The organism is Glacieibacterium frigidum, from assembly GCF_007097155.1.
Lineage (GTDB): Bacteria > Pseudomonadota > Alphaproteobacteria > Sphingomonadales > Sphingomonadaceae > Glacieibacterium > Glacieibacterium frigidum.
On the sequence record NZ_VJWA01000001.1, the window covers coordinates 112,795 to 226,514 of the forward strand.

Here is a 113,720-nt window from a genome sequence, read left to right on the forward strand (position 1 = left end):
GCAATCACAATGCCCGGCTCCTCGCCAGCCACGGGCGCGACAAGGGTGCCGACATCCCGGGCCGCACCGACTATGTCGCGGCGCTCCAGCCGCTGCTCGGCCGCTACGGCAACGAGGCGGGGCTGACGATCATCCTCTTCACCCTCGACGAGTCGACCTACGCCCGCGAGCTCGCGCCGCTGGCGGGGCACTACCCCTGCCTGCGCCTCGGTCCGCCGTGGTGGTTCCACGATTCGCCCGAGGGCATGATGCGCTTCCGCGAGATGACCACCGAGACCGCGGGCTTCTACAACACCGCGGGCTTCAACGACGACACGCGCGCCTTCCTGTCGATCCCGGCGCGCCACGACGTCGCGCGCCGCGTCGACTGCGCCTTTCTCGCCCGCCTGGTGGCCGAGCATCGCCTCGACGAGAGCGACGCGCACGAGCTCGCCGCCGACCTCGCCTACAACCTGGCGCATCGCGCCTACCGCCTCTGACCCGGAGCAGACCCATGTTCGACCGCACCTACTACGCCACCCATCCCGACATGATGGAGGTCGTGTCGAACGAGGAGCTGCGCGACCGCTACCTGATCCAGGGCCTGTTCCGCGCCGGTGAGTGCGTGCTCAACTACACCCATGCCGACCGCTTCGTGATCGGCGGCGTCGAGGTCGCGGGCGCGCCGGTCAAGCTGCCCGCGCAGACCGAGCCCGCGTCGGCGGCCGGCCACCCGTTCCTCGAGCGTCGCGAGCTCGCGGTGGTCAATGTGAGCCAGGTCGAGGGTACCGTGACCGTCGACGGCGAAACCTTCACGCTCGGCAACAAGGACTGCCTGTACGTGACGATGGGCGCGAAGGACGTCGAGTTCGCGGGTGCGGGCGCGAAGTTCTACCTCGCGTCGTGCCCGGCGCACAAAGGCTTCACGACGCGCAAGCTGGCGCTCGCCGACGCAAACGCCCTGCAGCGCGGCAGCCTCGAGGAATCGAACGAGCGGACGATCTTCCAGCTCGTCATCCCCGGCATCTGCGACAGCGCGCAGCTCGTCATGGGCCTGACGGTGCTCAAGCCCGGCAGCGTCTGGAACACCATGCCGCCGCACATCCACGAGCGCCGCAGCGAGATTTATTTCTACTTCGAACTCGACGGCCCCAACGACCGCGTCTTCCATTACATGGGCGAGGGCGAGGCGATGCGGCACATCGTGATGGGCAACGAGGAGGCGGTGATCTCGCCGCCCTGGTCGATCCACATGGGGTCGGGCACCAAGGCTTACGCCTTCATCTGGGCGATGGCGGGCGAGAACCAAGACTATACCGACATGAACGTCCTCGACATCTGCCAGCTGCAATGAGCGGGCTGTTCGATCTCACTGGCCGGGTCGCGGTGGTGACCGGGGCGAACGCCGGTATTGGCCAGGCGATTGCCATCGCGCTGGCGGGTGCGGGTGCCGACATCGCGCTGGTCGGGCGGACGCCTGCCGACGAGACGCTGGCGCAGATCGAGGCGCTGGGGCGCAAGGGCGCGCTGATTTCCGCGGACCTCGGGACGATCGGCCCGGTCGAGCGCATCGTCTCGGAGACGCTGGAGAAGCTGGGCCGCCTCGACTTCCTGATCAACAACGCCGGCATCATCCGCCGCGCCGACAGCGTCGACTTTACCGAGGCCGACTGGGACGCGGTGATCGACACCAACCTCAAATCGGTGTTCTTTCTCGCGCAGGCGGCGGGGCGGCACATGATCCGGCAGGGGTACGGCAAGATCGTCAACATCGCGTCGATGCTGACCTTCCAGGGCGGCATCCGCGTGCCGAGCTATACCGCGTCGAAGTCGGGCATCGGCGGGCTGACCAAGCTGCTGGCGAACGAATGGTCGGCGAAGGGCGTCAACGTCAATGCCATCGCGCCCGGCTATATCGCGACCGCGAACACGACCGCGCTGCGGGCGGATGCGGAGCGCAACGCGTCGATCCTGGCGCGAATTCCGGCCGGGCGCTGGGGCGACGCGAGCGACCTCGGCGGCGCCGCAGTCTTCCTGTGCAGCCGCGCCTCGGACTATGTCGACGGACATATCCTCGCGGTCGACGGCGGCTGGCTGGCGCGATGAGCTTCGTCGCCTTCGGCGAGATCATGCTGCGCATGTCCCCGCCGGGGCGCGAGTTGCTGCTGCAGACGCCGAAGCTCGACGTGTGGGTCGCGGGCGCCGAGGCGAACGTCGTCACCGGCCTCGCGCGGCTGGGGCACAGCACTGGTCTGATCGGCGCGGTTCCCGACAACGACCTCGGGCGGGCGGGCGTCGCGGGCCTGCGCGCGCACGGCGTCGATTGCTCGCTGGTGCGCACCGCCGCGGGGCGCATGGGGCTGTATTTCGTGACCAGCGGCGCGGGGCTGCGCGCCACCGACGTGGTTTACGACCGCGCCGGATCTTCGTTCGCGAGCGTGCCGCCGGGCGAGTGGGACTGGGATGCGCTGCTGGGCGGCGCCGACCGGCTGCATCTGTCGGGTATCACCCCGGCACTCGGGCCAGGGCCGGGCGAGGCCGCGATCGCCGCTGCCGAGGCCGCGAGTGCGCGCGGGCTGCCGGTGTCGTTCGACGGCAATTACCGCGCCCGGCTGTGGGAGGCGTGGGACAGCGACCCGCGCGGCGTGCTGGGCCGTATCGTGCCCCACGCCGACATCATGTTCGGCAACCACCGCGACATCGCGCTGTTGCTCGGGCGCGAGTTCGCCGGCGACGGCGAGGACCGGCGCTCGGCCGCCGCCGAAGCGGCGTTCGAGGCGTTCCCGAAGCTGCAAATCATCGCCTCGACCGCGCGCCACGTCGAGGATGCCGACCGCCACCGCCTGTCGGCGCGGGTCGACGGGCGCGACGGCCATGCGCAGACGGAAGAGGTGACGATCGCCGGCATCGTCGACCGCATCGGCGCGGGCGACGCGTTCGCGGTGGGCGTGCTGCACGCACTGCGGCGCGGGGGCGACATCGCGGCGGCTGCGCAAACGGGGCTGGCGCTGACCTGCCTCAAGCATTCGCTACCCGGTGACGCGAGCCTGTTCGGGCAGGCGGACATCGATACGTTCCTGGAGGGTGGGCTGGATGTGCGGCGGTGACACTCCAGGCGCTGTCATTCCGGCGAACGCCGGAACCCATTTGTGACCCAGGCGAAACCTCCGCTCGAAGGAGCAGTGGGTTCCGGCGTTCGCCGGAATGACAGCAAGGGACAGGGAGGCGTCGCCCGCCGCACCGTCATCGCCGGCGCCGCCGCGCTTCTGATCGCCGCCACCCCCGACGTCGAGGCAAGGGCCGGCCGCTTCACCGGCGCGCGCGACGCCGGCATCCACGCGTTCAAGGGGATCCGCTACGGCCGCGCCACGCGCTTCATGCCGCCCGTCGCCGAGCCTGCAGCGACGGTGCGAGCGACCGCCTATGGCCCCTCCGCGCCGCAGGGTTCGCGGCGCTACCAGCCGCAGTCGGAGGACTGCCTTTTCCTCAACGTCTGGACCCCCGGGCCCGACGCGCGGGCAAAGCGCCCGGTGCTGCTCTACATCCACGGCGGCGCCTACTCGAACGGCAGCGTCGTCGATGCGATGAACGACGGCGCCCGGCTCGCCGCGGCGGGCGACTGCGTCGTTGTGACGGTCAATCACCGCTTGAACGCGCTCGGCTATCTGTACCTGGCGCGGCTCGATCCGAGGTTCCCGGACAGCGGCAACAACGGCCAGCTCGACCTGATCCTCGCGCTACAATGGGTGCGCGACAACATCGCGAGCTTCGGCGGCGATCCGGGATGCGTGACGGTGTTCGGCCAGTCGGGCGGCGGCGCGAAGATCGCGACGCTGATGGGCACGCCGGCCGCGAAGGGCCTGTTCCATCGTGCCGCGACGATGAGCGGGCAGCAGGTCACCGCGTCGGGCCCGCTCAACGCGACGAAGCGCGCGCAGGCGTATCTCGCGAAGCTCGGCCGCGACCCGGCGACCGCACCCCTCGAGGCGCTGCTCGAAGCGCTGTCGGCGACCGACCCGGTGCTCGGCGGCGGGGTGTATTTCGGCCCCGTGCTCGATATGCGCAGCCTGACCCGCCACCCATTCTGGCCCGACGCCAACCCGCAGTCGAACGCCGTCCCGATGCTCCTCGGCAATACCCTCGACGAGGCGCGCGCCTTCCTGCCCGCCGAGCGGTTCGCCGACCTGACCTGGGAGACCCTGCCCGCGCGCATGGCGCCCGAGCTGCGCGTCGACATCCACCCCGAATGGGTCGCGGCGCAGTTCCGCGCGCGCTACCCCGCGCTGTCCCCGCGCGAGATCCTCTGGGCCGCCGTCACCGCTGGCCGCAGCTGGCGCGGCCAGGTCGAGGAAGCCGAGGCCCGCGCGCGCGCCGACGCGCCGACCTGGGTGTACCAGTGCGACTTCACCGACCCCGCGCGACCCTTGAGCGGCGCGCCGCACACGATGGACATCCCGCTGGTCTTCGGCACGATCGACGCGCCCGATGCACCGTCGGGCGCCAGCCCCGCCGCCCGCGCTGCAAGCGACGCGATGATGGCGGCGTTCGTGCAATTCGCCCGCACCGGGACGTGCAGCTGGCCGCAATACCGCCTCGACCGCCGCACGACGATGATCTTCGACGCTGCCGCCCGCGTCGAGGACGACCCACGCGCCTGGGAGCGCCAGCTGTTCGCGCGCGTCCCCTACATCCAGCCGGGAACCTGACCCAAAGCCTCTAGTCGTTTCGACTATTTCCCGCAGACCCTCGTCTGCGCCAAATTAAGCGCCTGTTTGCGGAGGCTTTTTCATGATTTCCGACGCCATTGCCCGTTCGACACCGCCGGCGGCCGACACTGCCCGCACCGTCGCGCGCGACACCGTCCAGATCGCGACGCGGATCGCCGAGGCACCGCCCGCGGCGCGGCCCGCGACGATCGCCGCGGTCGCCGGGCATCTGTCGCCCGTCCAGCAGGGTGAGCTGATGCGCGCCATCGAGGCGCACTCACCCGGGCCGATCGACGACATCGGCGACCTGATCCAGACGGCGATCGACGCCATCAAGGGTGTCGTCGCGGGAGCGGTGAAGGCGGCGCGCGAGGCGGGTCCGCTAAGCATCGGCAAGCTGCTGGGTGCCGACACGCTGGCGCTGGCTTCCAAGTCGCCCAGCCTGATGGCCGACATGAAGAAGCTCGAGGCCGATGGCTGGAAGGTCGAGTTCGGCAAGGCGGGCGGCGGCACCTTCGCCGACAAGTCGACCAAGACGATCACCATCGACCGCAACGACAAGGGCGATGCCAAGGAACTGGTGCTCAGCCTGTCGCACGAGGTCGGCCACGCGCGCTACAACGGCAAGGTCGACACGTCGTCGAAGGCGGCGTTCCTGCGCTCGACGCTTGCCGACGAGGGCGCGGCGACGCTGTCGAACATCCGCGCTCAGCGCGAGATCCTGCGCAACGGCGGCGAGGATATCGGCATCGCCGGCAATCCGGCCAACGAAAAGGCTTACAACGCCGCCTTCGACCAGTTCCGCAAGGACGGCAACGCCGCCAAGGCGCGCGACGCGATCGGCACCATCTATGGCAACGGCGAGTTCACCTCGACGACCGGCCAGAGCTACAACGATTATTACGGAAGCTTCTATGACAAGTATTATGGTGGCACGCCGTAACGCGGTCTTCGTTGTCGCATTCGCGGTCGCCGCAACGGGCGGCTGCGCCAGGGAGAGTAAAGTGCAGCAGGCAGCATCGATCGAGGATCTGATCGACAAGGTCCGGGCCGGGCCGACCATCGAGCGTGGCGCGATCGAACGGCTGCTCGGCACGCGCTTGTCGGAAGGCGAGGGGACGTCGGCAGTCGACATCTACGAAGCGAGCGGCGTGGCTCTGCCCGACGGCCGCGTCGACATTGACCTGCGTGCGGCGAAAGCCGGCGCGACGACCGGCGGGCTGCTCAACCTCGGTATCTCGGGCGCATGCCTGAAGCGCGGCGACGTCGAGCGCAAATACGGGCCGCTGACGCTGAGCGGCGTGCCGCGCGGCCGCTCGACCGAGGAGCCGGTATCATTCTCGCGCGACGAGCCCTGGGGGCGCCTGTCGTTCGGCTTCGCGCAGGACAATCCGGACTGCGTGAAGACGGTGACCTTCGACGTCGAGAAGCGCTGAGCTATTTCGCGGTTACCGGATAGCTGATGATCAGCACCAGCGGCTCCTTGCCCTGCTGGACGATGCCGACGGCAGCACCCGTGTAGAGGTACGCCGCCATGCCGGGACCGAGGGGCTTTTCCTCGGTGTCCGACGACACCACGCCGCGGCCCGACACGACGTAATAGACCTCGTCATGGGTCAGCACGTGCATCCCGATCGACGCGCCGGGGTCGAGGCTGCGCTTCCTGAACTCCATCGTGCGCGCCGGGGCCTTGTCGCTGATGCGGTAGGCGGTGCTCATGCCCTTGCCGCCGTGCGGCGGGGCTTCGCGGACCTTCACGGCCTTCTCGTCGACGACGACCATCGGGCGCCCGGCGACCATCATCAGGGCGAGGAGGGCGATCACTGGCGCATCGCCGCGTCACGCGTCGACAGGCGTTCCTGCGGTGCCGGGCCCTTCTGCCCGGGGTAGCGGCCCGATCTCGGTTCCATCGTGGCAAGATCCCATTCGGCTTCGACGAAGGGTGCGCTCGTCGGCTTCTGCTTGGGATAGCCGCCGACGACCGCCTCGTCGTCGATAATCGCGCCGCGCCCTTCGGCGATGAAGAACAGTACGCGGATGTCGTCGGCGTCGCGGTCCCACGGCCGCGCGCCTGCGTTCGCCAGCAGATGCGTCTCGACATCGCGCACCGGCAGCGCCGGCCAGGCGGCGGCGGCCGCGTCGGGGACCTTCTCGGTGATCAGCCGGGCGCGCGTTTCGCCGTAGCGGCCGAACATCGGCAGGGCGACGCCGAACTTGTCGACCGCGAGGTTGTCCTTGCCGAACCAGCGCAGGTCGCCGTCGCCGCCGAGCATCAGGAAGGGCAGGCCGGCATCGGTCGACGGACCGCCGCGCATCACGTTGCCGATCGCGGTCAGCCGCCCGTCGACGTATTTGTGGCCGACCCATTCGAGCGCCATCAGGTTGTAGTGCACGGCGCGCTTGCCGGGGTCATAGATCAGATTGTTGACCATCACCGCCTGCGCGCCGCCCTTGAGCAGCGGGCTGCGCTCGACGTTGTGTGCGAAGACATTGCGGTAGAAGACGATGCCGGTGGCGTTGTCGTGGATCAGCGAACCCTTCGAATGCTCGCCCTTGGGGTGCGACGCCTCGGCGAGTCCCTCGGACGCGAGGTTGTAGCTGAACACCACGTCGCGGCTGGTGTGGGCGCGCCAGTCGGCGACCGTGGTGCCGCCGCCGAAGCGCGGGCCCGACGCCGACATATTCTCGTCGATGCCCCAGCTGAAGGTGCAATGGTCGACGATGACGCGCTGCGCCGCGACGCCGGAGAAGGCGTCGGCCTCCCACCCCGACAGCGCCGCCGCGCCGTCGCGGCCGGTGCGGACGCGGATATGCTTCATCACGACGTCGTGGGTCTTCAGGTCGATGCCGCCGCGGATCAGCGTGATGCCGGGCGACGGCGCGGTCTGGCCGGCGATGGTCAGCTCGGGCTCGGCGATCGTCAGCGTGCTGCGCTTCAGGTCGATGATGCCCCCGACCTCGAACACGACGATGCGCTTGCCCTTGGCCTCGACCGCGGCGCGCAGGCTGCCCGGGCCGCTCGCATCGAGGGTGGTGACGCGGATGATGCGCCCGCCCGCGCCGCCCTGCGTGACCGCCGCCGCCAGCGGACTTGCAAGCGCCAAAGTCCCGGCGATGCACGCCCGCCACAGTCGAAACGACATCGCAAACTCCCCATTCGCGGGGTTCTTGACAACCCTCGCGCTTCGTAACATCACGCTTATGACACCGGTTACTTAGCCGGTCGAGACTGCAGTTCATGCAGCAAAAGGGGAGGCGGCGGGTCACCACAGATAGCCCGCGATCTTCCCGCAAGAATTTAGGTAACCGGTGTCATCCGGTGTGGGGAGAGCTCGAATGATCGTATCGCACCGCATTTCGGCCCGGCTGCTCGGCTGCGCGTCGCTGCTCGTGATTGCCGCCTCGGCGCAGGCCCAGACGCCGGCGACACCGGCCGCGCCGCCGCCCGGCGCATCGGGCGAGGTCAACACCCCGCCGCCCGCTGCCGCCACCGCCGGCACCGACGATGCCGAGGAAATCATCGTCACCGGCTTCCGCCGCTCGCTGGACGCCGCGCTCGACGTCAAGCGCAACAGCGTCTCGGCGATCGACGTCATCGTCGCCGAGGATATCGCCAAGTTCCCCGACCAGAACCTCGCCGAATCGCTCCAGCGCATCCCCGGCATCACCATCCAGCGCGACGGCGGCGAAGGCCGCGCGATCACCGTCCGCGGCCTGGGGGCGCAGTTCACCCGCGTCCGCGTCAACAACCTGGAGACCGTCGCGACCTCGACCGACGGCGCCAGCGCCAACCGCGACCGCGCGTTCGACTTCAACGTCTTCGCGTCGGAGCTGTTCAGCTCGATCGTCGTCCACAAGACCGCCGAAGCCTCGCTCGACGAGGGTTCGCTGGGCGCGGTCGTCGACCTCAACACCGGCAACCCGCTGGCGGGAAAGGCGGGCTTCACCCTCGCGGCGTCGCTGACCGGCTCGTACAACGACCTCAGCAAGGATCTCGGGCCGCGCTTCGCCGGACTGCTGTCGTGGAAGTCGCCCGACGGCACCTTCGGCGCGGCGATCTCGGCGGCCTATTCGAAGACCGACACGCTCGAGCTCGGCAACAACACCGTGCGCTGGGCGCAGGCGCGCTTCGACTCCGTCAACGGCACGCCCTGCTTCGGCACCACCAACGCGATGACGGGCGTGTTCACCGCCTCGCCCAACGCCGGTGGCACCTACCGCCCCAGCGCGGGCTGCGATGCGGTCAGCCTGGCCTTCCACCCGCGCATCCCGCGCTACGGCGTTATCGGCCACGACCGCGAGCGGCTGGGCATCACCGGCGCGGTGCAATGGGCGCCCGGCGACCGCACCAAGGTCTCGATCGACGCGCTGTATTCGAAGTTCAACGAGGTCCGCACCGAGCAATATGCCGAGGTGCTGTTCCGCAGCCTCGAGCGGCCGATCGACGTCTCGAACTACACGATCGACGGCGACAACAACCTGATCAAGGGGACGTTCAACGACGTGCCCGTGCGGACTGAGAATTATTACCGGAAGTCGAAAACCGAATTCTACCAGATCGGCGCCAACTGGGACCAAGAGGTCAGCGATTCGCTGCGCTTCACCCTGCTCGGCGGCTTCTCGAAGTCCGACGCGAGCATCCCGATCGAGACGACTTTGATCTACGACGACCGCGACGCGCAGGGGTATAGCTATGACTATACCGACATGAAGAGCCCGAAGCTGACCTTCGGCACCAGCGTCACCGACCCGGCGAACTTCCAGCTGTCGGAAATCCGCGACCGGCCGTCGAGCACGGTCAACAAGTTCCGCACCGCGCAGATCCGCGGCGAGTACGATGTCAGCGAGGCAATCACGCTGAAGGCGGGCGCAGTGTACCGCCGCTTCAGCTTCGACACCGCAGGCTTCACGCGCGACACGGTGGTGTGCGGCAACGGCGGCGTCGACCGCGTCCTCGGCACGCTGACGTGCTCGCCTTCGGCCGCATTCGGCCCGACCGCAGTCTACGGCTTCCCCGGCACCGCGGCGCTGTCGGAGACGGTCAACATCGGCAAGGCCGGCCAGCCCGACGGCACGACGACCACCTTCATCGTGCCGGGCCGCGAGGCGGGTGCGGCGTTCACCAACCTGTACAGCCGGCCGCTCGCCATCGACGCGGGCAACACGCGGTCGGTCGTCGAGCGCGTCAAGGGCGGCTACGGCCAGGTCGACGTCAAGGGCGACCTCGGCAGCATCCGCTATGCCGCCAACGCCGGCGTCCGCTACGTCAAGACCGACCAGTCGTCGACGGGCCTCAACAACGGCGCCGCGGTGACCGTCGAGCGCAGCTACGACGACTGGCTGCCCGCCGCGAACCTCGCGATCTTCCCGACCGAGCAGATCATCGTCCGCGCCGCGATCGCCAAGGTGATGACGCGCCCGACGCTGGGCAACCTGACGCCGGGCGGGTCGGTCGACGGCTTCAACTACCGCGTCACCTTCGGCAACCCGCAGCTCGATCCGTTCCGCGCCACCGCCTATGACGTGGCGTTCGAATACTACTTCGGGCCGCAGTCGATCTTCTCGGTCGCGCTGTTCAAGAAGGACGTGAAGAGCTTCCCCGTGTCGCAGACGCGCAGCGGCACCTTTGCGTCGACCGGCCTGCCGCTGTCGATCATCCCGCCGGGCTCGCCGGCGGCCGCCAACCCCGAGGGGCAGCTGTACACGATCTCGACGATCGGCAACGGCGCGGGCGCCAATCTGAAGGGCGTCGAGATCGCGCTGCAGGCGCCGTTCAAGTTCCTGCCGGGCTTCCTGGCGAACTTCGGCGGCATCGCCAACGCCACCTTCATCTCATCGAGCGCCGACTATACGGTCAGCGGCCCGGCGGTGGTGTCGGGCGGCGCGCTGGTCGCCGCGACGCGCAACGCGACGCTCTTCGGCCTGTCGAAGCGCAGCTACAATGGCACGCTGTACTACGAGGACGCCAAGTTCTCGGCGCGCGCCTCGGTCAGCTACCGCGGCCGCTACATCGACGCCAACAGCGGTACGGGCAACGTCTTCGAAGGCTATGGCTCGACGATCAACCTCGACGCGTCGGTGCGCTACCGGATCACCGAGAACATCGAGGTGTCGCTCGAAGGCGTGAACCTGACCGACGAGTATCGCTATCGCTACACCGACTTCGACGCCGACCGGAACTACGAGAACAACCACTTCGGTCGCACGATCCTGTTCGGTGCCCGCTTCAAGATCTGAGCCCAGCCGCCGGGCGTGCCTGACGGGCGCGCTCGGCGGACTGGCGCTGCCGGCGCTTTCAGGACTGCCGGGGCTGGCAGCCCCGGCGGGCGCCCAAGGCTCGGCGGCGAGCTCGTCGCTCGACCCTTACGGCGGCATGGCGTGGGGGCAGGGGTACGAGGGGCAGCGCCGCGCCGACCTCGGCGACGGGACCTTCCTCAACCCCGTGTTCGCGGGCGATCACCCCGACCCGACGATCCTGCGCGACGGCGAGGATTACTACCTCAGCTTCTCGAGCTTCGACGCCTATCCGGGCATCGTCATCTGGCACAGCCGCGACCTGGTGAACTGGCGGCCCGTCACCGCAGCGCTCAAGGTGCCGATCGGGTCGGTTTGGGCCCCCGAGCTGGTCAAGCACAATGGCCGCTTCTTCGCCTACATCCCGGCGCGGACGCCTGAGTATAAGTCGATCTGGGTGATCCACGCCGAGCGGATCGAGGGGCCGTGGTCGGACCCGATCGACCTGAAGCTACCGCTCCACATTGATCCCGGCCATGCGGTGGGCGCGGACGGGCGGCGCTGGCTGTTCCTGTCGGGCGGCGATCGCGTACCGCTCAGCGCCGACGGCCTGTCGACTAGCGGACCCGTCGAGCATGTCTACGACCCGTGGCGCTACCCCGAGGACTGGGTCGTCGAGACCTTCGCACCCGAGGGGCCGAAGATCGTGCGGCGCGGCGACTGGTACTACATGACGCTCGCGGTCGGCGGCACCGCGGGGCCACCGACCGGGCACATGGTCATCGTCGCGCGGTCGCGGGGCATCGACGGGCCTTGGGTCAATCACCCGGGCAATCCGGTGACGCGGACCCTGTCGGCGCGCGAGAAATGGTGGTCGCGCGGGCATGCGACCCTGTTCGAAGGGCCGGGGGGCCAGTGGTGGGCGATCCTCCACGGCTATGAGAACGGCTATTGGACGCTGGGACGGCAGGCGCTGCTCGCGCCGGTGACGTGGGTGAACGACTGGCCGGTGATCGGCGGCGGCGACCTGTCGAAGCCGGTGGCGATGCCGCGCAGATTGTCCGGACAAGTTCACGGCCAACCGCTCAGCGACGATTTCCGAACCGACCGGCTGGGGACGCTCTGGTCGTTCTACGACCCCGGCAAGGACGAGGCGCGGCGCATCCGGCGGGCGGACGGCGTGCTGCATCTGGCGGCCAAGGGCACGACGCCCGCGGACTCGTCGCCGCTGACGCTGCTCGCGGGCGACCAGGCCTACCGCTTCGAGGTCGATGTCGAGGTCGATCCCGGCACCGAGGCGGGGGTGCTGCTGTTCTACAACCGCCGCCTCTACGCGGGGCTGGGGGTGAACGAGCGCGGGCTGATGATGCACCGCTACGGCCTGCAGCGGCAGCGCGCCGGCGCAGTCGGCACGGCGCTGCGCCTCCGCCTGACCAACGACCGCAACATCGTGACTCTGCACACCAGCGCCGACCGGGGCCTCACGTGGCGCAAGTTCGACGTCCAGATGGAGGTGTCGGGCTATCACCACAACGTCGCCTACGACTTCCTCAGCCTGCGCCCGGCGCTCTACGCCGCTGGCAAGGGCAGCGCGCGCTTCGCCAATTTCAGCTATCGGGCGCTGCCATGACCACCCGCCGCAGCCTCCTGCTCGCCGGCCTCGCCGCCAGTGCCGCTGCGGCGCAGACCCCGCCGCCGACCGGCAAGCGCGTCGCCGGGCTGCCGCAGCCGACCGAGACGATCGACCTGTGGCCGAAGGGTGCGCCGGGGATGCCGCGCACGCCCCTCGTCGAGACGGTCAACGAGCGCAGCACCGACCCGCAGCTGACCGACCGTGCGGTGTTCGGCATCACCCGCCCCCGGATGGCGGTATTCCGGCCGGCGCGGCCCAACGGCGCGGCGCTGCTCGTCACGCCCGGCGGCGGCTATAAATGGGTGGTCGTCGACAAGGAGGGGTACGAGATCGCGCGGCTGTTGTGCGCGCGCGGCTTCACCGTCTTCGTGCTGTTCTACCGCCTGCCCGGCGAGGGCTGGGCTGCGGGACCCGACGTCGCGCTGTCCGATGCGCAGCGTGCGATCCGCGTCATCCGCCACCGCGCGCGCGATTTCGGCATCGATCCCGAACGCGTCGGCGTGATGGGTTTCTCGGCAGGCGGCCATGTCTGCACCGACCTGATCGCGCGCTTCGCGACACCGACCTATGCGCCGGTCGATGCCGCCGACGCATTGTCGCCGCGCCCGATGATCGGCGCGCCGATCTATCCCGTGGTCTCGATGACCGCGCCGCACGCGCATCCGAGCTCACGCACCCTGCTGATCGGCGCAGACGCCGACGCCGCCCGCGAGGCCGCGCATTCGCCCGACCGCAACGTCACGGCGCAAGCGCCGCCGTGCTTCATCGTCCATGCAGAGGACGACGATGTCGTGCCGGTCGAGAATGCCTTGCTGTTCCGCGCGGCGCTGAAGGCGCGGGGCGTCGCCGTCGAGACGCATTTGTTCGCGCATGGCGGCCACGGCTTCGGCCTGCGCAAGGCGATCGGCAAACCCGTCGCCGCCTGGCCCGAGCTCTTCCTGAGCTGGGCAGCGACGACGGGCTTCGCCTGAGATTTACGCGACGGTCGCGCGGACGATCTTGCCCGGCGCGCGCGGCGGCTCGCCCTTGGGCAGCTTGTCGACGTTGTCCATTCCTTCGATGACCTCGCCCCACACGGTGTACTGGCCGTCGAGGAAGCTCGAATCGCCGAAGCAGATGAAGAACTGGCTGTTGGCGCTGTTCGGCGCCGAGGTGCGCGCCATCGAGCAGGTGCCGCGCTTGTGCGGCTCGCGGCTGAATTCTGCCTTCAGGTCGGGCTTCTTGCTGCCGCCGCTGCCGGTGCCGCTGGGGTCGCCGCCCTGCGCCATAAAGCCGGGAATGACGCGGTGGAAGACGACGCCGTCGTAAAAGCCTTCCGACGCCAGCTCGGCGATGCGCGCGACATGGCCGGGGGCGAGGTCGGGGCGCAGCTTGATCGTCACGTCGCCCGTGTCGAGCGTCAGCGTCAGCGTGGTGGGGGTATCGGTCACTGGTATCTCCTAATGTTGCGCGGGTCATATGGGGCGGGCCGCCCCTTGCCAACACCCGTCTGACCCGGCGATAACCGCGGCCACGCAAACAAATTGGGAGACTGGCCATGGCCAAGGGCGCCTCGAAACCCGGCAAGGAAGCGCGCAAGCCCAAGAAGGAGAAGGTCAAGACGATCGCTGCCAACCCGTCGACCAAGGGCACGATCAAGCCCAGCTGATGTACGCGCACAGCATCGTCGCGGAGGGCCTGGCCTTTCCCGAAGGGCCGGTGTGGTGCGCCGACGGCTCGGTGATTGTCGTCGAGATCAGGGCCGGGCGCATCACGCGCGTCCATCCTGACGGCTGCACGTCGGTGATCGCGACCCCCGGCGGCGGGCCGAACGGCGCCGCGATCGGCCCCGACGGCGCGCTGTACGTCTGCAACAACGGCGGCTTCGGGTGGACCGACATGGGCGACCTCGCGCTGCCCGGCGGTGCTGCGGCCGACTATACGACAGGGCGGATCGAGCGGGTCGACTTGGCAACGGGCAAGGTCGAGCGGCTGTACGATAGTTGCGACGGCGTGCCTTTGTCGGGGCCCAACGATATCGTCTTCGATGCGAGCGGGCGCTTCTGGTTCACCGACCTCGGCAAGCATTTCGACGGGCACACGACCCACGGCGGGCTGTTCTACGCCACCCCTGACGGCAGCCGCATCACCTGCGCGGTGCGCGGCCCCAACCTCAACGGCGTCGGCCTGTCGCCCGACGGGCGCACGGTCTACGCCGCGCATACGCAGGAGCGGCTGCTGCTGGCGTTCGACGTGATTGCACCCGGCGAGGTCGCGCCGTCGCCGCTGCCCGCGCTGCCCGGGCGGGTGGTGACCAGCTGGCCGGGGCGCGTGCTGCTCGACAGCCTGGCGATCGAGGCGGACGGGCGTGTCGCGCAGGCGACGCTTGTCGAGCATCCCGGCATCTGCTCGGTCGATCCTGCGACAGGCGCGCACGAGTTCTTCGATTTTCCCGACCTGCTGACGACCAACATCTGCTTCGGCGGCGAGGACATGATGGACGCCTGGGTAACCCTGTCGACCACCGGCAAGCTCGCGCGCTGCCGCTGGCCGCGCCCGGGCTTGAGGCTGGCACATTACGCTTAGGGGAGACGGGCGGATGATCGGACGGTTCGTGGCGGCACTGGCGGTGGCCGGCATCATGGCATCGGGTGCGGGCGCGGCGGACACGCCCGAGACGATCTACAAGGCGGCGGGCAAGACCGCGTCAGCGCCTGCCGCGACGATCAGCTATGGCGCGCTGCCGCTGCAGGCGGGCGACCTGCGCCTGCCCGCAGGCAAGGGGCCGTTCCCGGTCGCGGTCGTCATCCATGGCGGCTGCTGGCAGGCGAGTTACGACACCCGCGCCGGCATCGCGGGCTTCGCCGATGCGCTGACCAAGCGCGGCATCGCGACGTGGAATATCGAGTATCGCCGCGTCGGCGATGCGGGCGGCGGCTGGCCGGGCACCTTTCAAGATGTCGCCGCCGCAGTCGACAAATTGCCCGACATCGCGAAACGCTATCCGATCGACCTGAAGCGCGTCGTCATCGTCGGCCATTCGGCGGGCGCGCATCTCGCGCTGTGGGCGGCGTCGCGGTCGAAGCTGGAGGGGCCGTGGCGCGGCACCGCGGTGCGCCCCGTCAGCGTGGTGGCGATCGACGGGCCGGGCACCCTCGCGCCGTTTATCGGCATCGACGTGCAGGCGTGCGGCAAGCCGGTCATCGTGCCGCTGATGGGTGGGACGCCCGCCGAGAAGCCTGCCGAATACAAGCTGGCATCACCCGCCGAGCATCTGCCGCTGGGCGTCAAGCAACTGATCGTTGCCGCCGATTTCACGCCGTTCATCCAGCCTTATGCGGCTGCCGCGCGGCAGGCGGGCGACACGGTCGAGGTGCTGCAGCCTGCGAATCCCACCCATTTCGATATTGTGACCCCGACGCTGCCCAACGGCATCGCGGTACTCGACTTCATCGCCGCCAAGGCGTTCGCCGAGCCGGTCGCGCCGAAGCCCTAGCGGCGTTCGGCGAAGAACTGGCGCAGCAGCGCCGCCGCCTCGCTTTCGCCGATGCCGCCATAGACCTGCGGGGCGTGGTGGCACGTCGGGTGAGTGTAGATGCGCGGCCCATGGTCGACGCCGCCGCCCTTAGCGTCGGGCGCGCCGTAGTAGAGCCGGGCGATGCGTGCGAAGCCGATCGCGGCGGCGCACATCGGGCAGGGTTCGAGGGTGACGTACAGGTCGTGGCCGATCAGCCGCTCGTTGCCGAGTGCAGCGCAGGCGGCGCGGATCGCCAGCATCTCGGCGTGCGCGGTCGGGTCGTTCAGCTCGCGGGTGCGGTTGCCGGCTGCAGCGACGATGCCCTCGGCGCCGACCACCGCGGCACCGACCGGCACTTCGCCCCGCAACGCGGCAGCGCGCGCCTCTTGCAAGGCGCGCGCCATTCCGACCGAGTGAGGAAAGGGCGGCGGCATCGCCGCCGCCCTAGCCTCAGTTTGCCTTGGCGACCACCCAGATCGCGTGGACGATACCCGGGATATAGCCGAGCAGCGTCAGCACGACGTTGATCCAGAAATCGGTGCCAATGCCCTTCGCCAGAAATACGCCCAGCGGGGGCAGCAGGATCGAGACAATGATCTGCAGCAGAGGCATTACTTACTTGGCTTCGGCGTCGCCGGCGGGCTTCACGTCGACCGTCGGCACTTCGATCGTGGTCTCCTTGGTGCCGACATCGACGTCAGCAACATTGGCATCGACCGACGGGGCTTCGCCGCCGCTGGTCGTGACATTGACGTCGGGGATCTTGCCCGCATCCGCATCGAGGTCGACCAGCCCGAACGCGAACGCCGCGACGACGAGGGCGACAACGATCAGCAGCGCGACGAGCCAGCCCATCGACGACTTCTTCTCGACGACGACCGGACGGCCGGTCGAATCGCGAGTGGTATCATATTCGGCCATGTTATTTTCTCCCTGAAACGAAAACGTTCGGGAGGCTCAACACGCCGCGACGACAAAGGTTGCCGCGCCGAAAGGACCGGGTTCGATCTTAAGCTGCATAGTGTCCGTAGGGACACGCATCGGTACCGGAACGGGGCGGGCAGGGCCCACCCCGTTACTGGCGTCAGGCGGCGTTCTTGGCCCGCGATGCGCGCTTGCGCTCGTTGGGGTCGAGGTGGATCTTGCGCAGCCGGATGTAGTTCGGCGTCACCTCGACGAGCTCGTCGTCATCGATGTAGGCGATCGCCTGCTCGAGCGTCAGGCGCTTGGGCGGGCTCAGCTGGATCGCGTCGTCTTTGCCGCTGGCGCGGAAGTTGGTCAGCGCCTTCGACTTCAGCGGGTTGACCTCCAGGTCCTCGTCGCGCGCGTTCTCGCCGATCACCATGCCCTGGTAGACCGCCTCGCCGGGCTCGATCATCAGCGTGCCGCGCGGCTGCAGATAGCCGAGCGCATAGCCGACCGCCTCGCCGGTCTCGGTGGAGATCAGCACGCCGTTGCCGCGACCCGACACCGGACCCTTGTATGGACCGTACTTCTCGAACAGCCGGTTCATGATGCCGGTGCCGCGCGTGTCGGACAGGAACTCGCCGTGATAGCCGATCAGGCCGCGCGCCGGGGCCGAGAAGGTCAGGCGCGTCTTGCCGCCACCGCTCGGGCGCATGTCGGTCATCTCGGCCTTGCGGCCCGCCATCTTCTCGACGACCGTGCCCGAATACTGCTCGTCGACGTCGATGACGACGATCTCGTACGGCTCGGTGCGCTTGCCGTTCTCGTCGGTGCCGAAGATCACGCGCGGGCGGCTGATCGACAGCTCGAAGCCTTCGCGGCGCATCGTCTCGATCAGCACGCCGAGCTGCAACTCACCGCGGCCGGCGACTTCGAAGGCGTCCTTTGACGCGCTCTCGGTGACCTTGACCGCGACATTGCCCTCGGCCTCGCGGTTCAGGCGGTCGATGATCATGCGGCTGGTGACCTTGCTGCCGTCACGGCCCGCGTAGGGGCTGTCGTTGACGGCGAAGGTCATGCTGAGCGTCGGCGGATCGATCGGCTGGGCGTGCAGCGGCTCGGTGACGCTGATGTCGGCGATGGTGTCGGCGACGGTCGCCTTGCTCATGCCGGCCAGCGCGATGATGTCGCCGGCGCGCGCGATGTCGACGGGAACGCGCTCGAGACCCTGGAACGCGAAGATCTTCGACGCGCGGCCTTCCTCGGCGACGGTGCCGTCGGGGTTCAGCGCGCGGATCGGCATGTTGAGCTTGAGCGTCCCCGACAGGATGCGCCCGGTCAGGATGCGGCCGACGAACGAATCGCGGTCGAGCAGCGAGACGAGCATCTTGAACTCGCCCTCGGCATCGGCGGCGGGTGCCGGCACGTGGCTGACGATCGTCTCGAACAGCGGCGTCAGGTCGCCCGAGCGCACCTCGGCATCGCGGCCGGCGTAACCGTTGCGACCGCTCGCGAAGATGACCGGGAAGTCGAGCTGCTCGTCGCTGGCCTCGAGAGTGACGAACAGGTCGAAGACCTCGTCGAGCACTTCCTGCGCACGCGCGTCCTGGCGGTCGATCTTGTTGACCACAACAATCGGGCGGAGGCCCAGCGCCAGCGCCTTGCCGGTGACGAACTTGGTTTGCGGCATCGGGCCTTCGGCGGCGTCGACGAGGAGGACCACGCCGTCGACCATCGACAGGATGCGCTCGACCTCGCCACCGAAGTCGGCGTGGCCGGGGGTGTCGACGATATTGATGTGGGTGGTTTCGTCGGTCGCCTTGTCGGTCCATTCGATCGACGTGCACTTGGCGAGGATGGTGATGCCGCGCTCTTTCTCGAGGTCGTTCGAATCCATCGCGCGCTCGGCGACGCGCTGATTGTCGCGGAAGGTGCCGGACTGGCGGAACAGCTGGTCGACGAGCGTCGTCTTGCCGTGATCGACGTGCGCGATGATCGCGATGTTGCGCAAGCGCATGCGTGAAGGCCTTCGGAAGGTGCGGAAATGAGCGCGGGCCATAGCGCAGATGGTGCGACGCAACAAGGTCGTGCGCACAGCACTGCCAAACGATCTGGGCCGCGCGCCCAACGCGCGCCCAAGTGGTTCGTGGGTACGATGGCGTGCGGTTGACTTGCGTTAAGCTTGAAGCGACGGTGCGCCTGCCTCTGCATCGGCAGCGCACGCCGCCTGGGTCAGCGATGCGAGGGGCCGAGGAACGATTGGTGGAAGCAGACGACAGCGACAGCCGGGGGGCTGACGGCAAGGCCTTCGCCGCACCGGCGTTCGGCGGCGCGCGAGAGCGGATCGGCGCGCGGCTGGGTGCCGCCCGCACCGCCGCCGGGGTCGAGCTTGCCGACATCGCCAAGGACACGCGCGTGCCGCTGCGCCACCTGCGCGCCATCGAGGCCGACGCCCACGACGACCTGCCCGCGCTCCCCTACTCGATCGGTTTCGTGAAGGCCTATGCGCGCGCCGTCGGTATCGACGCCGACGAGGCCGCGACGCAGTTCCGCGGCGAGACATCGAAGACCGCGCATGTGCCCGCCACCGTCGCGCTCGAACCGCTCGACGAGCGCCGCCTGCCGTCGCGCGGACTGGTGACGCTGAGCGTCGCGCTTCTGATCCTCGTGATCGGCGGGCTGACCGCGTACGGCGCGGGCTGGTTCGAAGCCTCGCCCGCAGTCGAGACCGCCCAGGCCCCTGTCGAGCCTGCGGTCGTCGAGCCCGCCGTGACCGATCCCGCTTCGCCGGCGACCCCGGCCGCCGCGGGCATCGACGGCACCCCGGTCGCGGTTGCCGAAGCGCCGGTCGCAGCACCCGCGACGCCGGGTGCCGTCAGCGTCGTCGCGAAGGACGATGCCTGGGTGCGCATCACCGCGATCAGCCCGGAGACGGGCAAGCTGATCAGCGTCCGCACCGGACTGCTGGCCAAGGGCGAGCGCTTCGACCTGCCGGCCATCCCCGGCCAGCGGCTGTGGACCGGACGCGCCGGGGCGCTGGCGATCAGTGTCGGCGGCCGCGCCGTGCCGCCGCTCGGCGGGCCGGTCGAGACGGTCAAGAACGTCAGCCTCGACCCCACCGATCTCGCCGCGCGCATCGCGCCCGCCGCGGCCCCCGCCGCCTCAACTCCGCAGGTCCAATGATCCGTTTCGCCGTTGCGTTCTCGCTGCTGCTCGCCGCCCCCGCAGTCGCGCAGGATGCCGATCCGGGCCTCGGCCGCCGCGTCGGCAAGCTCGAATCGGAGATGAAGGCGGTCCAGCGCAAGGTCTTCCCCGGCGGCGACGCACGCTTCTTCGAGCCCGAGGTGGCACCCGCCGCGCCCGCGCCCGCCGAAACCGTCGGGACGCCTGCCAGCGCGCCGCTGACCGACCTGACCGCGCGCGTCGGCGAGCTGGAGGCGCAGCTGCGCACCCTGACCGGGCAGGTCGAGGCCGACCAGAACCGCATCCGCCTGCTCGAGGAAGGCCTCGCCAAGTTCCGCGGCGACGCCGAGTTCCGCTTGAACGCGATCGAGGCGGGCACCCGGCCGCCTGCCCCGGCCACTGCCGCGCCGGTGGAGGAGCCCGCCGCCGGTCCGCTCAAGCCCGCGACGCCGGCCGCACCGCTGACGGTCGAGGGCCAGTGGCGCGCGGCGTACGCGCTCGTCGTCGCCAAAGACGAAGGCGCCGCCGACGCGCTGACCGAGTTCGTCGCTGCCAACCCCAAGGCGGCGCGGGCGTCGGACGCGCTCTACTGGCTCGGCAAGACGCGTTCGACGCAGAAGCAGTACGCCGCCGCGGCGCGCGCCTTCCTCGACGGCTACACGACCTATCCGCGCGGCACCCGGGCGCCCGACAGCCTGCTCGGCCTTGCCCAAGCGCTGATCGACCTCAAGAAGCCCGACCAGGCGTGCCGCTCGCTGACCCAGCTAGACGAAGGCTATGGCGCGAAGCTGTCCCCGGCGCTGAAGGCGCAGGCGGCGAAGGCGCGGGTGACCGCGAAGTGCGCGGCCTGAGGTGAGCGTGCCCGAGCCCGCCGCCGCGCTGCCGGCCTCGGACCGGGCGTTTCTCGGCCATCCCAAGGGGCTCGGCTATCTCGCGTTTGCCGAGGCGTGGGAGCGGTTCTCCTACTACGGCATGCAGTCGCTGCTGGTGCTGTACATGGCGAAGCAGCTGCTGCTGCCGGGCCATGTCGAGAATATCGCCTTCTTCAAGGAGTTCAGCAGCCTGTTCGGCGGGCTGCAGGGCGCGGCACTCGCCTCGGCGATCTTCGGCAGCTACGCGGCACTGGTCTATTTCACCCCGACGCTGGGCGGCATCATCGCCGACCGCTGGACGGGCAAGCGTCGCGCCGTGCTGGCGGGCGGTATCCTGATGGCGATCGGCCATTTCCTGATGGCGTTCGAGGTCAGCTTCCTGTTCGCGCTGCTTGCGCTGATCATCGGCTGCGGCCTGTTCAAGGGTAATCTCGCGAGCCAGATCGGCAGCCTGTACAAGGACGGCGACCTGCGCCGTGCCGACGCCTTCCAGATCTATTATCTGGCGATCAACGCCGGGGTGATCATCTCGCCGCTGGTGACGGGGACGCTGGGCGAGAAGGTCGGTTGGCACTGGGGCTTCGGCGCGGCGGGCGTCGGGATGCTGATCGGGCTGGCGATCTACATCGCCGGGCAGAAATATCTGCCGCCCGAGCATTTCGAGGCGCGGGCCAAGGATGCGCCGCTGCGCGCGCCGATGACGCGCGACGACTGGCTGATGCTCGGTGTGCTGCTGGCGATCATCCCGGTGCTGGCGGTGGCGCTGCTTCCCAACCAGGAGATTTTCAACGCCTATCTGCTGTGGGCCGACCGCGATTTTGCGCTGGAGCTCATGGGCGACAAGCTGCCGACGACGTGGCTGATCACCTATGACGCGGTGGTGTCGGTCAGCTGCCTGGCGGGGGTGGCGCTGTTCTACCGCTGGTACGGCAAGCGCTGGTCCGAGCCCGACGAGTTCAGCAAGATGATCATCGGCACGGCGTTCGCTGTCGGCGGCATGCTGTGCCTGTACCTCGCCGCGGTGACGACGCCCCCGGGCGGCAAGATCGGGCTGGCGTGGCCGGCGCTGTTCCACCTCGTCAACTCGATCGGCTTCGCGCACGTCCTGCCGGTGTCGCTGGCGCTGTTCGCGCGGCTGGCGCCCAAGCCGATCGAGGCGACGGTGATCGGCCTGTTCCAGATGTCGTTCTTCATTGCCAATGCCGCGGTCGGGTATATCGGCGGACTGTTCCAGACGATGCCGGTGACGCAGTTCTGGCTGCTCCATGCGGGGCTGGCGGCGGGCGCGGGGCTGGTCTTCGTGATGTTCAAGATCGCGCTATCGGCGCGGCTCAGGGCGCCGTCGCCGGTCCCGGCCTGACCGCCGCCGCCTTCGCCGCGGTGTGCGACGGGCTTGCCGGCGGCCGCCTGTCCGGACAACTTGCCGTCGCGATATCGGGCGGGCCCGACAGCCTCGCGCTGCTGATCCTCGCGCATGCGGCGTACGGGGAGCGGGTCGTGGCGCTGACCGTCGATCACGGCCTGCGCGCCGAAAGCGCCGGTGAGGCGGCGATGGTCGCTTCGGTCTGCGCGGCACGCGGTATTTTCCACACGACGCTCGTCTGGCGCGGCGATAAGCCTGCAGCGAACGTGCAGGCGGCGGCACGCGACGCGCGCTATGCACTGATGCGCGATCACTGCGTCGCTCACGGCATCGCGTGGCTCGCGACGGGGCACCATGCCGACGACCAGGCCGAGACGCTACTGATGCGATTGGCGCGCGGCAGCGGGACGGGGGGCCTGAGCGGAATCCGTGCGCGCCGCGATCTGGGCGAGGGGGTGACCCTGCTGCGGCCGCTCCTCGAAATGCGCCGGGCGGACCTGCGCGCGATTGTGGATGCGGCAGGCCTGGCCCCCGTCGACGACCCCGCCAACCGCTCCCCCGCCTACGACCGCACCGCCGCGCGGGCGCTGCTGGCGGGCACCCCATGGCTCGACGCCGCACGACTCGCCGACGCCGCTGCGCATCTGGGCGAGGCGGAAGCCGCGCTCGCCTGGACCGCCGACCTCGCCTGGGACAGCCGCGCCGAGATCGGCGAGACGGTCGTACTCGAAGTTGTCGGCCTGCCCGCCGAACTGCGCCGCCGTTTTGTCACCCGGGCGCTTGCGCACTTCGGCGCCGCCCTGCGTGGTCCCGAGACCGACCGACTCATTGCGCGGCTGGCGGGCGGAGAAACCGCGACTTTGGGTGGGGTTCAGGCGCGCGGCGGCGACAGATGGACGTTTCGCCGCGCCCGATCACGCATCTGAGTCGATGATTCATGTCAACCGGCGATTGCGCCCGGCCGTAACACGCCTATCTTGATTTGACAGTTAGAGCGAAAGTCAGCCCGCATGAGTGACCCCAAGCGCCCGCCCAACCCGTGGATCAAGAGTCTCGGCCTGTGGGCGGCGATCCTCCTGGCGCTGGTCGTCGTAGTCAACGTCATCCAGGGCCCGTCGACGAGTGCCACCGGCACCGTCCTCGCCTACTCGGACTTCCTGACCAAGGTCGACGAGGGCAGCGTCAAGGGCATCGAGTTCCGCGGCGGCGAGATCCAGGGCAAGACCCAGGCCGACGAGGCGTTCCGCACAACCATCCCGCCGCTCGGCGACCCGACGCTGATCCAGAAGCTGCGTGAGAAGGGCGTGCGCTTCGACGCCAAGCCCGAGGAGCAGCGCGGCTTCCTCGCGCAGCTGCTGCTGTCGATGCTGCCCTTCGTGCTGATGATCGGCATCTGGATCTTCGTGATGCGCCAGATGCAGAACGGCGGCGGCCGCGGCGGTGCGATGGGCTTCGGCAAGAGCCGCGCCAAGCTGCTCGTCCCGAAGGAAGGCCGCGTGACGTTCGATGACGTCGCAGGCATCGACGAGGCACGCGAGGAGCTGCAGGAGATCGTCGAGTTCCTGCGTGACCCGCAGAAGTTCAACCGCCTCGGCGGCAAGATCCCGAAGGGCGCGCTGCTCGTCGGTCCCCCGGGTACCGGCAAGACGCTGCTGGCGCGCGCCATCGCCGGCGAGGCCAACGTGCCGTTCTTCAACATCTCGGGTTCGGACTTCGTCGAGATGTTCGTCGGCGTCGGCGCGAGCCGCGTGCGCGACATGTTCGAGCAGGCGAAGAAGTCCTCGCCCTGCATCATCTTCATCGACGAGATCGACGCCGTCGGCCGCAGCCGTGGCGCTGGCCTCGGCGGTGGCAACGACGAGCGCGAGCAGACGCTGAACCAGCTGCTCGTCGAGATGGACGGCTTCGATGCCAACGAGGGCATCATCATCGTCGCGGCGACCAACCGCCCCGACGTGCTCGATCCCGCGCTGCTGCGTCCGGGCCGATTCGACCGCCAGGTCACCGTCGGCCGTCCCGACATCGAGGGCCGCGAGAAGATCCTCGTCGTCCATATGCGCAAGGTCCCGATGGCTCCCGACGTCAACCCGCGCGTCATCGCCCGCGGCACGCCGGGCTTCTCGGGCGCCGATCTCGCGAACCTCGTCAACGAGGCCGCGCTGCTGGCGGCCCGCCGCGGCAAGCGCCTCGTCGCGATGGCCGAGTTCGAGGACGCGAAGGACCGCGTCATGATGGGCACCGAGCGCAAGTCGATGGTGATGACCGACGACGAGAAGAAGATGACCGCGTACCACGAGGCCGGCCATGCCGTCGTCTCGCTGCACGAGGCCGCTTCGGACCCGATCCACAAGGCGACGATCATCCCGCGCGGCCGTGCGCTGGGGCTCGTCATGCGCCTGCCCGAGCGTGACCAGTACAGCTATCATCGCGACAAGATGTTCGCGAACCTGTCGGTCTCGATGGGCGGCCGCGTCGCGGAGGAAGTCATCTTCGGCCACGACAAGGTGTCGAGCGGCGCATCGAGCGACATCAGCTACGCCACCGACCTCGCCAAGAACATGGTCACCCAGTGGGGCATGTCCGACAAGCTGGGGCCGCTCAAGTACGGCGAGAACCAGGAAGAGGTCTTCCTCGGCCACAGCGTGACTAAGACGCAGAACGTCAGCGAGGAAACCGCGCGCGTGATCGACGCCGAGGTCAAGGCGATCGTCATGGCTGGCTACGACCGCGCCAAGCAGGTGCTGACCGATAACATCGACCAGCTCCACCGCGTCGCGGCGGCGTTGCTCGAGCTCGAGACCCTGTCGGGCGACGAGATCAAGCGCGTCCTGGCAGGCGAGCAGATCGTCCGCTCGTCGGGCCTGACCTCGCTCCCCTCGCCGGGCTCCACCGGCGTCTCGGCGATCCCCAAGACCGGGCGCCGCGGCGGCTTCGAGGCGCCTGCGCCGATCTGATCGTAGGATACTCGTGCGCGAATGGGCCGTCCGGCAACGGGCGGCCCTTTTGCGTTGCTAGCGGCGCGTCAGGACCGCGCCGACCGCCGCGATGCGTTCGACATTGGCCTCGGCATAGGCCGGCCGGTCGAGTTCCTCACCGAACACGTCGGGGTCGAGTTCGCGGTAGCGCAGCGTGCAACCCGCGTCCGCCGCAGCGCCGCGCAGGGCGGCCTTGAAGCCGTCGATGCCGGCGACGATGGCGCTGCCGGTGTAGAGCAGCAGGCGGCCGCCGGGGCTGAGGCGGGCGGCGATCTCGACCGCCATGTCGAGCGACACCTGGCCGCCGAGCATGCCGCCGCCGTCGCGATAGGCGCGCTCGCCCTCGTCGATGATGTAGGGCGGGTTGGCGAGCGCCAGGTCGACCTCGCCGGCGAAATCGGCAAGACCCTCCCCGAGCAGCGCATCGACATGCAGTCCGGCGTGGGCGGCGTTGATCCGCGCACACGCCAGAGCGTCGGGGTTGATGTCGGTCATCGCGAAACGCGCCGGGCTCGCCGGGCCCGACGCGACGATGACCCCGACGCCGCTGCCCGTGCCGATGTCGACGACGTTGCGGCAGATCGAATCGCGCGCCAGTTCCTCGACGATGAAGTCGGCGAAGCGGTACGAGTCGGGGCCGAGGAACACCGCATTCGGGTCGTCGGTCGGGAAGGGCGAGTGGACGAACAGCCGGCCGCGCAGCCGCGTCACGCGGATCCGGCTGCGCCAGCCGCCCTCGACCGTCTCGACCACTTTCGCGCGTTCGAGAGTCGTGCGCAGCGCGGGGTCCAGTGCGTCGGGCGGGACGATGCGGCTCCAGCCGAGGAGGTCGCGCAACGTCGTGCCATGTCCCGAGCGCGCGACGACGCGCGCGTGCGTCGCGGGGGTCGTCGTGACGAAGTCGTAGCCGCCGGAATCGAGCGCGGCGAGCAGATCGAGCAGCGCAGCATCGTCGCAGGGGTCGAACATCGCTCCCCAAGCGGTGGCGGACGGCATTGGTTCCGGGCGCGGGTCGCTGCTAGGCTGCACGCACACTCTGGGGAGAGACCGATGGCGACGACGACGAGCGGCTGGGACGAGCGCGATGCGGCGGCGATGCTGGCGCTGCTGCACCGGCAACGCGCGGCGTTCACCGCCGAACTGCCCGTCGCCGCGAGCGTCCGCCTCGACCGCCTGAAGCGCGCCGCCGACGTGGTGATCGCGGGCAAGGACCGCTTCGCCGCCGCACTGTCGGACGATTTTGGCCACCGCTCGACGGCGATGACGATGGTTACCGACATCATGGCGTCGGTCGGGCCGATCCGCCATGCCGCCAAGCACCTGAGCGCCTGGATGAAGCCCGAGAAGCGCGGCGTGCAGTTTCCGCTCGGCCTGCTGGGGGCGCGCGCCCGCGTCGAGTATCAGCCGAAGGGGGTGGTCGGCATCATCTCGCCGTGGAATTTCCCGGTCAATCTGACCTTCGCGCCGCTCGCCGGGGTGCTCGCGGCGGGTAATCGCGCGATGATCAAGCCGTCGGAGCATACGCCGGCGACGAGTGCGCTGCTGAAAGAGCTGATCTCCGCGGCGTTCGACGAGACCGAGGTCGCGGTCGTCACCGGCGGGCCCGAGCTCGGCAAGGCGTTCAGCGAACTGCCCTTCGACCATCTGGTGTTCACCGGTGGTACCGCGATCGGGCGGCATGTCATGGCGGCGGCGGCGAAGAACCTCGTGCCGCTGACGCTCGAGCTCGGCGGCAAGTCGCCGGTGATCGTATCGCGATCGGCCGATACGGCGCGCACCGCCGAGCGCATCGCACTGGGCAAGATGATGAACGCCGGGCAGATCTGCCTCGCCCCCGACTATCTGCTGGTGCCGCGCGAGGACGAGGGGAAGATCGTCGACGGGCTGCAGAAGGCGGTGGCGGGCATGTATCCGACGCTGCTCGCGAACGACGACTATACATCGGTGCTCGGCGCGCGGCACCGCGAGCGGCTGGAGGCGCATGTCGCCGATGCAACGGCGAAGGGCGCCAAGGTCACCGTCGTCAATCCGGCGGGCGAGGATTTCGCCAAGCAGAACACCAACAAGATGCCGCTCCACATCCTGCAGAACGTCACCGACGAGATGACGGTGATGCAGGAGGAGATCTTCGGACCCCTGCTGCCCGTCATGCCCTACGACAAGCCCGACGATGCGGTGGCGTACGTCAACGCGCACGACCGGCCGCTCGGGCTATACTGGTTCGGCGAGGACAAGGCGGAGGAGCGGCGCGTTCTCGACCGCACCATCTCGGGCGGGGTCACGGTCAACGACGTGGTGTTCCATGTCTCGATGGAGGACCTGCCGTTCGGCGGCATCGGCCCGTCGGGCATGGGCAGCTACCACGGCGTCGACGGCTTCCGCGCCTTCAGCCACGCCAAGGCGGTGTACAGCCAGCCCAAGCTCGACGTCGCGAGTCTGGCGGGGTTCAAGCCGCCATACGGGGCAAAGACGCTGAAGGCGGTGGCGCGGCAGTTGAAGGGCTAGGCTAAACCCCGATTCGGCCTTATGTATGACGTCGATTTTCAGGAGACGCCGTCATACCACCGCCCCCACGCCGCCCCATGAATGCGCCTGCGCCGATGAACGGCCCGCGCTATGACGAGTTCATCACCGTGCCCAAGGTGCGCGTGATCGATCAGGACGGCGAGAATCTCGGCGTGCTGTACACCAAGGAAGCGATCGCCACCGCGCACGAGGTCGGGCTGAACCTCGTCGAGGTGTCGCCCGGCGCCGATCCGCCGGTGTGCAAGATCCTCGATGTCGGCAAGTTCAAGTACGAGGCGCAGAAGAAGGCCGCTGCCGCCCGCAAGAACCAGAAGACGCAGGAGATCAAAGAGATCAAGATGCGTCCGAACATCGACGATCATGACTACGAGACCAAGATGAAGGCGGTCGCGCGCTTCATCGACGAAGGCGACAAGGTCAAGCTGACCCTGCGCTTCCGTGGCCGCGAGCTTTCGCATTCGGAGATGGGCCTTCGCCTGCTCGAGCGCGTCCGCGATGACGCGATCGATTATGCCAAGGTCGAGCAGCTGCCGAAGATGGAAGGTCGGCAGATGTTGATGGTTATAGCCCCGAGATAGCGGCCGGGCCGAAGGCGAAATTTGCTCTTCGGCGAATTTCGACTTCGGCGCGGACTCGCGCCGGGGCCGGCCGGCGGAGCGGCGGCCCGTTGCCGCCGCCCGTCCGACGGCGCGGCTTTGCCGCGACGCCCCACCCTTTCCCCTCGACTGACACGCACCGCCCTGTAAGAGCGTGGCTGCCCCCGCCCGAGGTTCCCCCTATGCGTAACCGCCTGTTCGCCGCCGCCGCCCTGACCGCCCTCGCGGCGCCTCTCGCAGCACAGGAGGCACCCGCCCCGGCCCCCGCATCCCCGACCGACGCCGCCGCGCCGGCGACTCCCGCGCCGCCGGCCCCCGCCGAGCCCGCCCCCGACGCGGTCGTCCTGACCCCGGCCGAGAAACTCTCGACCCTCACCACCACCGCCCGCCAGCGCGCCGAGCCGCTTGCGACCGCACCGCTGTCGGTCAGCCAGATCGCGCCGGACGACTTCCGCTTGCGCGGCACCGGCACCGCGCTGCCGGTTCTGAACACGCTGCCCAACACGGTCGCGATCCGCGCCCCCGGCCCGGGCGGGTCGACCGGCATCTACGTCCGCGGCCTTGGCAGCAGCGAGACGCTGGGTGGCATCGAGCCGGCGGTCACGACCTTCGTCGACGGCATCGCACTGCCGCACGCCGCGAACGACTTCGGCCTGTTCGACATCTCGCGCATCGACGTGGTGCGCGGCTCGCAGGGCGTGCTGTTCGGGCGCAACACCAGCGCGGGCGCGATCGACGTGACGCTGGCGCGGCCCGGCGATGCGATCGCCGGCTATGCCGAGGGCGGCTACGGCCAGTACGGGCGCGCGCTGGTGCGCGGCAGCATCGACATCCCCGCCACTGCCGGGATCGGCGTCAAGCTGTCGGGCTATTACGACGATGCGCAGGGCGTCGCGTACAACACCACGACGGGTGAGCGCACCAACGACGCCGACCGTGCCGGCCTGCGCGGTGCGGTGCGCTTCAAGCTCGGCGAGTCGCTGACCTGGAACCTCGCCGCCGCGTACATGCGCGACAGTGGCGAGAACGGCCCCAGCACCGACGGGCGCTTCGCCGCGACCGGCCTGCGCCGCGATACCGACACCGTCGCGACGGCTAGCCCGTTCGTCGGCCTCGTCGGCGGCACCAAGGCGACGCGGGGCCTGGGCGTCCGCACGAGCACGCAGCTCTACACCTCGCACATCGACCTCGACCTCGGCAGCGCGACGCTGAGCTCGATCACCGGCTTCGTCGACACGACGCAGCGCTTCACCCTCGATTTCGGCAACGGCCCGGCGCGGACCGGCGCCAATGTCGTGTTGAGCGACGAGCGCCGCGACCGGTTCAGCCAGGAGGTTCGCCTCGCCGGCACGCTCGCCGAGGGGCGTTTCGACTATGTCGCGGGCGCGGCCTACCTCGACGACAGCGGGACGACCGACCTCGCCGAGGTGACGACACCGGGCGGGGTGCGCGCCGACCGTTTGCTGCGCGACGAGACGCAGGCGATCGCGGGCTATGCGCAGCTGGGTTTCGCGCTGACACCGGCGCTGCGGCTGAGCGGCGGGGTTCGCTATACCGACGAGGACCGCGACTTTGCCGTCGTCGACAGCCGCGCCGCCTGCCAGGCCCTGCCGCGCCCGGCGACCTGCCTCGGCAATACTCTCAGCACCAGCAACGGCGTTTGGACGCCGCATGCCGGGATCAGCTTCACGCCAAGCGACGCGGTGATGCTCTATGCCAGCGCGACACGCGGCTATCGCTCGAACGGCTGGAATGCGCGCGCGACGACGAGCGCCACGCTGCTGAGCTATGCGCCCGAGCGGGCCTGGACGTACGAGGCGGGGGCGCGGACGCGCTTCCTGGGCGACCGGGTCAGCGTCAACGTCACGGGCTTCTGGCTCGACGTCCGCGACGCGCAGGCGGTCGACGCTTTCGCGCAGGTCCAGGACGCAGGCAAGCTGCGCAGCCGCGGGGGCGAGATCGAGGTCGCAGCGGTGCCGGTGAAGGGCCTCAGCCTGACCGGCAGCGCGGGCTATCAGGACACCAAGTATCGCACCTCGCCGCTGCAGGCGGTGTATGCGCCCAAGCTGACGGCGAGCGCGGGGATCTCCTACGAGTACGCGCTGCCGCCGCGGTCGGGGGCGCTGATCGTGCCGTCGCTGATCGCGCGCTACCGGTCGAAGTTCGATACCGTCAGTTTCGGGGCGCCGGAAACCGGCTCATCGGTGCTGGTCGACGGCGGGCTGGCGGTGAAGACCGACGACGGCAACTGGACGCTGGGGATCGAGTGCATCAACTGCCTCGACGAGGACGTCGTCGAGAGCCGTATCGGGGGCGTGCAGATTCTTAACAGCCCGCGTGCCTGGCTGATCCGCGCGCGCCGGGTGTTTTGAGCCCGACTGGTTGCCGAAAAGCTGCAGTCCGGCCCGTTTCACCACGGTAAAATGGTTGCGCGGCCTTCGGCTTGCGCTAAGACTTTGTGGTCCGGAACGCCCGGGTGTCGTCATCAGCGACAAGCGCCCGCACAGAGTCCGACAAACGAGGGGAGTTCAATGGCATCACCACCCAAGAACGCAGGCGCCGTCAAGGCTGCGCCGAAGAAGGCCAAGGCCGCGAAGGATCCGGCGGCACCGAAGCCCGCCCGCAACATGGACGCGCTGCAGAAGCCGCTGACGCCGTCGCCCGAGCTGGCGGAAATCGTCGGCAAGGACATGCTGCCGCGTGGTCAGGTCGTCTCGAAGGTGTGGGACTATATCCGCACGCACAACCTCCAGAATCCCGCCGACAAGCGCGAGATCCTGGCTGACGCCAAGCTGAAGAAGGTGTTCGGGCGCGACAAGTGCACGATGTTCGAGATGAACAAGTATCTGGCGCAGCATCTGAAATGAGCGCGGCCTGCGTCCAGTGGGAAATTCGCTCTTCGCGAATTTCCTGCTGGGCGCGGACTCGCGCCATTTCCGGCCGGCGGAGCGGCGGGTTCACCGCCGCCCGTCCGACGGGCGCGGCTTTGCCGCGCCTCTTTTTTTGTCTTCTGAACAGGGAAGAGCCGCGGCAAAGCCGCGGCTAGCGTCGGACGGGTTCGGCTGCGCCGCCCCGCCGGCCGGTTCGGCGCGAGTCCGCGCCTAAGTCAAAATTCGCTGCGCAAATTTTCCCTTAGCCTCGGCCGCGCCTTCACGCGCGCCGCGCCCTATCCCCCCCGACACCTCGTTGATGCCGGGGGGGTAGCGGGCAGGCCGGGGTCAGTCGGCCGCCACGGTGCAGGCGGCGCACCAGGGCCGTAGCGCGCCGCCTGCGATCGCGAACCGGCACCGTCCGGAAGGGGTCCGGAGGCACCGATCCGCGGGGGATCGTGAAGATCGAAGGGCGCTGGGCCGGTCCACTCGTCCTGCCTCCGTGGGGTTCGGTAGGCAGGAGGTGCCGGGCCGCTGCCCCGTCCTCGTGATGTGCTTATGCCGCGGTGCAGCGTCCGGGGTCAGGTGCAACGATCGTCGGCGTCGCGCATGCAACCGTTGCAGGATAAGTTGCACGACCGTGCAGCACGGTTGCATTTAGTCGTTGCGGGGCCGCGCCTTGCTTGTCAGAACGCCCGTCCATGGCGGCAGTGACCTTCGCGCAGCGTCTCGACCTGGTGCTCAAGGCGCTGTCGATGTCGCGTGCGCGCCTCGCTGCAGACCTGGGCATCGACAAGTCGCTCGCCGGCCGCTGGGTGTCGGGTGCGGTCCAGCCCTCGGCGTACAACCTCGAGCGCCTGACCGTGCTGGTCGCGGGGCGCTGCCCGGGTTTCACCATGCTCGACTGGGACCGCGACCTCGATGCGCTCGCCGATCAGCTCGGCGTCGCCCCCGCCGGCGCCCCCGCCGCGCCGCCCCCTGCGGTGCGCGAAGCGCTGTTGCCGCCGCTACCCTATGGCCTTGTCGAGCTTGCCAAGCGCGAGACGCGGCGGCGCGGCAGTGCGTACGAGGGCCGCTGGAAGGCGACGCGCCTGTCGAGCTCGGGCGCGCTGCGCTTCATGGTCGAACACGCGCTGATCCGCTGCGACGGCGACACGCTGGCGTTCCGGCACTTCGGCGGCGGGTGGGAGGTGCGCGGCTGGCTGCTCGTCCTGTCGGTGCAGCTGTACGGCGTGATCTGCGACGCGACCGACGATTCGCTGGGCTTCTACGTGCTGAACGGCGTCACCTCGGCGCGCGCGACGTGCATCGACGGCATCTTCTCGACCGTCTGCGCCGACCGCAACCTGACGCCCAATTCGCAGGTCGTGGTGTTCGAACGCGTCGGCGACCTGGCCGACGACGACGATGCCTGGGCGGCGGCGCACATCGCGCGCTCGGCAGTCGTGCCCGCCGAGCAGATCCCCGAGCGCGTCCGCGCCGCGGTGGCGCGCGACATCGGCCCCGCGGCGGCAGCGGCGGGGGGCGAGGCGATGATGCGCGTGCCGATCGACCGCAGCCTGTGCGCGGGCGCGCTGGGCGGGGACTAGGGCAGTCCCTAGGCCTCGACCGGCTCGACGCCGAGCCCCGCGGCCTCGCAGTCCGGCGACTGGGTGATCCGCGCGCCGTGACCCACCAGCGGCACGAAGACGCGCAGCGCGGTGTCGGCGGGGCAGGGGCGGTAGCTCCAGATGAACTCCCACCCGTCGGGCCAGGCAATGCGGCGGGCGCGGCCGAAATGCGCGACGGGCTGGCGGGTCGCGGCGGCGTAGCGGACCGCATAGGCCTTGGCGATCGCGTCGGCCTCGGCGACCTCGATAGTCTTCGGGCGGAGCCAGAGCCACAGCGCGACGCCGATCATCGCGAGGCCCAGCGTCAGGCGAATCGCCGCCCCCCGCGTCACGCCGCGCGCTTCCAGGTCAGCAGGCGGATCACGTACGTCGCGGCCGCGATGACGATGATCGCGTTCGACACCGGCCCCAGCCAGCGTTCGACGAGCGGCAGCCCGGCACTGCCGAGGCCGTAGCCCGCCCCCGTCAGCACCGCGACCCAGACCGTGGTGCCAAGGGTCGACCACAGCAGGAAGCGCGACCAGGGCATGTCGATCAGCCCGGCGGGGATCGAGATGATGCTGCGGATGCCCGGCATGCAGCGTCCCAGCCCGACCGCCCAGCCGCCGTGCTTGGTGAACCAGCGCCGCACGCGTTCGAGCGTCGCGGTGTCGAGCGTCAGCCAGCGCCCGTGGCGGTCGACCCACGCCTCGAAGCGCGCCGCACCCAGCTGGCGGGCGACGACGAACAACAGGATATTGCCCGCCATCGACCCGGCGAGTCCGGCGATGATCGCGCCCGCGAGCGAGACATGGCCCTTGGCCGCGGCGATGCCCGCCATCGGCATGACGACCTCGGACGGGATCGGGGGGAACACCGTCTCGACGAGGGTCAGCGCGAAGATGCCCGCGATGCCGCCCTGTTCGATGACCTCGCCGATCCAGTTCACCGGGCGGCGTGCCGGGTCTGAATCGCGTCCCAGATCAGCCCCGGCGTGTCGGTGCCGTTGAAGCGGTCGATCGCGACGATTCCCGTGGGCGACGTGACGTTGATCTCGGTCAGATAGCCCGCGATCACGTCGATGCCGACGAACACGAGGCCCCGGCGCTTGAGCTCGGGGCCGATCGCGGCGCAGATCTCGGCCTCGCGCGGGGTCAGCTCGGTCGCCTGCGCACTGCCGCCTGCCGCGAGGTTCGAGCGGATCTCACCCGCCTTGGGCAGGCGGTTGATCGCGCCGGTCGGCACGCCGTCGACGAGGACGATCCGCTTGTCCCCCGCCGACACGTCGGGGAGGAATTTCTGCACCATGAAGGGCTCGCGCCAGACTTGCGCGAACAACTCGACGAGCGCCGGCAGGTTGGCGTCGGTCTCGCCGACGTGGAACACCGCCGACCCGGCGTTGCCGTACAGCGGCTTGACGACCACCGCGCCGTGGCGGGCGCGGAAGTCCTGCGTCTCGTCGAGGCGGCTGGTCACCAGCGTCGGCGGCATCAGGTCGGGATAGCCGAGCACGAACAATTTCTCGGGCGCATTGCGCACCTCGGCGGGGTCGTTGACCACCAGGGTCTCGCTGGCCGCACGCTCCAGCAGATGGGTCGCGGTGATGTACGCCATGTCGAACGGCGGGTCCTGGCGCATCAGCACGACGTCGGTGTCGTGCCCCAGGTCGATCGTCGTCGGCTCGCCGAGCCAGTCCCAGTGGCGGCTGCCCGTGCGGCTGACGCTCAGCTCGCGGGCGCGGGCGCGAACGCGGCCGGCCTCGAACGACAGGTCGGTCGACAGATAATGCCACAGCCGGTGGCCGCGCGCCTGCGCCGCCAGCATCAGCGCGAAGGACGAGTCTCCTGCGGTATTGACGGTCTCGATGGGGTCCATCTGGACCGCGACCCGCAGGCCCATGCTCGCACTCCCTGACGACTTGCGCGCTCTAGCGCGGTCAGTGCGAACTGGCGAGGGTGGTCAGCGCGCTGGCGATGCGTGCGGCGATACGCTCGTCGTGCGTGGTCTCGAGCATCGCGGTCAGGCTGGCCCGCGCCCCGACGACATCGCCGAGTTGCTGCTCCAGCCGCGCGCGTTCCCACCACAGCCCGGTCATGCCGGGCGCGATCAGCGTCATGCGCGCGGTCAGCAGCAGCGCGCGGGCGTTGTCGCCGCCGCGCCGCGCCCGCGTCGCCTGGTTCGACAACAGGCGGACGAGCACCTCGCGGTTGGTCATCGGGCGGACGTGATCGAGCGACGGCGCGACATGGCCGCCGACGGCGCGTGCGACCAGTCCTGCCAGCCCTGCCGGGCCGACCGCGCGGCCATGGTCGAAGGCGTCGATCAGCTGGCGGTCGCTCTCGCTGCCGATGCCGACGAGGACATGGCCGGGCACGTTGAGCGCGTCCGCCGTCCAGCCGACGCGGCGAGCGAGCGCCACGTAGAGCAGCGCCAGCGTGACGGGCAGCCCGTGGCGGCGTTCGAACAGCATCGCCAGGTCGGCATTGTCGGGATCGTCGTAGGTCAGCGTATCGCCGGTCAGCCCCTCGCGCCCCGCGATCAGCGCCGCGAGCAGTCGGGCGCGGGCGCGACTGGTGACCACGCCCGACGCATCGGCCAGCAGGCGCGACGCTAACCCTGCGATGCGGGCGCGCAGGGGGGCGAGGTCGAGGTGCGGACGGTCGGCGGCGGCGCAGGTCAGCGCCGCATCCGCAAGGTCGATATCGCCGTCGTCGATCAGGCCGAGTCGTGCGAGCGCGAGGTCCATGTCGCTGGGTTCCTTCCCCCGACTCGGGATGATGGCATTGTTGCGGGCTTTCGACAAACGCCGCGGCGGCCCCTACGGGCTCATCCGTCCCGCAGTTCGAGCGCGCGGGCATAGACCGCCTTGCGCGGCAGGTTGAGCAGCGCGGCGACGCTGCTCGCGGCGGCACTCAGGCTGGCGTCGGCAAGCGCCGCGTGCAGCGCCTCGTCGAGCGTCGCGGCGTCGGGTGCGGCGACCGCGGCGGGCGGGCCGACGACGATCACCACCTCGCCGCGCGGCGGCTCGTCGGCGTAGCGCGCGGCGAGGGCCGACAGGCTGCCGTCGACGGTCTCCTCAAAGCGCTTGCTGATCTCGCGCGCCACTGCCGCGGGCCGATCGCCGAGGCCTTCGGCGAGGGCGGTGAGCGTCGCGGCGGTGCGTCCGGCCGACTCGTAGAACACCAGGCTGGCGCGCAAGGCGGCGAACTCGGCGATGGCGGTCGCCCGCGCCCCCGCCTTCGCCGGCAGGAAGCCCGCGAACAGGAAGCGGTCGGTCGGTAGCCCCGCGAGGGTCAGCGCCGCGACCGCCGCGCACGGGCCGGGGATGGTCACCACGGTCACGCCCGCGGCGCGCGCGTCGCGCACCAGCTTGTAGCCGGGGTCGGAGATCAGCGGCGTGCCCGCGTCGCTGACCAGCGCCACCGCCTCGACGCCCATCCGCGCGATCAGGCGCGGGCGAACCGCATCGGCGTTGTGGTCGTGGTACGGCAGCATCGGCGTCTTCGCCCCGATGTGCTGGAGCAGCCGCGCCGTGACGCGCGTGTCCTCGCAGGCGATGACCGCCACAGACGCAAGGATTCGCGCCGCGCGGGGGCTCAGATCGCCGAGATTGCCGATGGGCGTCGCAACGATGTAAAGGCCCGGCGGTTGTAGCTCTGCGGCATTTTGGCCGGCGGGGGCGGAGTCTTTCATAATGCGTATCGTGAACCGGTTCGGACGGCGGCTGCAACTTGCTTCTGGCATAGCGATCGCGCTGCTGGTCAGCGGCTGCACGCGCCCCGCGGCGCGCGTCGCGACCGTCAACGCGCCGCCGCCCGTCGAGCGGCCTGTCGAAGCGCCGGTCGCGCCGCCGGTCGCCGCGCCGCAGAACCGCGTCGCGCTGCTCGTGCCGCTGAGCGGGGCGAACGCCGCGGTCGGCCAGTCGATCGCCAATGCCGCGAACATGGCGCTGCTCGAAAGCGGCGAGCGGCGGATCAACCTGCGCATCTACGATACCGCGGGCGGTGCCGCGGCGGCTGCGTCGAAGGCGGTGAACGAGGGTGCGCGCCTGTTCCTGGGGCCGCTACTGGCGGGCGACGTGCGCGCCGTGCAGGGCGTGGCCAGCGCCAATTCCGTGCCCGTGTTGAGCTTCTCGAACGACGCCGCGCTGGCGGGCGAGGGCACCTATGTGCTCGGCTATCAGCCCGGCCAGTCGATCGCGCGCGTCGTGCAGTACGCGCGCGGGCGCGGTGCGGTGCGCTTCGCCGCGCTCATCCCCGACGGCGTCTACGGCCAGCGCGCCGCCAACGCCTTCCTGCGCGCCGTCGAGGCAAGCGGCGGGCGCGTCGTCTCGGTCGTCAATTATGCGCGCACGCCGGCGAAGCTGCTCGCCGCGGCGCGCTCGGTCACCGACTATGACCGCCGGATGGCGCGTGCTGCCAAGGCCCCGGCGCTGCGCCCCGACGGATCGGTCGCGCCGATCGCCTCGCGCCTGCCGCCGGTCGGTTTCCAGGCGCTGCTGATCGCCGACAGTGGTCCCGTGGCCGCCGCCTTCGGCCCGGCGCTGACGCAGTACGGCGCGGGCGGCGTGCTCGTGCTGGGCACCGAGCTGTGGAACAACGAGCCGGCGATCCGCAACGCCCGCGGGCTGCAGGGCGCGGTGTTCGCCAGCGTCGCCGACGGGCGCTTCGCGGCGTTGAGCGGCCGCTACCGCGAGAAGTTCGGCGGCACCCCGTCGCGCCTTGCCAGCTTCGGCTACGATTCGGTGCTGCTGGTCAACAGCCTGGCGGACCGCTGGCCGGTGGGCCAGCCCTTCCCGCGCGCGCTGCTTGCAGCTCCCGACGGGTTCGCGGGCATCGACGGCGTGTTCCGCTTCACCGGCGCTGGCATCGCCGATCGCGGGCTGGAGGTGCAGCGCATCGCGGGCGGCACGATCACCACCGTCCAGGCGGCTCCGAAGACGCTCGGGGGCGGCCGCTAGGCGATCTCGCGCAGCACCGCGTTGACCAGCGGTCGCCCGGCGCGGGTCAGGCGCAGGCCTGCGGCATCGTCCTCGATCAAGCCGAGATCAGCGAGTCGCGCCACCGCCGCGCCGTCGACCGCGTCGGCGAGCGCGACCCCGGTGCGCTGCGCGAACACCGCACGGTCGATGCCCTCGGTCAGGCGCAGGCCCATCAGCAGCGCCTCGGTGGCGCGAGTCGCGGGCGGCAGCGCCTGCGTCTCCACGATACCGTCCCCCGCTGCCATGGCCGCCAGCCAGTTCTCGGGCTTCCGGTGCCTAACCGTGGCCACCCCGCCCCGCCGCCCGTGCGCCCCGGGTCCGACGCCGACATAGTCGGCGTAGGTCCAGTAGCTTAGGTTGTGGCGGCTCGGCAGCCCGTGGTTCGAGGTCTCGTAGGCGGGCAGGCCAGCCGCCTCGGTCATGGCCTGCGTCAGGTCGAACAGGTCGGCGCTGGTCTCGGCATCGGGGGTGCGCAGGCGGCCCGCGGCATGCTCGACGGCGAAGCGCGTGCCCGCCTCGATGGTCAGCTGGTACAGCGACAGATGCTCGGTGCCGAAGGCCAGCGCGCGGGTCAGCTCGGCTTCCCACGCTGCGACGGTGTGGCCGGGCCGGTCGTAAATCAGGTCGAACGAGACGCGCGGGAAATGCGCCTGCGCGACGTCGAGCGCCGCCAGCCCCGTCGCGACATCGTGCGGCCGCCCCAGGACCTTGAGCGCCGCGTCGTCGAGCGCCTGCAAACCCAGGCTGACACGATTTACCCCGGCGGCGGCGAACCCGGCAAAGCGCGCTGCCTCGACGCTCGACGGATTGGCTTCCAGCGTGATCTCGCAACCCTCGTCGACCGACCACAGCCGCGCCGCCGCGCTAAGGATCGCACCGACCGTCGCGGGCGCCATCAGCGACGGCGTCCCGCCCCCGAAGAAGATGCTGTGCACGCGCCGCGGCCCCGTGACTTGGTGCTCGGCGGCGAGGTCGGCGAGCAGCGCGTCACGCCACGCCGGCTCGTCGATGTGCGCGCGGACATGGCTGTTGAAGTCGCAATAGGGGCACTTCGAAACGCAGAACGGCCAGTGGACGTAGAGGGCGAGGGACTCGTCAGGCGGCGCGTTCACGGTAAACGAACTGCGAGTTCGCGCATGAAGTCTCTGCCGGCCTCATTGCAGTAGTGCCCGCTCCCCGGCTCCGGCGGATACACCTTGGGAGTGTGAAGGCATGTCAATCGGACCGCATCGAAAAAGGGGTTGGCGATAGGGCCCGAGATGAAGTCATCCCAATCCCATGGCTCGCTCGAACCATCCAGAAACATCAGGATTGCCTCGCGTACCTCGCCGCTCGTCAGTCTCTCCGCCACGTCAAAAGCACGCCGCGACCAGCTGCTCGAAGGCATGCGCGCGGTGGCTGATCGAGTGCTTCAGCGCCGGGTCAATCTCGCCGAAGGTCTCGGCCATGTCGGCGTGGACGAACATCGCGTCATAGCCGAAGCCGTTCTCCCCGCGCGGTGGCCAAACCAGCCGCCCGTCGACGCGGCCCTCATAGGTCTGCACGTGCCCGTCGGGCCACGCCAGGCTCAGCGCGCAGACGAAGTACGCCGTGTCGGGCGACCCAAAGGCGAGGGCGCGATGCACCCGCTCCATCGCCACGCCGAAGTCCTTGCCCGGCCCCGCCCAGCGTGCCGAATACACGCCGGGCGCGCCGTCGAGCGCATCGACGCACAGTCCCGAATCGTCGGCCAGCGCGGGCAGGCCGCTCGCGGTCGCCGCGGCCAGCGCCTTCAGCTCGGCATTGGCGCGGAAGGTAGTCCCCGTCTCCTCGGGCTCGGGCAGGCCGAGTTCGCCCGCCGCGACCACATCCATCCCGAACGGCCCGAGCAGGACGTCGATCTCGCGCACCTTGCCGGGGTTGTGCGTCGCCAGCACGAGGCGGCCCGGGGCGAGGCGGCGGCTCACCGGCCCGTCGCGGCCAGCTGCGCCGCGAAGATCTGCCCGCAGCCGATGCGTGCGAGGCGGAGCATGCGCAGCAGCGACTCCTCGTCGAACGGCGCGCCCTCGGCGGTCGCCTGGACCTCGACGATGCCGCCGGTCGACGTCAGCACGAAGTTGGCGTCGGTGCCGGCGTCCGAATCCTCGTCATAGTCGAGGTCGAGGACGGGCACCTCGTTGTGGATGCCGCACGACACCGCGGCGACCTGCATCGCGAGCGGGTCCTGACCAAGACCGTTCTTTGCCATGATGCCGTCGATGGCGAGGCGCAGCGCCACCCAGGCGCCCGAGATCGCCGCGGTGCGCGTCCCGCCGTCGGCCTGGATGACGTCGCAGTCCAGCGTGATCTGGCGCTCGCCGAGCAGCTTCAGGTCGGTCACGGCGCGCAGGGAGCGGCCGATCAGGCGCTGGATTTCCTGCGTGCGGCCCGACTGCTTGCCCTTCGCCGCCTCGCGGTTGCCGCGGGTGTGGGTGGCGCGCGGCAGCATGCCGTATTCGGCGGTGACCCAGCCCGATCCCTTGCCGCGCAGCCAGGGCGGCAGCCGCTCCTCGACGCTCGCGGTGACGAGGACATGGGTGCGGCCGAACTTGACGAGGCACGAGCCCTCGGCATGGGCGCTGAAGCCGGGGATCATCTCGATCGTCCGCATCGCGTCGGGTTCGCGACCTGAGGGGCGCATGCGTATCTCCTGTGAACTGGGGCGCGGGCTTACCCCTTCGCGCGGCCCGCACAAAGCCCTACATGGGCACTCCCATGCAGCCACTCAGCCTGCCCGACCTCAACGACCGCGCGCGGACGGTGTTTCGCGAGATCGTCGACGCCTATCTGGCGAGCGGCGCGCCGGTCGGTTCGCGCACGCTTTCGAAGCTGGCGAGCGTCGGGCTTTCTCCCGCGTCGATCCGCAACGTCATGCAGGATCTGGAGGAACTCGGCCTGCTCGCCGCGCCGCACACCAGCGCCGGGCGGCTGCCGACCGAATTGGGCCTGCGCCTGTTCGTCGACGGCATGATGCAGATGACCGCCCCCTCGGCCGAGGAGCGCGCCGCAATCGACTCCGGGCTGCAGGGCGGGGCGATCGAGGATATTCTCGGCCGCACTACCGCCGCGCTGTCGGGCCTCAGCGCCTGCGCCGGGCTCGTGCTGGTGCCGCGCGGCGAGGTCGTGCTGCGCCAGGTCAGTTTCGTGCCGTTGTCGCCGGTCAAGGCGCTGGCGGTGCTGGTCGGGACCGATGGGTCGGTCGAGAACCGTGTCATCGACCTGCCGCCCGAACTGCCGCCGATCGCACTGATCGAGGCGGCGAATTACATCAACGCCCGGCTGGAAGGGCTGACGCTCGCGGGTGCGGCCGAGCGGCTGCGCGCCGAGATCGCCGAGAACCGCGCCGCGCTCGACGCCGCAACCAGCGGGCTGATCGAACAGGGCATCGCCGCCTGGTCGTCGGACGGCAGCCGCGCCGTGCTGATCGTCCGCGGCTCGGCGAACCTGCTGGGGGGCAGCGCCGCCGACCTCGAACGCGCGCGGCTGCTCCTCGGCGATATCGAGGGCAAGGAGGAGCTGGCGCGGGTGCTCGACCTCGCGCGCACCGCCTCCTCGATCAAGGTGTTCATCGGCAGCGAGAACAAGTTGTTCAGCCTGTCCGGCTCCAGCGTCATCGCCGCACCCTATCGCGGGCCCGACGGGCGGGTGGTCGGCGTTGTCGGCGTGATCGGCCCGACGCGGTTGAATTACGCGCGCATCGTTCCGATGGTGGACTATACGGCACAAACTTTGAGCAGGTTGATCTGACAATGAACGACGACATGACCGACGATGTTACCGAGGGCACGAGCGAGGTCGAGAGCGGCGCGCCGAGCCTGGCCGACGAGCTGCTGGCCCGCGACAAGGAGATCGCCGAGCTGAAGGACCGGCTGCTGCGCGGCGCCGCCGAGCTGGAGAATACCCGCCGCCGTCTCGACCGCGAGAAGGCCGATGCGGTCGCCTATGCGTCGACCGGCTTCGCGCGCGACATGCTGGCGGTCGCCGACAATCTGCGCCGAGCGGTTGCGGCGTTGCCCGCGGAAGGGTTCGACGCGGTGCGCACCGGTATCGAGGCGACCGAGCGCGAGCTGATCGCGGTGTTCGGCCGCCACGGCATCGCGCGCGTCGAGAGCGAAGGCCTGCCCCTCGATCCCAACCGCCACCAGGCGATGCTCGAGGTCGACAGCGACGCGCACGAGGGCGGCACCATCGTCGCCGAGCTGCAGGCGGGCTATACGATCCGCGACCGGCTGCTGCGCCCAGCGCTGGTCAGCGTCGCCAAGGCGAAGTGACATGATCATCGTCATCGGCCGCGCCGAGGTCGACCCCGCCGACATCGCGCGGCTGCGGCCGGCGCTCGATGCGATGATGCGCGCGACGTGGGAAGAGAGCGGCTGCCTCAGCTATTCGATGGCGGTCGAGGGCGACAGCGTCGTGACCATCGTCGAACGCTGGGCCGACGAGGCAGCGCTGAAGGCGCATTTCGCGACGCCGCACATGGCGGCGTTCAACGCGCAGATCAAAGGCGCGGTGCGCTCGATGGACCTCAAGATGTACGACGTGACCGGCGAGCGGTCGCTGACCATCTAGTCGTTCCGATTATCGTCAGGGCGCGCGGGCTGGGGCAGGACGCCGGACAGACCAGTCCGGAGTCCCGCGAGATGCTCGAACCAGTTCGCCTTGCCAGCACCGCGAGCCGCGCCACTCAAGCCGCCACCGGCGTCGCCGACACGCTGATCGGTGCCAGCCGCGTCGGCGGCACCGGCGTGGTCAATACTGCGGCGCTCGCCGAAAAGGTCGCCGCCGCCGGCGCGTCGAACCCGTCCGAGGCGGCGAACCTGGCGCGCGAGGTCAACGCCCGCCTGCCGCTCGCCGACCAGCAGCGCTTCCAGGCGAACCTGCGCAGCGAGCTCGCCGAGCGTAACCTGCCCGCCGCCAGCATGGGCGGCGATGCCGCGTCGGCGGCGGCACGGCGTGAGCTGGCACTCGACGTTACGCAGATCGCCCTCGACGTTACCGGGCTGTTCGACCCGACGCCGATCAGCGACGGGGCCAACGCCGTGATCTCGCTGTTCCGCGGTGATTTCCTAGGGGCCGGGCTGTCGGCGGTCAGCATCGTCCCGTACATCGGCGACGCCGCGAAGCTGGGCAAGCTCGGCAAGTGGGCACAGACGGTCGAAAAGGCGGTCGACCTCGCCAAGACCGACAGCGCCTTCGCCAAGGCCGTCGGCCCGGCGCTCGACAAGCTGAAGGACGCGATCGGCGGCATCCCCAAGTCGGCGCTCGACGCGTTGCCGCAGTCGGCGCGCGACACGATCCTGAAGATGAAGGACAAGCTCGACGATCTCGGCGGCGCCGGGGTTGCGACGCGGACCGACAATGTCGCGGCGCTGACGACGCGGACCGGGCGGTACGGCGACAATGCCGTGACTTGGCAGGTCGACGCCGTGGGCCGTCCGACCCGCGCCGAGGCGACGCTGACCGAGGTCGTGCCCGCCGGCACCAAGCGGGCCGCGCCCGAAACCCAGGCTCAGGATGCCGTCCGCGCGCTGGGCAACACCGGCGACGATGCCGGCCACATCATCGGCCACCGCTTCATGCCCGACCAGGGCAGCGTCAACATGTTCCCGCAGGAGCTGAACTTCAATCGCGGCGCCTACAAGACGATGGAGAACGAGTGGGCCGGCTGGATCGACGCCGGCGGCACGGTCAAGGTCAAGGTCGATCTGACGGGCGGCACCGCGAACCGGCCGGACAAGGTCGCGGTCAGTTACGAGGTGTTCGACGATGCCGGAAAGCTGATCTATACCAAGGCGCAGCGCTTCACCAACGCAGCCGACCAGAGTTTCAACCGCGTCGCGAGCGACGACATCCAGCGACTGATGGGACGATAAGATGGCAGGACAGGCCGATACCGACGCCTTGGTGGTCGCGCTGGGGCAGTCGGTGCTCGGCGACCAGCGCTTCGCGAACAGCGACTGGGGGGCACTCGCGCTGGTCATTCAGCTCGACGGCCAGGAAAGCATGTCGGGCTATGCCTATGCGCCGTCGGGCGACTGGGAGGCGGCGATCCCCGCGTCGTTCGACGTGCTCGATCATGCCGAAGCACTGCGCGCGGCGATGGCAGCGGCGGGCAAGGGCGAATGGAAGACCTGCCTCGTCCAGATCAAGCGGCCGGGTCCGAAACTGACGGTCGATTTCGACTATGAGGACGTAGATCGCTGGGCGATCACGCCGGCCAACCTCCAGCAGCGGGTCGAAGAGCTGCGGCCGCGCTGAACGGGATTAGCGCGGCATAAGTCGCCTCGGGCGGTGCACCGCCGACACGGCCGCCCTGCGACAGGCGATAGGCGTCCTCGACGATCACCGCCTGCTGCTCGATGCCGTACGCCGTGAAGGCCTTGCCCGGCACCAGCGGCAGGTAGGCGTAGGGCGCGAACGGGCGGCGCTTGAGGATCAGGTTGACGCCCGACTGGTGCTGCCAGACGTGGGTCATCTCGTGGACGAACAGCGCGCGCTGCCACAGCGGGCCGGCGCTGAAGTCGTCGCACCAGACGCCGCCGTTGGGGTGGCACCAGATGTCGCCGTCGGGGGCCATCGTCACCCAGGCGGGCTGGAACATGAACCACTTGGCGCGGCGCAGGCGCACGGGGTCGGGGTCGAGCGCGGGGCCGAAGACCTCTGCCGCGATTGCGCGCTCGCCCGCGGTCAGCGGGCGGATGATGCCGTCCCGTCGCGCGAAGCGCGGGAAACGATTAGTGCGCGCCATGCCCGGCGTGGGGGTCGGCGATCGCCGCGCCCGCCGCGACCGCGACGGCATCGACGCGCATCGTCTTGCCGCCTGCGAGGCGCAGCGTGATCGGCACCGTCGCGCCGGGCTTCACGTCGCGGCGCAGGCCGAAGATCATCAGGTGGTTGCCGCCGGGCGTGAAGCCGCCGGTCTGGCCCGCCGCGACACGAACCTCGGGCAGCGCGTTCATCCGCATGACGCCGCCCGCCATGCTGGTGCCGTGCAGCTCGACGCGCGACGCCATCGGCGTCTCGGCGCCGGTTACCACGACCGGTGCATCGCCCGCGCGAATCGTCAGGTAACCCGCGGCGGGCCGGCCTGCGACGGCGGGGAGGCGGATGGTGGCGGCGCTGACGCTGGTCTCGGCGGCGTCGGCGCGCGCACTGAGCAGCAGCGAGGCGATCAGCAGCATCACGGCCGCCGCGCACGCCGTCCAGCCCAGTGCCCGGTTGAATGTCGTCGCCACGCGCGTCCCTCCCGATCGGTTGCGTCCCCTAGGCTACACCCCGACCTTAAGTCCATTCGCCCCGGCGTCCTGCGGCGTCGTGTGCTTGTAGCGTAAAATTGCGCTCCCTATATCGCCCCTTGGACGGAGCGCCGGGACGTTGCCTGATGGGGACGACCCGAGGCTGCCGCGTGAAACATCGTCTGAGAGGATAGAGATGGCCAAAGTAATCGGGATCGACCTGGGGACCACCAACAGCTGCGTCGCCGTCATGGAAGGCAGCGCGCCGAAGGTCGTCGAGAATGCCGAGGGCGCGCGCACGACGCCGTCGCAGGTCGCATTCACCAAGGACAAGGAGCGCCTCGTCGGCCAGCCCGCGAAGCGCCAGGCGGTGACCAATCCCGAGAACACCATCTTCGCCGTCAAGCGCCTGATCGGCCGCGGCTTTAACGACCCGATGACCCAGAAGGACATGGCGCTCGTCCCGTACAAGATCGTGCGCGGCGGCAACGGCGACGCCTGGGTCGGTGCCGGCGGCGAGCAGTACAGCCCCTCGCAGATCAGCGCCTTCATCCTGCAGAAGATGAAGGAAACCGCCGAGTCGTATCTCGGCGAGACCGTCACCCAGGCGGTCATCACCGTCCCCGCCTATTTTAACGACGCGCAGCGCCAGGCGACCAAGGACGCCGGCAAGATCGCCGGCCTCGAAGTCCTGCGCATCATCAACGAGCCGACCGCGGCGGCGCTGGCGTACGGCCTCGACAAGCAGGGTGCCAAGACGATCGCGGTCTACGACCTCGGCGGCGGCACCTTCGACGTGTCGGTGCTCGAGCTCGGCGACGGCGTGTTCGAGGTGAAGTCCACCTCGGGCGATACGTTCCTGGGCGGTGAGGACTTCGACGCCAAGGTCGTCGAGTTCCTGGCGGCCGACTTCCAGAAGGCCGAGGGCATCGACCTGAAGAAGGACAAGCTCGCGCTGCAGCGTCTCAAGGAGGCGGCCGAGAAGGCCAAGATCGAGCTGTCGTCGTCGGCGACGACCGAGGTCAACCTGCCCTTCATCACCGCCGACGCGACGGGTCCGAAGCACCTCGTCAAGGCGATCAGCCGCACCGACCTCGAGAAGCTGGTGCTCGACCTGATCGAGCGCACCCGCAAGCCGTGCCTCGATGCGATCGCCGAAGCCGGCGTCAAGACGAGCGAGATCGACGAGGTCATCCTGGTCGGCGGCATGACGCGCATGCCGCGCGTGCGTCAGTTCGTGAAGGAACTGTTCGGCAAGGAGCCCAATTCGAGCGTCAACCCCGACGAGGTCGTCGCGATGGGTGCGGCGATCCAGGCGGGCGTGTTGCAGGGCGACGTCAAGGACGTGCTGCTGCTCGACGTGACGCCGCTGTCGCTCGGCATCGAGACGCTGGGCGGCGTGTTCACGCGCATGATCGACCGTAACACGACGATCCCGACCAAGAAGTCGCAGACCTATTCGACCGCCGACGACAACCAGTCGGCGGTGACGATCCGCGTCTTCCAGGGCGAGCGCGAGATGGCGGCCGACAACAAGCTGCTGGGCCAGTTCGACCTCGTCGGCATCCCGCCCGCGCCGCGCGGCCTGCCGCAGATCGAGGTGACGTTCGACATCGATGCCAACGGCCTCGTCGCGGTCAACGCCAAGGACAAGGGCACCGGCAAGGAGCAGCAGATCCGCATCCAGCCGTCGGGCGGCCTGTCCAAGGACGACATCGAGAAGATGGTCAAGGACGCCGAAGCCTTCGCCGAAGAGGACAAGAAGCGTCGTGCCGTCGCCGAGGCGCGCAACCAGGCCGACAGCCTGGCGCACACCACCGAGCGCCAGCTTGCCGAGCACGGCGACAAGGTGACGCCCGAGGTGAAGGCCGAGATCGAGGCGGCGATCGCCGACCTGAAGGGTGTTCTCGACGGCGGCGACGCCGATGCGATCACCGCCAAGACGACTGCGCTCGGCACCGTCGCGATGAAGCTGGGCGAGGCAGTCTATGCGGCCGAGCAGCAGACGGCGGCATCGCCCGACGCGGCGACCGCGCAGGACGAGAATGTGGTGGACGCCGAGTTCTCCGAGGTCGACGACGAGAAGAAGTAAGGAGGCCCCCCTCCCGGTACGGGAGGGGATGGGGGTGGGCAGTGCCGGCATGGTCTGCATCGCGTGTGGGACGCTGCCCACCCCCGGCCCCTCCCGTACCGGGAGGGGAGTAGAGGGCGCGCATGGCTGACATCGATTATTACGAACTGCTCGAATGCGAGCGCACCGCCGACGACGGCACGCTGAAGGCGAGCTATCGCCGACTCGCGATGCAGTGGCACCCCGACCGCAACCCCGGCGACGCGGCGGCGGAGCAGCGCTTCAAGGCGATCAGCGAGGCGTACGACTGCCTGAAAGACCCGCAGAAGCGCGCTGCCTACGACCGCTACGGCAAGGCGGCGTTCGAGCAGGGTGGCGGGGCCGGTGCCCAGGGCTTCGGCGGCTTCGGCGACATTTTCTCCGACATCTTCGAACAATTCACCGGGCGCGGTCGTCAGCCGACCGGGCGTGGCCAGGATCTGCGCTACGACCTCGAGATGACCCTCGAGGAGTGTTTTAACGGCAAGGAAGCGACGCTTGAGATCGAGGTCGCCGTCGCCTGCGAGCCCTGCGGCGGCTCGGGCGCCAAGCCGGGCACCAGCGCCAAGGCGTGCACAACCTGCCACGGCCAGGGCAAGGTCGGCATGCGGCAGGGCCTGTTCATGGTCGAGCGCTCCTGCCCGTCGTGCCACGGCGCGGGGCGGATCATCGCCAACCCCTGCGACACCTGCCACGGCCAGGGCCGCGTCGAGCGGCAGAAGACGCTGTCGGTCAAGGTACCCGCGGGCGTCGACGAGGGCACGCGCATCCGCATGGCGGGCGAGGGCGAGGCCGGTCAGCGCGGCGCAGGCCCGGGCGACCTGTACATCTTCGTCCACCTGAAACCCCATCCGATCTTCAAGCGCGAGGGCACGACCCTGTTCGCGCCGATGCCGGTGTCGGTGACCACGATGGCGCTGGGCGGCGAGATCGCGGTGCCAGGCCTCGACAAGACCCAGGCGTCGATCAAGGTCCCCGCCGGCACGCAGACCGGCAAGCAGTTCCGGGTACGCGGGCGCGGCATGCCGGCGCTCAATGGTACCGGCTTCGGCGACTTGGTGGTCCAGCTCGACGTCGAGACGCCGGTCAAGCTGACGCGCCGCCAGAAGGAGCTGCTCGAGGAGTTTCAGGCGATCGAGACCGAGCAGGACGGCAAGAACACGCCCGCCGCGTCGGGCCTGTTCGGCAAGATCAAGGCGATGTTCAGCGAAGCCGCCGAGTGACGCCGGAAACAGCGGACCCGGCGACGCTGCGCCGGCTGTACGGCCGGCGGCAGGGCCACGCCCTGCGTAAGGGCCAGGCGGCACTCGTCGAGGACTTGCTGCCGCAAGTCACCGTCCCCGATGAGGGGCCGCTGACCGCCACGGGCCTGTTCGGCGGCGGGCGGCCGCTGTGGCTGGAGATCGGCTTCGGCGCGGGCGAGCATCTCGCGAGCCAGGCCGCCGCCAACCCGCACGTCGGGCTGATCGGCTGCGAGCCTTTCCTCAACGGCGTCGTCGGCGCGCTCAACCATATCCGCGACGAAAACCTCGACAACGTCCGCCTCTACATGGGCGACGCGCTCGACGTGCTCGACCGGCTCGCGCCCGCCAGTTTGGACCGCGCCTTCCTGCTCCACCCCGATCCCTGGCCCAAGGCGCGCCATGCCAAGCGGCGCTTCGTCAATCCGGGGCCGCTCGACGTGCTGGCGTCGCGGCTCAAGCCGGGGGCGGAACTGCGCATCGGCACCGACCATCCGATCTACCTGCGCTGGACGCTGATGCAGATGGCAGCGCGCAGCGACTTCGAATGGTGCGCCGCCACCGCAGCCAACTGGCAGACGCGCCCCGCCGACTGGCCGCCGACGCGGTACGAGGCGAAGGCGCGGCGTCTGGGTCACGAAGTCTGGTACCTGCGCTACCGCCGAATCTGACGCGCCTGTGGCAAATCTGCCGCTGCGAAACAAAAGCAGATCGCAAGCGATGGCCGTGTCTGATATCGTACCGATTGTGGCACTTTTTGCGCCTAGGGGCGTAACGGTGTAGCAGGAGCAATCGTTGGCCAAGCACATGAGCGCTGACGGCAGAGAGAAAAGTCATCCCGCCCCGATCGACAGGGTGGTTGCCGGTCCGGACCGAAGTATCGTCAAGAACCGCCTGCTGGCGGCACTGACCGACGAAGACTATGCCCTGCTCGCAGGCGGTCTGACGCGTGTCGAACTCGCGCGCGACGAGACCATGATCGAGGCCGACTCGAAAGTCGACTTCGCCTGGTTTCCGGAAAGCGGCGTCTGTTCGATGATCGCCACCAATCCGGCCGGCAAGCAGGCCGAGATCGGCCTGATCGGGCGCGAGGGGCTGGTCGACACGACCGTCGTCCACGGCACCGATCGCACCCCGCTGATGGCGGTGATGCAGATCGCCGGCGTCGCGTGGCGCATCCGTGCCGACCTGCTGATGCGCGTCCAGGCCGATCGGCCGCGGATGCACGCGCTGCTGCTCGCCTATGCGCAGGGCTTCTTCATCCAATCGGCGAGCACTGCGCTGTCCTACGCCGCCTACAGCATCCCGCAGCGCCTCGCGCGCTGGCTGCTGATGACGCAGGACCGGCTCGACGGCGACGAGGTCGGGCTGACCCACGAACGCTTCGCGCTGATGCTCGGCGTGCGCCGGGCGGGCGTCACCGTCGCGGTGCAGACGCTCGAACGCCGCAACCTGGTCGAGGCGCGGCGCGGCGCGATCCGGATCGTCGACCGGGCGGGGCTGCGCGACTATGTCGGCGACGGCTACGGCGCGCCCGAGGCCGAGTATGAGCGGCTGCTGGGGATCGCGCTGAAGTAGCGCTTGTCGCGAGCGCCCGGCCCCGCGACAAGCGGGCGGTGACGACGATCCTCGCGACCATCGAACTCGGCCTGCGCTTCGGCCATATCGCGCATATCGCCCCCGTGGCGCGGGGGCTCAGGCGGCGCGGCATCGCCACCGCGGTCGCCGTGCGCGATGTCGTCACCGCGAGCGAGGTCGGCGACCGGCCGTTCGCGGCGATCCTGCAGGCACCCTTCTACCAGCGCCCGGTGCCGCGGGTGCCGACGCTGACCTATGCGCAGGTCGTCGCCGACGGCGGCCTGGCCGATGCCGATCATGCGACCGCGCTGGTCGCGGCGTGGCTGCTGCTGTTCGACGGCGTCCGCCCCGACGCGCTGGTCAGCGAATTCGCGCCGCTTTCGCTGCTCGCCGCGCATGTCGCCGGCCTGCCAGCGGTGCGGTGCGGCCAGGCCTGGGTGGCGCCGCCCGGCGTTCGCCCGCTGCCGACGCTGATGCCGTGGCTGGACCATGACGAGGATGCGCGCGGCGCGGCGGGCGCGGTCGCCGATGCGGTGGTGGCGACGGTGTGCAGGCGGTTCGCGGCACCACCGCTCGACGGCCTGCCCGAACTGCTCGCTCAGTCGCCGCGTTTCCTCGGCACCTGGCCCGAACTCGACCATTATGGCGTGACGCCGGGCGCCACCTATTACGGCCCAATGACCGGCCTCGGCGCCTCTGAGCGCCCCGCGTGGCCGGAGGGCGCGGGACCGCGCGTCTTCGTCTACATGCCCGCGACCCATGCGGCCGCCGGGCCGCTGGCGGCGGCGCTGACCGAACTCGGCTGGCCGACGATCTGGCACGGCACGGGCGGCTGCCCCGCGCCGCCGGCCGCCAATATCACCGTGTCGGCGGCGCCGGTCGACATCGCGCACGTGCTCGGCGGTGCTCAGCTCATCGCGGGGCGCGGCGGGCATGCGACGGGGTGCGACGCGCTGCGCCACGGCTGCGCGCAGCTGATCGTGCCCGACACGCTGGAGACGGCACTGCTCGGCTGGCGGCTGGAGCGCCAGCATCTGGGTCGCCAGCTGCCCGAGACGCCCGACAAGGCAATGGTCGTCGCGGGGCTGCGCAGCCTGGTCGATGACCCGCGCATCGCCGCCGCGACCGCCGCTGCCAGTGCGCGCTACGCGACCTACGACCCCGTCCGCGCCGAGGACCAGCTGGCGCGCGACCTGTGCGCGACCCTAGGCCTGTGAGGATCCGCCCGCGCTTCGTGCCGTGCCCGGGGCCGCCGCAGCGCGCCGGGCTGCCGCTCGTCACGGTTGCCGCAGCCGCGCTGATCGACGCCGACAGGCGCGTGCTGGTCGCCGAGCGTGCGCTGGGCGTGTGGGAGTTTCCCGGCGGCAAGCTGGAACCGGGCGAGACGCCCGAGGCGGCGCTGGTTCGCGAACTCGCCGAGGAACTGGGGATCGAGACCTCGACCGCCTGCCTGACGCCGGCGGGCTTCGCGAGCCATCAGGCCGAGACGCGGCACATTCTGCTGCTGCTGTTCGCGTGCCGCAACTGGGGCGGCGAGCCCGTCGGGCTGCAGGGGCAGGCGGTACAGTGGCGGCGCGTCCCCGAGCTCTACCGCCTGACGATGACCCCCGCCGACGTGCCGCTGATCGGGCAGCTGGACCAACTGCTCTAGACCCGGCTGTTCAGCGCCCGCGCGAGGCTGACCTTGCCGCTGCCGCGCGCCAGCGGCTGAGGCTGCGACGGGGCGGGGGCCCAGCCGGTCAGCGTGACGACGTCGACGTTCACCGCGATCCGTCCGTCGGGGCCCGCGCGGGCGGCGAAGCGTGCGGCGGCGTCGGCCAGCACGTCGCGGCGCAGCGGCGCGCGCTGGGTCAGCGCATTGCCCTCGCCCATGCCGCGCACGTCGGCGAGCAGCGCGAACAGATGGTCGTAGCGCACGGTCAGCGTGTCGATGTCGGCGACCGGCAGCGCGAACCCTGCGCGCTGGAGCAGCGCGCCGCCCTCGCGCGGGTCGACCGCGGGATGGGTGCGCGCCGCGACACGCCCGGTCAGCGCGATCTCGGCCGCGAGCAGGTCGGCGCGCACCTCGCCCAGCGTCGCGCCGGCGAAGAAGCTCGCGACGAACAGCCCGTCGGGGGCGAGCACGCGCCGCGCCAGCAGCAGCGCACCGGGCAGGTCGCCGACCCCCTGCAGCACGCCCGCCGAGACGACGAGATCGAAGCTCGCATCGGCGAACGGCAGCCGGTCCTCCTCGCCGATCACGTCGCCGTGCGTGAGGCCGAGGCGGAGCGCACCCGGCAGCCGCGCCCCCATCGCGCCGCCGATGTCGAGCACGCGGGTAAAGTCGCGCCGCACGACGCTCAGCCGGTCGGCGATGCCGTCCGCAAGCGCGTCGCGCAGGAAACCGTGTCGGCCAAGGTCGGCGCGGCGCGCATGGGCACGGCGGGCGCGCCGGTTGAAGATGTCCTGCGCCATGCGCCGCCTATGCCAGCGCGCGCGGGGGATGGGAATTGCGCGAACCAAAAGACTTGACATTGAGAACCAAAATGGTTATCACCTCGTCATGCGCGGGGCTTCCCAACCCTCGCGCTGCTACGGACCCGTCGCGCTGGCGGACCGTGGCGACCGAACGATGCACGGGCACACGAGGCCGCGCCGGCGGCGACACCCACGACCCTTCGACCCCCTTTTCGTCACCGCCGCCTCGCCCGTGCATCGCCGATCGCAGACCGCACTTCGTCAGCCTCCCCATCCAGTCAGCGCCGGATGGGACCATGAGGACGGCGGAGCGGACCATGTAGCTCTCCCCGGAGGCGTAGGATTGCCGGCCAGGGCTCCGGCGTGCGCTTCGCAATCCGTTTCGCATGCGATACGCTGCGCCGCGTGACCCACGCCGCCCTCGCCACCCCGCTGCGCTGGCTGCGCGCCGGCGGCAACGCGGCGCTCGACACGATCCTGCCGCCGCGCTGCCCGTCGTGCCGCGAGATCGTCGGTCGCGACGGCAGCTTCTGTGCGCCGTGCTGGACGACATTGCGCTTCATCACCGCGCCGTGGTGCGCCGGGTGCGGCGTGCCGTTCGACTATGACATGGGATCCGAGGCGCGCTGCGGTCCGTGCCTCGACACGCCGCCGCGCTTCACCTCGGCGCGTGCCGCGCTGGTGTACGACGGCGCTGCGAAGCGCACGCTGCTCGGCTTCAAGCACGGCGACCGCCAGCATCTCGCGCGGCTGATGGCGCCGCAGCTGGCACGCGTCGGGGCGGGGCTGTTCGATGGTGCGCTGCTCGTGCCGGTGCCGCTCCACCGCTGGCGGCTGTGGTCGCGCGGGTTCAACCAGGCGGCGCTGCTGGCGCGGGCGCTGGCCCGGCGAACGGGCACTGAGCTTACGGTCGACGCGCTGGTCCGCGTGCGCCCGACGACGAGCAGCCGCGGCATGGGGCGGCGGGCGCGGGCGCGGAACGTCAAGGACGCCTTCCGCGTCGCGCGGGCGGACGTCGTGCGCGGCCGGACGGTCGTGCTGGTCGACGACGTGCTGACCACCGGTGCAACCGCAAATGCCTGTGCGCGCGTTCTACTGCGCAGCGGCGCACGCGCGGTCCATGTCTTGACCTGGGCCCGCGTTGTGCGCGACGTTTAGGCTCAGGAGTTTTTGAATGCCGAAGGTCGAAATCTATACGAAATTCTTCTGCCCCTACTGCACGCGCGCCAAGGCGCTGCTCAAGTCCAAGGGCGTGGCGTTCGAGGAGCACGACATCAGCATGGGCGGCGAGCGCCGCACCGAAATGCTGGCGCGCGCGCCCGGGCGCACGACGGTGCCGCAGATCTTCATCGGCGACACGCATGTCGGCGGCAGCGACGATCTCGCCGCCGCCGACCGCTCGGGGCAACTCGACGCGCTGCTGGCGGCGTGACCCTGCGCATCGGCGTCCTGCAGACGACGACGGGCATCGACGCGGCCGCCGGCGCGAGTGCGCTGGTCGAAGGCATTGCGCATCTGGCGGGGGAGGGCGCGAAGCTCGTCTTCACTCCCGAGATGAGCGGCGTCCTCGACCGCGACCGCAAGCGGATGACGCCGAACCTGCGGACCGAGGCCGACGACCCGGTCCTCGCTGCGGTCCGCGAGGCGGCGCGCGCGCACGGCGTCTGGGTGCAGCTCGGTAGCCTCGCGCTGCTGCCCGAGCCCGGCGCTCCCCTGCCGGTTAATCGCGCCCTGCTGATCGACGACGGCGGCGCGGTCGTCGCGCGCTACGACAAGATTCATCTGTTCGACGCCGAGGTCGCGGGCGGCGAAAGTTACCGCGAGTCGGCGGGCTATGCGCCGGGCGACCGCGCCGTGCTCGCCGAAACGCCGTGGGGCAGGCTCGGCCTGACCGTCTGCTACGACGTGCGCTTTGCAGCACTTTACGCAGCACTCGTGGAGGCGACGATCATCGCGGTACCCGCCGCCTTCACCCGGCCGACCGGTGCGGCGCACTGGCACGTCCTGCTGCGCGCCCGCGCGATCGAGACGGGGTGCTTCGTCGTCGCCGCGGCGCAGACCGGCACGCACGAGGACGGGCGCAGCACCTACGGCCATTCGCTCGTCGTCGCGCCGTGGGGCGAGATACTGCTCGACATGGGCGAGGCGACGGGCGCGGCGACGGTCGACCTCGACCTGGATGCCGTCGCGGCGGCGCGGGCGCGCGTGCCCGGCCTGCGCAATGCGCGCGCCTTCGCGCCCGCATGATCGTCTTCGACCTTCGCTGCGGCAATGCCCATGTCTTCGAGGCGTGGTTCGGCTCCACCGCCGACTATGACGCGCAGGTCGCCCGCGCGCTGGTCGCCTGCCCGATCTGCGACGACACCCAGATCGCCAAGGCGGTGATGGCGCCCGCTGTCCCGTCCAAGTCGAACCAGGCCGCCAGTCCCGCGCAGGTCAAGGCGGCGCTCGGCACGCTTGCGGCGGTGCAGGCGAAGCTCGAGGCGAACAGCGACTATGTCGGCCCCGCCTTCGCGACCCAGGCGCGCGCCATGCACGACGGCGACGTGCCGCCGCGCACCATCCACGGCGAGGCGACGCGGGCCGAAGCCGCCGCGCTGGTCGCCGACGGCGTGCCGATCGCCGCGCTCCCTTTCCGCTCGAAAGCCGCGGCCGATGCTTGAGGACCTGCCCGTGAAGTTCGCCGTCGCCCTGCTGCTTATCGCCACCCCGCTCGCCGCGCAGGACAAGCCCGACGCGAAAGCCGACGCCCCCATCCCGCCGCCGACCGTCTCGGTCACGCGCCACAGCGGCAGCTTCGGCGGGGTCACCGTCAACTACACTGCAGTAGCCGGCGAAACCTATCTGAAGGGCCCCGACGACAAGGCCGCGGCGGCGATCTTCTCGACGTCCTACGTCAAGGACGGTCCCGTAGACCCGCGCCGCCCGGTCACCTTCCTGTTCAACGGCGGACCCGGATCGGGGTCACTGTGGCTCCACATGGGGGCGTTCGGCCCGAAGCGCGTCAAGCTGCCCGATGCGAAGGACGACGGCGCCGCGCCGTACCCGATCGTCGCCAACCCCTACTCGCTGCTCGATGTTACCGACCTCGTCTTTATCGACCCCGTCGGCACCGGCTTTTCCAAGGCGCTCGGCAAGACCGAGGCGAAATCCTACTGGGGGGTCACCGCCGACGCGAAGTCGGTGGCGCAGTTCATCCGGCAATGGCTGAACGCCAACGGCCGATGGAACAGCCCGAAGTTTCTCGGCGGTGAAAGCTATGGCACCACCCGCTCGGCGGCGGTGACGCGCGAGCTCGAGGGGACGTACAACGACGTCGCGCTGAACGGCGTCATCCTGATCTCGACGATCCTCGATTTCGGCGCGCAGGCGCAATCGGCGGGCAACGAGATGCAATATGCGCTGACCCTGCCGTCGATGGCGGCCGCCGCCTGGTACCACAAGGCGATCCCCAACCCCGGCCCGTCGGTCGAGCCCGTCGTCGCGGCCGCGCGCGCCTGGGCGACGGGGCCGTACCTGACCGCGCTGGCCAAGGGCAATTCGCTCCCCGCCGAGGAGCGCGCCGCGGTGCGCAGGCAGCTCGCGGCGTTCACGGGGCTCAGCGAGACCTTCCTCGACCGCGCCGACCTGCGCGTCACGCCGGGGCGGTTCTACAAGGAGCTGCTGCGCTCGCGCGGTCAGACGATCGGTCGCCTCGATGCGCGCTACACCGGCGTCGACTACGACAGCGCCGGCGAGGACCCCGACAACGACCCCAGCTTCTACGGCATCGACGCCGCCTATACCGCCGCGATGAACGCTTATGTACGCGGCGACCTGGGGCTGAAGATCGATCGCGATTACGTCACGATCGGCGGCATGCGCGACTGGGACTGGAAACTATCGGGCCGCCGCGACGAGGGCGCGTACCTCAACGTCGCGCCGTACCTGGCGCAGGCGCTGCGCGAGAACAGCAAGCTCAAGATCTGGGTCGGCCAGGGCTATTACGATTTCGCGACGCCCTTCTACGCCGCCGAATACAGCCTCAACCGCACCGGCTTCCCGGCCGGCCGGGTCGAGTTCCATTACTATCAGTCGGGGCACATGATGTACGTGAACACCCCCGACCTGACCAAGCTGTCCACCGACCTCCGCGCCTTCATCCGCCGCCAGCTCTGAGCGCAGGGGCTTGGCGCGGCCCGGCATGGCGGCTAGGTCGGCCCCCACGCGCCCGTAGCTCAGCCGGATAGAGCAGCGGTTTCCTAAACCGGAGGTCGGGGGTTCGATTCCCTCCGGGCGCACCATTTTCCGACCTGCGCGCCAGGCTGCTAGGAGCCCCAGTAGAGTCGCTCAGGGTTGTCGACGAGCAGTGCGCGCTGCAGCGCCGGGGTCGGGGCGAGGCGGGGTACGAGGTCGACGAGCAGGCCGTCGTCGGGGATCCGGTGCTCCATGTTCGGATGCGGCCAGTCGGTGCCCCACAGCACGCGGTCGGGATAGCGCTCGACGAGCGGCCGCACGACCTCCACGAAGTCGTCATAGGGCGGGCCGGTGACCGACAGCCGCTCGGCGCCCGAGACCTTGACCCAGATGCTCGGGTGCGCGTCGAGAAGGGCCTTCAGCGCGCCGATGTCGGCGCCGTCCGGGCCCTGTCCGATGTCGGGACGCCCGAGGTGATCGATGACCACGATCGTCGGCAGCGCCTCAAGGAAGGGCTGCAGCTCTGCCAGCAGGTCCGCCTCGAAATAGACGACGACGTGCCAGCCGAGCGGAGCGATGCGGCGGGCGATATCGAGAAACCTGTCCTTGGGCGCGTTGTCGACGAGCCGCTTCAGGAAATTGAAGCGGACCGCGCGGATGCCGCCGTCGTGGAGCGCCTGCAGCGCCGTATCGTCGATATCGGGATCGACGACCGCGACGCCGCGCGCCCGGCCGCCCGACGCGGCGATCGCGGCCAGCGTTGCGGCATTGTCGGTGCCGTGGCAGCTCGCCTGGACGATGACGTTGCGGTCGAAGCCGAGGCGGTCGCGCAGCGCGAACAGCATCTCCGGCGTCGCATCCTGGGGGTGGTACTTGGCCTGGGGCGCGAAGGGGAACTGCGCTTCGGGGCCGAAGACATGGCAGTGCGCATCGACCGCGCCGGGCGGCGGCACCCACGACGGGGGCGTCGGCACGTCGACCCAGGTCTTGCTCTTCATCCGAAGACCGTCCCGTCCATCAGCTTCCGCGCCGTGCGGAGCAGCGCGACCGCAGTCACCGCGCCCTCGCTGTCGGTATCGAGGACGCAGCTCATCTCGCCGGTCGGGTGCTCGACCGAGAGGGTCTTGCGGGCGCCAGCAGGGACGACGGCGACGCGCGCCGCGACACTGTTCGGGATCAGGCACGCGGTCGCGACGCTGACCGCGCCGAACACGCCGATCGAGGCGTGCGCGCGCTTCGGGATGAAGCTGCGGACCGTCACCGCACCGCCGTCGCGCGGCGGGGCGACGAGCATCATCTTGGGCACCGTGGCGTCGGCGACATCGCCCAGGTTCATCAGCGGCCCCGCCTTCAGCCGGATCGCCTCGATCCGCGCCTTCAGGCCATCGTCGCCGTCGAGGTCTTCGCGGCTCTCATAGCCGGTCGCACCGACGTCGGCCGCCGCCAGCACGACGCAGGGCATGCCGTTGTCGATCAGCGTCACCGCGACCCCGTCGATCGTGTCGAGCGGGTTGCCGGTCGGCAGCAGGGCGCCGCAGCTTGTCCCCGCGGTGTCGCGGAATTCGAGCGGGACGGCGGCCGCGGTCCCGGGCACGCCGTCGATCCGCGCGTCGCCGTCGTAAGTGACCCGGCCGAGCGGCGTCGCGACCGAGGCCACCGCCGTCTGCCCGGTATTCTCCATGTGAATGACCACCGGCGTCACGCCGTCGCGGGCGGGCACGAGGCCCCGCTCGATGGCGAACGGCCCGACGCCCGCGAGCATGTTGCCGCAATTCTGCGTGTCTGACACCAGTGCGCGATCGACGAAGACCTGGAGGAACAGGAAGTCGACATCGACCCCGGGGCGGTCCGACCGCGAGACGACGGCGACCTTGCTGGTCAGCGGGTCGGCGCCGCCCATGCCGTCGATCTGGCGCGCATCCGGTGATCCCATGATCCGGAGCAGCAGCGCATCGCGCGCCGCGGCATCGGCGGGCAGGTCGTCCTTGATGAAGAACCCGCCCTTTGAAGTCCCGCCGCGCATCCACATGCAGCGGACGCCGTCAGACATATTTCAGCCCGAGCGCCGCGAGCTTGCCGCGCATGTCGTACATGTCGAGCCCGAGCTCGCCCGCGGCGAGGCGGCGGCGCTTGTCTTCCTCGGCCGCTTCACGCTTCTGCGCGGCGGCAAGCACTGCCCCGGCGGTGGCGCGCGGCACGATGCAGACCCCGTCGTCGTCGGCGATCACGACATCGCCCGCATGCACAGCGGCACCGCCGCACACGATGGGGACGTTGACCGACCCCAATGTCGCCTTGATCGTCCCTTGCGCGCTGACCGCCTTCGCCCAGACCGGGAAGCCCATCGCGGTCAGGTCGCGGATGTCGCGGACGCCGGCGTCGATGATCAGCCCGCGGCAGCCGCGCGCCTGCGCCGAGGTGGCGAGCAGGTCGCCGAAATAGCCGTCCTCGCACGGGCTGGTCGGGGCCAGCACGAGGATGTCGCCGGGCTGCAGCTGCTCGATCGCGACGTGCACCATCCAGTTGTCACCCGGCGGCGCGCTGATCGTCACTGCCGATCCGGCGACGCGCGCGCCGGTGTAGATCGGCCGCAGCCGGCTCCCCATCAGCCCGGTGCGCCCCTGCGCCTCGTGGACGGTCGCGACGCCGCACGCCGCGAGGCCGTCGATAACTGCGGGGGCAGCCCGCTCGACCGAAGTGATGACAATCGACATGGACTTTGCTTGTCCGCGGCGGCGCGCCCGGACAAGTTGAAATTCTGGACCGGCGATAAGTTCTGGCTAAGAGTCCTTCGATGGACCTGCTCGCGCTCAACCTCCGCCACCTCCGCGCGGTGACCCAGGTGGCGGCGCTCGGGCGGATCGGTGCCGCGGCGCAGTCGATCAACCTGTCGCAGCCCGCAGTGACCCAGGCGCTGACCAAGGTCGAGGCGGCGGTCGGCCTGTCGCTTTTCGAGCGCCGGCCCGACGGCATGGCGGGCACCGCCGCGGCGGACTTGCTGGTGCCGCGGATCGAGGCGGCGCTGCACCATATCGGCAACCCCCGCGTGACCATGTCCCAGATGCGGGCGCTGATCGCGCTCGCCGACGCAGGCAGCTATGTCGACGGGGCGCGCAACGGCGGCGTGACCCAGCCGTCGCTGCACCGTGCGATCGGCGACCTGTCGCTGGCGGTCGGGCGGCCGCTCGTCGAGCGGCGCGGCCGGGGGATCGGGCTGACCGCGGCGGGGCGGCGCACGGTGCGCGCCTTCCGGCTGGCGCGTGCCGAACTGGTCGCGGCGGCGTCGGAACTCGCGGTCCTGAACGGCCGTGAGACGGGCCGCATCACGATCGGGGCGATGCCACTGTCGCGCGCGCGCCTGCTCCCGGCGGCGGCGACGGCCTTTCATCGCAGCCATCCGCAGGTCGAGGTGCGCATCGTCGAAGGGTCGCACGCCGAACTGATCGAGCCGCTGCGCGACGGCGAGATCGATCTGCTGATCGGGGCACTGCGCGCGCCGGTTGCGGGAAGCGACATCGACCAGCGCCCGCTGCTGGTCGACCGGCCGGTGATCATCGGCCGCGTAGGCCATCCGCTCGCCGGGCGCGCGGGCGTGACCGCCGACGTCCTGGCAGAGTTCGACTGGACGATCGCCGCGCCGGGGACGCCGCTGCGCACATTGTGGCAGCGCATGTTCGACGCAGCCGGCGTCGCCGCGCCGCCGGTCCCGATCGAGTGCGGGTCGGTCATCACGATCCGCCAGATCCTTCTCGACAGCGATTTCCTGACGCTGCTGTCGCCCGATCAGGTCGCGGCCGAGCTGGCGGCCGGCTGGCTGGTCAAGATCAGCGACACCCCGGGCGAGCTGGCGCGGACCATCGGCGTCACGACCCGCGCGGGCTGGCGACCGACCGCGCTGCAGAGCGCATTCCTCGCCGCGCTGGACGCCGCCGCCGGCAAGTGACTTAGCCCAGGATTATACCGGGCGCGGCGTTTCGATTGGCGGGTAAGGCGGTCGTCGGTTAGCGATTCGGGCGTGACAGCGCATGTGGCCATGATCGGATGCGGCGAGGCGGGGCTCGCCTTTGCCGGTGCGCCGGGTCGGTGCGGCAGCGTGACGGCGTTCGACATCCAGACCGACGACCCGGCCCGCCGCGACGCCAAGCTGGCGGAGTATCGGGGAGCGGGGGTCACGGCGGCGATGACCGTCGCCGAGGCGCTGGCCGGGGCCGGTGTCGTGCTTTCGCTGGTGACCGCCGATCAGGCATTGAATGCCGCGCAGTCCGCCGCCCCCCGCATATCGCCAGGCGCGCTGTATCTCGACCTGAACTCGGTCGCGCCCGCGACCAAGCGCGCTGCGGCGGCGGTGATCGATACCGCGGGCGGACGCTACGTCGATGTCGCGGTGATGGCCCCGGTTCACCCGAAGCGTCTGGGCGTGCCTTTGCTGGTTAGTGGCGCGCACGCCGCAGCGGCCGTCGACGCGCTGCGCGCCATCGGCTTCACGTCGTTGAAGCTCATCGCCGGGGACACGGGTGCGGCTGCGTCAGTCAAGATGATCCGCTCGGTCGTCATCAAGGGCGTCGAGGCGCTGACCGCCGAATGCATGATCGCCGCCGCCCGGGCGGGAGTCGTCGCCGAGGTGCTCGCCGCGCTCGGCGAGGACTGGGCGACCCGCGCCGATTACAACCTCGACCGCATGATGGTCCACGGGCTCCGCCGTGCGGCGGAAATGGACGAGGTCGCGGCGACTCTCGAAGGCCTGGGCGTCGTACCCTCGATGACACGCGCGACGGCGAAGCGGCAGCGTGAACTGGGGGCCCTCGGCCTCGGCCATGTCGCCGGGCTCGATGCCAAGCTGGAGGCGCTCGCGGCATGATCATCGACTGCCACGGCCACTACACCACTGCCCCGGCGGCGCACGACGCGTGGCGGACCGCGCAGATCGCGGCGTTCAAGGCCGGCGAGGCGCCGCCGCCGTACCCCGAGATTTCCGACGACGACATCCGCGCGACGATCGAGGCGAACCAGCTGCGCCTGCTGCGCGAGCGCGGCGCCGACATGACGATCTTCAGCCCCCGTGCCTCGGCGATGGCGCACCACGTCGGCGACGAGGGCGTCAGCATCGCCTGGGCGCGCGCATGCAACGACCTGATCGCGCGCGTCTGCGCCCTGTACCCCGACGTTTTCGCCGGGGTCTGCATGCTGCCGCAGTCGCCCGGCGCGGGCCTCGACGCGAGCATCGCCGAGCTCGAGCGCTGCGTCGCGGCTGGCTTCGTCGGGTGCAACCTCAACCCCGATCCCGGTGGCGGGCACTTCACCTCGCCGCCGCTGACCGACGAATACTGGTTCCCGTTCTACGAGGCGATGGTGGCGCTCGACGTGCCCGCGATGATCCACGTCTCGGGATCGTGCAACCCCGGTTTGCATGCGACCGGCGCCTATTACATCGCCGCCGACACCATCGCCTTCATGCAGCTGATCGAGGGCGACCTGTTCGCGCGCTTCCCGACCCTGCGCTTCATCATCCCCCACGGCGGCGGGGCGGTGCCCTATCACTGGGGGCGTTATCGCGGCCTCGCCGACATGCTGAAGAAGCCCGATCTGTCGGGGCACGTCATGAACAACGTGTTCTTCGACACTTGCGTCTATCACCAGCCCGGCATCGACTTGCTGGCCCAGGTCATCGAGACGAAGAACATCCTGTTCGGCAGCGAGATGGTCGGCGCGGTGCGCGGGATCGACCCGACGACCGGCCAGTATTTCGACGACACCAAGCGCTATGTCGACGCGCTGCCAGTCGACGCGGCGGCAAAGCACGCGATCTTCGAAGGCAATGCGCGGCGCGTCTTCCCGCGCCTCGACACGCAGCTGAAAGCGAGCGGACGATGACCGACATTCACGCCTATTTCGCCGAGCTCGAGGATATTCCGGGGACCCGCGTCTACACGGGAAAGCGCGCGCGCGAGGGCTATCACCTCAACCAGTTCGCGATGAGCCTGATGAAGGCCGACAATCGCGCGCGCTGGAAGGCCGACGAGGCGGCATATCTCGCCGACTGGCATCTGACCGACGAGCAGCGCAAGGCCGTGCTGTCGCGCGACTACAACCGGCTGCTCGATCTCGGCGGCAACATCTATTTCCTCGCCAAGATGTTTTCGACCGACGGGCTCAGCTTCGTTCAGGCGGTCAGCACGATGACCGGCATGTCGGTCGAGGATTATCAGGCGATGATGGTCGCCGGCGGCCGCTCGGCGGTCGGGCAGCGTTCGATCCGGGCCAACGCCGCCAGCGGCGACAACAAGGGCGCGAACTAATGGCACGCATCACCGCCGGCGTCGCGACGAGCCACATCCCCGCGCTCGGCGTCGCGGTCGACCTCGGCAAGACCGCGGAGGCCTATTGGGCCCCCGCCTTCGCCGGCTACGAATGGACGCGGGCCTGGCAGGCGGCGGAGGCCAAGCCCGACGTCGTCATCCTGGTCTTCAACGACCACGCGACCGCGTTCGACATGAAGCTGATCCCGACCTTCGCGATCGGCTGTGCCGAACGCTTCGTGCCCGCCGACGAGGGCTGGGGACCGCGCCCGGTGCCAGTCGTAGAGGGGCACCCCGACCTCGCCTGGCATATCGCGCAGAGCCTGATCCTCGACGAGTTCGACATGACGATCATCAACGACATGGACGTCGACCATGGCCTGACGGTGCCGCTCAGCATGAATTTCGGCACCGACGCCGCCTTCACGACGCCCGCCGCCTGGCCGTGCAAGGTGATCCCGCTGGCGGTCAACGTCGTCACCTTCCCGCCGCCGACGGGCAACCGCTGCTGGGCGCTGGGCGAGGCGGTCGCGCGCGCGGTCGCGTCCTTCCCCGAGGATCTGAACGTCCAGATCTGGGGTACCGGCGGCATGAGCCACCAGCTGCAGGGCCCGCGCGCAGGGCTGATCAACCGCGACTGGGACAACGGCTTCCTCGACGGGCTGATCGGCGACAGCGACCGGCTCCGCCATGTCCCGCACATCGAATATCTGCGCGAAACCGGCAGCGAGGGCATCGAGATGGTGATGTGGCTCGTCATGCGCGGCGCGCTGGGGCGCGAGACGCGGCTGCTGCACCGCCATTACCACGTGCCTGCGAGCAACACCGCGGTCGGGCATATCGTGCTGGAGCCCGTGGCATGAGGATCGCGCTGGCCGGTGCCGGGGCGTTCGGCGAGAAGCATCTCGACGGACTCAGACTGATCGACGGGGTCGAGATCGTCTCGATCGTCAGCCGCACCGCCGATCAGGCGGCGGCGGTTGCCGCAAAATACGGGGCGCGCCACCATTCGACCGAGCTCGCCGACGCGCTGGCACGCGACGATGTCGACGCGGTCATCCTGTGCACGCCGACGCAGCTCCACGCCGAACAGGCGATTGCCTGCATGGACGCGGGCAAGCATGTCCAGGTCGAGATTCCGCTGGCGGACAGTCTGGCGGGGGCGGAGGCGGTGCTGGCGAAGCAGGTCGAGACCGGGCTGACCTGCATGGTCGGCCATACGCGGCGCTTCAACCCTAGCCACCAGTACGTCCACGACCGCATCGTGCGCGGCGAATTCGCGATCCAGCAGATGGACGTGCAGACCTATTTCTTTCGCCGCAGCAACATCAACGCCAAGGGCCAGCCGCGGTCGTGGACCGATCATCTGCTGTGGCACCACGCGGCGCACACCGTCGACCTGTTCGCCTATCAGGCGGGGCCGATCGTCCGTGCCAACGCGTTGCAGGGGCCGCTCCACCCCGACCTCGGCATCGCGATGGACATGTCGATCCAGCTGCAGGCCGAGAGCGGCGCGATCTGCACCCTGTCGCTCAGCTTCAACAACGACGGGCCGCTCGGCACCTTCTTCCGCTACATCGGCGACACCGCGACCTATATCGCGCGCTACGACGACCTCGTGACCGGCAAGGAAGAGCCCGTCGACCTGAGCGGCGTCGCGGTGTCGTCGAACGGCATCGAGCTGCAGGACCGCGAGTTCGTCGCCGCGATCCGCGAAGGGCGCGAGCCCAATTCCAGCGTCGCGCAGGTGCTGCCGTGCTACCGCGTCCTCGCCGACCTCGAGGCCCAGCTGAGTTGAGGACGCAGGTCGCGATCATCGGCGCGGGTCCCGCGGGACTGCTGCTGGGTCACCTGCTCCGCGCCGAGGGCATCGACTGCGTGATCGTCGAGCGCCAGGCTGCCGCCTATGTCGAGGCCCGCATCCGCGCCGGGGTGCTCGAACGGACGACGACCGACCTGCTGCACCGGCTCGGCATCGACGCGCGCCTGAACGCAGAAGGGTTGCCGCACCACGGCTTCGCGCTGGCCGACGGTGAGCGGCAGATCCGCATCGACATCGCCGCGCTGACCGGCAGCTCGGTCACCGTCTACGGGCAGACCGAGGTGACCCGCGACCTGATCGCCGCCGCACCGGAGCGCGGGCTGCCGATTGTGTGGGAGGCGAGCGGGGTTGCGATCCACGATGCCGACAGCGCCGCGCCGTTCCTGACCTGGGGCGACGGCGAGCGCCTCGACTGCGATTTCATCGCCGGCTGCGACGGGTTTCACGGGCCCTCGCGCGCGGCGATCCCGGCGGGGATCGGCAAGACCTTCGAGCATGCCTACCCCTTCGGCTGGCTGGGCATCCTCGCCGACGTGCCGCCGTGCGATGACGAGCTGGTCTATGCGAACCACGACCATGGCTTCGCACTGGCGTCGATGCGTTCGCCGACGCGCAGCCGCTATTATATCCAGGTACCCGGCGACGCACGGCTGGAGGACTGGCCCGACGACCGGCTGTGGGATGAGCTTGCCATCCGGCTCGGCCCGGCGGGGCAGGGAATCGTGCGCGGCCCGGCGCTCGACAAGTCGATCGCGCCGTTGCGCTCCTTCGTCGGCGAGCCGATGCGTCACGGGCGGCTCTTCCTCGCGGGCGACTGCGCGCATGTCGTGCCGCCGACCGGGGCCAAGGGGCTCAACCTTGCGGCGTCCGACGTCGCCTATCTGTCCGAGGCGCTGGCCGGCCACTACGCGCGGGCCGACGAGAGCGGGCTTCACGACTATTCGCGCCGTGCGCTGGCGCGGGTGTGGAAGGCCGAGCGCTTCAGCTGGCAGCTGACCAAGCTGATGCACCGCTTTCCCGGCGACGGCGCCTTCGAACGGCGGATGCAGCTGGCCGAACTCGACTATATCGCCGGGTCGACCGCCGCGCAGACCGCGATTGCCGAGAATTACGTCGGCCTGCCGCTCTAGCGGCGGACCACGACCTGATCGATCGCCCCGAAGGGCCTTGCGCCGTCGGGCTGGATTGCCGCCATGCGGACGCGGTCGCCGAACTTCATGAAGCCGGTCGAGGGAGCGCCATGGGCGATCATCTCGATCGCGCGGCGTTCGGAAATGCAGCTCGACCCGACCTCGGCATAGCCGCGGTTCGCGACCGTTCCCGACCCGATGATCGTGCCGGCGACGAGGTCGCGCGTCGCGGCCGCGTGCGCGACGAGGTCGTGGAACCCGTACTGCATCTCGCTGCCGTTGGCGTGGCCGAAGGCGGCGCCGTTCCATTCGATCGCGAGGTTGAGTCGGACGCGGCCGTCGTGCCATGCATCGCCCAGCGCGTCGGGCGTGACCGCGAACGGCGCCATCGAGCACGCGGGCTTGGCCTGTACCCAGCCGAAGCCGGTCTTCATCTCGGGTACCGCGAGCGCGCGCAGCGACCAGTCGTTGATCTGGACGATCAGCCTGATGTGACCCAGCGCGTCGGCCGCCGAAATGCCCATCGGCACCGCATCGACGACGACGCCGAACTCGCCCTCGAAATCGATGCCATGCGCTTCGTCGGGGAAGGGCACGGGGTCGTGCGGGCCGTAGAAGCGGTCGGACATGCCCTGATACATCAGCGGCTTGTCGGTCTCGATCGGCGCCGTGCCGAAGGCGACCTGCATCAGTTCGCCGTGGGTCGAGAAGGCCGAGCCGTCGAGCCATTGCCACGACCGCGGCAGCGGCGCGCGCAGCGTGCCGGCATCGAAGGGTTCGCCCTGGCCGGCTTCGACCGATGCCGCGAGCGCGCGCAGGTCGCCCTCGGCTGCCGCCCAGTCGCCGATCGCGGCGAGCAGGTTCGGCCAGCGCGGCGACGCCGCAGCGCGCGTGCCGTCGTCCGAAACGACGATCAATTCGCCGTCGGGACCGGCGCCCGGCCGCGTCGCGAGCCTCACAGCCCGTCTTCGAACTGGCCGTCGATCAGGATGAAGGCGATCCGGCAGTTGCGCCCCGACCGGTTGGCCCAGCCGTGGTTGGTGCCGCGCTGGATGACGATGTCGCCCTGGCGCACGACGGTCTCCCCCTCGTCGACGATCAGCACGAGCTCGCCGTCGAGGACGATGCCGTAGTCGATCGTCTCGGTGCGGTGCATCATCGCGTGGCGCGAATTGGCCGAATGCGACGATGCCGCGCCCGCGCCGACCTCGGCGAAATGCGCCTTGGCCTCCTCGGGCGTCAGCTGCGACAGGCGCTCGTCCTCGGGCGGAATGTCGAGGACGCGGATGCGCGTGCCCCCCTTGGGCGGGGCGAGGACGATGCCCGCCTCGGCGGGCTCGCCCGAATTGCGGTCGATGGGGGCGGGCGTTCCTCGCGTGTTCCACACCTCGTAGAACATCGGCCCGATCTCGCCGCCGATCCGCTGGACGCGCGGCGGCGGGCCGTCCTCCTGGATGATCGCGTTACCCTGGGCGTCGTGCCCGGTGACGATGCGGCGGAAGGGGGCGGTGGTCATGGTCTCTCCTGTCGTCAGCGCGCGGTGCGCCGCAGTTCGGCCCGCAGCCCGATCGGCGTGACTACAGCCGCGAGCAGCACACCATAGGCGATCTTGATCGCGGCACCCGTGCCCCAGGCCAGCGTCGGCACGCCGACGACGGCATCGAAGGCAAGGCCCAGGACGTAGCCGACGCCCGCTGCAATGACGGCGAGCAGCAGCGCACGCAGGACGAAGGAGCGCGGCAGCACCGACCGCCCGCCGAGCGGCGCGACACCGCCGGCGGAAAGCTTGCGCCGCGTCAGGAAGCCCGGAACGAGCACCGACATCAGCGTGATCGCGAACGACTGCGGCACGAAGTCGAAGGCCAGCCCCGGGACCGCGATGTCGGCGAAGGGCGCGAAGAAGATCGCGGTGAAGACGAGGCTGAGCACCCCGTTTATCGCGATGCTGATCAGCGTCTCGCGCCGGATATGGTCGGCCGCCGTGATCACCCGGCGCGGCCGCCCAGCGTGTCGGCGAACCAGTCGGCGATATAGTCGCGGCCGAACGCCATGTTGTCCGCGCCGACGTGCTCGACGCCGCCCTCGCGCGCGGTGAAGATGCGCAGCTCGCGGCGCGGGCTGTTGACCAGCTGGGCGTGCGACTGGTGCGCGTAATCGACCGAGATCTGCCGGTCGTTGGCACCGTGGGTGACGAGGAACGGCACCTTGATGCGCTCCATCTGCCCGTCGAGGCACATTTCGGCACTGCGCGACAGGAAGTCGTCCATGTCGCTCGCACCGAACGCCCAGAAGACGTGCGCCCAATAGTGCGGGACGGGGTTCTCGCCCTCGCGCTTCATCCTTTTGTCCTGAACCTCGCGCCAGTTGTGGTTCGCGCCCCACACCGCGCCCGAGGCGAAGCGCGGCTCGTTGGCGACGGCACGCGGCGCGAAATGACCGCCCAGGCTGATCCCCGTCATGCCGATGCGTGCGCCGTCGACATGGTCCTGGCCCTGCAGCCAGTCGAGCGCGGGCGTTGCCCAGCTCTCGCTGTGCGGATCGACGGGCAGGCCCTGCAGGCGCAGCGCCTCGCCCGATCCGGGCTGGTCGACGCACAGGGTCGAGATGCCGCGCTTTGCCAGCGCCTCCGGCAGGCCCGACCAGTAGAGCAGCTCCTTGCAGCTATCGAGGCCGTTGCAATAAACGACCGCGGGCGACGGGCCGGGGCCGGGCGCGCGAATGAACAGCGCGGGCATGGTGCCGCCACTGGCGAGCGGAATCTCGACCCGCTCGCGGTCGATCGCACCCAATTTGGTCGATCGATCGAACGTGTCGCGGGCGCGTGCATAGATCGCCTCGCGGCCCGGCGAGCCGTGCGCCTGCATGCGCTCGGCGACGAACAGGTAGAGCGACGCGCGCTCGAGCTTGTCCGATGCCGAGAAACCGCGGCCCTGCGCCTCGTCCTCGGTGGCCAGGTCGATCAGCCGGTCGGCCATCTCGACCCAGCGCGCCATGAACTGCGGCGTGCCGGCATCCGCCCCGCCCGCCGCGGCGTCGCGGATCGGCTGGCACATGTCGATGATCTCGCCGATGCGCCCGCCGCTTTCGAGCGCGATGGCGATCGACAGGTTCCAGATGTAATTCGGGAAATATTCGAACAGGGCCATCGGATCAGACCGCGGTCGGCTGGAACAGGCAGGGGTCGGCGACGGGCTTGGGCATCGTCTGCGGCCCGCCGGTACCGATGCCCCACTGGTCCATGACCTGCGGCCCGGGCTTGTGGACCTGATGCTCGTGGGTGTCGAAATCGACCTCGTCGAGCTCCGACGTGTATTCGACCGCGAAGCCGTTGGGCGTCGTGAAATAGCTGAAGGTGTTGTTGCCTGCGGTGTGGCGCCCGGGGCCCCAGCGCAGGTCGGTGCCCAGCTTCTTCAGGCGGCTGACGCCGCGCATCATGCAGTCGAGGGTCAGCATGTCGTAGGCGACGTGGTTGAGGCACGGCGGCCCGGGCAGCAGCGCGATGCGGTGGTGCGCCGAGTTGCAGCGCAGGAATACCATGAAGTCGCCGAGCCAGTCCGACACGCGGAAGCCCAGCACGTCGCTGAAGAACGCCGCCATCGCCTTGTGGTCGGGGGAGTGGAGGACGATGTGGCTGATCTTGACCGGCATACCCTCCCAGCGCGCCATCGTCCGGCTGTCGCCGGGCGCGACGCCTGCCGAAATCTCGAACGGCAGGCCATCGGTGGTGAAGAAGCGGAAGCCGTAGCCGCCGCCCGGTGCGTCGAGGTCGCGAGGCGCGTGGATGACCTTGCACCCCGCCGCGATGACCTTGTCGTGCAGCGCATCGACATCGGCGGGCGTATCCGCCGACAGCGCGATGACGTCGATGTGATTGATGCCCGCCTCGCGCAGCCGGACGACGTGATGCTCGGCGGCGCCGTGCGTCTTGAAATACACCAGCCCGTCTTTGTCGGCGACTTCGACCAGGCCCCAGGCGTCGGCGTAGAACTGCCGCTCGGAAGCGAGGTCCTGGACCCCGTAGCCGACGTAACGGATTTCGGTGACACGGCTCATGGGGCTGCTCTCAGATTGGCTCAGCGGTGCGCTGAAACATTTCGGCGGTGGCAAGGGCGTTGTCGACCGGCGGGCCTTTGCCCAGCTGGCCGCGGCAGATCGCCAGCGACAGGTCGACGATGTAGCGGCAGCGGTCGAAGCGCCGCTCGCGATAGGCGGTGAAGGCGGCCTCGGGGTCGTCGTGACGGCTGACCTCGTCGGCGAGCACGAGCGAATCCTCGATCGCCATGCCCGCACCCTGGCCGAGGTGCGGCGTCGTCGCGTGCACCGCGTCGCCGAGCAGCACGATGCGGCCCTTGTGCCACGGTCCGGTCACCAGCAGCGTCTCGAGCGGGCGATAGACGACGCCGTCATCGTCGACGATGCCCTCGGCGAGCGTGCGGATGTCGGGGGCATGCTGCGCCAGCTTGGCACGCAGCACGCTCGCCAGCCCGTCACGCTCGTAGCGCGGGTTTCCCGGCTCGGGCGTCGTCACGTACATGTACATCAGCGCGTCGCTCATCGGCACGAGGCCCGCACCGATCCGGCCATTGTAGACGTGCAGCGCGTCGAGCCCGGCGCGGCGCGGCAGGTTGTAGCGCCACACCGCCTGCCCCGTGAACGCGGGCTGCGGCGCATCGGGGAAGAGTTTCGCGCGGGTTTCCGAATACAGGCCGTCGGCGCCAACGACGATGTCGAAGCGCGCGGCGGTACCGTCGGAGAAGCTGACGTCGACGCCGTCGCCGTCGTCGTCGAGGGCGAGCGGCGTGATGCCCAGCCGCACCTCCGCGCCCCCCGACTTGGCGCGGCGCCCCAGGATCTCGTGCAGCGCGGGGCGGCTGATCCCGAGGTTCGCGGGATAGCGTTCGACGAGGCGCTTCGACGGCACCTGCGCGACCAGCGTGCCGTCGGGGGCATGCACCGCGACCTTGTCGAACCCGACGCCGGCCGCAAGATAATCGTCGATGACCCCCAGCTCGGTCATCGCGCGGATGACATTGCCCTGCTGGATGATCCCGACCCCGTAGACCGACCAGCTCGGGTCGCGCTCGATCACCGTGACCGCGTGCCCGCGCGCCCGCAGCGCGATCGCCGCGGTCAGCCCGCCGATGCCGCCGCCGACGATCAGGATATCCAGGGGGCTGCCCATCAGAACTTCGCCCGCAGCCGCAGCCCGTAGGTGCGCGGCGCCGAGGTCGAGGCGAGCAATGCCGAGCCGAAGCTGTAGATCGGCGTGTTGATCACGATGCGCTCGTTCTCGATGTTGCGGACGAAGGCGGCGATCTGCCACTGGTCGTCCTCGGGACCGAAGGCGATCTGGGCGTTGCTCGTCCAGGTGCCGCCGACCAGCTCCTCGGGCAGGAACTCGGCCTGGACGAAGCGCTCGGACCGGTACTGCGTGTCGACATTGGCGACCAGCTTGTAGTTGCCGATCGGCACCGTCTGCTGCGCACCCAGCGTGACCGTCCACTTCGGCGCGTTGAACGCCGGGCGGCCGCTGCAGTCGATCGTGTAGATCCCGGCGCTCAGCGTCTGCGCGCACCCGGTCAGCGGCGGCGTCGCGCCGGCGGGCTGCCTGTAGACGAAGCTGTCGTACTTGCTGTCGAGATACTGGACATCGGCGCTGAGCAGCGTGTCGACGAGCGGCAGGACCTGCACGCCGGCCTCGAAGCCCTTGATCTTGGACTGGCCGATGTTCTGCGTCAGCTGGCCCTGGTTGCCGTTGGCGTCGACGCCGATGCGGCCGATCTGCTGATCGACATAATCCCAGATGAAGGCTTCGACGTTCACCTGCAGGCGGTTGTCGAGGAAGCGGTTCTTGGTGCCGATCGTGTAGGCGGTGATGAACTCCGGCGCATAGGTCTCGAAGCCCGCCGCGAGCGAGAAGCCGCCCGAGCGGTAGCCGCGCTCGACGCTGGCGTAGATCAGCGAGGCGTCACCGGCGTCGAACTCGGCCGCGGCGCGCCACGTCACTTCGCTCGAGCCCAGCGTGGTGTTCACCGGCGTCTGGACGCGGCTGAGGATCGCGCCGGTCGCACCGATCGGGCGCGCCTGGCCCGGCGGCGGGATGATGAACGGCGGCTGGAGCGTATTGAAGCTGTCGCCGACCGGCAGCAGCGGCACGGTCGGGCAGCTCGGCTGGCCGAAGGCGTTGCGCACCGTGCAGACGACGACGAACACGTCGGCCTGGCCGGCGAATTTCTTGTCGTCCTCGGTGTAGCGCAGGCCGCCGATCAGGCGGAGGCGGTCGGAGACGTGCGCGGTGAGCCGGCCGAACAGCGCCCAGCTCTTCGTCGAGGAGGTGAACTCCTGATAGGTGTTCAGCGACTGCTGCGCGAAAGTGTAATCGCCGTCGATGCTCTCGTCGAAATAATAGGCGCCGAGGATATAGTCGAACGCCCCCATGCGCTTGCCGGCGAAGCGTGCCTCCAGGCTGAACTGGCGGTCTTCTTCCTGGATGAAGCCGATGAAGGCGGGCGCGCCGAACTTATAGTCGAGCTTCGACTCGCGGTACGCCGGCAGGATGGTCAGTGTGCCGATGTCGGTATCCCAGTTCAGCTCGCCGTTGATCCCGTAGAAGTCGTTGTCCTGGTAGATGTCGTCGTCGAGCGGCGCCGCGGTGCGGCCCGAAACGCCGAGGAACAAAGTCTGGCGATAGGCCTGCGCACGCGGATCGAAGATGCCGGTCGAGCGGCCGAGGCCCGACGGCACGAAGGTGTAGTTGTTGGTCGGGAAGTTGAAGCGGTACTGCCCCTCGTACGACGAGCCGATGCCCTTACCGCCGACGTGCGAATAATCCGCGGCGAGGCGCAGCGTCAGGTCCGACGACGGCTCGAACAGCAGCTGCGCGCGCACCGCCTGCGTCTTCTCGTCCGACGTGCCGTCGGACAGATAGCCGTCGCGGTCGACGATATTGCCCGAGATGCGCACGGCCGCCGTGGCGCCGACGGGCAGGTTGATCGCGCCCTGCACGTTGAAGGCGTTGTAGTTGCCGTAGCTGCCGCTTGCGAAGCCCGACAGCTCGTTCAGCCTGGGCCGCGCCGGCAGGATGTTGATCGCGCCTGCGGTCGCGTTCCGCCCGTACAGCGTCCCTTGCGGACCTTTCAGCACCTCGAGCCGGTCGAGATCGTAGAACAGCCCCGAGGTCGAGGTCGGACGGCCGAGATAGACGCCGTCGTAGTTCACCGCGATCGCGGGATCGGAATAGCCGTTGACGGTGAAATTGCCGACGCCGCGCAGGAAAAAGGTCTTGTTCGCGCCGCCCGCGTCCTGGACGGCGAGCGCGGGCACGATGCGATTGAGGTCCGATGGCTGGGTGACGCCCTGGTTGAGCACCGTGTCGGCCGAGACGACGTCGATCGCGATGCCCGCGCGCTGCGCCGATTCCTCGCGGCGCTGGGCGGTGACGACGATGTCGACGAGGCCCTCTTCCTCGGCGGCGGCGACCGCGACCGGCCCTGCAGCAGGCACTGCCTGATCCTGTGCCCACGCCGCGGGCGCCGCGCTCAACAGCGCCAGACCCGTTCCCGCCAGCAGAATTCCCCGCATCATGCCCTCCCCAGACTATTTCGCTGCCGTTTCCCGGCTTGTCGGGACGCAGATCGCAGGCGGCTGGCTATCGGTCCAGTTTTTATAAATAATGCGGATCCACAAATGGGAGTGATGGATGCGCCTCGATCGTTTCGATCTCAACCTGCTCGTCGCGTTGCAGATGCTGCTCGAGGAGCGCAGCGTGACGGCAGCGGCGCAGCGTCTCAACATCACCCAGTCGGCGATGAGCGCGTCGTTGAAGCGCCTGCGCGACGCGTTCCAGGACGAGCTTTTCGTGCTGCACGGGCGGACGATGGTGCCGACGCCGCGCGCCCTGACGCTGGCGCCCGAGATCGCCCGCGCCATCATCATGCTGCGCAGCCTGATCGCGTCGGCGGCGGGGTTCGATCCGAGGACGTCGGAGCGGCGCTTCCGCATCGCCGCGTCGGATTACATCACCACCGTCGTGATCGCGCCCCTGTCGCGCCATCTCGAGCGTGAGGCGCCGTCGATCCGCCTCGATATCTCGCTGCCCACCGACGAAACCTCGCAGCGCCTCGCGAAGGGCGAATTCGACCTGACGCTGACCCCCGAGGAGTTCGTCGACCCGCAGCATCCCACCGAACTGCTGTTCGAGGAACGCCATGTCGTCGCGGGCTGGGAGCGCAACCCGCTGCTCAACGCGCCGCTGACCATCGAGCAGTTCGTCGCCGCCGGCCATGTCGCGGTGCAGATCGTCGGCCGCAACACCTTCGTCGAGAACGTACTCGCGCATCGCGGCATCACGCGGCGGGTCGAGGTCATCTCGCCGTCGTTCATCCAAACGCCGTGGCTGCTGCCGGGCACGAACCGGATCGCGCTGATGCACGAACGCCTCGCCCGATTGATGGCGCCGGGCCTGTTGCTGAAGATCGTCGAGGTGCCGTTCGACATCCCGCCGATGCAGGAGGTCGTGCAATATCACTCGACCCGCGCCCGCGACGAGGGGCTGTTGTGGCTGCGCACCCGGCTACGCGCCGTCGCCGCCGCCACGGCTTGACAAGCGCCGCGCCGGCGATGCCCAAAGACCGGCAAGGGGAGGCCAAGTCCATGCCATCGTTGACCATCAGCCGCCGCGCGTTCGTCATGGGCGGGGCCGCCGCGACGCTGGGCACGCACGTCCACGCGCAGACGCCCGGGCCGGCGCCGGTCTTCACGACCAGCGCGATCGACGTCCACCACCACTTCCTGCCGCCCTTCTACAAGCCGCTGGCGAAGCCCTGGCTCGACAAGTTCGCGACCGGCGTCGCGGCGGTGCTGGCCTGGACGCCCGAGGCGTCGCTGGCGGCGATGGACGCCGCGCGCATCGACCGCGCCGTGCTGTCGATCTCGGCCCCCGGCGTGCATTTCGGCGACGCCGCGCAGGCACGGTCGCTGGCGCGCGACTGCAACGACTATGCCGCCGGCCTCGGCAAGGCGCACCCGGGCCGCTTCGACTTCTTCGCCGCGCTGCCGATGCCCGACGTCGACGGCGCGATCCGCGAGGCCGAGCGCGCGCTGGCGCTGCCGGGGGTTCGCGGCGTCGGGCTGTTGTCGAACTATGGCGGCCGCTACCTCGGCAGCCCCGAATTCGCGCCGCTGTTCGCCTGGCTGGGGCGGCGCGGCGCGGTCGTCTATGTCCACCCGACCGATGCGCCGTGCTGCGCTGGGCTCGTCCCCGAAATGGCGACGCCGCTGATCGAGTTTCCGGTTGATACCGGGCGGACGATCGCCAGCCTGTTGTGGTCGGGGACGCTGAACGCCCATCCGAACATCCGCTTCATCTTCTCGCACGGCGGGGGCATCCTGCCGATGGTCGCCGAGCGCGTCGCGGCGATGGGTTATGTGCGGCGCGATCTGCTGGCGAAGGTGCCGGGCGGACCGGTCGCGGCGCTGTCGCGGCTCTACGTCGACACCGCGAGCGTGACGACGCCCGGCGCCATGGCCGCGCTGGCGGCGTCGCTGCCCGCCGGCCAGATTCTGTACGGCACCGACTTCCCCTGGGGCGGCCTGGCGAGTTCGCGCGCTGCCCTCGCCAAGCTCGGCCTGTCGGCGCCGCAGCTTGCGGGAATCGAGTGCGCAAACGCCAGGGCTCTGCTCGCTCTATAGGGCCTGATCGACGCGCTCGCCGGGCCGGCATGGTCCGGTTTGCCGCACCCCGTTTCCCTTGCCCGTCCTTCCCAAAAGACTTATCATCATGTCTGCGAAACTTTCGTTCATGTGAAACCGCCGATCAACGGTGGTCGCAGCGCGTATCGATTTGGGAGGATGCGGTGACCGACGACGCGCGGATCTTGCGAACCGGTTCGAGCCGCGGCGCATGACGGTGATCGCAACCACGCATGTCGGCAGCCTGCCGCGCGGCCCCGAACTCACGCCACTGCTGCTCGCGCGCGACGCCGGCGAACCCTATGATCCCGCGGCCTTCGACACGCTCGTCCAGTCGGCGGTCGATGCGGCCGTCGCGGCGCAGGTCGCGGCCGGCGTAACCGTCGTCAGCGACGGCGAACTCGGCAAGGTCGGTTATTCGACCTATATCATCGAGCGGCTCGAAGGCTTCGGCGGCAACAGCGCGCGCAAGCCCGCGCTCGACCTCGCACCCTTGCCCGAGCTGCGCCAGAAGCTCGCCGCGATCATGGGCGCGCAGGAGTTCACGCGAGCCGTCTGCATCGCCCCCGTCAAGCTACGCACACTCGAGCCGCTCCACGACGACATCCGGCGCTTCAAGGGCGCGCTCGACCGCCATGGCAACGGCACCCGCGCCTTCCTCAATGCGGCATCGCCAGGTTTGATCACGGCGTTCCAGCCCAACGCCTTCTATCCGAGCCACGACGCCTATCTGGCGGCGCTCGTCGATGCGATGCGGCCCGAGTACGAGGCGACCGCCGCGGCGGGTTTCGAGGTCCAGCTCGACTGCCCCGACCTCGCGATGTCGCGCCACACCGGCTATCAGGACATGGACGAGGCCGAATTCCTCCGCACCATCGCCGCCAACGTCGAGGCGCTGAATGCGGCGACCGCGAACATCGCGCCGGAAGCGATGCGGATGCACATCTGCTGGGGCAATTACGAAGGGCCGCACACCCACGACATCCCGCTTGAGCGGATCATCGACATCATCCTGCGCGCCCGCCCCGCGACGATCCTGTTCGAGGCGGCCAACCCGCGCCACGAGCATGAATGGACGATCTGGCGCGACGCTAAGCTGCCGGACGACAAGATTCTCGCGCCCGGGCTGATCGACACCTGCTCGAACTATGTCGAGCATCCCGAGCTGATCGCGCAGCGCATCGAGCGGTTCACCGCGATCGTCGGCGCCGACCGTGTGGTCGCCAGCACCGACTGCGGCTTCGGCACCTTTGCGGGCTACGGCAAGATCGACCCGGCGGTGACGTGGATGAAGCTGCGCGCGCTGCGTGAGGGTGCCGACATTGCGGCGGCACGGCTGACTTGACCGCGCACGGCCTGCAGGTCGAGCCGCTGGCGCGCGCCGAGGGGCCGACGGTGCGCGACGCGGTTATGGCGCTGCTCGCCGACCTGGGCATGACGACGATCTTCGGCAATCCGGGGTCGACCGAGCTGCCGATGTTCCGCGATCTGCCGGCGGGGTTCCGCTACATTCTCGGCCTGCAGGAATCGATCGTGCTCGGCATGGCCGACGGCTTCGCGCAGGCGAGTGGGCGCGCGGCGCTGGTCAATCTGCACAGCTCGGCCGGCGTCGGCCATGCGATGGGCAATCTGTTCACCGCCTATCGCAACGGCACGCCGCTCGTCGTTACCGCGGGGCAGCAGGCGCGCTCGATCCTGCCGCACGCGCCCTTCCTCTACGCCGAACGCGCCACCGAGCTGCCGCAGCCCTTCGTCAAATGGGCCGTCGAGCCGGCGCGTGCCGAGGACGTGCGGCTGGCGATCGCGCGGGCTTGGCACATCGCGATGCAGGCGCCGCGCGGGCCGGCCTTCGTGTCGATCCCGATCGACGACTGGGAGCGGCCGTGCGGCGTCCACGTCCCGGCGCGGGTCGCCGGCCGTACGGCACCCGATCCCGCAGCGATCGACGAGCTGGTGGCGCTGCTCGACGCGGGCGCGCGGCCCGTCATCGTGGCGGGCGCGGGCGTCGCCAACAACGGCGCACGCGCGCAGCTGGTGGCGCTCGCCGAGCGGCTCGGCGCGGGCGTCTGGGTCGCGCCGATGGCCGCGCGCAATCCGTTTCCCGAGGACCATGCGCTGTTCCGCGGCTTCCTGCCGGCTTCGCGCGAGGCGATCGTCCGCGCGCTCGGCGATGCCGACTGCGTGCTGGTGCTCGGCGCGCCGGCGTTCACCTTTCACGTCGAGGGCAGGGGGCCGTTCGTCCCCGACGGCGCGACGCTGGTCCAGATCGGCGACGACCCCGCGGTCGCGGCGCGCATGCCGCAGGGACTCGCGATCGTCGGCGACGTCGCTCTGGCGCTCGACGCGCTGCTCGGGCGTATCCGCCTGCGCGAACGGCGGCCGATGCCGGTGCGCGACGTACCCCCGCCCGCCGCCGACCGGCTGACCGACGCGCTGCTGATGGCGCGCCTCGCGGCACTGCGCCCGGCGGGCATCGCCATCGTCGAGGAAGCGCCGAGCACCCGCGGGCCGCTGCACGACCATTTCCCGATCCGCGCCGGCGACGAGTTCCACACCTGCGCCAGCGGCGGCCTGGGTCACGGCCTGCCCGCCGCGGTCGGGGTCGCTCTCGCGCGGCCGGAGCGACCAGTGCTGTGCCTGCTCGGCGACGGGTCGGCGATGTACGCGGTGCAGGGCCTGTGGTCGGCGGTGCAGCACGCCGCCGACGTGCGCTTCGTCGTCGTCAACAACGGCGGCTATGTCGCGCTCGACCATTTCGCCGCGCTGTTCGGGATCGAGGCGGTCGGCAGCAAGCTGCCCGGCATCGATTTCGTCGGCCTCGCGACCAGCCAGGGCATGGCGGCCGAGCGCGTCGAAACCGTCACCGGCCTCGACGCCGCGATCCGCCGCCTGTTCGACCTGCCCGGCCCGCGCCTGCTCGAAGTCATCGTTCAACCGCAATGATCGAACCGGGCGCAAGACCCGGCTACCTCAGGGAGAGACCCATGAAGACCATCCTGTTCACCGCCGCCCTGCTCGCGACGACGAGCGCCCTTGCGCAGGCCCCGGCCCCCGCCGCCGAGACCGGTCCGACACCGGGCGCAGGCGTGCCCGTCGCGGCCGCCGAGACCGAGACCGACGCCGGCGACATCGTCGTCACCGCGCAGAAGCGCCGCCAGTCGCTGCAGGACGTCGCGGCGGCGGTCAGCGCGCTGGGTGCCGACCGCTTGCAGGCGGCGCAGGTGAACAACCTCCAGGACCTCCAGACGCTCGTCCCCGCGGTCAATTTCGGCAGCGACTTCAACCAGGCGAAGATCTTCATCCGCGGCGTCGGCGCCAACACCTCGACGACGGGCAGCGCGACCGGCGTCGCACTCCACGTCGACGGCGCCTACGTCGCGCGGGCCGAGGCGCAGCTGACCTCGCTGTTCGACCTCGAGCGTGTCGAGGTTCTGCGCGGGCCGCAGGGCGCGCTGTACGGCCGCAACGCCGTCGGCGGATCGATCAATTTGATCACCGCCAAGCCGACCGACGAGTTCCAGGGCTATGCCCGGCTGACCTACGGCAATTACAACGCGCTGCAGGGCGAGGTTGCGGTCGGCGGACCGATCGCGCCGGGGATCAGCTTCCGCGTCGCCGCGAAGACCGAGGATCGCGACGGCTTCGGCGAGAACCCGGTCAACGGCAGCGACATCGACAATCTCAACCGCCGCATGATTCGCGGTCAGCTGCTGTTCGACCTCGGCACGCGCACCTCGCTGCTGCTCAGCGGCGAGTATTTCCGCCAGGACGATGCGTCGGGGGCGATCCACTTCCGCCGCGCCTCCTACCCCGGCGTCGCGCGCCTCGCCTCGCTCGGGGTCGGCGGGTACGCGACCGAGCCGCGCGACCTCGCGACCGAGTCCGATCCGGGTACCAAGACCGATTCCTACGCCTTCACCGGCACCTTCTCGACCGAACTGACCGACACGCTGAGCATCACCAACATCGCCAGCTATCGGCGCTTCAAGTCGGCGCTGTTCCAGGATCTCGACCTGTCGGCGGTGATCAACAGCCTCGCGACCACCGGCCAGGCGACGACGGTGCAGGAGCGGCGCATCGATTCGAAGCAGTTCAGCAACGAATTCCAGCTCAACTACAACTCCGACCTGATGAACGCCGTGCTCGGGCTCTATTATTTCAACGAGCGTCAGCGGCCGCGCGACACGGTGGGCCTGAGCAATCGCAACGGCCAGGCGAGCAACATCGGCGTGCTGCAGGCCGCCGGAGTCAACCTCGACACCGCGTACGAGCTGTGCGGCTATGGACCCGGCACGGTGACCGGCGGTTCGACGATCATCGCCCCTAAGCGGGTCTGCACCCGCTCCAACCTCGGCGACCGGACCTATGCGGTGTTCGGCCAGACCGAGATCAAGCTGGGGGCACTCAGCGACGCGCTGTCGGGCTTCACGATCAAGTTGGGCGGCCGCTATTCGAGCGAGCGCGTCACGTCGGAAAATCCGGCGATCATCATCACGCGCAACGGCCTGGGCCCGGTCGTCCAGTTCACCGCCGAAGGCACGCGCCGCGAGCGGACGTTCAAGGATTTCACCCCGACCGCCGGCCTCGAATGGCAGCCCAATCGCGACCTGCTGCTGTATTACACCTATTCGGAGGGCTTCAAGGCGGGGTCGCCCGAGAACGCCGCGGGCAGCACGACGATCGTCGATCCCGAGACGATCAAGAACCACGAGGTCGGCATCAAGGCGAGCGTCACGCCGTGGCTGACGATGAACCTCGCAGGCTACAGCTACAAGCTCGACGGGCTGCAGCTCAACAAGACGATCCCCGGCGGCCCGACGGGCTATCAGACGATCTTCCAGAACGCCGCGAAGACCAAGGCCAAGGGCTTCGAGCTCGAGGCCAATGCGCGCCCCGTCGACGGGCTGACGCTGACCGGCGCGGTGTCGTACACCGACTCGCAGTTCGTCGATTACCTGACGCTCGACCCGCTGAACCCGGCGAACGTCACCGGCGGCACGCCGTACAACGCCGTCACCAACCCCGATCCGACGGCGTTCGGCGCACCTGGCGGCGGTAACATCCAGCTGGCGGGCAATCCGACGCGCAACAGCCCGCGCTGGGCCTACAACGTCCATGCCGCGTACGAGATCGCGACGCCGGGGCTGGGCGGCTCGCTGACCCCGTCGATCGACGTGTCGTACAAGGGCAAGACCTATTTCAGCGAGTTCAAGCGCGATATCGAGGCGAGCGAGTCCTACACGATGGTCGATGCGTCGCTGACCTATGCGATGGAGGGCGACCGGGTGACCGTGCAGGCGTGGGTCAAGAACCTCGGCGACACCTTCCGCCCCGCCAGCACCTTTGCGCTTGCCACCGGGCGCCTGATCGGGGTGATCTACCTGCCGCCGCGCACCTTCGGCGCGACGCTGGGGTATCGTTTCTGATGGGAGCCGCATGACCGACGACGAGCGCCGCGCCGCCGAGGCCGACTGTGCGCGGCTGATCGCGGCCTATGCCAACAGGATCGACGCCGGCGACTGGGCGGCGGTCGCGGCACTCTATGCTGAGGACGGGGCGATGATCCGGCCGACCGCGCCCGACGTGCGGATCGAAGGCCGTGCGGCGATCCTCGCGGCGCTGCAGGGCCGCCCGCCGCGCGTCACCCGCCACGTCTGCGCGAATGTCGTGGTAGACGTGGAGAGTGCGACGGCGGCGCGCGGCGAGAGTGCGATGCTGCTGTTCACCGGCACCGGCCCGCCGCTCGTCGGCTCGTTCCACGACCGCTTCGTGGCGACGCCCGACGGCTGGCGCTTCGCCGAGCGCCGCGGGTCGATCGTCTTCGCGCCATGAGCGACGCGCCGCCCGTCAAGTCGGCGACGCGGACGCTCGACATCATCGAATACGTCGTGTCGCGCGGCCGGCCGCTGGTCGCGCAGGAGATTTCGGAGGCGCTCGGCATTCCGGTCTCCAGCCTGTCGTACCTGCTCGGCACGCTCGTCGAGCGCGAATATCTGTCGCGTACCGGGCGGCGCTATGCGAGCGGTCCCGGGCTCGCGCGGCTGCAGGCGCAGACCCCGGTGTTCAGCCTCGCGGAGACCGTCGCGCCACTGGTGCGGACGCTGCGCATCCAGCTGAACGAGACCGCGTCCTTCTTCGTCCGCCACGGCTGGGAGGTCGAGGCGCTCGCCACCGAGACCAGCGAGCAGGCGCTGCGCTATGCCGTGCGGACGGGGTCGCGCGCCGCGCTGCACGGCTTCTCGGCGGGCAAGGCGCTGCTGGCTGCGATGAGCGACCCCGAAGTCGACGCCTATCTCGCGGGCAGCGAGCGCGTCGCCTTCACCGGCTCGACCATCACCGGCGCGGACGGCCTGCGCGCCGAGATCGAGCAGGTCCGCCGCACAGGCCTCGCATACACCCGCGAGGAGCATACGCCGGGCATCATCGGCATGGGCCGCGCGGCGCGCATCGACGACGAGGTCGTGGGTGCGTTCAGCGTCGCGATCCCCGCGGTGCGCTTCGACGCGGCGGTCGAGCGCCGCGCCACCGACCTGCTGACGCGCGCCGCCGACCTGCTCGGGTCGGGCTGACGCGCGCCGCAGTGAGTTACGCCGGCTGGCGGGTGCGCCAGCTGTCGGCGTAGGCGTCGCGCGCGACCTCCGAGTAGGGTACCGGGCTGACCACCGCCTTGATCTCGGTCTGGACGTGGGGCTCGACGGTCGGTTTGCGGGTCCCGCCGTTCGGCTCGCCCCACAACAGCGTGACGACGGTGCCCGGCGTCGCATGCTCGGCGTCGAGCATGGCCAGCGTCAGCATCTTGCCCTCGTTGGCGCTGTAGCCGATCCACGTCGACACGCCGACGTGCTTGCCGTCGATCAGCACCGAATCGTAGGGGTGCATCGAATAGACCGCCGACGGGAACTCCATGTACTTGGCGCGGTCGCCTTTCTGCAGCGCCGAACTCTGGACGCGCAGCACGTCCTCGGTGTCGAGCGCCAGCGTCACCTTCTTGCGGTGCGGCTGGTCGGCCATCTTCTCCAGCGCCTCGCGGCCGATGAAGTCATGGTCGAACTTGACGAACAGCCCGTAGCCCAGGTCCCAGGGCGTCAGATAATAGCCCTCGACGCTGTCGGGGACGAAGCTGCCGCCGATCGACGCCTTGGCCTCGTACGAATTGGCGGTCAGCCATTCGCGATAGGGCTTGAGCGCCTCGCCGGTGTAGACCGCGGGCAGCGGCGACGGGATCCAGCCCGATTCGAGCGTGTTCGACGAATAGGTGCGCCCGCCGACGAGAGTCAGGCCATAGTCCTTGCCCGCCTCGATCAGCGCCTGGCGGACGGTCTCGCCGTCGGCGAAGGGCCCGAACAGCTCGTACCCCGGCTGTCCGGCCATGCCGTGGCGCAGCGCGCGGACCTTGACGCCGGCGATCGTCATCGTCGTCATGTGGAAGAACTTCAGGTCGGGCGGCGTCTGCCCAAGCGCCTTTTCCAGCGTCTTCATCGCGTTCGGCCCCTGCAGCTGGAAGCGGAACGACTTGCGGTTCTGCGGGTCGGGGCGGACGGCGGTGCGCTCGTCGCGCTCGACGGTGACGTTCCACTTGCCGGTCTGGGCGTGATACTCCACCCACTCGATCACCGGGGCGCGGCCGACGAGGTTGAAGCGGTTCTCCTCGAGGTAGAACAGGATGACGTCGCCGATGACATAGCCGTCGGGAGTGACGGGGACGAACTGCTTGGCGCGGTCGGGGACGAAGCCCTTGAAGCTGTTGACGCCGAGATAGTTGAGCATGGCGAAGGCGTCGGGGCCCGACACTTCCAGGTCGACCATGTGGTACGACTGGTTGAACAGCACGCAGGTCTGCACCCACGCCAGCTGCTCGCTCCGCCAGTTCGAATATTCGGCGGGCACGCCGGGATAGGCGTTGGGGCCGGTCTGCTGGTTGCGCAGCAGTTCGACGATGTCGCCACCGTCGCTCAGCATGGCTTCGAGGGTCTGGGTCATGGGTCGGCTCCTGGTTTTCAGTGAAGCGGGGGCAGCGACAGCCAGTCGGCGATCGCGTCGTTCAGCGCCGCCGGTGCTTCCACCGGCAGCATATGTCCAGCGCCCGGGACGATCGTCATGCGCGCGTTCGGTACGGCATCGCGGATCAGCACATGCTGCGCGGGCGGGCTCCATTCGTCGGCGTCGCCGACCGCGATCAGCGTCGGGCAGCGGATCGCCGGCAGCAGCGTCTCGAGGGCCGGGCGCGACAGCAGCGCGTCGATCTGCGCCGCGAAGGCGGCGACGCCGACCGCCTCGCACATCGCCCGCAGCGGTTCGATCATCGTCGGATCGGTGCGGTGCGCGGGCGCGAGCATCGGGGGCAGCCATTCGTCGACCAGTGCGCTCACGCCCTGCGTGCGGCCGATCTCGACGAGGCGACGGCGCTTGTCGGCCTCGCCGGGGCGAACGGGGTGAGTGCCAGTGCTGACCAGCGCAAGGCGGACGACGCGGTCGGGGGCAAGGCGCACGACCTCGAGCGCGACGCGTGCCCCCATCGAATGGCCGAGCAGCGAAAAACGCGGCGGCGCGGTGTCGAGGACATGGCGCGCCATCGCCCCGAAGTCCGTGCGCGTGCCGAAGCCGTCGATCGCCGTCGCCTCGCCGAAACGGACCAGCTGTGCCGCGAAGATCCGCGCATCGCACATCAGGCCGGGCAAGAGGAGCAGCGGTGGCGTCGACGCCGCAGTCATGGTTTCCCAGTTCGCGCTTGTGAAACATTCTGGTATCCGAATAAATGGGGAGACGCTAGAGGCGTTCGACGCGCCGGGGAGGAGACGCCGACGATGGATGCCAGCGCCATTCACCCCGACTGGGCGCGCCCGCGGCCGTCGGTGATGACCGACGGCTATTCGCTCGAAATCACCGCGAAGGATGTCGATGCGCTGATCGTCGCGGCGCCCGCCGTCCGGCCCGACACGCCGGTCGCGATCACCTTCCTGCCCGGCGAGACGATGGACGCGCGCATCGCCGCCGCGATCAAGGTCCGCGAGCTTGGCTTCGAGCCAATGCCGCATCTGTCGGCGCGGCGCTTCGCATCGCACGACGAGCTGGTCGCCATCGTCGAACGCTCGACAAGGGAGGCGGGCGTCAGGCGCATGTTCCTCGTCGCAGGCGACCCGCCGGTGCCCGTCGGGCCCTTCGCCGACACGATGTCGCTGCTCCGCACCGGCCTGTTCGAACGCCACGGCATCACCGCGATCGGCATCGCCGGTCACCCCGACGGCCACCCCGCGATGCAGGGCGACGCGCTTTGGATTGCCCTCGACGAGAAACGGCGGGAGATCGCCGCGCGCGGCATGGCGACGCTGATCGTCACCCAGTTCGGCTTCGACGCCGCGCCGCTGCTGGCGTGGCTCGGCGAGCTGCGGGCGCGCGGCATCGACGCGCCGGTGCGGATCGGCGTGCCGGGGCCGGCCGGGATCAAGACGCTGATCCGCTATGCCGCGCATTGCGGCGTCGGGGCATCGGCGGCGGTGATGGCGAAATACGGCGTGTCGCTGACCCGCCTGCTCGGCACCGCCGGGCCCGACCGGCTCGTCGACGCACTTGCAGCGGGGATCACGCCGGCGCACGGGGCGGTGCGGCTGCATTTCTATCCCTTCGGCGGGCTGGCGCGTACCGTCGAGTGGATCGTCGAACACGACCGCGCTGCGCACCGGGGGGCCGCCACATGACCGACGTCTGCACTCTGGCTCTGTCGTGCCCCGACCGGCCCGGGCTGGTCGCCACGGTCGCCGGTTTCCTTGCCAGCCGCGGCGGCAATATCCTCGACGCGCAGCAGTTCGACGACCGTCAGACCGGCCAGTTCTTCATGCGGCTGGTGTTCGAGCTAATCGACCCCGCGGTCACCGTCGACACGCTGCGCGCCGACTTCAAAAGCATCGGCGAGGCGCACGCGATGGCGTGGACGCTGCGCCCGTCGACCGAGCGCAAGCGCGTGCTGCTGCTCGTCTCCAAGTTCGATCACTGCCTCGGCGACCTGCTCTACCGCTGCCGCATCGGCGAGCTGGCGATGGACGTCGTGGGGATCGTCTCGAACCACCCGAAGGACGCGATGCAGATCTCGATGATCGGCGACATTCCCTATCATTTCCTGCCGGTGACCCGCGATACCAAGCCGGCGCAAGAAGCCGCGATCAAGGCCATTGTCACCGAGACCGGGGCCGATCTCGTCGTGCTGGCGCGCTACATGCAGATCCTGTCGGACGATCTCGCGACCTTCCTGTCCGGGCGCTGCATCAATATCCACCACAGCTTCCTGCCGGGTTTCAAGGGCGCCAAGCCCTATCACCAGGCGCACGACCGCGGGGTCAAGATGATCGGCGCGACCGCGCATTACGTCACCGCCGACCTCGATGAAGGACCGATCATCGCGCAGGATGTCGAACCGATCAGCCATGCCGACACGCCCGAGGATCTGGTGCGCAAGGGCCGCGACATCGAGCGCCGGGTGTTGTCGCGCGCCGTCGCCTATCACCTCGACGACCGCATCCTGCTAAACGGGACGCGAACCGTCGTCTTCCGCAACTGAACGACGGCCGGCATCGACTGGGGAGTTTGAATGGCAGGGTCAGTTTCGGTCGCGGGCGGCAATCCCGTCACGCTGGCGCTGGCCAAGGCGCCGATGAGCCGTCAGCAGGTCGGTGTGGTCGGCCTGTCGGTCGCGCTGAACGCGCTCGACGGGTTCGACGTGTTGGCGATCACCTTTGCCGCGCCCGGGATCACCAAGGACTGGGGCATCGGCCCGGCGCAGCTGGGTATCGCGCTGTCGTCGGGCCTTGCCGGCATGTCGCTCGGCTCGCTCGCGCTGGCGCCGTTGGGTGATCGCTTCGGCCGGCGCCCGCTGGTGCTGGTCAGCCTGATCCTGATGGCGGCGGGCATGCTGCTGACCGCGACGGCGACCGGATTGCTCAGCCTGTGCTTCTGGCGGGTTATTACCGGGATCGGCATCGGCGGGATGGTCGCGGCGATCAACGCCGTCGCGTCGGAATTCTCGAACGAGCGGCGGCGTGACCTGTCGGTCGCGCTGATGACGGTCGGCCTGCCGCTCGGCGGACTGATCGGCGGGTTCGCGACGGCCGAGCTTGCCGTCACCCACGGCTGGCAGGCGATCTTCGTCGCCGGCGGGGTGATCACCGCAGCCTTCATTCCGATCGTCTGGTTCGGCCTGCCCGAATCGCTCGAATATCTGGTGCGGCAGGGCACGCCCGCTGCACGCCAGCGGATCGACGATATTCTCGCGCGCATGGGCCACCCGCCGCTTGCAGCAGACGTCGTGCTGGCCGCGGCGCCGGTATCGCGCGGCAGCTTCGCGGAGCTGTTCGGCCCGCGCTTCCGTACCGTCACGCTGCTGCTTGTGGCCGCCTATTTCCTCCACATGACGACCTTCTATTTCTTCTCGGGCTGGCTGCCGAAGCTGCTGACCGACCTCGGCTACACCACCCCCGACGCGATCCGGACGTCGGCGATGATGAGCCTGGGCGGGGTCGTCGGCGGCGCGGCGCTGGGTTGGGCGGCACCGCGCCTGGGGCTGACGCGCCTCGTCGTCGTCGCGATGATCGGGACGACGGTGACCTTCGTCGTCTTCGGCCAGGTCGCGGGCCTGCCGGCGCTGCAGGCGGTCGCCTTTCTCGCTGGCGTCTGCGTGTTCGGCGGCATCGTCGGCCTGTACGCGCTGCTCGCGCGGTCCTTCCCGACCGAGCTTCGCGTCACCGGCACGGGTCTGGCGATCGGCATCGGCCGCGGCGGGGCGGTGCTCGGGCCGGTGATCGGCGGCTTCCTGATCGCGGCCGGGACCAGCATCGCGCTGGCGATCGCGATCGTTGGCGCCGGGGCACTCGTCGCGGCCGTGCTGCTTATGGCGCTGCGACGGGTGCAGGCGGTACCGGGCTAGGCGTCAGGTGCCCGGCTGCACGTAGGGCGCGTCGGCGAACAACCGGCGCTGCCATCCGCGCGGGTCGTCGGCGACGCGGGGCTCGACATCAATGATCAGCGTCGCGCGTCGGGGGAGTTCGTATTGCGGCCAGTCCAGCGCCCCGGAAAGGTTCGGATCGCCCGACGCCGCGAAGGCGATGAACCGGTCCTGCAGCGCGCGCGAAACCGCACGCACGTCGGCGTCGTTGCCCGTGCCTGCATCGGGGGCGTCGAGCGTGCCGAACAGCAGGGGCACGTCGATGCAGTGGAAGGCGCCGCGGCGGGGATCGGCGCGCGATGTGAAGTCGGTCTGATACAGCCACACCGGCGCGCCGGCACGGGCGCGGGCCTCGGCGACTTCCAGCTGCCCGCGCCAGCTGCGGCCCGCGGTGGTCGCGAGGAAATACACGTCGGCGGCGGTCGCGGCGGGAAGGCGACGGCGGTATTCGGCGACGATGTGTTCGGGCGCGACATCGACCGGCAGCTCGGCGGCGATGCGATTTGCGACATTGGTCCAGTCCATTGTCCGGACAAATTCGCCGTCGGGGTCGCCGAAGCCGCGCATCTCGTCGCGCGCATTGCCCGTCAGCATCGGGATGCCGAGCGACTGCGGCGGCGCGTCGGGCCAGAACGGGTGGCGCGGCAGCACGCGCATGTCGAGCACCGGGCCCATGTAGACCGGCCCGCCGAGGACCGGGTCCTCGGTATCCAACGCCTCGATCAGCCGCTCGACCGGCAGCGCGGCGGCGCCCGCGGCATCGGTCTTCAGCCGCGCCAGAAAGGCCTGCGCCCGCCGCGTCGCGTTGAGCGGGCCCGACGCCGTCACCTGCTGGCCGCTCATCGTCGCGGCGCGGTGGATCAGCCCGTGCGCCGCCGGCATGGCGAGTAGGGTCGTGACCTTGCCGCCGCCGCCCGAATCGCCGAACGCCGTGACCCGCGCCGGATCGCCGCCGAACGCCGAAATGTTATCGCGCACCCATTGCAGCGCGAGCACCAGGTCGAGCTGCCCCGCATTGCCGCTGTCGGGATAATCGGGCGACAGGCGCGCGAGATACAGATAGCCGAGCGCGTTCAGCCGGTGGTTGAGCGTCACCACCACGACGCCGCGCGCCGCCAGATGCCGCCCGTCGCTGACCGGGTCGCCGCCGCTGCCGAAGGCGTATGCTCCGCCGTGGATATAGACCATGACCGGCAGTCGCGCGCCGGCGCGGGCATCCGGGGTCCAGACGTTGAGGACGAGGCAATCCTCCGACTGCGGGCGGCGCTTGCCACGCTGCGGACAGACCGGGCCATACTCCAGCGCGCGCACGGGCTCGCGGGCGACCGGCTCGGCCACCGGCGCCCTAAAGCGTGCGGCGCGGCCGTAGCGGATGCCCAAAAAGCGGGTCACGCCATCGACTGTCGCGCCGATGAACCGGCCGGCCGGGCACGCGACCTGCGGCTCGGCGCTCATGCGTGGGCGATGGCGCGCGATGCGGCGACGGCCTCGGCCAGCAGGATATTGACCAGCCGCAGCCGGATCGTGCTGCGCGACCAGACGATGCCGATCCGCCTACCAATCTCCGCCGTCGGCAGCGGCAGGCGCGCGACGTTCAGCCCCTCGGGCCAGGGCGGCGACCAGTCGGGGACGATCGAGACGCCCAGGCCGCGGTCGACCATCACCGCGATGGCGTTGAGCGCATTGAGTTCGAAGCGCTCGTGCGGGCGGATCCCCCACTTGCGCAGATATTCGTCGGCGTGGCGCCCGCCCCACTGGTTGCGGTCGTAGCGGATCAGCGGCTCGTTGGTCAGCAGGTCGTGCGGGTCGCGGTGCGCCTGCGCGGCCGGAGCCAGCACGATCAGCGGCTCCTCGCGCAGCACGCGCCACTCGCTGGTCTTGGGCAGCGGATAGGGCGCCTCGAGCACGAAGGCGGCATCGAGGTTGCCGGCCTCGACCTGCGCATACAGCTGCGCCGAATTGCCCGACTCGATATGGACGGTGATGTCCGGGAAGCGCGCGCTGACCCGCGCCAGGATCTCGGGCAGCATCCCCATCAGCGGCGTCGTACACGCCCCCAGATGGAGTTCGCCGCTCAGCGCGTCGTCGTTCGCGATACTCTTCAGGTCGGCGGCGTCGCGAAGCAGCTGGCGCGCATGGGCAAGGATCCGCCCGCCCTGCTCGGTCATCCGCACCGTCCGCCCGACCCGGACGATCAGCGGCGCGCCGATTTCGCGTTCCAGCGCCTGAAGCTGCTGCGCGATCGCCGACGGGCTGAGGTTCAGCAGGCGCGCGGCGGCCGCCATCGACCCCTGATCGACGACCGCGACGAACGTCCTCAGGAAATGGATGTCTATGCGAGCCGCTCCGGTTCGGGGGGAGTTGCGTGCCCCTTGCGTCCGCCGCCGGTAAAGACGGTCAGGCCGTACAGCTGCTCGCGGCTCGGCGCGGGGAAGAGCAGGCTGGCGAGATAGCCGATGAAAATCGACATGCCGATCGCGATCGCCAGGTAGAAATAGGGGTGCACCAGGCCGAAGATCCACACGATCAGCGTGACGATCGACGCGCCGACGATGCCGATCGCCGTGCCCTGCCAGTTGGCGCGCGTCGTGAACATGCCGAGGGTGTAGGCGCCCGCGCAACTGCCGCCCAGCAGGCCGAACAGCTCGATCGTCAGGTCGAGCAGCGACCGGATCTCGAGGCGCGACAGGACGATCGCGATGCCGACGCCGATCAGCCCGATCAGCACCGTCATCCATTCGGCGAAGCGCACCGCCTGCTTCTGCGACGGCGGCGACTTCCTGAGCTTCTCGTAGAAGTCGACCGAGAGCAGCGTCGCGACCGAGTTGATCGTACCGCTCAGCGTCCCCATCGCGGCCGCGAACAGCCCGGCGATGATGATGCCGGTCACGCCGTGCGGCAGCTCAGTGCCGATGAAGCTGGGGAAAACCGCATCGATCGGCAGCAACGGGTCGAGCCGCGTCGGCCGCGCGCGGTAATAGGCGAACAGCACCGTTCCGATGATGTAGAACAGGATGCCCGCGGGCAGCAGGATCGCGGCGAAGAACCATACCGACCGGCTCGCCTGCTTTTCCGACGTGGTCGACAGCACGCGCTGCATCAGCACCTGATCCTTGGGGAAGGTCAGGATGGTGTCGAAGGTGTAGAGGATCAGCAGGCCCCACAGCGTCGGCGTCGTGAAATCGAAGCTGACGTTGACCAGCTTGGTCTTGTCGAACTCCGCGGCAGTATCGACGATCTGGGTGAAGCCGATGGTGTGGACGATGAAGGCGATCGCGAAGATCGCCCCCGACATCAGGACGATGACCTGGAAGACGTCGGTCCAGATCACCGCCTTCATCCCGCCCAGCGCCGTGTAGACGATCGTGCACACGCCGATGACCAGGATGCACAGGACGACGTTGGTGCCGGTGATCGTGCCGATCGCCAGCGCGGGCAGCAGCAGCACGATGCCCATCCGCCCGCCGACGTGCATCAGGATGGCGAGGCCCGACGACAGCATCCGGATCGCCGGGTGGAAGCGTGTCTCCAGATAACCGAACACCGACACCAGGTTGAGGCGGCGGAACAGCGGAATGACCCAGAAGGCGACCGCCATCAGCGCGAAGACCGTGACGATCTTCGACATCAGATACTGCCAGTCGGTGTCGAACGCCTTGGCCGGCACCGCGAGGTAGGAGATCGAGCTGGTGTTGGTGGCGAACATGCTGATGCCCGCCGCCCAGAAGGGGATGGTGCGCGAGCCGAGGAAGAACTCGCTGGTCGATCCCATCCGGGACCGCAGCCAGAAGTAGAAGCCGATCCCCAGCATCGCGGCGAGGTAGGTGACGATGATCGACCAATCGAGCCAGCCGAGCGGGCGGCGCTGCAGCTCCAGCTCGGCGGCGGATGCCGAGCCGTCGGCGCGGACCGCGACGATGCCGTTGCGATAGGGCGCGACCGCGCCGCCCTGCGCGAGCCGGTAGCCGAGCGGTGCCCAGGCGTCGGTGATCGTGCTGTAGCTGTACCAGCCCGCCTCCGCCCCGCCCCCGGCGAGATAGAGCAGATAGGCCTGACCGATCGCGCGCGCCGATCCGGCGACGACCGGCGCGGGGGCGGCGGTGCGCGCGACCCAGCCTTCCTTCGCGGTCCAGCGCAGCTGGCGGTCGCCATCCGGGGCCCGGACCGTCAGGAACAGCGCGGTGCCGCGCGCGGCGAGCGCGACAGGGGTGCCGTCGCCGGGCCAGGCGGCGAGCTCGGTCCAGGCGCCGCCCGCGGTCGGTGCGCTCAGCAGCCGGGGCGAGCCGTCCGGGGTCACTCCGGCGACGACCAGCGCGTCGGGGAGCAGGGCGGCCTGCGCACTCGTCAGGGCGGCGGGCAGGGCAGGCAAAGGGCTCAGTCGCAGCGCCGCGCCGTCGATAGCGATCATGGCGGCGCTGTCGACGCTGCCCGCGCTGCCGAACAGCAGCGCGGCGCGCTGGCCGTCGGTGGCACCGCCGATCGCAGCTTCCGCGCCCGGCGCAACCAGCCGGTCCCAGCGCGCATCGTCGCGCAGTACCGCCGCCATGCCGCCGCGCACCACGACGGGCTGCGCCTCGACCGCGACGACGATCGGCGTCCCTGCGCCGGGGAGCGCCGGCATCGCGGGCAGGGCGCGGGACCGGACGACGGTGACGCCGCCGTCCTCTGCCATCACCGGCACGGCGATACAGGCCAGCAAGGCCAGCCAGCACGCCGCCAGCCACCGCGGCGCGACACGCATCATAGTGCCTTCCCCCCGGCCAGCAGCGTGCGCGCCTGTTCGATCGCCGGCCGGTCGATCATCTCGCCGTCGAGTGTGAAGGCGCCACGCCCCGTCGCCGCGGCGCTGTCCCCTGCGGCGATGATCCGCCGGGCCCGGTCGAGCGTCGCGGCATCGTTGCCGAACACGGCGTTGGCCAGCGCGACCTGCGACGGGTGGACACAGCTTTTGCCGACATAGCCCATGCTGCGCGCCAGCTCGGCCTCGGCGCGGAAACCGTCGGCGTCGTCGATGTTGGGCCACGCGCCGTCGATGGCGACGCAACCCCCTTCGCCCGCCGCCATGCGGATCGTCCACAGCGCGGCATGGACGTGCGCGACGTTGCGCCGGTCGATCCCCAACGTTGCGAACAGGTCGTTGAGGCCGACCTGCAGCCCGGCCACCGCCGGGTGCGCCGCGATCTCGGCGGCGCGGGCCAGCGCGCGGGGGGTTTCGAGGGTGGGCAGCAGCCGCGTGTCCCCGACCGCCTCGGCCGCGGCTTGGATGACCGCCGCGTCCTCGCACTTCGGCAGGTTGATCAGATCGACGCGCGCACCGCGTAGGGCGGCCACATCCTCGGCAAAATCCGGCGTATCGAGGCCGTTAACGCGGACGATGATCGTCTTGGCGCTGCCGCGCACGGCGTCGGACGCCAGCAGCTCGGCGAGCCGCGCACGCGCCGCTGCCTTGGCGCCGGCTGGGACGGAATCTTCGAGGTCGAACGACAGCGCATCGGCGTCGCCGGCCAGAGCCTTCGTGAAAAACTCGGGACGCGCGGCGGGGACGAACAACTTGCTGCGCACCGGCCTGTCCCCCATTCGAGCGTCCGCGTCTTCCGGCGAACCGCAGGAAAACTATCGTGTAGCCGGGCAAACGCGCAAGCGGCATCGCGACACCGCGCAAAATGCGTGGAGTGAACGCAGCGCTGCCCGTTTTATTCCGGCGCAACACGACGATAGAGTTGGAAAAAATACATGGGGGAGGAACTGATGATCAATTTCGCGCGCGCCACCGTCGGCACGTTGATGCTGTCGGCCGCATGGACGGGCGTCCACGCCCAGCCAGCCGGGCCGCAGCCCGCCGAGCCGACCAGCGCCCAGGACGCCGCCACCGCACCGGCCGCCGCAGCCGCCGCCGCGCCCGCCGACGAGGAAGCCGACCCCAACGCCCGCGACATCATCGTCACCGGCAGCCGCACCCCGAAGGCGGTCGACAAGATCCCCGGTGCGATCACCGTGATCACCCCCGCCGAAGTCCAGCGCTCGCTGACGATCACCGAGGACAATACCGCGATCCTGGCGAAGACCGTGCCGGGCTATTCGGAATCGAACCAGACGCTCAACACGCTGGGCGAGACGCTGCGCGGTCGCGCCGCGCTGTACCTGTTCGACGGCATCCCGCAGTCGACGCCGCTGCGCGACGGCAGCCGCAACGCGACCTTCACCGACATGTCGATCGTCGAGCGGATCGAGGTCATCGGCGGCGCCTCGGCGTCCGAAGGCATCGGCGCTGCCGGCGGCGTCATCAACTACATCACCAAGCGCGCGACGCGCGACGGGCTGCACGCCAACATCGGCGGCCGCTTCGGCTCGCAGGGCCGCGACGACAGCGAGATCTGGGGCATCAAGGGTGATGTCTCGTACAAGGGCGGCGACTTCGACATCTTCGCCGCCGCTGCCTATGTCGACCGCGGCGCGACCTACGACGCCCGCGGCCGCCGCATCGGTCTCAGCGCGTCGAGCTCGCTCGCCGACACCACGCAAAAGAACTTCTTCCTGAAGGCCGGGTACGAATTCGGCGAAAGTCAGCGGATCGAGGCGACCGGCAACTACTTCCGCCTCGCGAGCAAGGGTAATTACTACTACGTCGCCGGCGTCCGCCCGCCCCCCGGCACCGACCAGACGACCGGCATCCCGGATACGTCGGTGCGCGGCACGCTGCTGGTCAACGGGCAGGACGTCATCCGCACCGAATTCAACGAGTTCAAGCAGGCGGCGCTCAACTACAGCAACACCGACCTCGCCGGCGGCAGCCTCGTCGCGACGCTGTACTATGCGCGTCAGTCGATGCGCTTCGGCGGTGAGAATACCGACGACCGCCAGGATCCACTGATCGCGCCGATCGGCACGCTGGTCGATCAGTCGGAGATCAACTCGAAGAAGTACGGCCTGCGGACGTCTTACACGCTGCCCGAGTTCGTCACCGGCCTCGAAGTTCGCCTCGGCATCGATGCGGTGTACGACAACACCGAGCAGCGCCTCGCGCTGACCGACCGCGTGCTGGTGCCGCCGCTCAAGTACACGAGCTTCGGCCCCTATGCGCAGCTGTCGTACGACCTCGGCCCGGTGACCTTCACCGGCGGCATCCGGCACGAGGACGGCCGGGTGAAGGTCGACGACTACAACACGCTGTTCCGCCGCAACCGCGCCTTCGTCGAGGGTGGCACGCTGAAGTACAAGAACGACCTGCTCAACGGCGGCGTCATCGCGCGGCTGGGCGGCGGCTTCTCGGTCTTCGCGGCGTACAGCGAGGGCTTCACCCTACCCAACGTCGGCATTCCGCTGCGCAACATCAACACGCTGGGGCAGACGGTCGAGGGCATCGTCGACCTGCAGGCGGTGATCTTCGAGAACAAGGAAATCGGCGCGAACTGGCGCGGCAGCTGGGGCAGCTTCGGCGGGTCCTACTACCGGTCGTATTCGAAGCTCGGCGCGACCCTGTCGGTCGATCCGGCGACGCTCGACTTCGTGCTCAACCGGCGTCCGGTGCGGATCACCGGCTTCGACGCGACGGCGGAGATCAAGCCGACGCCGTGGCTGCGCTTCAACGGGCTGTACAGCTATGTGAAGGGCGTCACGAGCCGGTCGAACAATGTGACGACGCCGCTCGACGTCCAGCTCGGCATCACCAACATCGCGCCGGAGAAGCTGAACCTCACCGCGACCGTGCTGCCGATGGACGACCTGTCGTTCTCGCTGGGCATGGACAAGACGATGGACCGAACGGTGCGCACGGGCACGACCGTCACCGAGCGCACCAAGGGCCGCACCCTGTTCGATGCGACCGTCGGCTACCGGATCGAGGGCGTCGGCACGGTGTCGCTGGCGGCGGAGAACCTGTTCAACAAGTTCTACTTCCTCGCCTTCTCGCAGATCGACTTCTTCCAGAACTATTTCGCGGGTCGCGGCCGGACTGTCACTCTGTCGCTGCGCAGCGACTTCTGACCGGCAAACGCGGCGGGGGGTCGGTGTGATGGGGGAGCCCGGCGGGCGCGTGCTGGTCGCCGGGTCCGCCAATGCCGACTTCGTCGTGCACGCCGCTCATATCCCGGCGCCGGGCGAGACGGTGCTGGGCGGCGACCTGGCGATCGTGCCGGGGGGCAAGGGCGCCAACCAGGCGGTTGCCGCCGCGCGTGCCGGTGGTGCCTCGACCGCGATGCTGGTGGCGTTGGGCGATGACGCCGCGGCGGGCATTCTCGAGGCTTCGCTGACCGGCGCCGGGGTTGCGCTGCACATCGTGCGGAGTGCCCGGGCGACAGGCGCGGCGCTGATCACCGTGTCCGACGCGGCGGAGAATGCGATCACCGTCGCACCGGGTGCCAACGCCGATCTGGCGCCCGGTCACCTGCCCACCTTGAGCGGCGTCGACTGGCTGATGCTGCAACTCGAAACGCCGATCGAGACGGTCACCGCCTACGCCCGGGCGGCGCGGCGGGCGGGGGTCAAAGTGATGCTGAACGTCGCGCCGGCACAGGCCGTGCCGGCCGAACTGTTGGCGGCGGTAGACGTGCTCGTCGCGAACGAGGAGGAGCTTGCCGTCCTGGTGGGGCAGGCGGGATCGCTCGCCGACCGCTTGGCGAAACTCGACGTGCCGACCGCGATCGTGACCCTTGGCGCTCGCGGCTGCTGTGCGCTGGTCGATGGCCGGATCGTGCTGCAACCGGCGTTCCGCGTCACCGCGACCGACACAACGGCGGCGGGCGATACTTTCTGCGGCACGCTGGCGGCGGCGCTGGCGCGGGGGGATGCCCTGGCCGCAGCCCTCGCGGCGGCGAGCGCGGCCGCCGCGCTGGCGACGACCCGCCCCGGCGCCCAGTCGAGCATTCCGGCCCGCGCCGAAGTCAAGGCCTTCATGGCCGTAGCCGCCGCAGAGTCGCACACGCACGCCGCGCTGGCAGACTATTGCAGCGCATCCGGGTTAACGTCCTGACCATGTCTTCACCCCACCGCACCACCAGCGACGTCAAGTTCAGCCACGCGCTGACCGGCCCGTACCTGCCGCCCCCCGGCAAGGTGCCGGGCTGGCCGTTCCAAGACATGGGCCGCTGGAAGATCGACGTCGCGGGCGCGGCGGACGAATGGCTGACCGGCCTGCGCGAATGGCGGCGCGAGCATCGCCTGCGCATCGGGCTCGACGACAGCCTGTACCGCGCGCCGGATTTCGCCTGGTCGCAGCGCAATTTCGTCCACGCGCTGACGATGGTCGAGGACCTGTATTTCTTCGATCCCGAGACCGGGCGCTACACCGTCGACCGCTATCTCGACGACCTCACCGAGCGCTTCGGCGGCGTCGACAGCGTGCTGCTGTGGTACATCTACCCCAACATCGGCGTCGACGATCGCGGCCAGTTCGACCTGGTCCACGACCTGCCGGGCGGGCTCGACGGGCTTAAGCAGGTCGTCGCCGACTTCCATGCACGCGGCGTCAAGGTGTTCCTGCCGACGATGCCCTGGGATCACGGCACGCGCGAGGGCGATGCGCCTGACTGGGAGCGGATGGCCGACATCGTCGCGGCGGTCGGCGCGGACGGGATCAACGGCGATACTTATTCGGGCGTGCCGCGCGCGTTTCACGTCGCATGCGAGGCGCGCGGGCGCGCGGTGGTGCTGCAGCCCGAATCGACCGCGCAGGCCGGCGACCATATCCTCAGCTGGAACCTGCAGAGCTGGACCAAGCGCGTCCCGAACGAAACGATCCCCATCGTCGTCAAGCTGAAGTGGGTCGAGCCGCGGCATATCGTGCAGATCGAGAATCGCTGGAGCCGCGAACGCTGGAGCGATCTGCAGCACGCCTTCTTCAACGGCATCGGCTATGTCGCGTGGGAGAATGTCTTCGGCTTCGTCAACCGCCTGACCGACCGCGACGCCGCGACGCTGCGTCGGGTCGCGGCGATCCAGCGGCGCTTTGCCCGGCTGCTGGTCACCGACGACTGGATCCCGCACGACCGCACGCTGCAGTCGGGCATCTTCTCCAGCCGCTGGCCGGGCAAGGACGCCACGCTGTGGACACTGATCAACCGCTGCGAATACGGCGTCGCGGGCGAGCAGATCGCGGTCGCGCACGTCGACGGCGCCGCATATTTCGACGTGTGGAACGGCCGCGCGGTGACGCCGCGGATTGCCGACGGCCGCGCATATTTCGGGGCCGATCTCGAGCCCCGCGGTTTCGCGGCGCTGCTCCAGCTTGCACCCGGCGCGGACCGTGGCGATCTCGACGCTTTCCTTGCGGAGATGGCGACGCACGCCGCCACCCCGCTGACCGACCTCTCGGCGACCTGGGCATCGGCGCAGCAGCGGCTCGTGCCCGTCGTGGCGACGAAGCCCCATGGCGAGGCGCCCGCGACGATGGTCGCGGTTCCCGCGGCGACCTTCGAGTTCGCCGTCCACGGCGTGGTGATCGAAGGCTATGACGCCGAAGGGGTCGACGTGCAGTATCCGTGGGAGCCGAACGCGCGGCGCTTCCACCGCCACCGCATCGACATCGCCGCCTTCGCGATCGACCGTTTCCCGGTCACCAACGCCGACTTCAAGGCGTTCATCGACGCGAGCGGCTATGCGCCCGCTGACCCCCACAACTTCCTGCGCCACTGGATCGACGGCGCCCCCGCGCCCGGCAGCGAGCGGCAGCCGGTCGTGTGGGTCGGAATCGAGGACGCGCGCGCCTACGCAGCTTGGGCGGGCAAGCGCCTGCCGCGCGAGTGGGAATGGCAGTATGCGGCGCAAGGGCTGGACGGCCGCCGCTACCCCTGGGGCAACGACTGGCGCGAGGACGCTGTCCCGCCCCCGTCGCTCGAGCGCACCATGCCCGCACTCGCCGATGTCGACGCGCACCCTGAGGGCGCCAGCCCGTTCGGGGTGATGGCGATGACCGGCCATGTCTGGCAGTGGACCGACGAGTATCGCGACGCGCACGTCCGCGCTGCCGTCGTCCGCGGCGGCAGTCCGTACCAGCCGCACAGCTCGCACTGGTATTTCCCGCAGGGCTATGCGCTCGACAGCCACGGCAAGTACCTGCTGATGGCGCCGTCAAAGGACCGGTCGGGCGGGATCGGCTTCCGGTGCGCGCTTGACCTCTGACCGGGCCATGACCTTCGCTGCGCCCGGCGCGGTGACGCTGGGCGGACCGCTCGGCGACGCGGTCGCGGCGAACCGTGCCGGCCGGCTGGCGACCTTCGTCACCGGTCCCGACAGCCCGGCGATAGCGATCTTCGACGCGCCGACCGTCGCAGCGAACGAGGGCGGCGACTGGTACGGCGAGCATGCCGGCAAATGGCTCTACGCCGCCGCCCGCTCACGCGACCCGGCATTGCTGCCACGCGTGCGCGCCGTCGCCGATCACCTCATCGCGCTGCAGGATGCCGACGGCTATCTCGGCAACTACCCGCCGTCGCGGCGCTTCATGGTCAGGCAGCCGCCGAAGCCGCACAGCTGGAACGGCGAGCCGGCACTGCGCACCTGGGATATCTGGACCCATGCCTATCTGGTCCTCGGCCTGATCGAGGCGACGCGTGCGACCGGCGACGACCGCTATCTCGCAGCCGCGGTGCGGATCGGCGAGCTCGTCGCGCGAACGCTGGCGACGGGCGACATCGGCATCACCGATCTCGGCAATCACTTCGGCCTGTCGGCGACGGTGATGATCGACCCGGCGTGCGAGCTGTTCTTCGCGACCAGCGAGCCGCGCTTCCGCGACCTCGCGCTGCTCATCCTGGCACAGGCCGAAAGCGATCCGCACAGCGCCTTCCTGACCGCCGCGCTGAACGGCGAAGACCCGTCGGCGATCGCGACTGGCAAGGCGTACCAGCTGCTGTGGAACCTCGTCGGGCTGGCGAAGCTGCACCGCGCGACGGGCGAGCCGCGTTTCCTGACGGCCGTGCATGCGCTGTGGGAGCGGGTGCGTGCCGATCACCTGACGCTGGGCGGCGGTCCGTGGGGCGGGGTGGCGCACCGGTCGCGCGAGGTGTTCAACGCGCCCGGTGCGTTCAGCCCGCACGCCTATGTCGAGACCTGCTCGACGATGGCTTGGATCCAGCTCAACCGCGAACTGATCGGCATACTCGGCGAGGCGAAGTTCGCGCAGGCGATCGAGCGCGCCGCCTACAACGACCTGATCGGCGCGCAGTCGGCCGACGGCGAGGACTGGTGCTACTACAGTTTCCCGAACGGCAAGCGGGTGAACACGACCTATTGGCGCTGCTGCAAGTCGAGCGGCGCGATCGCGGTCGAGGAGCTGCCGGGGGTCGCGTACGGCGTGACGGCGGACGGCGCGGTCGCGGTCAACCTGCTGGGGCCCTCCGAGGCGACGCTGGAGGTGCCCGGTATCGGACCGGTGACCATCACCCAGACGACCGATTACCCGTTCGGCGAGCGCATCGCGATCGCCGTCGATGCGCGCGTTCCGCTGCTGGTGCGCATTCCCGACTGGGCGGAGGGCGCAACACTGACCGGGGTCGAGGGTCCGCTCGCCGCCGACACCTATGTCCGGGTCGACGCCGCCGACCGGGTGACGCTGACCCTGCCGATGCCGCCGCGGCTGCACCGTGCCGCCGCGCGCAACGTTCAGGAGTCGCTCGCGCCCGATGGCACGCCTGTCGCGCAGGAGGTGCTGCGACACGACTATGTCGCGTTGACGCGCGGGCCGCTGGTCTATGCGACCGGCCTGGTCGACGGGTACAAGGCCGAGGAAACGGTGCGGCTGGCCGCGGGCGCCGTCGCGCCGGCCGGCGACGACGGATTGATGCTGTCCCCCCGCGACCGCGCGCCGATCGCCTTCGAGCCCTATTACCGCGCCGGCGGACGGCAGGACGGCGCGTGGCGTCTCACGTGGCTGCGCCTCGCCCCCGAAGACGCCGCATGACCCGCTTCCGCAGCCCCAAGCGTACCGGCCCCGACGGGCCGCTGAGCGGCATCAAGGTGCTCGACCTCAGCGCCTATATCGCCGGGCCGTACGGCTGCACGATGCTGGCGGACCAGGGCGCGGACGTCATCAAGGTCGAGCCGCCGGCGGGTGATAATCTGCGCCATTATCCCTCGACGCTGGAGGGCGAAAACCGCGCCTTCCTCGGCGTCAACCGATCGAAGCGCGGGATCGTGCTCAACCTGAAGCAGGACGGCGACCGCGGCGTCCTGCTCGACCTTGCGGCAGAGGCCGACGTGCTGGTCCACAACTTTCGGCCCGGCGTCGCCGAGCGGCTGGGGATCGACTTCGCGACGCTGGCGGCGCTCAATCCGCGGCTGATCTATTGCGCGGTCACCGGCTACGGCGAGACCGGGCCGATGGCGGGCAAGGCGGGGTACGACCAGGTCCTCCAGGCGATGACGGGGATGACCCGGCTGCAGGGCCGCGCCGGCGGCCCGCCGGAACTCACCTATGGCTCGCCGGTGGATTATTATGCCGCCGCGCTGGTCGCGAGCGGGGTCGCCTCGGCGCTGTACGAACGGACCCGCAGCGGCGTCGGCCAATATGTCGGCGTGTCGCTGCTGCGCAGTGCGATGGCGATGCAGTCGGCGCGGATGGTGCAGGGGCCGGGCGAGCGCCACGACATCTCGCGCGACATGCGGTCGGGCGGCATCACCGGCCTGCACCCGACGGCCGAGGGCTGGCTGTACCTGTCGGCGAACACCGCGCATTTCTGGCGCGCCTTGTGCGAACTGACCGGCCTGGCCGCGCTCGCCGACGATCCGCGCTACGACACGGTAAAGAAGCGCGCCGAACACGCCGACGAGCTGGTACCGCAGCTGCGCGAGGTCTTGCTGACCCGGACCGCCGCGGAATGGGAGGACCTGCTCGCCGACGACGTGCCGTGCTCGGTGGCGCGCGCGGTCGAGGACATGTTCGACGATCCCCAGGTCGCGGCCGAGGAATTGATGGCGACGATCCCCCACCCGACGCTCGGGAGCTACCGCGGCATCACCCGGCCGGTCAAATTCTCGCGCACCCCCGGCCCCGCGCCCTTCGCCGCTCCCTCGCTCGACGAGGACGGCGAGGCGATCGCACTATAGCCCCAGCCGGCGCAACGGCGCGCCGACGAGCCCGGTGACCATCGTCGCCTGCAGCCACTGCACCGGCCACAGCCCCGCGAGCGGCCCGACGACCGCATCGCGGAGCCAGGGGATGACCCGGCTGTCGGACTGATAGACCGGCGTGAACAGCGCGCTCATCGCCTGATAGACGCGGATGTGCAGCCCGCGCAGCGCGACGAACCGCGCCAGCGCGTCGTCGGGCGAGCGCGCGGCGCGCAGGGCCGCCGCCACCGCATAGGCGTCGAGCAGCGCCATGTTCGCCCCCTGGCCCAGCTGCGGGCTCGTCGAATGCCAGGCGTCGCCGATATGGACGAGGGCGGGCGCGACGGGCCGGGCCAGCGTGCGGTGAGTGTAGCGGGCGAAGGTCAGCTGCGCCGGGTCGTCGATCTGCGCGGTGAATGCCTCGGCCGCGGGCCAGAGTGCCGCGACGTCGGCGCGCCAGGCGTCGAGCCCCGCCGCGTGCCACGCGGGCAGGCGATCGGCGCGCAGCGACCAGAAGAAGGCCGCCTTGTCGCCCGGCGCCCCCGGCGTCGTGCCGATCGGCAGCACGCCGGCCATGACGCTCGCGGCGCGGTAGCGCTGTTCGAGCGCCGCGCCGTCGAACCCTTGCGCCGGCCAGTCGAGGCTCGCCCACAGCGCGCCATAGGCGAGGTCGCGTCCGCATGGCTTCGCCAGCGGCGTGCGGCTGCCCAGGGCGTCGACGACCAGGTCGAACGGCCCCGCGCTGCTGCCGTCGGTGAAGCGGAGGTACCGCCCTTCGGCGTTGGTCGTCCCGGCCACCGCGCGATCGGTCTCGACTTCGATCCCGTCTGCCTGCACGCGATCGAACAACAGGTCGAACAGCGTCGCCCGATGGATGCCGACGCCGTGGCGGTCGCCCGAGAGCGCCGCATAGCGCATGTCGAGCACGGTGCGACCGTCGGCGCTGCCGTACAGCCGGTCGATCCGCCGCCCGGCGGCCCGCGCCGCGTCACCCAGTCCGAGCGCGTCGAGCACCGCCAGCCCCGTCGGCTGCAGCATCAGCCCCGACCCTACCGGCCCGGCGTGCGCGAAGCGTTCGAACAGCCGCACGCGGTGGCCGTCGCGGTGCAGCAGCAGCGCCGCCGCCAGCCCCGCCGGACCGCACCCCGCCACCGCGATATCGAGACTGCGCATCGCGGGCTTCTTACCCCGCCAGCGCCGTAACGGACAGCGGCGCGGTGCCGCGCCTTACATGAAGTTATACGGGTCGACGTCCACTGTGACGCGCACCGACGAGGGCAGCTCGACCCCGCCCAGCCAGTCGCGCAGCACGTCCTGCAACGCGAGGCCTCGGCGTGCCTGCACCAGCAGCCGGTGGCGATGGCGGCCGCGCAGCATCGCCAGCGGCGCGGGCGCGGGGCCGAGGACGCTCAGGCCCGGCAGCACGGGGGCGGCCCGGCCGATGGCGCGGGCGGCGGCGATCGTCGCGGCTTCGTCCTCGCTCGACACGACGAGTGCCGCCCAGCGTCCGAACGGCGGCGCGCCGACATCGCGGCGCTGCTCGGTCTCGGCGGCGTAGAAGCCTTCCGCGTCGTACGCGACGAGGGCGCGCATCAGGCGTGCGTCGGGCTGGTGCGTCTGGAGCAGCACGCGCCCCGGCTCGGCCCCGCGCCCGGCACGTCCCGCGGCCTGGGCGATCTGCTGGAAGCTGCGCTCGCCGGCGCGCAGGTCGCCGCCCGCCAGCCCGAGGTCGGCATCGACGACGCCGACCAGCGTCAGGCCGGGGAAGTGATAGCCCTTGGTCAGCATCTGCGTGCCGATCAGGATGTCGATCTCGCGCGCCTCGACTGCCGCGACCAGCGCTGCGGCGCGCGCCGGTGACGAGATGGTATCGCTCGTCACCACCATGACGCGCGCCGCGGGGAACAGGCGTGCCACTTCCTCGGCGATGCGCTCGACGCCGGGGCCGCACGGCACCAGACTGCCCGGCGCATGGCACGCCGGGCATTCGGGCGGGGGCGGGCAGGCGAAGCCGCAGTGGTGGCACAGCAGGCGGCGGGTCAGGCGATGCTCGACCATCCACGCGGTGCAGTTGGGGCAGTTCACCCGCTCGCCGCACGCGCGGCACAGGGTCAGCGGGGCATAGCCGCGGCGGTTGAGGAACAGCAGCGACTGTGCGCCGGCCTCGAGATTGACCTGCAGCTCGGCGACCAACGGCGGGCTCAGCCAGTGGCCCGGCGGCGGCGGGGCGTGGCGCAGGTCGACCGCGCGGATGACCGGCAGCGTCGCGCCGCCGAAGCGCGCCGGCAGGTCGAGCCGCTTGTAGGTGCCGCGCTCGACCTGGACGCGCGTCTCGATCCCCGGCGTCGCGGTGGCGAGGATGACGGGGATGCCCTCCAGCTGTGCGCGCACCACGGCGACGTCGCGGGCGTGGTAGTGGACGCCCTCCTCCTGCTTGAAGCTCGACTCGTGCGCCTCGTCGACGACGATCAGCGCGAGCTTCGCGAACGGCAGGAACAGCGCCGAGCGTGCCCCGACCAGCACGCGCGCGTCGCCGCTGCCCACCGCGCGCCACACCCGGCGGCGGGCGTTGGCCTTCAGGTCGCTGTGCCACGCGACGGGCTGCACCCCGAAGCGCGCGGCGAAGCGGTCGAGCCACGGCGCGGTCAGCGCGATCTCGGGCACCAGCACCAGCACCTGCCCGCCGGCACGCAGGGCGGCGGCGACGGCCTCGAAATACACCTCGGTCTTGCCCGATCCGGTGACGCCGTCGAGCAGCGTCGGCGCGAAGGCGCGCGCCTCGACATCGGCGACGAGCGCCGCGGCAGCCTGCGCCTGTGCAGCCTCGAGGCGCGGCGGCGCGAAATCGGGGTCGGGCACGGGGAAGGGCGCGTCGGCGGCCACCTCGACCTTCGCCAGCGCGCCCGCGGTGACCAGACCTCGGATCACCGCGTCGGACACCTGCCCCCAGCGCGCCAGGTCGCGCGGCGTACCCTGCCGCCCGGCGATGCGCTCCAGCGCCGCGGTGCGCTGCGGCGTCGCGCGGGCGGGCGTTGTGCCCGTCGGACGATACTCGACCAGCGTCCGGTCGCCCCCCAGTGCCGAGGACACCGACAGCGCCATGCGCAGCACCGCCGCCGGCGGTGCGACGTAATAGTCGGCGACCCAGTCGATCAGGCGGCGCATCGGCGCGGGCAGCGGCGGCACGTCGAGGCGCGCGGCGACGGCGCGCAGCTTGGCGTCGGGCACGTCCTTGGCGGGCAGGGCGTCGGCCTCCCACACCGCCCCGGTGATGATCCGCGGCCCCAGCGGCACCGCGACGATGTCGCCGGGCGCGAGGCTCGTGCCATCGGGCACTGCATAGTCGAGCGCGCCGAGCCCGTACTGGAGCACGAGGACGCGGACACGGGATCTGGCTTCGCTCACCCGCCCGCAGATAGGCGGCGCGCCGTCGGCCCGCCATAGCGGCAATCCGTTGGCGGCGTCGCGTGCACGCGTTACGATGCGCGCATGGGCTTAAAAATGGCATTGGCAATCGCAGGCGCGCTGCTCGTCGCGGGGTGTGCGACGACGCCGCGCCAGGCGCTGACGCCGATGCAGGCGGTGTTCGCCGCCGCCAACGCCGCGCCGCATGCGACGAGCGGGGTATTCGAGTTCAAGGTGCGCGCGACGGGCCGCGACGGCGACCGCCTCTACCTCAATTCGGAGGCCGACTACCGCGACCAGCGCAATCTGAGCATCGCGATCCTGCCCGACGCGCAGGGCGAACTGGAGCAGCGCTACGGCCCACTCGCCAAGGGGCTGATCGGCCGCACGATCAGCGTGCGCGGCGCGGCGCGGCGGGTCCGCATCAACTTCACCGACGGCGGCGCGCCGACCGGCAAATATTACTACCAGACGCATGTCGTCGTCGGCACGCCGAGCCAGATCGAGGTGTTGCCGACCCGGTGAGTGCGCCCGTCGCGATCCTGCTCGCCGGCTGTGCTGCGGTCTTCGGCCTGATGTGGCCCGATTTCGATCAGTGGCTGCCCCTGCTCACGCATCGCAGCATCGTCACGCACGGGCTGTGGCTGCCGCTTGCAGTCGCACTCGCGGCGCGGCGGCAGGCGTGGCTGGCGCCGGTCGCGGCGGGGCTGGCGCTCGGCACCGCGATCCACTGCGCGCCCGACCTGTTTCCGAAGGCGATGCGCGGCTACGCGATGATCGACCTGCCGTTCGTGGACGGCTTCGGTCGATGGCTGTCGTGGGCCTGGCTGGCGGCGACGGTGGTGATCGGCATCGTCGTGCCGCTGCGCTGGGTGGAGGCGCGCTGGGGGCGCGACGGTCTGGGTATCGCGGCGGCGGCGACTGCGGTACTCGCGCTCGCCTATTTCGTGCTTCACAGCGAACCACCCGAGATGGGCGTGGCGGTCGGCAGTGCGCTCGCATTGGCGCATCCCGCCGCTCGACGGGTGGCGCTCGCCCGGCTATTGGCGATGCGCCGCCGCCCCGAAAGCTGAACCCATGAAATTCTTCGTCGACACTGCCGATACGGCCGAAATCGCGTCGCTTGCCGAGACCGGCTTGCTCGATGGCGTGACCACCAACCCCAGCCTGATCCACAAGTCGGGGCGCCAGTTCCTCGAGGTCATCGCCGAGATCGCCGGGCTCGTGAAGGGCCCGGTGTCGGCCGAGGTCGTGGCCGTCGGTGCCAAGGAAATGCTGCGCGAGGCCGAGGTGCTGCGCAAGCTCGGCGACAATATCTGCATCAAGCTGCCGCTGACGATGGAGGGGCTGACGGTCTGCCGCAAGCTGGCGGACGAGGGCGTCATGGTTAACGTCACCCTGTGCTTCTCGGCGGCGCAGGCGCTGCTCGCGGCGAAGGCGGGCGCGGCGTTCATCTCGCCCTTCGTCGGGCGTCTCGACGACATCGGTCAGGACGGCATGCTGCTGATCGAGGATATCCGCACGATCTACGACAATTACGCGTTCGATACCGAGATCCTGGTCGCCAGCGTCCGCCACCCCGTGCACGTGCTGCAGGCGGCGAAGCTCGGCGCCGACGTCGCGACGATGCCGCCGGGCGTCATCCGCGCGCTCGCCAACCACCCGCTGACCAATTCGGGCCTCGCGGCTTTCCTCGACGATTGGGGCAAGACCGGGCAGTCGATTGTCTAGAGCGGGCGTGTGACCGCGACGGCGACCACCCTCGTCGTCGAGTTTCTCGACAGCCTGACGCACGCGCGACGCCGTTCGGTGCATACGATCCGCGCCTATGCCGCGACGCTGCACGGTTTCGTCGCCTTCATCGGCCAAAGCCGCGGCGAGGCGGTGACGCAGGCGACGCTCGACGACCTGACCCGCGCCGATATCCGCGCCTGGCTCAGCAGCCGGCGGGGGGAGGGGCTCGTCAATGCGTCGCTGGCGCGCGACGTGTCGGCGCTGCGGACCTTTCTGGCGTGGGCGGCGCGGACCCACGGGTTGAAGCGCGACGCGCTGGCGGGGCTCAGGTCGCCCAAGGTGCCGCGCCGCGTGCCGCGCCCGCTCAGCCCGGCGGCGGCGAAGGACCTCGCGCAGGTCGCGGGCGATGCAGCGGTGCAGCCGTGGATCGCGGCGCGCGACACCGCGGTGCTGCTGCTGTGCTACGGCGCGGGGCTGCGGATCTCGGAGGCGCTGTCGCTGACCGCTGCGGATTTGCCGCTGGCCGAAACGCTGACCGTCACCGGCAAGCGCGCCAAGTCGCGCGTCGTGCCGCTGCTGCCCGCGGTGCGCGAGGCGGTGGCGACCTATCTGAAGCTGTCGCCCTGGCCCGCCGAGGGCCCGGTGTTCCGCGGTGCAAAGGGCGGCCCGCTGCAGCCCGAACTCGTCCGCCGTGCGGTGGCGGGCGCCCGCGCCGCGCTCGGCCTGCCCGACACCGCGACACCCCACGCACTGCGACACAGCTTCGCGACGCATCTGCTGGCGCGGGGGGCGGACCTGCGCCAGATCCAGCAGCTGCTTGGCCACGCCAGCCTGTCGTCGACGCAGATCTACACGCAGGTCGACGCGGCGCAGCTGCTCGACGTCTACCGCAACGCCCACCCGCGAGCGTAAACCAACCTTCTCTGCTTTCCTTCGTGCCTTCGTGTGAGCAATTCTGCCTTCCTGCTTCTCAGGAGAAGAAAGAAAGAAGTGGCTCACACGAAGGCACGAAGGCACAAAGAAGGAAAGAAGTGCTTTTTAGGCGCGAACGAGCGTCCCCACGCCTCTCCGGGTGAAGATCTCGAGCAGCATCGCGTGCGGCACCCGCCCGTCCAGAATCACCGCCGCATCCACGCCCGACTGGACCGCCGCGACGCAGGTCTCGATCTTGGGGATCATGCCGCCCGAGATGGTGCCCGCGGCCACCAGCGCCGCGATCTTCTCGGGGTCGAGGTTGGTCAGCACCTCGCCCGACGTGCCTAGCACGCCCGCCACGTCGGTCAGCAGAAAGAAGCGCGCCGCCTGGATCGCGCTCGCCACCGCGCCCGCCATCGTGTCGGCATTGATGTTGTAGGTGTGCCCGTCGTCGCCCGCCGCGACCGGCGCGATGACCGGCGTGATGCCGGCCGCGAGCAATGTGTTGATCAGCGTCGGGTCGACATGCGCGGGCTCGCCGACGAAGCCCAGGTCGACCTCGCGCTCGATCGCGCTGCCCTCGTCGCGCGTCGTGCGGGTCACCTTGACCGCGCGGACGAGGTGCGCGTCCTTGCCCGAGATGCCCGCTGCGATCCCCCCGGCGCGGTTGATCGCCGCCACCAGTTCCTTGTTGATCGATCCCGCGAGGACCATTTCGGCGACTTCGGCGGTCGCCTTGTCGGTGACGCGCAGGCCGTCGACGAACTCGCTCGTGATATTCAGGCGGCGCAGCATCGCGCCGATCTGCGGCCCCCCGCCATGGACGACGACGGGGTTGATGCCCACCGCCTTCAGCAGCACGATATCCTCGGCGAAGTCGGCGGCCAGCTCCGCGTCGCCCATCGCATGGCCGCCATACTTGATGACGAAGGTCTTGCCGGCGTAGCGCTGCAGATAGGGCAGCGCCTCGATCAGCGTCTCGGTCTTGGCGAGCAGTTCGGGCGGGGGCGCGTGACGGTCTTGCATGGCCGCCTCTATGCGCGGGTCAGCGTTTCGCGCAACTGTCGGCGCTGGTCCCGTCGAGATCGAGGCAGCGCCCGTCGACCGCGGGCGGGGTCACGCCGACCAGCGCGGCGAGCGTCGGCGCGATGTCGGTGGTCGCCACCGCGAGCGGCTGTTCGAAGCCCGTCGCGCCCGGCCACCAGAACAGGATCGGCACGCGCCGGTCGTAATTCCATGGGGAACCGTGCCCCGCGACATAGTCGCCGGGCGCCGCCGGCGCGCCGCCGCTGAGGTAGGGCCGGTACGCGACCTGGATGTCGCCGCTGCGCGCCGGGTAGAAGCTCTCGTGCATGCGCTCGACGAGCGTCAGTTCGTCGGGCGGAGTGCCGGGCTTGGGCTCGGCGGCGACGACCTCGGCGCTGCTGAACACCGCGGCGACCTCGGGGCGCTTGCGCAGCCGCTCGATTGCCGACGCCGCAATCCTGGCGTCGAGCTTGGCATCGCGCTCGCCGAAGCCCGCGATGGTGATCTGCTGCGCGTCGCCCGCGAAGGGGAAATAGTCGAGCTTGAACTCGGCCTGCACCTCGCGGCCGACCTCGGTGAAGGCGTCGGCGGTCAGGCGCTGGGCGGGGATACCCTGCTTCGCGACGCGTTCCACGGCATCGAGCGCGCCGTGATCGGCGGTCAGCACGACGACCACCGGCACCTTCGACGCCGCCAGCTTCGCCAGGAAGACGCCGAGCATGCGGTCGAGGTGCATGAGCTGGTCGCACATCTCCGGCCCGCCGCCGCCGTAGCGATGGCCGACGTAATCGGAGGCACTCAGGCTGATCGCCAGCAGGTCGGGCGCCGCGCCGCGGCCCAGCTTGAAGCGGTCGATCAGGCCCTGTGCGGCGTCGAGCGTCACCTGGTCGAGGCCGGGCGAGGCGCGGAAATACTTGAGGTTGGCGGGCTCGTCCCATCCGCCCGCATTGCCCGCGGGCGGCAGCGTGTGGGTGATGGTCATGGTCCCGAACGTGTCGGTGCCACCGGCCCGGCACTGGCCCGACGGCGTCCACACCGGCGCCTTGATTTCCCAGCGCTTGACCAGCGCGGCGTTGAGGCCCGCGACCGGGGCAAGGCGTTGCGCCGCGGTCGTGCCCTGCGGCACATAGGTGTTGAAGCCGCGCTCCTCGTCCCACCAGAAGGTGCCGTCGGCGTTGTGCCCGGCCATCGCGATCGCGGCGCGGTCCTTGCCCGATACCGCGAAGACGCGGCTGGCGGGGTTCGCTGCCTTCATCCATTCGCCGAGCGTCGGCACCTTCAGGTTGGCGGGGCCGCGCGGGGCGGTGTCGCGTCCGGGCACGGGACCGGCGGGGTCCTCGACGCAGTACATCTGACGACCCAGGTCGGGGTCGTACCACTGGTTGGCGACGATGCCGGTGTGCGCCGGGTTGCGCCCGGTCAGGATCGTCGAATGGCCGGGGCACGTCTCGGTCGCGGCGTGATTCTGGTAGCCGCTGGCGTTGACCACGCCGCTGCTCAGCGTCTTGAGCCCGCCGGTGAAGCGGCCGCGATACTGCTCGAACAACGCTGAGCTGAACTGATCGACGGCGATCGCGACGATCAGCTTGGGCTGGGGCGGCGGCGCGGAGTGCGCGGCGGCGGCGGTCACGAGGGCGGCGAGCCCTGCGAGTATCCGGATTGGCATCTGTCGTTCCCCTGGCTGCCAGCGCCGTCTAGCGGCTGGCCTGCCCAATCTCAATCGCGTGCGCGTATTGCAGGCACGTGACACACGTCGCGGGAGTGGACGACGCGCGCCCGAGCCGCTACGTTCCCGGTTCGTTCGGGGAGAGATCATGGCTCGTGCTGCCGTCCGCTATGTCTGCCAGGGGTGCGGTTCGGTCGCGCCGCGCTGGGCGGGGCAGTGCGGCGACTGCGGCCAGTGGAACACGATCCAGCAGGAGGCGGCGTCGACGGTGACGCCGTTCAGCGCCAAGCAGTCACTGGCGGGCGGCGGCGCGCGCGTCGCGATGGCGGGGCTCGACGACGACGTCGCGATTCCGGCGCGGACCTCGACGGGGATCGCCGAGCTGGACCGGGCGCTCGGCGGCGGGCTGGTCGCGGCGTCGGCCGTGCTGATCGGCGGCGATCCGGGGATCGGCAAGTCGACGCTGCTGTTGCAGGCGGCGGGGCGGATGGCGCTGGCGGGGCAGCGCATTGCCTACGTCACGGGCGAGGAGGCGTCGGACCAGGTGCGGCTGCGCGCGCGGCGGCTCGGGCTGGCGAAGGCCCCGGTGCAGCTCGCTGCCGCGACGTCGGTGCGCGATATCCTGACGACGCTGAGTTCGGGTCCGCCGCCCGCGCTGGTCATCATCGATTCGATCCAGACGATGCACTCGGACACGCTGGAGGGTGCCCCGGGGACGGTCAGCCAGGTGCGCGCGGCGGCGCAGGAGCTGATCCGCTATGCCAAGACGAGCGGCGCGGCGGTGGTGCTGGTCGGGCACGTGACGAAGGACGGCCAGATCGCGGGGCCGCGCGTGCTCGAGCACATGGTCGACACCGTGCTGTATTTCGAGGGCGAGCGCAGCCACCAGTATCGGATCCTGCGCGCGGTCAAGAACCGCTTCGGCGGCACCGACGAGATCGGCGTTTTCGCGATGGGTCAGGACGGTCTGACCGAGGTCGCCAACCCGTCGAGCCTGTTCCTGACCGACCGCGACGCGCCGGTCGTCGGCACCGTGGTGTTTCCGGCGCTCGAGGGCACACGGCCCGTGCTGTGCGAGATCCAGGCGCTCGTCGTGCGGCTGGCGAGCGGCGCCACGCCGCGGCGGGCGGTGGTGGGCTGGGATTCGGGCCGCTTGGCGATGATCCTCGCGGTACTGGAGGCGCGCTGCGGGCTCAGCTTCTCGGCGTGCGAAGTCTATCTGAACGTCGCCGGCGGCCTGCGGGTGCAGGATCCGGCCGCCGATCTTGCGGTTGCAGTGGCGCTGATCTCGGCGCTGACCGATCGTGTCGTCGCCGCCGACACGATCGCGTTCGGGGAGATCGCGCTGTCGGGCGAGGTGCGCGCCGTCGGCCACGCCGGACTGCGGCTGAAGGAGGCGGCGAAGCTCGGCTTCGGCCACGCGCTCGCGCCCGCCAACACCAACGGCGGGGGGGTGCGCATCCAGGGCTTCCGCACGCTCAACGGGCTCGTCGACTTCATGGGGGTTGCGGGGGACTAAGCCCCGCCCCTACACGCGCCGCATGGCCAGCCTGACCGCCTTCGACATCATCGTGCTGCTGCTGATCGGGCTCGGCGGCATCGCCGGGCTGATGCGCGGCTTCGTCACCGAGGTGCTGTCGCTGCTGGCATGGGTCGCGGCGTTCTTCGCGATCCGCTTCTTCTACCCCGCCGGCAAGGTGTTCGCCGCGAAGTTCACCGGGACCGAAGCGGGCGGCGCGGTGCTCGCCTTCGTGCTGATCTTCCTGATCGCGTACATCGGCTTCAAGGCGATCGCGGGGATGCTCGGCAGCCGCACGCGCAACTCGGTGGTCGGGCCGCTCGACCGGGTGCTCGGGCTGGGCTTCGGGGCGTTCAAGGGGCTGCTCGCGGCGTCGGTGATCTATCTGCTCGGGACGATGGTGTTCGACGTCATCGATCCCGGCGAGCCGCGCCCCGAATGGCTTCGCGCGTCGAAGACCGCACCGCTCGTCGAGGTCAGCAGCAAGGCGATGACCGATTTCGTCGAGGAACGCCGCGCCCGGGCGAAGCGCGAAAGTGCCGACGAAAAATGACCGACCTCAGGCTCTACAACACGCTGACGCGGTCGAAGCAGGTCTTCGTCCCCGCCGAACCGGCGCGGGTGACGATGTATGTCTGCGGCCCGACGGTCTATGGCCGCGCGCACATCGGCAATGCGCGGCCGGCGGTGGTGTTCGACGTGCTGCGGCGCGTGCTGCGGCACCGCTACGGCGCGGGCGCAGTCGTCTATGCGCGGAACATCACCGACATCGACGACAAGATCATCACGGCCGCCGACGCCGAGGGCGTGCCGATCGACACGATCACGCAGCGTTTCGAGGATCATTATCTCGCCGACATGGGCGCGCTCGGCGTCGAGCCGCCCGACCATGCGCCGCACGCCACCGCCTATGTCGCGCAGATGGTCGCGATGATCGACGAGCTGGTCGCGCGCGGCGTCGCCTATGCCGCCGAAGGGCACGTGCTGTTCGACGTCGCCGCGTTCCCCGATTACGGCAAGTTGTCCGGACGAAGGCTCGACGAGATGATCGCCGGCGCCCGCGTCGAGGTCGCGCCGTACAAGAAGTCGCCCGCCGATTTCGTGCTGTGGAAGCCGAGCTGGCCCGAGCAGCCGGGGTGGGACAGCCCCTGGGGCCGCGGCCGCCCGGGCTGGCACATCGAGTGCTCGGCAATGATCCGCGAGGTGCTGGGCGAGACGATCGACATCCACGGCGGCGGGCTCGACCTGATCTTCCCGCACCACGAGAACGAGGCCGCGCAGTCGGCGTGCGCGCACGGCGGTGCACCGCTGGCGCGGGTGTGGATGCACAACGGCTTCCTCAGCATGGGTGCCGACAAGATGTCGAAGTCGCTCGGCAACGTTGCGCTGATCGACGAGCTGCTCGCCGCCGGCTGGTCGGGCGAGGTGCTGCGGCTCGCGCTGCTGTCGGCGCATTACCGCCAGCCGCTCGAATGGTCCGACGCGCTGCTGACCCAGACCAAGGCGACGCTCGACCGCTGGCAGGGCTTCCTGCGGCGCTCGGACGTGGCGGCGGGCGAAGTGCCCGAGCGCGTCATCGCGGCGCTGTCGGACGATCTCAACACGCCCGACGCGGTGGCAGCGATCGCGCGGCTGTCGCGGCTCGACGACGTCGCCGGGATGCGCGCGGCAATGGGGCTGCTGGGGCTGCTCGAGCCGGAGGGCGAAGGCGATGCGGCGATCGACGCCGCCGTCGCAGCACGGGTAGCGGCCCGGGCGCGCAAGGATTTTGCGGAGTCCGACCGCATCCGCGACGGATTGGCCGCGCAGGGCGTCGTG

General features: G+C 70.0%; 107 protein-coding genes and 1 tRNA gene (2 of these 108 only partly in view). 69 read left to right on the forward strand and 39 right to left on the reverse strand.

What is annotated here, in order from left to right:
* From uxaC to FMM06_RS00560, 7 genes are all read left to right on the forward strand, one after another.
* Positions 1 to 479, forward strand: the 3' end of a protein-coding gene (gene uxaC / locus FMM06_RS00530) for a glucuronate isomerase (RefSeq protein ID WP_143554279.1). Its footprint begins 931 nt before the window's first position; only the last 479 of its 1,410 coding nucleotides appear in the window; the start codon falls outside the window, past its left edge; the stop codon is at positions 477 to 479.
* Between the two features lie 14 nt (positions 480 to 493).
* Positions 494 to 1,333 (forward strand): 5-dehydro-4-deoxy-D-glucuronate isomerase, encoded by an 840-nt coding sequence (gene kduI, locus FMM06_RS00535; RefSeq protein WP_143554280.1) that lies wholly within the window; start codon positions 494 to 496, stop codon positions 1,331 to 1,333.
* A complete protein-coding gene (gene kduD, locus FMM06_RS00540; RefSeq protein ID WP_143554281.1) occupies positions 1,330 to 2,085 on the forward strand; it encodes a 2-dehydro-3-deoxy-D-gluconate 5-dehydrogenase KduD in 756 nt (251 codons plus the stop codon). Before kduI ends, kduD begins: the two co-directional genes overlap by 4 nt.
* Positions 2,082 to 3,086, forward strand: coding sequence for a sugar kinase (locus FMM06_RS00545; RefSeq protein ID WP_143554282.1), 1,005 nt, complete (start codon positions 2,082 to 2,084; stop codon positions 3,084 to 3,086). Before kduD ends, FMM06_RS00545 begins: the two co-directional genes overlap by 4 nt.
* A gap of 75 nt (positions 3,087 to 3,161) precedes the next feature.
* Positions 3,162 to 4,685: a carboxylesterase/lipase family protein gene (locus FMM06_RS00550; protein WP_143554283.1), complete on the forward strand. Its 1,524-nt coding sequence runs from the start codon at positions 3,162 to 3,164 to the stop codon at positions 4,683 to 4,685.
* An 82-nt stretch (positions 4,686 to 4,767) separates the two neighbouring features.
* Complete coding sequence (locus FMM06_RS00555; RefSeq protein ID WP_143554284.1) at positions 4,768 to 5,628, forward strand: hypothetical protein; 861 nt, start codon at positions 4,768 to 4,770, stop codon at positions 5,626 to 5,628.
* Between the two features lie 61 nt (positions 5,629 to 5,689).
* Entirely contained in the window at positions 5,690 to 6,121 is a 432-nt protein-coding gene (locus tag FMM06_RS00560; RefSeq protein WP_143554285.1) for a hypothetical protein, read from the forward strand.
* Position 6,122: 1 nt separating this feature from the next.
* Here the strand turns inward: FMM06_RS00560 and FMM06_RS00565 are convergent, their stop codons facing one another.
* Both FMM06_RS00565 and FMM06_RS00570 read right to left on the reverse strand, forming a co-directional pair.
* Positions 6,123 to 6,488 (reverse strand): cupin domain-containing protein, encoded by a 366-nt coding sequence (locus FMM06_RS00565; RefSeq protein ID WP_207790260.1) that lies wholly within the window; start codon positions 6,486 to 6,488, stop codon positions 6,123 to 6,125.
* A gap of 17 nt (positions 6,489 to 6,505) precedes the next feature.
* Positions 6,506 to 7,828: a pectate lyase family protein gene (locus tag FMM06_RS00570; protein WP_143554286.1), complete on the reverse strand. Its 1,323-nt coding sequence runs from the start codon at positions 7,826 to 7,828 to the stop codon at positions 6,506 to 6,508.
* Positions 7,829 to 8,021: 193 nt separating this feature from the next.
* On the opposite strand from FMM06_RS00570, the gene FMM06_RS00575 reads away from it, so the two are divergent.
* The 3 genes from FMM06_RS00575 (at position 8,022) to FMM06_RS00585 (ending at position 13,523) form a co-directional block, all read left to right on the forward strand.
* Positions 8,022 to 10,922, forward strand: coding sequence for a TonB-dependent receptor (locus FMM06_RS00575; protein WP_143554287.1), 2,901 nt, complete (start codon positions 8,022 to 8,024; stop codon positions 10,920 to 10,922).
* A gap of 136 nt (positions 10,923 to 11,058) precedes the next feature.
* Positions 11,059 to 12,549, forward strand: coding sequence for a family 43 glycosylhydrolase (locus FMM06_RS00580; protein ID WP_144237009.1), 1,491 nt, complete (start codon positions 11,059 to 11,061; stop codon positions 12,547 to 12,549).
* Positions 12,546 to 13,523 (forward strand): alpha/beta hydrolase, encoded by a 978-nt coding sequence (locus tag FMM06_RS00585; RefSeq protein ID WP_143554288.1) that lies wholly within the window; start codon positions 12,546 to 12,548, stop codon positions 13,521 to 13,523. The genes FMM06_RS00580 and FMM06_RS00585 overlap by 4 nt, the downstream gene beginning before the upstream one ends.
* Positions 13,524 to 13,526: 3 nt before the next feature.
* Here the strand turns inward: FMM06_RS00585 and FMM06_RS00590 are convergent, their stop codons facing one another.
* Entirely contained in the window at positions 13,527 to 13,982 is a 456-nt protein-coding gene (locus tag FMM06_RS00590; RefSeq protein ID WP_143554289.1) for a peptidylprolyl isomerase, read from the reverse strand.
* 217 nt (positions 13,983 to 14,199) lie between these two features.
* Here FMM06_RS00590 and FMM06_RS00595 point away from each other — a divergent pair, with 217 nt between their 5' ends.
* Positions 14,200 to 15,117, forward strand: a complete 918-nt coding sequence (locus FMM06_RS00595) for an SMP-30/gluconolactonase/LRE family protein (protein ID WP_143554290.1) — start codon at positions 14,200 to 14,202, stop codon at positions 15,115 to 15,117.
* 13 nt (positions 15,118 to 15,130) lie between these two features.
* Positions 15,131 to 16,027 carry an alpha/beta hydrolase gene (locus FMM06_RS00600; protein ID WP_143554291.1) on the forward strand — a complete coding sequence of 299 codons (897 nt, stop codon included), beginning with the start codon at positions 15,131 to 15,133 and terminating at the stop codon, positions 16,025 to 16,027.
* Here FMM06_RS00600 and FMM06_RS00605 read toward each other — a convergent pair.
* The 4 genes from FMM06_RS00605 to typA form a co-directional block, all read right to left on the reverse strand.
* Entirely contained in the window at positions 16,024 to 16,452 is a 429-nt protein-coding gene (locus tag FMM06_RS00605; RefSeq protein WP_143554292.1) for a nucleoside deaminase, read from the reverse strand. The genes FMM06_RS00600 and FMM06_RS00605 overlap by 4 nt on opposite strands.
* Positions 16,453 to 16,498: 46 nt before the next feature.
* The gene (locus FMM06_RS00610; RefSeq protein ID WP_143554293.1) at positions 16,499 to 16,660 is read right to left on the reverse strand and encodes a YqaE/Pmp3 family membrane protein; all 162 of its coding nucleotides are present in this window, start codon (positions 16,658 to 16,660) and stop codon (positions 16,499 to 16,501) included.
* A gap of 3 nt (positions 16,661 to 16,663) precedes the next feature.
* Entirely contained in the window at positions 16,664 to 16,969 is a 306-nt protein-coding gene (locus FMM06_RS00615) for a hypothetical protein (RefSeq protein ID WP_235888984.1), read from the reverse strand.
* 163 nt (positions 16,970 to 17,132) lie between these two features.
* Positions 17,133 to 18,971, reverse strand: coding sequence for a translational GTPase TypA (typA, locus tag FMM06_RS00620; RefSeq protein ID WP_143554294.1), 1,839 nt, complete (start codon positions 18,969 to 18,971; stop codon positions 17,133 to 17,135).
* Positions 18,972 to 19,216: 245 nt separating this feature from the next.
* Here typA and FMM06_RS00625 point away from each other — a divergent pair, with 245 nt between their 5' ends.
* From FMM06_RS00625 to ftsH, 5 genes are all read left to right on the forward strand, one after another.
* Positions 19,217 to 20,137 (forward strand): helix-turn-helix domain-containing protein, encoded by a 921-nt coding sequence (locus tag FMM06_RS00625; RefSeq protein WP_185964982.1) that lies wholly within the window; start codon positions 19,217 to 19,219, stop codon positions 20,135 to 20,137.
* The gene (locus FMM06_RS00630) at positions 20,134 to 20,988 is read left to right on the forward strand and encodes a tetratricopeptide repeat protein (protein ID WP_235888986.1); all 855 of its coding nucleotides are present in this window, start codon (positions 20,134 to 20,136) and stop codon (positions 20,986 to 20,988) included. Before FMM06_RS00625 ends, FMM06_RS00630 begins: the two co-directional genes overlap by 4 nt.
* A gap of 1 nt (position 20,989) precedes the next feature.
* Positions 20,990 to 22,369: a peptide MFS transporter gene (locus FMM06_RS00635; protein ID WP_235888988.1), complete on the forward strand. Its 1,380-nt coding sequence runs from the start codon at positions 20,990 to 20,992 to the stop codon at positions 22,367 to 22,369.
* Between the two features lie 20 nt (positions 22,370 to 22,389).
* A complete protein-coding gene (tilS, locus tag FMM06_RS00640) occupies positions 22,390 to 23,298 on the forward strand; it encodes a tRNA lysidine(34) synthetase TilS (protein WP_235888990.1) in 909 nt (302 codons plus the stop codon).
* An 84-nt stretch (positions 23,299 to 23,382) separates the two neighbouring features.
* Positions 23,383 to 25,326: an ATP-dependent zinc metalloprotease FtsH gene (ftsH, locus tag FMM06_RS00645; RefSeq protein ID WP_143554296.1), complete on the forward strand. Its 1,944-nt coding sequence runs from the start codon at positions 23,383 to 23,385 to the stop codon at positions 25,324 to 25,326.
* A gap of 57 nt (positions 25,327 to 25,383) precedes the next feature.
* On the opposite strand, the gene FMM06_RS00650 is transcribed toward ftsH, so the two are convergent.
* Positions 25,384 to 26,316: a methyltransferase gene (locus tag FMM06_RS00650; protein WP_185964983.1), complete on the reverse strand. Its 933-nt coding sequence runs from the start codon at positions 26,314 to 26,316 to the stop codon at positions 25,384 to 25,386.
* An 81-nt stretch (positions 26,317 to 26,397) separates the two neighbouring features.
* On the opposite strand from FMM06_RS00650, the gene FMM06_RS00655 reads away from it, so the two are divergent.
* The 5 genes from FMM06_RS00655 (at position 26,398) to FMM06_RS00675 (ending at position 32,928) form a co-directional block, all read left to right on the forward strand.
* Positions 26,398 to 27,852, forward strand: coding sequence for a coniferyl aldehyde dehydrogenase (locus tag FMM06_RS00655; protein ID WP_235888992.1), 1,455 nt, complete (start codon positions 26,398 to 26,400; stop codon positions 27,850 to 27,852).
* Between the two features lie 77 nt (positions 27,853 to 27,929).
* Positions 27,930 to 28,451, forward strand: coding sequence for a translation initiation factor IF-3 (gene infC / locus FMM06_RS00660; protein WP_143554298.1), 522 nt, complete (start codon positions 27,930 to 27,932; stop codon positions 28,449 to 28,451).
* Between the two features lie 200 nt (positions 28,452 to 28,651).
* Positions 28,652 to 30,841 carry a TonB-dependent receptor gene (locus FMM06_RS00665; protein WP_143554299.1) on the forward strand — a complete coding sequence of 730 codons (2,190 nt, stop codon included), beginning with the start codon at positions 28,652 to 28,654 and terminating at the stop codon, positions 30,839 to 30,841.
* A 159-nt stretch (positions 30,842 to 31,000) separates the two neighbouring features.
* On the forward strand, positions 31,001 to 31,336 hold the full coding sequence (locus FMM06_RS00670; RefSeq protein WP_143554300.1) for an SWIB/MDM2 domain-containing protein: 336 nt from the start codon (positions 31,001 to 31,003) through the stop codon (positions 31,334 to 31,336).
* Positions 31,337 to 32,040: 704 nt separating this feature from the next.
* A complete protein-coding gene (locus FMM06_RS00675; protein WP_143554301.1) occupies positions 32,041 to 32,928 on the forward strand; it encodes a helix-turn-helix domain-containing protein in 888 nt (295 codons plus the stop codon).
* 8 nt (positions 32,929 to 32,936) lie between these two features.
* Here FMM06_RS00675 and FMM06_RS00680 read toward each other — a convergent pair whose 3' ends face one another.
* The 5 genes from FMM06_RS00680 to rsmI form a co-directional block, all read right to left on the reverse strand.
* A complete protein-coding gene (locus tag FMM06_RS00680; RefSeq protein WP_143554302.1) occupies positions 32,937 to 33,281 on the reverse strand; it encodes a hypothetical protein in 345 nt (114 codons plus the stop codon).
* Positions 33,278 to 33,877 (reverse strand): DedA family protein, encoded by a 600-nt coding sequence (locus FMM06_RS00685; protein WP_143554303.1) that lies wholly within the window; start codon positions 33,875 to 33,877, stop codon positions 33,278 to 33,280. Before FMM06_RS00685 ends, FMM06_RS00680 begins: the two co-directional genes overlap by 4 nt.
* Positions 33,874 to 34,827 carry a glutathione synthase gene (gene gshB / locus FMM06_RS00690; RefSeq protein WP_143554304.1) on the reverse strand — a complete coding sequence of 318 codons (954 nt, stop codon included), beginning with the start codon at positions 34,825 to 34,827 and terminating at the stop codon, positions 33,874 to 33,876. The genes FMM06_RS00685 and gshB overlap by 4 nt, the downstream gene beginning before the upstream one ends.
* 37 nt (positions 34,828 to 34,864) lie before the next feature.
* Positions 34,865 to 35,674 (reverse strand): transglutaminase family protein, encoded by an 810-nt coding sequence (locus FMM06_RS00695; RefSeq protein WP_143554305.1) that lies wholly within the window; start codon positions 35,672 to 35,674, stop codon positions 34,865 to 34,867.
* Between the two features lie 80 nt (positions 35,675 to 35,754).
* Positions 35,755 to 36,621: a 16S rRNA (cytidine(1402)-2'-O)-methyltransferase gene (gene rsmI / locus FMM06_RS00700; protein WP_143554306.1), complete on the reverse strand. Its 867-nt coding sequence runs from the start codon at positions 36,619 to 36,621 to the stop codon at positions 35,755 to 35,757.
* 1 nt (position 36,622) lies between these two features.
* On the opposite strand from rsmI, the gene FMM06_RS00705 reads away from it, so the two are divergent.
* Positions 36,623 to 37,888, forward strand: a complete 1,266-nt coding sequence (locus FMM06_RS00705; protein WP_143554307.1) for a penicillin-binding protein activator — start codon at positions 36,623 to 36,625, stop codon at positions 37,886 to 37,888.
* Here the strand turns inward: FMM06_RS00705 and hemW are convergent.
* The 3 genes from hemW to rph all read right to left on the reverse strand — a co-directional run bounded on the left by hemW (position 37,885) and on the right by rph (position 40,568).
* Entirely contained in the window at positions 37,885 to 39,021 is a 1,137-nt protein-coding gene (gene hemW, locus FMM06_RS00710; protein WP_143554308.1) for a radical SAM family heme chaperone HemW, read from the reverse strand. The genes FMM06_RS00705 and hemW overlap by 4 nt on opposite strands.
* Positions 39,022 to 39,261: 240 nt before the next feature.
* The gene (gene rdgB, locus FMM06_RS00715) at positions 39,262 to 39,855 is read right to left on the reverse strand and encodes an RdgB/HAM1 family non-canonical purine NTP pyrophosphatase (protein ID WP_143554309.1); all 594 of its coding nucleotides are present in this window, start codon (positions 39,853 to 39,855) and stop codon (positions 39,262 to 39,264) included.
* Positions 39,852 to 40,568, reverse strand: a complete 717-nt coding sequence (gene rph, locus FMM06_RS00720) for a ribonuclease PH (protein ID WP_143554310.1) — start codon at positions 40,566 to 40,568, stop codon at positions 39,852 to 39,854. The genes rdgB and rph overlap by 4 nt, the downstream gene beginning before the upstream one ends.
* A gap of 74 nt (positions 40,569 to 40,642) precedes the next feature.
* Here rph and hrcA point away from each other — a divergent pair, with 74 nt between their 5' ends.
* The 5 genes from hrcA (at position 40,643) to FMM06_RS00745 (ending at position 44,185) form a co-directional block, all read left to right on the forward strand.
* Positions 40,643 to 41,674, forward strand: coding sequence for a heat-inducible transcriptional repressor HrcA (gene hrcA / locus FMM06_RS00725; protein ID WP_143554311.1), 1,032 nt, complete (start codon positions 40,643 to 40,645; stop codon positions 41,672 to 41,674).
* A 14-nt stretch (positions 41,675 to 41,688) separates the two neighbouring features.
* Positions 41,689 to 42,198 (forward strand): nucleotide exchange factor GrpE, encoded by a 510-nt coding sequence (locus FMM06_RS00730; RefSeq protein WP_235888993.1) that lies wholly within the window; start codon positions 41,689 to 41,691, stop codon positions 42,196 to 42,198.
* Position 42,199: 1 nt separating this feature from the next.
* Complete coding sequence (locus FMM06_RS00735) at positions 42,200 to 42,496, forward strand: putative quinol monooxygenase (RefSeq protein ID WP_143554313.1); 297 nt, start codon at positions 42,200 to 42,202, stop codon at positions 42,494 to 42,496.
* A gap of 71 nt (positions 42,497 to 42,567) precedes the next feature.
* On the forward strand, positions 42,568 to 43,800 hold the full coding sequence (locus tag FMM06_RS00740; protein WP_143554314.1) for a DNA/RNA non-specific endonuclease: 1,233 nt from the start codon (positions 42,568 to 42,570) through the stop codon (positions 43,798 to 43,800).
* Between the two features lies 1 nt (position 43,801).
* Positions 43,802 to 44,185 (forward strand): hypothetical protein, encoded by a 384-nt coding sequence (locus FMM06_RS00745; protein ID WP_143554315.1) that lies wholly within the window; start codon positions 43,802 to 43,804, stop codon positions 44,183 to 44,185.
* Here the strand turns inward: FMM06_RS00745 and FMM06_RS00750 are convergent.
* Together FMM06_RS00750 and FMM06_RS00755 are read right to left on the reverse strand one after the other, a co-directional pair.
* Complete coding sequence (locus tag FMM06_RS00750; protein ID WP_143554316.1) at positions 44,136 to 44,675, reverse strand: vgr related protein; 540 nt, start codon at positions 44,673 to 44,675, stop codon at positions 44,136 to 44,138. The two genes, FMM06_RS00745 and FMM06_RS00750, sit on opposite strands and share 50 nt — an antisense overlap.
* Entirely contained in the window at positions 44,662 to 45,162 is a 501-nt protein-coding gene (locus FMM06_RS00755) for a copper chaperone PCu(A)C (protein ID WP_143554317.1), read from the reverse strand. The genes FMM06_RS00750 and FMM06_RS00755 overlap by 14 nt, the downstream gene beginning before the upstream one ends.
* A gap of 196 nt (positions 45,163 to 45,358) precedes the next feature.
* Here FMM06_RS00755 and dnaK point away from each other — a divergent pair, with 196 nt between their 5' ends.
* The 6 genes from dnaK to FMM06_RS00785 all read left to right on the forward strand — a co-directional run bounded on the left by dnaK (position 45,359) and on the right by FMM06_RS00785 (position 51,742).
* Positions 45,359 to 47,254, forward strand: coding sequence for a molecular chaperone DnaK (dnaK, locus tag FMM06_RS00760; RefSeq protein WP_143554318.1), 1,896 nt, complete (start codon positions 45,359 to 45,361; stop codon positions 47,252 to 47,254).
* 122 nt (positions 47,255 to 47,376) lie between these two features.
* On the forward strand, positions 47,377 to 48,495 hold the full coding sequence (gene dnaJ, locus FMM06_RS00765; protein WP_143554319.1) for a molecular chaperone DnaJ: 1,119 nt from the start codon (positions 47,377 to 47,379) through the stop codon (positions 48,493 to 48,495).
* The gene (gene trmB / locus FMM06_RS00770) at positions 48,492 to 49,184 is read left to right on the forward strand and encodes a tRNA (guanine(46)-N(7))-methyltransferase TrmB (protein ID WP_143554320.1); all 693 of its coding nucleotides are present in this window, start codon (positions 48,492 to 48,494) and stop codon (positions 49,182 to 49,184) included. The genes dnaJ and trmB overlap by 4 nt, the downstream gene beginning before the upstream one ends.
* A 136-nt stretch (positions 49,185 to 49,320) precedes the next feature.
* On the forward strand, positions 49,321 to 50,091 hold the full coding sequence (locus FMM06_RS00775) for a Crp/Fnr family transcriptional regulator (RefSeq protein ID WP_143554321.1): 771 nt from the start codon (positions 49,321 to 49,323) through the stop codon (positions 50,089 to 50,091).
* Between the two features lie 38 nt (positions 50,092 to 50,129).
* Complete coding sequence (locus FMM06_RS00780) at positions 50,130 to 51,308, forward strand: hypothetical protein (protein ID WP_143554322.1); 1,179 nt, start codon at positions 50,130 to 50,132, stop codon at positions 51,306 to 51,308.
* 50 nt (positions 51,309 to 51,358) lie between these two features.
* Positions 51,359 to 51,742, forward strand: coding sequence for a (deoxy)nucleoside triphosphate pyrophosphohydrolase (locus FMM06_RS00785; protein WP_185965124.1), 384 nt, complete (start codon positions 51,359 to 51,361; stop codon positions 51,740 to 51,742).
* Here the strand turns inward: FMM06_RS00785 and FMM06_RS00790 are convergent.
* Positions 51,739 to 52,545, reverse strand: a complete 807-nt coding sequence (locus FMM06_RS00790) for a class I SAM-dependent methyltransferase (protein WP_143554324.1) — start codon at positions 52,543 to 52,545, stop codon at positions 51,739 to 51,741. The genes FMM06_RS00785 and FMM06_RS00790 overlap by 4 nt on opposite strands.
* 408 nt (positions 52,546 to 52,953) lie before the next feature.
* Here FMM06_RS00790 and FMM06_RS00795 point away from each other — a divergent pair, with 408 nt between their 5' ends.
* The 6 genes from FMM06_RS00795 to FMM06_RS00820 all read left to right on the forward strand — a co-directional run bounded on the left by FMM06_RS00795 (position 52,954) and on the right by FMM06_RS00820 (position 56,831).
* Positions 52,954 to 53,706: a ComF family protein gene (locus FMM06_RS00795; RefSeq protein ID WP_235888995.1), complete on the forward strand. Its 753-nt coding sequence runs from the start codon at positions 52,954 to 52,956 to the stop codon at positions 53,704 to 53,706.
* Between the two features lie 16 nt (positions 53,707 to 53,722).
* Entirely contained in the window at positions 53,723 to 53,980 is a 258-nt protein-coding gene (gene grxC, locus FMM06_RS00800; protein ID WP_143554325.1) for a glutaredoxin 3, read from the forward strand.
* 2 nt (positions 53,981 to 53,982) lie between these two features.
* Positions 53,983 to 54,795: a carbon-nitrogen hydrolase family protein gene (locus tag FMM06_RS00805; protein WP_144237016.1), complete on the forward strand. Its 813-nt coding sequence runs from the start codon at positions 53,983 to 53,985 to the stop codon at positions 54,793 to 54,795.
* Positions 54,792 to 55,211, forward strand: coding sequence for a DUF1178 family protein (locus tag FMM06_RS00810; protein ID WP_143554326.1), 420 nt, complete (start codon positions 54,792 to 54,794; stop codon positions 55,209 to 55,211). The genes FMM06_RS00805 and FMM06_RS00810 overlap by 4 nt, the downstream gene beginning before the upstream one ends.
* Entirely contained in the window at positions 55,204 to 56,706 is a 1,503-nt protein-coding gene (locus FMM06_RS00815; RefSeq protein WP_143554327.1) for a S10 family peptidase, read from the forward strand. Before FMM06_RS00810 ends, FMM06_RS00815 begins: the two co-directional genes overlap by 8 nt.
* A 48-nt stretch (positions 56,707 to 56,754) precedes the next feature.
* Positions 56,755 to 56,831: transfer RNA gene (locus tag FMM06_RS00820), tRNA-Arg, on the forward strand.
* A 24-nt stretch (positions 56,832 to 56,855) separates the two neighbouring features.
* Here the strand turns inward: FMM06_RS00820 and FMM06_RS00825 are convergent.
* Genes FMM06_RS00825 through ligK form a run of 3 tightly spaced genes read right to left on the reverse strand, consistent with a single transcriptional unit; the run spans position 56,856 to position 59,438 of the window.
* Entirely contained in the window at positions 56,856 to 57,722 is an 867-nt protein-coding gene (locus tag FMM06_RS00825; RefSeq protein ID WP_143554328.1) for an amidohydrolase family protein, read from the reverse strand.
* On the reverse strand, positions 57,719 to 58,774 hold the full coding sequence (locus tag FMM06_RS00830) for a 4-oxalomesaconate tautomerase (protein WP_143554329.1): 1,056 nt from the start codon (positions 58,772 to 58,774) through the stop codon (positions 57,719 to 57,721). The genes FMM06_RS00825 and FMM06_RS00830 overlap by 4 nt, the downstream gene beginning before the upstream one ends.
* Complete coding sequence (gene ligK / locus FMM06_RS00835) at positions 58,767 to 59,438, reverse strand: 4-carboxy-4-hydroxy-2-oxoadipate aldolase/oxaloacetate decarboxylase (RefSeq protein ID WP_143554330.1); 672 nt, start codon at positions 59,436 to 59,438, stop codon at positions 58,767 to 58,769. Before ligK ends, FMM06_RS00830 begins: the two co-directional genes overlap by 8 nt.
* 80 nt (positions 59,439 to 59,518) lie before the next feature.
* On the opposite strand from ligK, the gene FMM06_RS00840 reads away from it, so the two are divergent.
* From FMM06_RS00840 to pobA, 7 genes are all read left to right on the forward strand, one after another.
* Positions 59,519 to 60,667 (forward strand): LysR family transcriptional regulator, encoded by a 1,149-nt coding sequence (locus tag FMM06_RS00840; protein WP_143554331.1) that lies wholly within the window; start codon positions 59,519 to 59,521, stop codon positions 60,665 to 60,667.
* Between the two features lie 90 nt (positions 60,668 to 60,757).
* The gene (locus tag FMM06_RS00845) at positions 60,758 to 61,582 is read left to right on the forward strand and encodes an NAD(P)-dependent oxidoreductase (protein WP_235889194.1); all 825 of its coding nucleotides are present in this window, start codon (positions 60,758 to 60,760) and stop codon (positions 61,580 to 61,582) included.
* A complete protein-coding gene (locus tag FMM06_RS00850; RefSeq protein WP_143554333.1) occupies positions 61,579 to 62,595 on the forward strand; it encodes an amidohydrolase family protein in 1,017 nt (338 codons plus the stop codon). Before FMM06_RS00845 ends, FMM06_RS00850 begins: the two co-directional genes overlap by 4 nt.
* Positions 62,592 to 63,020 (forward strand): protocatechuate 4,5-dioxygenase subunit alpha, encoded by a 429-nt coding sequence (gene ligA, locus FMM06_RS00855; protein ID WP_143554334.1) that lies wholly within the window; start codon positions 62,592 to 62,594, stop codon positions 63,018 to 63,020. Before FMM06_RS00850 ends, ligA begins: the two co-directional genes overlap by 4 nt.
* Positions 63,020 to 63,883: a class III extradiol dioxygenase subunit beta gene (locus FMM06_RS00860; RefSeq protein WP_143554335.1), complete on the forward strand. Its 864-nt coding sequence runs from the start codon at positions 63,020 to 63,022 to the stop codon at positions 63,881 to 63,883. The genes ligA and FMM06_RS00860 overlap by 1 nt, the downstream gene beginning before the upstream one ends.
* On the forward strand, positions 63,880 to 64,818 hold the full coding sequence (locus FMM06_RS00865) for a Gfo/Idh/MocA family oxidoreductase (protein WP_143554336.1): 939 nt from the start codon (positions 63,880 to 63,882) through the stop codon (positions 64,816 to 64,818). The genes FMM06_RS00860 and FMM06_RS00865 overlap by 4 nt, the downstream gene beginning before the upstream one ends.
* On the forward strand, positions 64,815 to 65,972 hold the full coding sequence (gene pobA / locus FMM06_RS00870) for a 4-hydroxybenzoate 3-monooxygenase (protein WP_143554337.1): 1,158 nt from the start codon (positions 64,815 to 64,817) through the stop codon (positions 65,970 to 65,972). Before FMM06_RS00865 ends, pobA begins: the two co-directional genes overlap by 4 nt.
* Here pobA and FMM06_RS00875 read toward each other — a convergent pair.
* From FMM06_RS00875 to FMM06_RS00905, 7 genes are read right to left on the reverse strand one after another with little or no spacing between them, the layout of a single operon-like run.
* Entirely contained in the window at positions 65,969 to 66,931 is a 963-nt protein-coding gene (locus FMM06_RS00875) for a fumarylacetoacetate hydrolase family protein (RefSeq protein ID WP_143554338.1), read from the reverse strand. The two genes, pobA and FMM06_RS00875, sit on opposite strands and share 4 nt — an antisense overlap.
* Entirely contained in the window at positions 66,928 to 67,488 is a 561-nt protein-coding gene (locus FMM06_RS00880) for a cupin domain-containing protein (RefSeq protein WP_143554339.1), read from the reverse strand. The genes FMM06_RS00875 and FMM06_RS00880 overlap by 4 nt, the downstream gene beginning before the upstream one ends.
* A 14-nt stretch (positions 67,489 to 67,502) precedes the next feature.
* Positions 67,503 to 67,961 carry a hypothetical protein gene (locus FMM06_RS00885; RefSeq protein ID WP_143554340.1) on the reverse strand — a complete coding sequence of 153 codons (459 nt, stop codon included), beginning with the start codon at positions 67,959 to 67,961 and terminating at the stop codon, positions 67,503 to 67,505.
* Positions 67,958 to 69,118: an alpha/beta hydrolase family protein gene (locus tag FMM06_RS00890; RefSeq protein WP_143554341.1), complete on the reverse strand. Its 1,161-nt coding sequence runs from the start codon at positions 69,116 to 69,118 to the stop codon at positions 67,958 to 67,960. Before FMM06_RS00890 ends, FMM06_RS00885 begins: the two co-directional genes overlap by 4 nt.
* A 4-nt stretch (positions 69,119 to 69,122) precedes the next feature.
* Complete coding sequence (locus FMM06_RS00895) at positions 69,123 to 70,025, reverse strand: VOC family protein (protein ID WP_143554342.1); 903 nt, start codon at positions 70,023 to 70,025, stop codon at positions 69,123 to 69,125.
* Between the two features lie 10 nt (positions 70,026 to 70,035).
* A complete protein-coding gene (locus FMM06_RS00900) occupies positions 70,036 to 71,154 on the reverse strand; it encodes an FAD-dependent oxidoreductase (RefSeq protein WP_143554343.1) in 1,119 nt (372 codons plus the stop codon).
* Positions 71,154 to 73,553, reverse strand: coding sequence for a TonB-dependent receptor (locus FMM06_RS00905; RefSeq protein ID WP_143554344.1), 2,400 nt, complete (start codon positions 73,551 to 73,553; stop codon positions 71,154 to 71,156). Before FMM06_RS00905 ends, FMM06_RS00900 begins: the two co-directional genes overlap by 1 nt.
* A 118-nt stretch (positions 73,554 to 73,671) precedes the next feature.
* Here FMM06_RS00905 and FMM06_RS00910 point away from each other — a divergent pair, with 118 nt between their 5' ends.
* From FMM06_RS00910 to FMM06_RS00940, 7 genes are all read left to right on the forward strand, one after another.
* On the forward strand, positions 73,672 to 74,574 hold the full coding sequence (locus tag FMM06_RS00910) for a LysR family transcriptional regulator (RefSeq protein ID WP_143554345.1): 903 nt from the start codon (positions 73,672 to 73,674) through the stop codon (positions 74,572 to 74,574).
* Between the two features lie 50 nt (positions 74,575 to 74,624).
* On the forward strand, positions 74,625 to 75,662 hold the full coding sequence (locus FMM06_RS00915; RefSeq protein ID WP_185964984.1) for an amidohydrolase family protein: 1,038 nt from the start codon (positions 74,625 to 74,627) through the stop codon (positions 75,660 to 75,662).
* 211 nt (positions 75,663 to 75,873) lie between these two features.
* Entirely contained in the window at positions 75,874 to 77,007 is a 1,134-nt protein-coding gene (locus FMM06_RS00920) for a cobalamin-independent methionine synthase II family protein (RefSeq protein ID WP_143554347.1), read from the forward strand.
* Positions 77,004 to 78,605 (forward strand): benzoylformate decarboxylase, encoded by a 1,602-nt coding sequence (gene mdlC, locus FMM06_RS00925; protein ID WP_143554348.1) that lies wholly within the window; start codon positions 77,004 to 77,006, stop codon positions 78,603 to 78,605. The genes FMM06_RS00920 and mdlC overlap by 4 nt, the downstream gene beginning before the upstream one ends.
* 41 nt (positions 78,606 to 78,646) lie before the next feature.
* On the forward strand, positions 78,647 to 81,088 hold the full coding sequence (locus FMM06_RS00930; protein ID WP_143554349.1) for a TonB-dependent receptor: 2,442 nt from the start codon (positions 78,647 to 78,649) through the stop codon (positions 81,086 to 81,088).
* A gap of 10 nt (positions 81,089 to 81,098) precedes the next feature.
* Entirely contained in the window at positions 81,099 to 81,494 is a 396-nt protein-coding gene (locus FMM06_RS00935; RefSeq protein ID WP_143554350.1) for a nuclear transport factor 2 family protein, read from the forward strand.
* Positions 81,491 to 82,231 carry an IclR family transcriptional regulator gene (locus tag FMM06_RS00940; RefSeq protein WP_143554351.1) on the forward strand — a complete coding sequence of 247 codons (741 nt, stop codon included), beginning with the start codon at positions 81,491 to 81,493 and terminating at the stop codon, positions 82,229 to 82,231. The genes FMM06_RS00935 and FMM06_RS00940 overlap by 4 nt, the downstream gene beginning before the upstream one ends.
* A gap of 16 nt (positions 82,232 to 82,247) precedes the next feature.
* On the opposite strand, the gene desA is transcribed toward FMM06_RS00940, so the two are convergent.
* Positions 82,248 to 83,642, reverse strand: coding sequence for a syringate O-demethylase (gene desA, locus FMM06_RS00945; protein WP_143554352.1), 1,395 nt, complete (start codon positions 83,640 to 83,642; stop codon positions 82,248 to 82,250).
* A 17-nt stretch (positions 83,643 to 83,659) separates the two neighbouring features.
* Positions 83,660 to 84,373 carry an alpha/beta fold hydrolase gene (locus FMM06_RS00950; protein WP_143554353.1) on the reverse strand — a complete coding sequence of 238 codons (714 nt, stop codon included), beginning with the start codon at positions 84,371 to 84,373 and terminating at the stop codon, positions 83,660 to 83,662.
* Between the two features lie 93 nt (positions 84,374 to 84,466).
* Here FMM06_RS00950 and FMM06_RS00955 point away from each other — a divergent pair, with 93 nt between their 5' ends.
* The 3 genes from FMM06_RS00955 to FMM06_RS00965 are packed head-to-tail and all read left to right on the forward strand — an operon-like array spanning position 84,467 to position 87,576.
* On the forward strand, positions 84,467 to 85,357 hold the full coding sequence (locus tag FMM06_RS00955) for a methylenetetrahydrofolate reductase (RefSeq protein WP_143554354.1): 891 nt from the start codon (positions 84,467 to 84,469) through the stop codon (positions 85,355 to 85,357).
* Positions 85,354 to 86,214, forward strand: a complete 861-nt coding sequence (gene purU, locus FMM06_RS00960; RefSeq protein WP_143554355.1) for a formyltetrahydrofolate deformylase — start codon at positions 85,354 to 85,356, stop codon at positions 86,212 to 86,214. The genes FMM06_RS00955 and purU overlap by 4 nt, the downstream gene beginning before the upstream one ends.
* A 30-nt stretch (positions 86,215 to 86,244) precedes the next feature.
* Positions 86,245 to 87,576 (forward strand): MFS transporter, encoded by a 1,332-nt coding sequence (locus FMM06_RS00965; protein WP_143554356.1) that lies wholly within the window; start codon positions 86,245 to 86,247, stop codon positions 87,574 to 87,576.
* 3 nt (positions 87,577 to 87,579) lie between these two features.
* Here FMM06_RS00965 and FMM06_RS00970 read toward each other — a convergent pair whose 3' ends face one another.
* Genes FMM06_RS00970 through FMM06_RS00985 form a run of 4 tightly spaced genes read right to left on the reverse strand, consistent with a single transcriptional unit; the run spans position 87,580 to position 93,156 of the window.
* Entirely contained in the window at positions 87,580 to 89,049 is a 1,470-nt protein-coding gene (locus FMM06_RS00970; protein ID WP_143554357.1) for a carboxylesterase/lipase family protein, read from the reverse strand.
* Positions 89,046 to 89,930: a LysR family transcriptional regulator gene (locus tag FMM06_RS00975; protein ID WP_144237017.1), complete on the reverse strand. Its 885-nt coding sequence runs from the start codon at positions 89,928 to 89,930 to the stop codon at positions 89,046 to 89,048. The genes FMM06_RS00970 and FMM06_RS00975 overlap by 4 nt, the downstream gene beginning before the upstream one ends.
* Positions 89,927 to 92,338 (reverse strand): sodium:solute symporter family transporter, encoded by a 2,412-nt coding sequence (locus FMM06_RS00980; RefSeq protein WP_143554358.1) that lies wholly within the window; start codon positions 92,336 to 92,338, stop codon positions 89,927 to 89,929. Before FMM06_RS00980 ends, FMM06_RS00975 begins: the two co-directional genes overlap by 4 nt.
* Entirely contained in the window at positions 92,335 to 93,156 is an 822-nt protein-coding gene (locus tag FMM06_RS00985; protein ID WP_143554359.1) for an HpcH/HpaI aldolase/citrate lyase family protein, read from the reverse strand. The genes FMM06_RS00980 and FMM06_RS00985 overlap by 4 nt, the downstream gene beginning before the upstream one ends.
* A 186-nt stretch (positions 93,157 to 93,342) precedes the next feature.
* Between FMM06_RS00985 and FMM06_RS17325 the strand changes: the two genes are divergently transcribed.
* The 5 genes from FMM06_RS17325 to FMM06_RS01010 are packed head-to-tail and all read left to right on the forward strand — an operon-like array spanning position 93,343 to position 101,634.
* Positions 93,343 to 95,577 carry a TonB-dependent receptor gene (locus tag FMM06_RS17325; RefSeq protein WP_185964985.1) on the forward strand — a complete coding sequence of 745 codons (2,235 nt, stop codon included), beginning with the start codon at positions 93,343 to 93,345 and terminating at the stop codon, positions 95,575 to 95,577.
* A 28-nt stretch (positions 95,578 to 95,605) separates the two neighbouring features.
* On the forward strand, positions 95,606 to 96,562 hold the full coding sequence (locus FMM06_RS00995) for a PfkB family carbohydrate kinase (protein ID WP_143554361.1): 957 nt from the start codon (positions 95,606 to 95,608) through the stop codon (positions 96,560 to 96,562).
* A gap of 2 nt (positions 96,563 to 96,564) precedes the next feature.
* On the forward strand, positions 96,565 to 98,709 hold the full coding sequence (locus FMM06_RS01000) for a formylglycine-generating enzyme family protein (RefSeq protein WP_143554362.1): 2,145 nt from the start codon (positions 96,565 to 96,567) through the stop codon (positions 98,707 to 98,709).
* A gap of 7 nt (positions 98,710 to 98,716) precedes the next feature.
* Positions 98,717 to 100,489 (forward strand): glycoside hydrolase family 127 protein, encoded by a 1,773-nt coding sequence (locus FMM06_RS01005; RefSeq protein WP_143554363.1) that lies wholly within the window; start codon positions 98,717 to 98,719, stop codon positions 100,487 to 100,489.
* On the forward strand, positions 100,486 to 101,634 hold the full coding sequence (locus FMM06_RS01010; protein WP_143554364.1) for a CaiB/BaiF CoA transferase family protein: 1,149 nt from the start codon (positions 100,486 to 100,488) through the stop codon (positions 101,632 to 101,634). Before FMM06_RS01005 ends, FMM06_RS01010 begins: the two co-directional genes overlap by 4 nt.
* Here FMM06_RS01010 and FMM06_RS01015 read toward each other — a convergent pair.
* Positions 101,629 to 102,810, reverse strand: coding sequence for an FAD-dependent oxidoreductase (locus tag FMM06_RS01015; protein WP_143554365.1), 1,182 nt, complete (start codon positions 102,808 to 102,810; stop codon positions 101,629 to 101,631). The two genes, FMM06_RS01010 and FMM06_RS01015, sit on opposite strands and share 6 nt — an antisense overlap.
* A gap of 54 nt (positions 102,811 to 102,864) precedes the next feature.
* Positions 102,865 to 105,042, reverse strand: a complete 2,178-nt coding sequence (locus FMM06_RS01020; protein WP_143554366.1) for a primosomal protein N' — start codon at positions 105,040 to 105,042, stop codon at positions 102,865 to 102,867.
* A 102-nt stretch (positions 105,043 to 105,144) separates the two neighbouring features.
* Here FMM06_RS01020 and FMM06_RS01025 point away from each other — a divergent pair, with 102 nt between their 5' ends.
* Genes FMM06_RS01025 through FMM06_RS01040 form a run of 4 tightly spaced genes read left to right on the forward strand, consistent with a single transcriptional unit; the run spans position 105,145 to position 107,688 of the window.
* Positions 105,145 to 105,567 carry a hypothetical protein gene (locus tag FMM06_RS01025; protein WP_407925178.1) on the forward strand — a complete coding sequence of 141 codons (423 nt, stop codon included), beginning with the start codon at positions 105,145 to 105,147 and terminating at the stop codon, positions 105,565 to 105,567.
* Positions 105,564 to 106,115 carry a hypothetical protein gene (locus FMM06_RS01030; RefSeq protein ID WP_143554368.1) on the forward strand — a complete coding sequence of 184 codons (552 nt, stop codon included), beginning with the start codon at positions 105,564 to 105,566 and terminating at the stop codon, positions 106,113 to 106,115. Before FMM06_RS01025 ends, FMM06_RS01030 begins: the two co-directional genes overlap by 4 nt.
* A gap of 4 nt (positions 106,116 to 106,119) precedes the next feature.
* Positions 106,120 to 106,773, forward strand: a complete 654-nt coding sequence (fsa, locus tag FMM06_RS01035) for a fructose-6-phosphate aldolase (protein ID WP_143554369.1) — start codon at positions 106,120 to 106,122, stop codon at positions 106,771 to 106,773.
* 9 nt (positions 106,774 to 106,782) lie between these two features.
* Positions 106,783 to 107,688 carry a tyrosine recombinase XerC gene (locus FMM06_RS01040; RefSeq protein ID WP_143554370.1) on the forward strand — a complete coding sequence of 302 codons (906 nt, stop codon included), beginning with the start codon at positions 106,783 to 106,785 and terminating at the stop codon, positions 107,686 to 107,688.
* A 126-nt stretch (positions 107,689 to 107,814) separates the two neighbouring features.
* Here FMM06_RS01040 and argB read toward each other — a convergent pair whose 3' ends face one another.
* Positions 107,815 to 108,717 (reverse strand): acetylglutamate kinase, encoded by a 903-nt coding sequence (argB, locus tag FMM06_RS01045; RefSeq protein ID WP_143554371.1) that lies wholly within the window; start codon positions 108,715 to 108,717, stop codon positions 107,815 to 107,817.
* Positions 108,718 to 108,736: 19 nt separating this feature from the next.
* The gene (locus FMM06_RS01050) at positions 108,737 to 110,383 is read right to left on the reverse strand and encodes an alkaline phosphatase family protein (RefSeq protein ID WP_143554372.1); all 1,647 of its coding nucleotides are present in this window, start codon (positions 110,381 to 110,383) and stop codon (positions 108,737 to 108,739) included.
* Between the two features lie 148 nt (positions 110,384 to 110,531).
* Here FMM06_RS01050 and radA point away from each other — a divergent pair, with 148 nt between their 5' ends.
* The 3 genes in view from radA to cysS are tightly spaced (at most 22 nt apart) and all read left to right on the forward strand, a layout consistent with a single transcriptional unit that may run on beyond the window.
* Positions 110,532 to 111,902: a DNA repair protein RadA gene (gene radA / locus FMM06_RS01055; protein ID WP_143554373.1), complete on the forward strand. Its 1,371-nt coding sequence runs from the start codon at positions 110,532 to 110,534 to the stop codon at positions 111,900 to 111,902.
* A gap of 22 nt (positions 111,903 to 111,924) precedes the next feature.
* Positions 111,925 to 112,455, forward strand: coding sequence for a CvpA family protein (locus FMM06_RS01060; protein ID WP_235889002.1), 531 nt, complete (start codon positions 111,925 to 111,927; stop codon positions 112,453 to 112,455).
* A protein-coding gene (gene cysS / locus FMM06_RS01065; protein WP_143554374.1) for a cysteine--tRNA ligase crosses the window boundary here: on the forward strand, positions 112,452 to 113,720 show its 5' portion. Its footprint extends 42 nt past the window's final position; the window shows 1,269 of its 1,311 coding nt (coding positions 1–1,269); the start codon lies at positions 112,452 to 112,454; the stop codon falls past the right edge of the window. Before FMM06_RS01060 ends, cysS begins: the two co-directional genes overlap by 4 nt.

Coding starts and splice junctions, on each gene's coding strand:
- kduI (WP_143554280.1), top strand. CDS start 494: ATGTTCGACCGCACCTACTACGCCACCCATCCCGACATGATGGAGGTC.
- kduD (WP_143554281.1), top strand. CDS start 1,330: ATGAGCGGGCTGTTCGATCTCACTGGCCGGGTCGCGGTGGTGACCGGG.
- FMM06_RS00545 (WP_143554282.1), top strand. CDS start 2,082: ATGAGCTTCGTCGCCTTCGGCGAGATCATGCTGCGCATGTCCCCGCCG.
- FMM06_RS00555 (WP_143554284.1), top strand. CDS start 4,768: ATGATTTCCGACGCCATTGCCCGTTCGACACCGCCGGCGGCCGACACT.
- FMM06_RS00565 (WP_207790260.1), bottom strand. CDS start 6,488: ATGATGGTCGCCGGGCGCCCGATGGTCGTCGTCGACGAGAAGGCCGTG.
- FMM06_RS00570 (WP_143554286.1), bottom strand. CDS start 7,828: ATGTCGTTTCGACTGTGGCGGGCGTGCATCGCCGGGACTTTGGCGCTT.
- FMM06_RS00575 (WP_143554287.1), top strand. CDS start 8,022: ATGATCGTATCGCACCGCATTTCGGCCCGGCTGCTCGGCTGCGCGTCG.
- FMM06_RS00580 (WP_144237009.1), top strand. CDS start 11,059: ATGGCGTGGGGGCAGGGGTACGAGGGGCAGCGCCGCGCCGACCTCGGC.
- FMM06_RS00585 (WP_143554288.1), top strand. CDS start 12,546: ATGACCACCCGCCGCAGCCTCCTGCTCGCCGGCCTCGCCGCCAGTGCC.
- FMM06_RS00595 (WP_143554290.1), top strand. CDS start 14,200: ATGTACGCGCACAGCATCGTCGCGGAGGGCCTGGCCTTTCCCGAAGGG.
- FMM06_RS00600 (WP_143554291.1), top strand. CDS start 15,131: ATGATCGGACGGTTCGTGGCGGCACTGGCGGTGGCCGGCATCATGGCA.
- FMM06_RS00605 (WP_143554292.1), bottom strand. CDS start 16,452: ATGGCGCGCGCCTTGCAAGAGGCGCGCGCTGCCGCGTTGCGGGGCGAA.
- FMM06_RS00610 (WP_143554293.1), bottom strand. CDS start 16,660: ATGCCTCTGCTGCAGATCATTGTCTCGATCCTGCTGCCCCCGCTGGGC.
- FMM06_RS00615 (WP_235888984.1), bottom strand. CDS start 16,969: ATGGCCGAATATGATACCACTCGCGATTCGACCGGCCGTCCGGTCGTC.
- typA (WP_143554294.1), bottom strand. CDS start 18,971: ATGCGCTTGCGCAACATCGCGATCATCGCGCACGTCGATCACGGCAAG.
- FMM06_RS00630 (WP_235888986.1), top strand. CDS start 20,134: ATGATCCGTTTCGCCGTTGCGTTCTCGCTGCTGCTCGCCGCCCCCGCA.
- ftsH (WP_143554296.1), top strand. CDS start 23,383: ATGAGTGACCCCAAGCGCCCGCCCAACCCGTGGATCAAGAGTCTCGGC.
- FMM06_RS00650 (WP_185964983.1), bottom strand. CDS start 26,316: ATGTTCGACCCCTGCGACGATGCTGCGCTGCTCGATCTGCTCGCCGCG.
- FMM06_RS00655 (WP_235888992.1), top strand. CDS start 26,398: ATGGCGACGACGACGAGCGGCTGGGACGAGCGCGATGCGGCGGCGATG.
- infC (WP_143554298.1), top strand. CDS start 27,930: ATGAATGCGCCTGCGCCGATGAACGGCCCGCGCTATGACGAGTTCATC.
- FMM06_RS00665 (WP_143554299.1), top strand. CDS start 28,652: ATGCGTAACCGCCTGTTCGCCGCCGCCGCCCTGACCGCCCTCGCGGCG.
- FMM06_RS00670 (WP_143554300.1), top strand. CDS start 31,001: ATGGCATCACCACCCAAGAACGCAGGCGCCGTCAAGGCTGCGCCGAAG.
- FMM06_RS00675 (WP_143554301.1), top strand. CDS start 32,041: ATGGCGGCAGTGACCTTCGCGCAGCGTCTCGACCTGGTGCTCAAGGCG.
- gshB (WP_143554304.1), bottom strand. CDS start 34,827: ATGGGCCTGCGGGTCGCGGTCCAGATGGACCCCATCGAGACCGTCAAT.
- FMM06_RS00695 (WP_143554305.1), bottom strand. CDS start 35,674: ATGGACCTCGCGCTCGCACGACTCGGCCTGATCGACGACGGCGATATC.
- rsmI (WP_143554306.1), bottom strand. CDS start 36,621: ATGAAAGACTCCGCCCCCGCCGGCCAAAATGCCGCAGAGCTACAACCG.
- FMM06_RS00705 (WP_143554307.1), top strand. CDS start 36,623: ATGCGTATCGTGAACCGGTTCGGACGGCGGCTGCAACTTGCTTCTGGC.
- rph (WP_143554310.1), bottom strand. CDS start 40,568: ATGCGCCCCTCAGGTCGCGAACCCGACGCGATGCGGACGATCGAGATG.
- hrcA (WP_143554311.1), top strand. CDS start 40,643: ATGCAGCCACTCAGCCTGCCCGACCTCAACGACCGCGCGCGGACGGTG.
- FMM06_RS00730 (WP_235888993.1), top strand. CDS start 41,689: ATGACCGACGATGTTACCGAGGGCACGAGCGAGGTCGAGAGCGGCGCG.
- FMM06_RS00735 (WP_143554313.1), top strand. CDS start 42,200: ATGATCATCGTCATCGGCCGCGCCGAGGTCGACCCCGCCGACATCGCG.
- FMM06_RS00740 (WP_143554314.1), top strand. CDS start 42,568: ATGCTCGAACCAGTTCGCCTTGCCAGCACCGCGAGCCGCGCCACTCAA.
- FMM06_RS00745 (WP_143554315.1), top strand. CDS start 43,802: ATGGCAGGACAGGCCGATACCGACGCCTTGGTGGTCGCGCTGGGGCAG.
- FMM06_RS00750 (WP_143554316.1), bottom strand. CDS start 44,675: ATGGCGCGCACTAATCGTTTCCCGCGCTTCGCGCGACGGGACGGCATC.
- dnaK (WP_143554318.1), top strand. CDS start 45,359: ATGGCCAAAGTAATCGGGATCGACCTGGGGACCACCAACAGCTGCGTC.
- dnaJ (WP_143554319.1), top strand. CDS start 47,377: ATGGCTGACATCGATTATTACGAACTGCTCGAATGCGAGCGCACCGCC.
- FMM06_RS00775 (WP_143554321.1), top strand. CDS start 49,321: ATGAGCGCTGACGGCAGAGAGAAAAGTCATCCCGCCCCGATCGACAGG.
- FMM06_RS00790 (WP_143554324.1), bottom strand. CDS start 52,545: ATGGCGCAGGACATCTTCAACCGGCGCGCCCGCCGTGCCCATGCGCGC.
- grxC (WP_143554325.1), top strand. CDS start 53,723: ATGCCGAAGGTCGAAATCTATACGAAATTCTTCTGCCCCTACTGCACG.
- FMM06_RS00810 (WP_143554326.1), top strand. CDS start 54,792: ATGATCGTCTTCGACCTTCGCTGCGGCAATGCCCATGTCTTCGAGGCG.
- FMM06_RS00815 (WP_143554327.1), top strand. CDS start 55,204: ATGCTTGAGGACCTGCCCGTGAAGTTCGCCGTCGCCCTGCTGCTTATC.
- FMM06_RS00825 (WP_143554328.1), bottom strand. CDS start 57,722: ATGAAGAGCAAGACCTGGGTCGACGTGCCGACGCCCCCGTCGTGGGTG.
- FMM06_RS00830 (WP_143554329.1), bottom strand. CDS start 58,774: ATGTCTGACGGCGTCCGCTGCATGTGGATGCGCGGCGGGACTTCAAAG.
- ligK (WP_143554330.1), bottom strand. CDS start 59,438: ATGTCGATTGTCATCACTTCGGTCGAGCGGGCTGCCCCCGCAGTTATC.
- FMM06_RS00840 (WP_143554331.1), top strand. CDS start 59,519: ATGGACCTGCTCGCGCTCAACCTCCGCCACCTCCGCGCGGTGACCCAG.
- FMM06_RS00845 (WP_235889194.1), top strand. CDS start 60,758: ATGATCGGATGCGGCGAGGCGGGGCTCGCCTTTGCCGGTGCGCCGGGT.
- FMM06_RS00850 (WP_143554333.1), top strand. CDS start 61,579: ATGATCATCGACTGCCACGGCCACTACACCACTGCCCCGGCGGCGCAC.
- ligA (WP_143554334.1), top strand. CDS start 62,592: ATGACCGACATTCACGCCTATTTCGCCGAGCTCGAGGATATTCCGGGG.
- FMM06_RS00860 (WP_143554335.1), top strand. CDS start 63,020: ATGGCACGCATCACCGCCGGCGTCGCGACGAGCCACATCCCCGCGCTC.
- FMM06_RS00865 (WP_143554336.1), top strand. CDS start 63,880: ATGAGGATCGCGCTGGCCGGTGCCGGGGCGTTCGGCGAGAAGCATCTC.
- FMM06_RS00880 (WP_143554339.1), bottom strand. CDS start 67,488: ATGACCACCGCCCCCTTCCGCCGCATCGTCACCGGGCACGACGCCCAG.
- FMM06_RS00890 (WP_143554341.1), bottom strand. CDS start 69,118: ATGGCCCTGTTCGAATATTTCCCGAATTACATCTGGAACCTGTCGATC.
- FMM06_RS00895 (WP_143554342.1), bottom strand. CDS start 70,025: ATGAGCCGTGTCACCGAAATCCGTTACGTCGGCTACGGGGTCCAGGAC.
- FMM06_RS00900 (WP_143554343.1), bottom strand. CDS start 71,154: ATGGGCAGCCCCCTGGATATCCTGATCGTCGGCGGCGGCATCGGCGGG.
- FMM06_RS00905 (WP_143554344.1), bottom strand. CDS start 73,553: ATGCGGGGAATTCTGCTGGCGGGAACGGGTCTGGCGCTGTTGAGCGCG.
- FMM06_RS00910 (WP_143554345.1), top strand. CDS start 73,672: ATGCGCCTCGATCGTTTCGATCTCAACCTGCTCGTCGCGTTGCAGATG.
- FMM06_RS00915 (WP_185964984.1), top strand. CDS start 74,625: ATGCCATCGTTGACCATCAGCCGCCGCGCGTTCGTCATGGGCGGGGCC.
- FMM06_RS00920 (WP_143554347.1), top strand. CDS start 75,874: ATGACGGTGATCGCAACCACGCATGTCGGCAGCCTGCCGCGCGGCCCC.
- FMM06_RS00930 (WP_143554349.1), top strand. CDS start 78,647: ATGAAGACCATCCTGTTCACCGCCGCCCTGCTCGCGACGACGAGCGCC.
- FMM06_RS00935 (WP_143554350.1), top strand. CDS start 81,099: ATGACCGACGACGAGCGCCGCGCCGCCGAGGCCGACTGTGCGCGGCTG.
- FMM06_RS00940 (WP_143554351.1), top strand. CDS start 81,491: ATGAGCGACGCGCCGCCCGTCAAGTCGGCGACGCGGACGCTCGACATC.
- desA (WP_143554352.1), bottom strand. CDS start 83,642: ATGACCCAGACCCTCGAAGCCATGCTGAGCGACGGTGGCGACATCGTC.
- FMM06_RS00950 (WP_143554353.1), bottom strand. CDS start 84,373: ATGACTGCGGCGTCGACGCCACCGCTGCTCCTCTTGCCCGGCCTGATG.
- FMM06_RS00955 (WP_143554354.1), top strand. CDS start 84,467: ATGGATGCCAGCGCCATTCACCCCGACTGGGCGCGCCCGCGGCCGTCG.
- purU (WP_143554355.1), top strand. CDS start 85,354: ATGACCGACGTCTGCACTCTGGCTCTGTCGTGCCCCGACCGGCCCGGG.
- FMM06_RS00965 (WP_143554356.1), top strand. CDS start 86,245: ATGGCAGGGTCAGTTTCGGTCGCGGGCGGCAATCCCGTCACGCTGGCG.
- FMM06_RS00970 (WP_143554357.1), bottom strand. CDS start 89,049: ATGAGCGCCGAGCCGCAGGTCGCGTGCCCGGCCGGCCGGTTCATCGGC.
- FMM06_RS00980 (WP_143554358.1), bottom strand. CDS start 92,338: ATGATGCGTGTCGCGCCGCGGTGGCTGGCGGCGTGCTGGCTGGCCTTG.
- FMM06_RS17325 (WP_185964985.1), top strand. CDS start 93,343: ATGATCAATTTCGCGCGCGCCACCGTCGGCACGTTGATGCTGTCGGCC.
- FMM06_RS00995 (WP_143554361.1), top strand. CDS start 95,606: ATGGGGGAGCCCGGCGGGCGCGTGCTGGTCGCCGGGTCCGCCAATGCC.
- FMM06_RS01000 (WP_143554362.1), top strand. CDS start 96,565: ATGTCTTCACCCCACCGCACCACCAGCGACGTCAAGTTCAGCCACGCG.
- FMM06_RS01005 (WP_143554363.1), top strand. CDS start 98,717: ATGACCTTCGCTGCGCCCGGCGCGGTGACGCTGGGCGGACCGCTCGGC.
- FMM06_RS01010 (WP_143554364.1), top strand. CDS start 100,486: ATGACCCGCTTCCGCAGCCCCAAGCGTACCGGCCCCGACGGGCCGCTG.
- FMM06_RS01015 (WP_143554365.1), bottom strand. CDS start 102,810: ATGCGCAGTCTCGATATCGCGGTGGCGGGGTGCGGTCCGGCGGGGCTG.
- fsa (WP_143554369.1), top strand. CDS start 106,120: ATGAAATTCTTCGTCGACACTGCCGATACGGCCGAAATCGCGTCGCTT.
- argB (WP_143554371.1), bottom strand. CDS start 108,717: ATGCAAGACCGTCACGCGCCCCCGCCCGAACTGCTCGCCAAGACCGAG.
- FMM06_RS01050 (WP_143554372.1), bottom strand. CDS start 110,383: ATGCCAATCCGGATACTCGCAGGGCTCGCCGCCCTCGTGACCGCCGCC.
- radA (WP_143554373.1), top strand. CDS start 110,532: ATGGCTCGTGCTGCCGTCCGCTATGTCTGCCAGGGGTGCGGTTCGGTC.
- FMM06_RS01060 (WP_235889002.1), top strand. CDS start 111,925: ATGGCCAGCCTGACCGCCTTCGACATCATCGTGCTGCTGCTGATCGGG.